The organism is Amycolatopsis sp. NPDC050768 (assembly GCF_040654155.1).
Lineage (GTDB): Bacteria > Actinomycetota > Actinomycetes > Mycobacteriales > Pseudonocardiaceae > Amycolatopsis.
In genome coordinates, this window is record NZ_JBFAHL010000020.1 from 107,154 (window position 1) to 212,493 (window position 105,340).

Annotated in this window: 92 protein-coding genes, 1 pseudogene and 1 riboswitch; of the genes and pseudogenes, 39 read left to right on the forward strand and 54 right to left on the reverse strand. The window is 71.0% G+C overall.

The features are described 5' to 3' along the window. The 6 genes from AB0H62_RS41115 to AB0H62_RS41140 all read left to right on the forward strand — a co-directional run. Positions 1-180 (forward strand): hypothetical protein (locus tag AB0H62_RS41115; RefSeq protein WP_360591952.1); only part of this gene is annotated, 180 nt, incomplete at its 5' end. 70 nt (positions 181-250) lie between these two features. Continuing rightward, entirely contained in the window at positions 251-1,324 is a 1,074-nt protein-coding gene (locus AB0H62_RS41120) for a ribonucleotide-diphosphate reductase subunit beta (RefSeq protein WP_220238757.1), read from the forward strand. A 94-nt stretch (positions 1,325-1,418) separates the two neighbouring features. Further along, positions 1,419-1,615, forward strand: a riboswitch (cobalamin riboswitch). 96 nt (positions 1,616-1,711) lie between these two features. Then, entirely contained in the window at positions 1,712-3,967 is a 2,256-nt protein-coding gene (metE, locus tag AB0H62_RS41125) for a 5-methyltetrahydropteroyltriglutamate--homocysteine S-methyltransferase (RefSeq protein WP_360591953.1), read from the forward strand. A 160-nt stretch (positions 3,968-4,127) separates the two neighbouring features. Beyond that, complete coding sequence (locus AB0H62_RS41130) at positions 4,128-5,588, forward strand: cytochrome P450 (RefSeq protein ID WP_220238755.1); 1,461 nt, start codon at positions 4,128-4,130, stop codon at positions 5,586-5,588. A 238-nt stretch (positions 5,589-5,826) separates the two neighbouring features. Further along, positions 5,827-7,698 carry a diguanylate cyclase gene (locus AB0H62_RS41135; protein WP_360591954.1) on the forward strand — a complete coding sequence of 624 codons (1,872 nt, stop codon included), beginning with the start codon at positions 5,827-5,829 and terminating at the stop codon, positions 7,696-7,698. Positions 7,699-7,770: 72 nt separating this feature from the next. Then, positions 7,771-8,232, forward strand: coding sequence for a peroxiredoxin (locus AB0H62_RS41140; protein WP_220238753.1), 462 nt, complete (start codon positions 7,771-7,773; stop codon positions 8,230-8,232). A 31-nt stretch (positions 8,233-8,263) separates the two neighbouring features. On the opposite strand, the gene AB0H62_RS41145 is transcribed toward AB0H62_RS41140, so the two are convergent. The 4 genes from AB0H62_RS41145 to AB0H62_RS41160 all read right to left on the reverse strand — a co-directional run bounded on the left by AB0H62_RS41145 (position 8,264) and on the right by AB0H62_RS41160 (position 12,243). Further along, entirely contained in the window at positions 8,264-8,788 is a 525-nt protein-coding gene (locus AB0H62_RS41145) for a GNAT family N-acetyltransferase (protein WP_220238752.1), read from the reverse strand. 93 nt (positions 8,789-8,881) lie between these two features. Next, positions 8,882-10,084 carry an LCP family protein gene (locus AB0H62_RS41150; RefSeq protein ID WP_220238751.1) on the reverse strand — a complete coding sequence of 401 codons (1,203 nt, stop codon included), beginning with the start codon at positions 10,082-10,084 and terminating at the stop codon, positions 8,882-8,884. 116 nt (positions 10,085-10,200) lie between these two features. Further along, positions 10,201-11,460: a cyclopropane-fatty-acyl-phospholipid synthase family protein gene (locus tag AB0H62_RS41155; RefSeq protein WP_220238750.1), complete on the reverse strand. Its 1,260-nt coding sequence runs from the start codon at positions 11,458-11,460 to the stop codon at positions 10,201-10,203. 90 nt (positions 11,461-11,550) lie between these two features. Then, entirely contained in the window at positions 11,551-12,243 is a 693-nt protein-coding gene (locus AB0H62_RS41160) for an alpha/beta fold hydrolase (RefSeq protein ID WP_360591955.1), read from the reverse strand. Between the two features lie 111 nt (positions 12,244-12,354). Between AB0H62_RS41160 and AB0H62_RS41165 the strand changes: the two genes are divergently transcribed. Together AB0H62_RS41165 and AB0H62_RS41170 are read left to right on the forward strand one after the other, a co-directional pair. Beyond that, on the forward strand, positions 12,355-13,083 hold the full coding sequence (locus AB0H62_RS41165; RefSeq protein ID WP_220238749.1) for an SIS domain-containing protein: 729 nt from the start codon (positions 12,355-12,357) through the stop codon (positions 13,081-13,083). A gap of 123 nt (positions 13,084-13,206) precedes the next feature. Beyond that, complete coding sequence (locus tag AB0H62_RS41170) at positions 13,207-14,370, forward strand: serine hydrolase domain-containing protein (protein ID WP_220238748.1); 1,164 nt, start codon at positions 13,207-13,209, stop codon at positions 14,368-14,370. Positions 14,371-14,422: 52 nt separating this feature from the next. Here AB0H62_RS41170 and AB0H62_RS41175 read toward each other — a convergent pair whose 3' ends face one another. Both AB0H62_RS41175 and AB0H62_RS41180 read right to left on the reverse strand, forming a co-directional pair. After that, positions 14,423-16,291: an ABC transporter ATP-binding protein gene (locus tag AB0H62_RS41175; protein WP_220238747.1), complete on the reverse strand. Its 1,869-nt coding sequence runs from the start codon at positions 16,289-16,291 to the stop codon at positions 14,423-14,425. Positions 16,292-16,407: 116 nt separating this feature from the next. Next, a complete protein-coding gene (locus AB0H62_RS41180; RefSeq protein WP_220238746.1) occupies positions 16,408-16,848 on the reverse strand; it encodes a MarR family transcriptional regulator in 441 nt (146 codons plus the stop codon). A gap of 73 nt (positions 16,849-16,921) precedes the next feature. Here AB0H62_RS41180 and AB0H62_RS41185 point away from each other — a divergent pair, with 73 nt between their 5' ends. Both AB0H62_RS41185 and AB0H62_RS41190 read left to right on the forward strand, forming a co-directional pair. Beyond that, the gene (locus AB0H62_RS41185) at positions 16,922-17,794 is read left to right on the forward strand and encodes an LLM class flavin-dependent oxidoreductase (protein ID WP_220238745.1); all 873 of its coding nucleotides are present in this window, start codon (positions 16,922-16,924) and stop codon (positions 17,792-17,794) included. 71 nt (positions 17,795-17,865) lie between these two features. Continuing rightward, entirely contained in the window at positions 17,866-19,182 is a 1,317-nt protein-coding gene (locus AB0H62_RS41190) for a glycosyltransferase 87 family protein (protein WP_220247538.1), read from the forward strand. On the opposite strand, the gene AB0H62_RS41195 is transcribed toward AB0H62_RS41190, so the two are convergent. From AB0H62_RS41195 to AB0H62_RS41205, 3 genes are all read right to left on the reverse strand, one after another. Beyond that, positions 19,169-19,378 (reverse strand): helix-turn-helix domain-containing protein, encoded by a 210-nt coding sequence (locus AB0H62_RS41195; protein WP_003071237.1) that lies wholly within the window; start codon positions 19,376-19,378, stop codon positions 19,169-19,171. The two genes, AB0H62_RS41190 and AB0H62_RS41195, sit on opposite strands and share 14 nt — an antisense overlap. 179 nt (positions 19,379-19,557) lie before the next feature. Then, entirely contained in the window at positions 19,558-21,186 is a 1,629-nt protein-coding gene (locus AB0H62_RS41200) for an ABC-F family ATP-binding cassette domain-containing protein (protein WP_220238744.1), read from the reverse strand. A 339-nt stretch (positions 21,187-21,525) separates the two neighbouring features. Then, a complete protein-coding gene (locus AB0H62_RS41205) occupies positions 21,526-22,065 on the reverse strand; it encodes a carboxymuconolactone decarboxylase family protein (RefSeq protein WP_360591956.1) in 540 nt (179 codons plus the stop codon). A 102-nt stretch (positions 22,066-22,167) separates the two neighbouring features. Here AB0H62_RS41205 and AB0H62_RS41210 point away from each other — a divergent pair, with 102 nt between their 5' ends. Then, positions 22,168-22,758 (forward strand): ABATE domain-containing protein, encoded by a 591-nt coding sequence (locus AB0H62_RS41210; protein WP_220238743.1) that lies wholly within the window; start codon positions 22,168-22,170, stop codon positions 22,756-22,758. A gap of 78 nt (positions 22,759-22,836) precedes the next feature. Here AB0H62_RS41210 and AB0H62_RS41215 read toward each other — a convergent pair whose 3' ends face one another. Next, positions 22,837-25,692, reverse strand: a complete 2,856-nt coding sequence (locus AB0H62_RS41215; protein WP_255638809.1) for a S8 family serine peptidase — start codon at positions 25,690-25,692, stop codon at positions 22,837-22,839. A gap of 315 nt (positions 25,693-26,007) precedes the next feature. Then, positions 26,008-27,570 (reverse strand): dGTP triphosphohydrolase, encoded by a 1,563-nt coding sequence (gene dgt, locus AB0H62_RS41220; RefSeq protein ID WP_220238741.1) that lies wholly within the window; start codon positions 27,568-27,570, stop codon positions 26,008-26,010. A 60-nt stretch (positions 27,571-27,630) separates the two neighbouring features. Here dgt and AB0H62_RS41225 point away from each other — a divergent pair, with 60 nt between their 5' ends. Both AB0H62_RS41225 and AB0H62_RS41230 read left to right on the forward strand, forming a co-directional pair. Beyond that, positions 27,631-28,782 carry a lycopene cyclase family protein gene (locus AB0H62_RS41225; protein ID WP_220238740.1) on the forward strand — a complete coding sequence of 384 codons (1,152 nt, stop codon included), beginning with the start codon at positions 27,631-27,633 and terminating at the stop codon, positions 28,780-28,782. Positions 28,783-29,155: 373 nt separating this feature from the next. Continuing rightward, positions 29,156-30,835: a GGDEF domain-containing protein gene (locus tag AB0H62_RS41230; protein ID WP_360591957.1), complete on the forward strand. Its 1,680-nt coding sequence runs from the start codon at positions 29,156-29,158 to the stop codon at positions 30,833-30,835. A gap of 69 nt (positions 30,836-30,904) precedes the next feature. On the opposite strand, the gene AB0H62_RS41235 is transcribed toward AB0H62_RS41230, so the two are convergent. The 3 genes from AB0H62_RS41235 to AB0H62_RS41245 form a co-directional block, all read right to left on the reverse strand. After that, a complete protein-coding gene (locus tag AB0H62_RS41235; protein WP_220247536.1) occupies positions 30,905-31,558 on the reverse strand; it encodes a response regulator transcription factor in 654 nt (217 codons plus the stop codon). Beyond that, positions 31,555-32,769, reverse strand: a complete 1,215-nt coding sequence (locus tag AB0H62_RS41240; protein ID WP_360591958.1) for a histidine kinase — start codon at positions 32,767-32,769, stop codon at positions 31,555-31,557. Before AB0H62_RS41240 ends, AB0H62_RS41235 begins: the two co-directional genes overlap by 4 nt. A 285-nt stretch (positions 32,770-33,054) precedes the next feature. Continuing rightward, positions 33,055-33,606: a snapalysin family zinc-dependent metalloprotease gene (locus AB0H62_RS41245; protein WP_360591959.1), complete on the reverse strand. Its 552-nt coding sequence runs from the start codon at positions 33,604-33,606 to the stop codon at positions 33,055-33,057. Between the two features lie 211 nt (positions 33,607-33,817). Between AB0H62_RS41245 and AB0H62_RS41250 the strand changes: the two genes are divergently transcribed. Further along, on the forward strand, positions 33,818-35,752 hold the full coding sequence (locus AB0H62_RS41250; protein ID WP_360591960.1) for an AarF/UbiB family protein: 1,935 nt from the start codon (positions 33,818-33,820) through the stop codon (positions 35,750-35,752). Here the strand turns inward: AB0H62_RS41250 and lepB (AB0H62_RS41255) are convergent. The 4 genes from lepB (AB0H62_RS41255) to AB0H62_RS41270 are packed head-to-tail and all read right to left on the reverse strand — an operon-like array spanning position 35,676 to position 38,079. Continuing rightward, on the reverse strand, positions 35,676-36,461 hold the full coding sequence (gene lepB, locus AB0H62_RS41255; RefSeq protein ID WP_360591961.1) for a signal peptidase I: 786 nt from the start codon (positions 36,459-36,461) through the stop codon (positions 35,676-35,678). The two genes, AB0H62_RS41250 and lepB (AB0H62_RS41255), sit on opposite strands and share 77 nt — an antisense overlap. A gap of 6 nt (positions 36,462-36,467) precedes the next feature. Further along, entirely contained in the window at positions 36,468-37,307 is an 840-nt protein-coding gene (gene lepB / locus AB0H62_RS41260) for a signal peptidase I (protein ID WP_360591962.1), read from the reverse strand. Between the two features lie 29 nt (positions 37,308-37,336). Beyond that, on the reverse strand, positions 37,337-37,672 hold the full coding sequence (locus tag AB0H62_RS41265) for a YnfA family protein (RefSeq protein ID WP_220238735.1): 336 nt from the start codon (positions 37,670-37,672) through the stop codon (positions 37,337-37,339). Next, a complete protein-coding gene (locus AB0H62_RS41270; protein ID WP_220238734.1) occupies positions 37,669-38,079 on the reverse strand; it encodes a hypothetical protein in 411 nt (136 codons plus the stop codon). Before AB0H62_RS41270 ends, AB0H62_RS41265 begins: the two co-directional genes overlap by 4 nt. A gap of 59 nt (positions 38,080-38,138) precedes the next feature. On the opposite strand from AB0H62_RS41270, the gene AB0H62_RS41275 reads away from it, so the two are divergent. Then, on the forward strand, positions 38,139-39,686 hold the full coding sequence (locus AB0H62_RS41275; protein ID WP_360591963.1) for an SMI1/KNR4 family protein: 1,548 nt from the start codon (positions 38,139-38,141) through the stop codon (positions 39,684-39,686). 72 nt (positions 39,687-39,758) lie between these two features. Here AB0H62_RS41275 and AB0H62_RS41280 read toward each other — a convergent pair whose 3' ends face one another. From AB0H62_RS41280 to AB0H62_RS41310, 7 genes are all read right to left on the reverse strand, one after another. After that, positions 39,759-40,169 carry a metal-sulfur cluster assembly factor gene (locus AB0H62_RS41280; protein ID WP_220238731.1) on the reverse strand — a complete coding sequence of 137 codons (411 nt, stop codon included), beginning with the start codon at positions 40,167-40,169 and terminating at the stop codon, positions 39,759-39,761. Then, a complete protein-coding gene (gene sufU, locus AB0H62_RS41285) occupies positions 40,166-40,615 on the reverse strand; it encodes a Fe-S cluster assembly sulfur transfer protein SufU (RefSeq protein ID WP_220238730.1) in 450 nt (149 codons plus the stop codon). Before sufU ends, AB0H62_RS41280 begins: the two co-directional genes overlap by 4 nt. Further along, entirely contained in the window at positions 40,612-41,928 is a 1,317-nt protein-coding gene (locus AB0H62_RS41290; protein WP_360591964.1) for a cysteine desulfurase, read from the reverse strand. The genes sufU and AB0H62_RS41290 overlap by 4 nt, the downstream gene beginning before the upstream one ends. 62 nt (positions 41,929-41,990) lie before the next feature. Next, positions 41,991-42,761 carry a Fe-S cluster assembly ATPase SufC gene (gene sufC, locus AB0H62_RS41295; protein WP_360591965.1) on the reverse strand — a complete coding sequence of 257 codons (771 nt, stop codon included), beginning with the start codon at positions 42,759-42,761 and terminating at the stop codon, positions 41,991-41,993. A gap of 32 nt (positions 42,762-42,793) precedes the next feature. Further along, on the reverse strand, positions 42,794-43,966 hold the full coding sequence (sufD, locus tag AB0H62_RS41300) for a Fe-S cluster assembly protein SufD (RefSeq protein ID WP_360591966.1): 1,173 nt from the start codon (positions 43,964-43,966) through the stop codon (positions 42,794-42,796). A 2-nt stretch (positions 43,967-43,968) separates the two neighbouring features. Continuing rightward, complete coding sequence (sufB, locus tag AB0H62_RS41305) at positions 43,969-45,417, reverse strand: Fe-S cluster assembly protein SufB (protein WP_220238726.1); 1,449 nt, start codon at positions 45,415-45,417, stop codon at positions 43,969-43,971. Continuing rightward, positions 45,414-46,193, reverse strand: coding sequence for a metalloregulator ArsR/SmtB family transcription factor (locus AB0H62_RS41310; protein WP_360591991.1), 780 nt, complete (start codon positions 46,191-46,193; stop codon positions 45,414-45,416). Before AB0H62_RS41310 ends, sufB begins: the two co-directional genes overlap by 4 nt. A 245-nt stretch (positions 46,194-46,438) precedes the next feature. Between AB0H62_RS41310 and mptB the strand changes: the two genes are divergently transcribed. From mptB to AB0H62_RS41335, 5 genes are all read left to right on the forward strand, one after another. After that, a complete protein-coding gene (mptB, locus tag AB0H62_RS41315) occupies positions 46,439-48,037 on the forward strand; it encodes a polyprenol phosphomannose-dependent alpha 1,6 mannosyltransferase MptB (RefSeq protein WP_255638808.1) in 1,599 nt (532 codons plus the stop codon). A gap of 6 nt (positions 48,038-48,043) precedes the next feature. Continuing rightward, positions 48,044-48,970 (forward strand): ABC transporter ATP-binding protein, encoded by a 927-nt coding sequence (locus AB0H62_RS41320; RefSeq protein ID WP_220238725.1) that lies wholly within the window; start codon positions 48,044-48,046, stop codon positions 48,968-48,970. Between the two features lie 59 nt (positions 48,971-49,029). Further along, a complete protein-coding gene (locus AB0H62_RS41325) occupies positions 49,030-49,755 on the forward strand; it encodes an ABC transporter permease (protein ID WP_354882484.1) in 726 nt (241 codons plus the stop codon). Between the two features lie 82 nt (positions 49,756-49,837). After that, positions 49,838-50,815, forward strand: coding sequence for a COX15/CtaA family protein (locus AB0H62_RS41330; protein WP_360591967.1), 978 nt, complete (start codon positions 49,838-49,840; stop codon positions 50,813-50,815). A 118-nt stretch (positions 50,816-50,933) separates the two neighbouring features. Further along, complete coding sequence (locus AB0H62_RS41335) at positions 50,934-51,860, forward strand: acyl-CoA desaturase (RefSeq protein WP_360591968.1); 927 nt, start codon at positions 50,934-50,936, stop codon at positions 51,858-51,860. Here AB0H62_RS41335 and AB0H62_RS41340 read toward each other — a convergent pair. From AB0H62_RS41340 to AB0H62_RS41355, 4 genes are all read right to left on the reverse strand, one after another. After that, a complete protein-coding gene (locus AB0H62_RS41340) occupies positions 51,857-52,693 on the reverse strand; it encodes a class II fructose-bisphosphate aldolase (RefSeq protein ID WP_220238721.1) in 837 nt (278 codons plus the stop codon). The two genes, AB0H62_RS41335 and AB0H62_RS41340, sit on opposite strands and share 4 nt — an antisense overlap. Continuing rightward, positions 52,690-53,586: a hexose kinase gene (locus AB0H62_RS41345; protein ID WP_360591969.1), complete on the reverse strand. Its 897-nt coding sequence runs from the start codon at positions 53,584-53,586 to the stop codon at positions 52,690-52,692. Before AB0H62_RS41345 ends, AB0H62_RS41340 begins: the two co-directional genes overlap by 4 nt. A gap of 187 nt (positions 53,587-53,773) precedes the next feature. Then, positions 53,774-54,619 (reverse strand): ROK family protein, encoded by an 846-nt coding sequence (locus tag AB0H62_RS41350; RefSeq protein WP_360591970.1) that lies wholly within the window; start codon positions 54,617-54,619, stop codon positions 53,774-53,776. After that, on the reverse strand, positions 54,619-55,497 hold the full coding sequence (locus tag AB0H62_RS41355) for a sugar isomerase (protein WP_220238718.1): 879 nt from the start codon (positions 55,495-55,497) through the stop codon (positions 54,619-54,621). Before AB0H62_RS41355 ends, AB0H62_RS41350 begins: the two co-directional genes overlap by 1 nt. A gap of 165 nt (positions 55,498-55,662) precedes the next feature. On the opposite strand from AB0H62_RS41355, the gene AB0H62_RS41360 reads away from it, so the two are divergent. The 5 genes from AB0H62_RS41360 to AB0H62_RS41380 all read left to right on the forward strand — a co-directional run bounded on the left by AB0H62_RS41360 (position 55,663) and on the right by AB0H62_RS41380 (position 60,876). Beyond that, positions 55,663-56,451: a DeoR/GlpR family DNA-binding transcription regulator gene (locus tag AB0H62_RS41360; protein ID WP_220238717.1), complete on the forward strand. Its 789-nt coding sequence runs from the start codon at positions 55,663-55,665 to the stop codon at positions 56,449-56,451. 128 nt (positions 56,452-56,579) lie between these two features. Next, positions 56,580-57,758, forward strand: a complete 1,179-nt coding sequence (locus AB0H62_RS41365) for a Gfo/Idh/MocA family oxidoreductase (RefSeq protein WP_360591971.1) — start codon at positions 56,580-56,582, stop codon at positions 57,756-57,758. A gap of 37 nt (positions 57,759-57,795) precedes the next feature. Then, entirely contained in the window at positions 57,796-59,103 is a 1,308-nt protein-coding gene (locus AB0H62_RS41370) for a sugar ABC transporter substrate-binding protein (RefSeq protein WP_360591972.1), read from the forward strand. A gap of 5 nt (positions 59,104-59,108) precedes the next feature. Further along, positions 59,109-60,053 carry a sugar ABC transporter permease gene (locus tag AB0H62_RS41375; RefSeq protein WP_220238714.1) on the forward strand — a complete coding sequence of 315 codons (945 nt, stop codon included), beginning with the start codon at positions 59,109-59,111 and terminating at the stop codon, positions 60,051-60,053. After that, positions 60,046-60,876 carry a carbohydrate ABC transporter permease gene (locus AB0H62_RS41380; RefSeq protein WP_220238713.1) on the forward strand — a complete coding sequence of 277 codons (831 nt, stop codon included), beginning with the start codon at positions 60,046-60,048 and terminating at the stop codon, positions 60,874-60,876. Before AB0H62_RS41375 ends, AB0H62_RS41380 begins: the two co-directional genes overlap by 8 nt. 15 nt (positions 60,877-60,891) lie before the next feature. Here AB0H62_RS41380 and AB0H62_RS41385 read toward each other — a convergent pair whose 3' ends face one another. Continuing rightward, complete coding sequence (locus AB0H62_RS41385) at positions 60,892-61,758, reverse strand: hypothetical protein (protein ID WP_220238712.1); 867 nt, start codon at positions 61,756-61,758, stop codon at positions 60,892-60,894. Next, positions 61,755-62,072, reverse strand: a complete 318-nt coding sequence (locus AB0H62_RS41390; RefSeq protein ID WP_220238711.1) for a hypothetical protein — start codon at positions 62,070-62,072, stop codon at positions 61,755-61,757. Before AB0H62_RS41390 ends, AB0H62_RS41385 begins: the two co-directional genes overlap by 4 nt. Positions 62,073-62,172: 100 nt before the next feature. Between AB0H62_RS41390 and AB0H62_RS41395 the strand changes: the two genes are divergently transcribed. After that, on the forward strand, positions 62,173-63,144 hold the full coding sequence (locus AB0H62_RS41395) for a quinone oxidoreductase (RefSeq protein ID WP_360591973.1): 972 nt from the start codon (positions 62,173-62,175) through the stop codon (positions 63,142-63,144). Positions 63,145-63,293: 149 nt separating this feature from the next. Here the strand turns inward: AB0H62_RS41395 and AB0H62_RS41400 are convergent, their stop codons facing one another. The 3 genes from AB0H62_RS41400 to AB0H62_RS41410 all read right to left on the reverse strand — a co-directional run bounded on the left by AB0H62_RS41400 (position 63,294) and on the right by AB0H62_RS41410 (position 67,563). Next, a complete protein-coding gene (locus AB0H62_RS41400; protein WP_220238709.1) occupies positions 63,294-63,881 on the reverse strand; it encodes an FKBP-type peptidyl-prolyl cis-trans isomerase in 588 nt (195 codons plus the stop codon). Positions 63,882-63,891: 10 nt separating this feature from the next. Continuing rightward, positions 63,892-66,168, reverse strand: a complete 2,277-nt coding sequence (locus AB0H62_RS41405; RefSeq protein ID WP_360591974.1) for an ATP-binding domain-containing protein — start codon at positions 66,166-66,168, stop codon at positions 63,892-63,894. A 414-nt stretch (positions 66,169-66,582) separates the two neighbouring features. Next, entirely contained in the window at positions 66,583-67,563 is a 981-nt protein-coding gene (locus tag AB0H62_RS41410; protein ID WP_220238707.1) for a heme o synthase, read from the reverse strand. Positions 67,564-68,086: 523 nt separating this feature from the next. On the opposite strand from AB0H62_RS41410, the gene tkt reads away from it, so the two are divergent. The 7 genes from tkt (at position 68,087) to AB0H62_RS41445 (ending at position 77,938) form a co-directional block, all read left to right on the forward strand. Further along, positions 68,087-70,189, forward strand: coding sequence for a transketolase (gene tkt, locus AB0H62_RS41415; protein ID WP_360591975.1), 2,103 nt, complete (start codon positions 68,087-68,089; stop codon positions 70,187-70,189). 29 nt (positions 70,190-70,218) lie between these two features. After that, entirely contained in the window at positions 70,219-71,334 is a 1,116-nt protein-coding gene (gene tal, locus AB0H62_RS41420) for a transaldolase (RefSeq protein ID WP_220238705.1), read from the forward strand. A gap of 9 nt (positions 71,335-71,343) precedes the next feature. Then, positions 71,344-72,978 (forward strand): glucose-6-phosphate isomerase, encoded by a 1,635-nt coding sequence (locus AB0H62_RS41425; RefSeq protein ID WP_220238704.1) that lies wholly within the window; start codon positions 71,344-71,346, stop codon positions 72,976-72,978. Next, positions 72,975-74,501 (forward strand): glucose-6-phosphate dehydrogenase, encoded by a 1,527-nt coding sequence (gene zwf, locus AB0H62_RS41430; protein WP_220238703.1) that lies wholly within the window; start codon positions 72,975-72,977, stop codon positions 74,499-74,501. The genes AB0H62_RS41425 and zwf overlap by 4 nt, the downstream gene beginning before the upstream one ends. Beyond that, positions 74,498-75,523 (forward strand): glucose-6-phosphate dehydrogenase assembly protein OpcA, encoded by a 1,026-nt coding sequence (opcA, locus tag AB0H62_RS41435; protein ID WP_220238702.1) that lies wholly within the window; start codon positions 74,498-74,500, stop codon positions 75,521-75,523. The genes zwf and opcA overlap by 4 nt, the downstream gene beginning before the upstream one ends. After that, a complete protein-coding gene (pgl, locus tag AB0H62_RS41440; RefSeq protein ID WP_220238701.1) occupies positions 75,520-76,296 on the forward strand; it encodes a 6-phosphogluconolactonase in 777 nt (258 codons plus the stop codon). The genes opcA and pgl overlap by 4 nt, the downstream gene beginning before the upstream one ends. Positions 76,297-76,735: 439 nt before the next feature. Then, positions 76,736-77,938 (forward strand): histidine kinase, encoded by a 1,203-nt coding sequence (locus tag AB0H62_RS41445; RefSeq protein ID WP_360591976.1) that lies wholly within the window; start codon positions 76,736-76,738, stop codon positions 77,936-77,938. A 336-nt stretch (positions 77,939-78,274) separates the two neighbouring features. On the opposite strand, the gene AB0H62_RS41450 is transcribed toward AB0H62_RS41445, so the two are convergent. The 6 genes from AB0H62_RS41450 to AB0H62_RS41475 all read right to left on the reverse strand — a co-directional run bounded on the left by AB0H62_RS41450 (position 78,275) and on the right by AB0H62_RS41475 (position 83,915). Then, positions 78,275-78,619, reverse strand: a complete 345-nt coding sequence (locus AB0H62_RS41450) for an RNA polymerase-binding protein RbpA (protein WP_220238699.1) — start codon at positions 78,617-78,619, stop codon at positions 78,275-78,277. A gap of 95 nt (positions 78,620-78,714) precedes the next feature. After that, positions 78,715-78,945, reverse strand: coding sequence for a preprotein translocase subunit SecG (gene secG, locus AB0H62_RS41455; protein ID WP_220238698.1), 231 nt, complete (start codon positions 78,943-78,945; stop codon positions 78,715-78,717). Between the two features lie 118 nt (positions 78,946-79,063). Beyond that, entirely contained in the window at positions 79,064-79,849 is a 786-nt protein-coding gene (tpiA, locus tag AB0H62_RS41460) for a triose-phosphate isomerase (RefSeq protein WP_220238697.1), read from the reverse strand. After that, complete coding sequence (locus tag AB0H62_RS41465) at positions 79,849-81,096, reverse strand: phosphoglycerate kinase (RefSeq protein ID WP_360591977.1); 1,248 nt, start codon at positions 81,094-81,096, stop codon at positions 79,849-79,851. Before AB0H62_RS41465 ends, tpiA begins: the two co-directional genes overlap by 1 nt. A 5-nt stretch (positions 81,097-81,101) precedes the next feature. After that, a complete protein-coding gene (gene gap / locus AB0H62_RS41470) occupies positions 81,102-82,106 on the reverse strand; it encodes a type I glyceraldehyde-3-phosphate dehydrogenase (RefSeq protein ID WP_220238695.1) in 1,005 nt (334 codons plus the stop codon). Between the two features lie 633 nt (positions 82,107-82,739). Then, entirely contained in the window at positions 82,740-83,915 is a 1,176-nt protein-coding gene (locus tag AB0H62_RS41475) for a winged helix DNA-binding domain-containing protein (protein ID WP_360591978.1), read from the reverse strand. Between the two features lie 72 nt (positions 83,916-83,987). On the opposite strand from AB0H62_RS41475, the gene AB0H62_RS41480 reads away from it, so the two are divergent. Continuing rightward, positions 83,988-84,632: a LysE family translocator gene (locus AB0H62_RS41480; protein WP_360591979.1), complete on the forward strand. Its 645-nt coding sequence runs from the start codon at positions 83,988-83,990 to the stop codon at positions 84,630-84,632. On the opposite strand, the gene AB0H62_RS41485 is transcribed toward AB0H62_RS41480, so the two are convergent. Genes AB0H62_RS41485 through AB0H62_RS41500 form a run of 4 tightly spaced genes read right to left on the reverse strand, consistent with a single transcriptional unit; the run spans position 84,629 to position 92,241 of the window. Next, the gene (locus AB0H62_RS41485) at positions 84,629-85,438 is read right to left on the reverse strand and encodes a TIGR03620 family F420-dependent LLM class oxidoreductase (protein WP_360591980.1); all 810 of its coding nucleotides are present in this window, start codon (positions 85,436-85,438) and stop codon (positions 84,629-84,631) included. The two genes, AB0H62_RS41480 and AB0H62_RS41485, sit on opposite strands and share 4 nt — an antisense overlap. Before the next feature lie 38 nt (positions 85,439-85,476). Further along, entirely contained in the window at positions 85,477-89,955 is a 4,479-nt protein-coding gene (locus AB0H62_RS41490) for a hypothetical protein (RefSeq protein WP_360591981.1), read from the reverse strand. A 10-nt stretch (positions 89,956-89,965) separates the two neighbouring features. After that, on the reverse strand, positions 89,966-90,769 hold the full coding sequence (locus tag AB0H62_RS41495) for a hypothetical protein (RefSeq protein ID WP_220238690.1): 804 nt from the start codon (positions 90,767-90,769) through the stop codon (positions 89,966-89,968). Further along, a complete protein-coding gene (locus AB0H62_RS41500; protein WP_360591992.1) occupies positions 90,769-92,241 on the reverse strand; it encodes a hypothetical protein in 1,473 nt (490 codons plus the stop codon). Before AB0H62_RS41500 ends, AB0H62_RS41495 begins: the two co-directional genes overlap by 1 nt. A gap of 77 nt (positions 92,242-92,318) precedes the next feature. Between AB0H62_RS41500 and AB0H62_RS41505 the strand changes: the two genes are divergently transcribed. After that, a complete protein-coding gene (locus AB0H62_RS41505) occupies positions 92,319-92,756 on the forward strand; it encodes a PPOX class F420-dependent oxidoreductase (RefSeq protein WP_354884751.1) in 438 nt (145 codons plus the stop codon). 596 nt (positions 92,757-93,352) lie between these two features. Here the strand turns inward: AB0H62_RS41505 and AB0H62_RS41510 are convergent. Further along, positions 93,353-93,961 carry a TetR/AcrR family transcriptional regulator gene (locus AB0H62_RS41510; RefSeq protein WP_360591982.1) on the reverse strand — a complete coding sequence of 203 codons (609 nt, stop codon included), beginning with the start codon at positions 93,959-93,961 and terminating at the stop codon, positions 93,353-93,355. A 71-nt stretch (positions 93,962-94,032) separates the two neighbouring features. Here AB0H62_RS41510 and AB0H62_RS41515 point away from each other — a divergent pair, with 71 nt between their 5' ends. Beyond that, complete coding sequence (locus tag AB0H62_RS41515; protein ID WP_360591983.1) at positions 94,033-94,995, forward strand: sterol desaturase family protein; 963 nt, start codon at positions 94,033-94,035, stop codon at positions 94,993-94,995. Between the two features lie 54 nt (positions 94,996-95,049). Here AB0H62_RS41515 and AB0H62_RS41520 read toward each other — a convergent pair. Then, a pseudogene (locus AB0H62_RS41520) lies at positions 95,050-95,451 on the reverse strand (hypothetical protein); the annotation flags it as partial. Continuing rightward, the gene (locus AB0H62_RS41525; protein WP_220238491.1) at positions 95,444-96,070 is read right to left on the reverse strand and encodes a hypothetical protein; all 627 of its coding nucleotides are present in this window, start codon (positions 96,068-96,070) and stop codon (positions 95,444-95,446) included. The gene AB0H62_RS41525 and the pseudogene AB0H62_RS41520, both read right to left, overlap by 8 nt. An 85-nt stretch (positions 96,071-96,155) precedes the next feature. On the opposite strand from AB0H62_RS41525, the gene AB0H62_RS41530 reads away from it, so the two are divergent. Continuing rightward, positions 96,156-97,043: a hypothetical protein gene (locus AB0H62_RS41530; RefSeq protein ID WP_360591984.1), complete on the forward strand. Its 888-nt coding sequence runs from the start codon at positions 96,156-96,158 to the stop codon at positions 97,041-97,043. Here the strand turns inward: AB0H62_RS41530 and whiA are convergent. From whiA to uvrC, 4 genes are read right to left on the reverse strand one after another with little or no spacing between them, the layout of a single operon-like run. Continuing rightward, positions 97,040-98,032 (reverse strand): DNA-binding protein WhiA, encoded by a 993-nt coding sequence (gene whiA, locus AB0H62_RS41535; protein ID WP_220238489.1) that lies wholly within the window; start codon positions 98,030-98,032, stop codon positions 97,040-97,042. The two genes, AB0H62_RS41530 and whiA, sit on opposite strands and share 4 nt — an antisense overlap. 36 nt (positions 98,033-98,068) lie before the next feature. Beyond that, positions 98,069-99,055 (reverse strand): uridine diphosphate-N-acetylglucosamine-binding protein YvcK, encoded by a 987-nt coding sequence (yvcK, locus tag AB0H62_RS41540; RefSeq protein WP_220238488.1) that lies wholly within the window; start codon positions 99,053-99,055, stop codon positions 98,069-98,071. Further along, positions 99,042-99,899: an RNase adapter RapZ gene (rapZ, locus tag AB0H62_RS41545; RefSeq protein ID WP_220247526.1), complete on the reverse strand. Its 858-nt coding sequence runs from the start codon at positions 99,897-99,899 to the stop codon at positions 99,042-99,044. Before rapZ ends, yvcK begins: the two co-directional genes overlap by 14 nt. Before the next feature lie 50 nt (positions 99,900-99,949). After that, positions 99,950-102,001, reverse strand: coding sequence for an excinuclease ABC subunit UvrC (gene uvrC, locus AB0H62_RS41550; protein WP_360591985.1), 2,052 nt, complete (start codon positions 101,999-102,001; stop codon positions 99,950-99,952). Between the two features lie 308 nt (positions 102,002-102,309). On the opposite strand from uvrC, the gene AB0H62_RS41555 reads away from it, so the two are divergent. Beyond that, positions 102,310-103,026, forward strand: a complete 717-nt coding sequence (locus AB0H62_RS41555; protein WP_360591986.1) for a trypsin-like serine protease — start codon at positions 102,310-102,312, stop codon at positions 103,024-103,026. A gap of 77 nt (positions 103,027-103,103) precedes the next feature. Further along, positions 103,104-103,880, forward strand: coding sequence for an exodeoxyribonuclease III (locus tag AB0H62_RS41560; protein WP_360591987.1), 777 nt, complete (start codon positions 103,104-103,106; stop codon positions 103,878-103,880). A gap of 8 nt (positions 103,881-103,888) precedes the next feature. Here the strand turns inward: AB0H62_RS41560 and AB0H62_RS41565 are convergent, their stop codons facing one another. From AB0H62_RS41565 to ribA, 3 genes are all read right to left on the reverse strand, one after another. Beyond that, positions 103,889-104,284 carry a PH domain-containing protein gene (locus AB0H62_RS41565; protein ID WP_360591993.1) on the reverse strand — a complete coding sequence of 132 codons (396 nt, stop codon included), beginning with the start codon at positions 104,282-104,284 and terminating at the stop codon, positions 103,889-103,891. A gap of 62 nt (positions 104,285-104,346) precedes the next feature. Continuing rightward, entirely contained in the window at positions 104,347-104,853 is a 507-nt protein-coding gene (ribH, locus tag AB0H62_RS41570) for a 6,7-dimethyl-8-ribityllumazine synthase (RefSeq protein WP_220238484.1), read from the reverse strand. Then, positions 104,843-105,340 (reverse strand): GTP cyclohydrolase II RibA (gene ribA, locus AB0H62_RS41575; RefSeq protein WP_360591988.1); only part of this gene is annotated, 498 nt, incomplete at its 5' end. The genes ribH and ribA, both read right to left, overlap by 11 nt.

Consider the following 105,340-nt stretch of genomic DNA (forward strand, 5'->3'; position numbering starts at 1 on the left):
CCGGCGCCGTTGCCCTCGGCCGCTGTCCCGGCGAGCCCCGCCGCGGCCGTGCCCGCCGCGGTCCCGGCCGCCAAGCCCGCCGAGCCTAAGGAAATGCCGAAGGTCGACGACATCGACTTCGTCGCCACCGAAGGCGCCGCCTGCCGCATCGACGACCCCGACTGCGAAGCCTGCCAGTGACCTCCTCGTGAGGGGTGCGGCGGGCGAGAACCCGCCGCGCCCCTCACGAGCCTTTTCTTGGAGCCTCTTGATGACCAACGTGGAGACCACGGACGCCACCGGCCTCGGCGAGATCGAGGTCGGCGCCGCCCGGATCAACGTCGACGACAAGCGCATGATCAACGCGCGCGCCGACGTGAACCAGCTGCTGCCCATGAAGTACCGCTGGGCGTGGGACAAGTACCTCGCCGCGTGCAACAACCACTGGATGCCGACCGAGGTCGCCATGCAGGCCGACATCGCGCTGTGGAAGTCGCCCGACGGCCTGACCGAGGACGAGCGCCAGATGCTCAAGCGCAACCTCGGCTTCTTCGCCACCGCGGAGTCGTTGGTGGCCAACAACATCGTGCTCGCGGTGTACCGCCAGATCACCAACCCCGAGTGCCGCCAGTACCTGCTGCGCCAGGCGTTCGAGGAAGCCGTGCACACGCACACCTTCCAGTACATCTGCGAAAGCCTCGGCCTGGTCGAGGGCGAGCTGTTCAACATGTACCGCGAGGTGCCGTCCATCTCCGAGAAGGACGCGTGGGCGCTGAAGTACACGCAGAACCTCGAGAACCCGGACTTCGAGACCGGCACGCAGGAGGCCGACCAGGCGTTCCTGCGCGACCTCGTGGCCTTCTACGTGATCTTCGAGGGCATGTGGTTCTACACCGGCTTCGCGCAGATCCTCTCGCTCGGCCGCCGCAACAAGATGGTCGGCATCGCCGAGCAGTACCAGTACATCCTGCGCGACGAGTCGATCCACCTGAACTTCGGCATCGACTGCATCAACCAGATCAAGATCGAGAACCCGCACCTGTGGACCGAGCAGTTCCAGGCGGAGATCCGGCAGATGCTGACCGACGCGTGCGAGCTGGAAGTCCGCTACGCGCGCGACACCATGCCGCGCGGCATGCTGGGCCTCTCGGCGCAGCTGTGCGAGCAGTACATGCACTTCATCACCGACCGGCGCGCCCAGCAGATCGGCCTCGCGCCGATCTTCGGGGAGACGGAGAACCCGTTCCCGTGGATGTCGGAGGCGATGGACCTGAAGAAGGAGAAGAACTTCTTCGAGACCCGTGTGATCGAGTACCAGTCGGGCGGCGCGCTGGACTGGGACTGATCCCGGACTCTGGGACCGGGGTGCGTCTTGTGCCGCCGGCAACCCCGACCCGCTAGGCTCGGCCACGCCACTGGTTCGCCAGGGCGTGGCCGAGCTTTTTCGGTCGTGCCCCGGTGAGGCAACAGGGAACCCGGTGTGAATCCGGGACTGCCCCGCAGCGGTGAGTGGGAACGAAAGCCGTCACCACGATTTCGTGGTCAAGCACTGGGCGAAGGCCCGGGAAGCGACGGTGAGTAGGCGCGAGCGGTTCGCCCACGAGTCCGAAGACCTGCCCGTGGTACGTGCGCCGACGGCGTGCGTGAGTCCGGGCCCCGTGGGAGCAGGCCTGAGGCGAAACGCGGTTCTCGCGTGCCCGGGCTCGTTGGCGAGCTCGCGAGGAGAGAGCCTGTGACCACCATCGGCACCACCATCCTGGGATACCCGCGCATCGGCCCGGCCCGGGAGCTCAAGCGCGCCCTGGAGCGCTACTGGGCCGGCACCACCGGCGAAGCGGAGTTGCTCGCCACCGGCCGCAAACTTCGCGCACAGACCTGGTCGCGACTGCGCGACGCCGGCCTGGAGTCGATCCCGTCCGGCACGTTCTCCCACTACGACCACGTGCTCGACACCGCCGAGCTGTTCGGCGCGCTGCCGGAGCGCTTCGCGCGCCTCGGCCTCTCACCGCTGGACACGTACTTCGCCGCCGCGCGCGGCGTGCAGGACGAGCCTGCGCTCGAGATGACCAAGTGGTTCGACACCAACTACCACTACCTCGTGCCCGAGCTGGGTCCCGGCTCGCGCTTCACGCTGTCGGGCACGAAGCCGCTCGACGAGGTGCGCGAAGCCCGGGAGCTGGGGATCGAGACGCGGCCGGTACTCGTCGGGCCGGTCACGTTCCTGCTGCTCAGCAAGGCGACACAGCCCGGCTTCAAACCGCTGGAGCTGCTCGACGAGCTGCTGTCCGCCTACGCGGAGCTGCTGGCCGCGCTGAAGGCCGAAGGCGTCGAGTGGGTGCAGCTTGATGAACCGGCGTTCGCCGGTGACCGCACCACGAAGGAGCTCAACGCGCTGACCCGCGCGTACCACGTGCTGGCCAAGGCCGAGGACCGCCCGAAGCTGCTCGTCGCCGGTTACTTCGGCGGACTCGGCCGCGGGCTGGGCGTGCTGGCCCGCTCCCCCATCGAGGCGCTGGCCGTGGACCTCGTCACCGACGCGTCCTTTGTGGACGCTGTGGCCGCGGAAGGCGCGTTGCGCGACAAGGAGGTGCTCGCCGGCGTCGTCGACGGGCGCAACGTGTGGCGCACCGACCCGGACCGAGCGTTGGAACGCGCCGCGCGGCTGGCCGGCACCGCGCAGCACGTGAGCGTCACGACGTCGTGCTCGCTGCTGCACGTGCCCTACGACGTCGAGGCCGAGAACCTCGATTCACGACTCGGGAGCTGGCTCGCGTTCGCCGACCAGAAGGTCGCCGAGGTCGTGCTGCTCGGGCGGGCGCTGCGCGGCGAAGACGTGGACCTGTCGGCGGCGCGGGCGGCCGTCGCGGACCGCGCGACGAACCCGGCAGACGCGGCCGTGCGGGAGCGGCTGGCGGCGCTGACACCGCAGGACGCCGTGCGTGCCCCGTACGAGCAACGGGCGGCCGCGCACCGGGAATCCCTCGGCCTGCCGCCGCTGCCGACCACCACGATCGGCTCGTTCCCGCAGACCACCGACCTCCGCAAGGCCCGCGCCGCGTACCGCGCGGGCACGCTCGACGAACCCGAGTACGTGGCCCAGATGCACGCCGAGATCGACCGAGTGGTGCGGCTGCAGGAGGAGCTGGGCCTCGACGTGCTGGTGCACGGCGAGCCCGAGCGCAACGACATGGTGCAGTACTTCGCCGAGCAGCTCGCCGGGTTCGCCTCGACCGAGCACGGCTGGGTGCAGTCCTACGGCTCGCGCTGCGTCCGCCCGCCGATCCTCTACGGCGACGTCTCGCGCCCGCGGCCGATGACCGTGCCGTGGGCGCGGTACGCGCAAAGCCGCACCACCAAGCCGATCAAGGGCATGCTCACCGGCCCGGTCACGATCCTCGCGTGGTCGTTCGTGCGCGACGACCAGCCGCTCGCCGACACCGCGCTGCAGGTCGCGTTCGCGATCCGCGACGAGGTGACCGACCTCGAAGCCGCGGGCGTGCGCGTGATCCAGGTCGACGAGCCGGCCCTGCGGGAGCTGCTGCCGCTGCGCGCGGCCGGGCACGAGGCCTACTTCGACTGGGCGGTGCGGGCGTTCCGCGTCGCGACGGCCGGAGCCGCCGCGGGCACCCAGATCCACACGCACATGTGCTATTCGGAGTTCGGCGAGGTGCTCTCGGCGATCGACGGCCTCGACGCCGACGTGACCAGCATCGAAGCCGCGCGCTCGAAAATGGAGGTACTCGCCGACCTGTCGGCCGGCGGGTTCGCGCGCGGCGTCGGCCCCGGCGTCTACGACATCCACTCGCCCCGTGTGCCGGGCGTCGAGGAGGTCGCGGACCTGCTGCGCACGGCGGCCGCCGCCGTGCCGGCGCACCGGCTGTGGGTGAACCCCGACTGCGGCCTCAAGACGCGCCGCTACGCCGAGGTGGAGCCCGCCTTGCGCCACCTCGTCGCGGCAGCCCGCCAGGTCCGCGCCGAGCAGGGCTGAGCAACCCCGGGCAACGGTGCCGGGCGGCGCGAACCACCGCCCGGCACCGGATCTTCGTCAAGGATCACCCGGATGGAGCCGGCCAAAGGTATTGTCATTCGGTCAACAGCGCGGCACGGTGGAGGTCGGATCGGGGTTCCGCCAGTGAAGGCAGGTCGCCATGACGAGCGCAGTCGGCAAGGTCGGCAAGGTCGCCGAGAGCCTGCGTGAGCGGGTGCCCACGCTCACGTCGATGCCACTGCCCCGCACCGTCGACCAGCGCTGGCAGGCGGCCACCTATCCCGTGCGCGAGCTCGCGGCGCCGCCCGCGGGCAGTGGCCTGAAGCCGGTGCTCGGCGACGACGGCCCGCCGGTCGTGGGCCACGCGCTGGAGATGATGCGCTTCGGCCTGGACTTCAGCTTCAGCCGCTACGAGAAGTACGGCCCCGTCTCGTGGATGGGTGGCTTCGGCCGCCGGATCGTCTCGCTGTCCGGCCCCGAGGCCACGCAGATCGCCCTGGTGAACAAGGACAAGGCGTTCTCGCAGGAGGGCTGGAAGTTCTTCATCGAGAAGTTCTTCGACCGCGGCCTCATGCTGCTCGACTTCGGCGAGCACCACCTGCACCGGCGGATCATGCAGAGCGCGTTCACGCGCGAGCGGCTCGTCGGCTACGTCGGGCAGATGGGCCCGGCCCTGCGCGCCGGCGTCGAGGCGTGGCCCGGCGGCACGCGTCCGCGGCTGTACTGGGCGCTCAAGCAGCTCACGCTCGACGTGGCGACGCGCGTGTTCATGGACATGCGCTCGCCCGACGACGCGATGCGGATCAGCCGCGCGTTCGTGAACACCGTGCGCGCGGGCACGGCACTGGTGCGCTACCCCGTGCCCGGCGGCCGCTGGTCCGCGGGCCTGCGCGGCCGGCGGCTGCTGGAGCGCTACTTCGGCGAGACCCTGCCGGAAAAGCGCCGCGCGGGCGGCGACGACCTGTTCGCCGCGCTCTGCACTGCCACCACCGAGGACGGCGACCGGTTCACCGACGCGGACATCGTGAACCACATGATCTTCCTGATGATGGCGGCGCACGACACCACGACCATCACCAGCAGCGCCATGGCCTACTACCTGGCCAAGCACCCGGAGTGGCAGGAACGCGCCCGCGCGGAGTCGCTCGCGCTCGGCGACGACGTGCCGGACATCGAGGCGCTGGAAAGCCTGGAAACGCTCGACCTCGTGATGAAGGAATCACTGCGGCTGCGGGCCCCGGTGCCGTCGATGGCCCGCAAGACCACAAAGGACACGGAGGTGCTCGGTCACTTCATCCCCGAAGGCACGCTCGTCGGCGTCTCGCCGACGCTGAACCACTTCACCCCCGACTGCTGGACCGACCCGATGCGCTTCGACCCCGAGCGCTTCGCCGAGCCGCGGCGCGAGGACAAGTCGCACCGGTTCGCGTGGATGCCCTTCGGCGGCGGTGCGCACAAGTGCATCGGGCTGCACTTCGGCAGCCTCGAGGTCAAGGCGCTGATGCACGAGATGCTGCGAACTTTCCGCTGGTCGGTGCCCCAGGACTACACCGCACGCTGGGACTACGTGTCGTTGCCGGTCCCCGCTGACGGACTGCCGGTGCGCCTCGAATATCGTTGACGGACGCTGCGGGAGGCGGGGAGCCGACAGTGCCGGAGAAACGGAAATCGGACGAACCGAAAAACACGTTCGAGCACTCAAGGTGACATCACGTCACCATTTGTGTACGGGTCATCACTCGTTCAGCCGGTAGACACCCCGTTTCGCGCATGATGCCGTGGCATCACTCACGGCCAACTCATACCTAGTGTGGGTCCATGAACCTTCACACCGGGTCTGAGCTGGCTTTAGTCCGCGCATGAAGAGGTGGAGTGTGCCTGAGCCTGGTGCCGCGCCAGGGTTGGTCGACGTCGCGCGCAAGTTCGCGACGACGCTGACCGACACGAAAGGAGTAACGCTTCCGCCCGCGGAATTGGAGCGTCTCCTGCTCTCCTTCGCCCAGGAGGTCACGGAGTTCGCGACCCCCGCGTACGAAGCCGCCGTCCTGCGCTTCACCACGCTCTTCTCCACCGCCCCGATCGGGATCGCGCTCGCCGATCCCTCCGGCGTGATCATGGAGGTCAACCTCGCGCTGGCCAAGCTGCTCGGCTCGACCCAGGACCGGCTCAGGGGCAAGCACCTCGCCGACCTGGCCGCCACCGAGCACGGCGCCACGCGGATCCGCGCCGGCCTCGAACGCCTCATCACCACCGACATCGGCAAGGTCATCGAGCGCGGCATCCGCCTCGACCACAGCGAGGACGGCGGCCTCACCACCAACGTCACGCTCGCGTGGCTGCCCGGCGACCGGCCCGACACCCACTTCCCGGTGCTGATGGCGGCCGACGCCGACGACCTGCACCTGCTCGGCGAACGCCTGATGCACCAGAACGTGCACGACCCGCTCACGGGTCTGCCGAACTCGCAGGCGTTCACCACCCGCGTCGAGGCCGCGCTCGCCGCGCCGCGCACCGAGCAGATCGCGCTGGTGTACCTCGACCTCGACGGCTTCAAGGTGATCAACGACGGCCTCGGCGCGGGTGTCGGCGACGAGGTGCTGAAAGAGGTCGCGAGCAAGCTGTCGGCGGTCTTCACCGGGCACCACGACGGGTACGTCGCCCGCCTGTCCGGCGACGGGTTCGCCGTGCTGCTGCGCGGCGAGGACCTCACACGGCAGCACGTGGTGAACCTCGTGGACCGCGCGCTGGAGGATCTCAACGAGCCGGTCTACCTGGGTGGCCACGGGATCGGGGTGAGCGCGAGCGTCGGCATCGTCGTGGGCGCGTGCCGCGACGGCGGGCACATCGAGCTGCGCCGGGCCGCGGAGCTCGCGCTGCACCGGGCGAAGGAACACGGCAAGGCGAAGTGGATGTTGTTCGACCCGGACGAGGACGCACGCGACCGCAGCCGCTACCAGCTCGGCGCCGTGATCGCGGGCGCGCTGGAGAACGGTGAGTTCTCCCTGATCTACCAGCCCACGGTGAAGCTCGCGAAGCCCGACGAGATCGCGGCCGTGAACGCCGGCCTGCGCTGGAACCACCCGGAGAAGGGCGAGCTCGACTCCGAGGACTTCTACCCGCTGGCTCAGACCACCGGCATGACGGTGCCGCTCGGCAAGTGGCTGCTCGCCGAGTCGCTGGCGGCCACGGCGCGCTGGCGCGAGCGGTTCGGCGACGCCGCGCCCGACGTCTGCATCCGGCTGCCGAAGCGCCTCGCCGCTGACGACGAGCTCGTGATGCTGGTCAAGGAGCAGCTCGACCGCCACGACCTGCCGGCCCGTGCGCTGCGCCTGTGCACCGACCGCGAGTCGATGTTCGACGACAACGGCGAGGTGCACGACTCCTTCACGGTGCTCGCCGACCTCGGCGCGCAGCTCGTGCTCACGATCTCCGGCTCGGCGGACCTCGAGCTGATCCCCCGCCACAGTCTGCCCATTCGGCACGTCATCCTCAGCGGCCCGGTCGTCGACGCGCTCGCCGACGGCGCCGCGGAGACCGACGTGCGCCACCTGCGTCAGCTGGTCGAGCGCGGCAAGGAGCTCAAGCTGCGCATCGGCGCCGAAGGGGTGCGAAGCGCCGAGCACGCGGCGCGGTTGCGCGAGCTCGGCGTGCTCGCCGCGCGCGGTTCGTTCGTCGCCGATTCGGCCACGGGCGACGAAGTGGACGAGATGATCGAGCGCCACGCCGGCTGACCCGTCCACCTGCGGTGCGGCTCCGAACACCGGGGAGGATCATCTCCCGCGGACCCGACCGAAAGGACCCCGATGGACACCGGCGACCTCGCGCCCGACTTCACCCTCTCCGACGACCAAGGCGACGACCGCACACTGTCGGACTTTCTGACATCCGGCCCCGTCGTGCTGTTCTTCTACCCCGCCGCCATGACGAGCGGCTGCACCGCGGAAAGCTGCCACTTCCGCGACCTGGCCGCCGAGTTCGCCGAGGTGGGTGCCCAGCGCGTGGGCATCAGCCCGGACGCCGTGGCCAAGCAGCGGGAGTTCTCCGCTGCCAACGGGTTCGACTACCCACTGTTGTCCGATGTGGACGGTGTGGTGGCGAAGCAGTTCGGCGCCTGGCGCAAGTTCATCCCGCTGCACACCAAGCGCACCACGTTCGTCATCGACACCGACCGGCGCGTGCTCGACGTGATCAAGAGCGAGCTGAACTTCACCGCGCACGCGGACCGCGCGCTGAAGGTGCTGCGCGAGCGCAAAAACGTCGCCTGATGCTTTCCTTGCCCGGCAAGGGATTCTCGGGTCAGTCCGGCCGCTGGATGCGCCACACGAAGTCGTTGCCCGAGCACGCCGGGGCCAGTGCGTCCGAGGCGGCTTCCTTGTGGTGCAAGGTGAATCCTAGCCGGGCGGGAATGGCACCACTGCGGGTGTTCAGCTCGTCGTGGAGGATGTCGACGTGGGGCGCGCCCAGGCGCCAGGCCTCGGCGACGAGCAGGGCGGTCGCGCGCGTGGCCAAGCCGCGGCCGGTGCACGGCTTCGCCAGCCAGTAGCCGATCTCGCGGCCGTCGCCGCGGCGCATCAGGCCGCAGCCGCCGGCCAGCGTGCCATCGGCGGTGTAGATGCCGTATTCCCGCGCCTCACCCGACTCCCAGCGTTCGGCCGTGCCGGTGAGGAACTCCGTGCCCTCGGCCGGGCCGTAGCTGTCGGTGGCCCAGACGAGCCACGCGCCGATGTGCTCGCGTGACGCCGAGACGGTGTCCACGAGCACGTCGAGGTCTTCGGAGCGCCAGCGGTTGAGGGTGACCACGCCGTCGGTGAGGGTGTCCATGTCCTCATGGTGGCACCGCAACAGCACTGCGACATCGAAATAACGCTGGGGCCCGCCGTTTTCCGGCGGGCCCCAGCGGTCGGTGCTCCTGAGCTAGTTGACGACGGCCGTGGGCGGCACCGGGGTGTCGTTCTTCAGCGCGTCGAACAGCTGCGCCGACTTCGTCTTGTCCCAGTGCTCGGCCGAGCCGTCGGTGACCGGCACCGTGCCGGTGAGCACGCCGTCGGACGAGATGCCGCGCATCGCGATCGCCAGGCCGGCCAGGTTGTGCACATGGTCACCCGAGTCCATCGTCAGCGCGTCGGGCGCCGAGGACAGGAGCGGGAAGAAGTCGAACGGGTTCAGCAAGGTCCCCGGGCTCGCGATCTGGCTCACGAGGGCACCGATGAACTTGCGCTGGTTGGCCACGCGGTCGAGGTCCGAACGCGGGGTCGCGCTGCTGTGGCGCATGCGGACGAACCCGAGCGACTCGCGCCCGTCCAGCGTCTGGCAGCCGGCCTTGATGTCGATGTTGGTGAACGTGTCGTGCATGTCCTTGTCCACGCACATGCCCACGCCGCCGATCGCGTCGACGATGTTGGCGAACCCGCCGAAGCCGATCTCGGCGTAGTGGTCCATCCGCAGGCCGGTGACGCCTTCCACGGTCTTGACCAGCAGGGCCGGGCCGCCGAGCGAGAACGCGGCGTTGATCTTGTTCGTGCCGTGGCCCGGGATCTTCACCTGGGAGTCGCGCGGCAGGCTCAGCAGCGTCGGCTTGGTGTCGTTGTCCGGGATGTGCGCGATCATGATCGTGTCGGTGCGCTGCCCGCCGCCGGCCGCCGCGACGTCACCGGTCGCCAGGCGTTCCTCGTCCGCGGCCGAGAGTCCGTCACGGCTGTCGGATCCCACGATCAGCCAGTTGGTGCCCGACGCGGCCGCGGGACGGCCGTCGTAGTCGGCCAGCGCGTCGACGCGCTTGATCGAGAACTCGAGGTAGGCCCAGATCCCGCCGAGGAACACGACGAAGATCAGCACCAGCGTCATCAGGACCTTGCCGAAGCTCCACCGGCGGCGCCGGCGCGGAGCCGGTCCGGGCGGCGGGGACTGGCGCGGCGGAGCGTGGCGAGGCGGTGCGGGCGGCGGGGGCACGGGAGCCTCGCCGCGCGAGCCCATGGGTCTGGTGCGCTCGTCGTACGGGCTGCTGCTCGTGCCCGGCAGCGGCATCATCTGTGCCCGCTGATGCTGCCGCGGGCGTGCGGCGGGCTGCGGTGGCCGGGGCGGCACCCGCCGCCTGCCGTCGTCGCCTCCGTACGTCATTGGCTTTCACCCAATCCCCGAATCCGGCAAAACTCGTGCGGCCCAGTGAACCGCACGTCCTCCACCAAAGGACGTGCGGCACCTGGTGCAGGTTCATCCGGCGGGGAATGGCCTGCTCAGCGGGGGTCTGCGAACCCGAACTGGTGCACCTTGATGTGCCCCGAACGGAACCCGGCCTCCGAATAGGCGAGGTAGAACTCCCACATCCGGTGGAACACGTCGTCGAAGCCGAAGCCGCGGATGTCGTCCCAGCGCTGGTGGAACCGCTCGCCCCACAGCTTGAGCGTGCGTGCGTAGTCCTGGCCGAACTCGCGCATCCCGGCCAGCTTGAGGCGGGTGTTGTCGCGCATGCCGTCCTCGATCGCCTGCACCGACGGGATGATGCCGCCCGGGAAGACGTACTTGTGGATCCAGCTGTACGACCTGGCCGCCGCCAGCATCCGGTCGTGGTCCATCGTGATGGCCTGCAGGCCGAAGCGCCCGCCCGGGTGCAGCCGCTTGCCGATCGTGGCGAAGAACGTGGGCCAGTAGGACTGCCCGACGGCCTCGATCATCTCCACGCTCACCACGGCGTCGTACTGGCCCGTGGCCTGGCGGTAGTCGCACAGCTGCACGTCGATGCGGTCGGACAGGCCCGCCTCGGCGATCCGCGCGTCGGCCAGCACCTTCTGCTCCTGCGAGATGGTCAGCGACGTCACCTTCGCGCCGCGCGAGGCCGCGCGGATCGACAGCTCGCCCCAGCCGGTGCCGATCTCCAGCACCTCGCTGCCCTCGCGCACGCCCGCGTAGTCCAGCACGCTGTCGAGCTTGCGGTGCTGGGCCTGAGTCAGGCCGTCAGCCGGGCCGAACAGCGCCGAGGAGTACATCATCGACTCGTCGAGGAACGCGCTGAACAGGTCGTTGGACAGGTCGTAGTGCCGGTGGATGTTCGACCGCGAGCCCTCGATCGTGTTCTCCTCGTGCGCCGGCTGCACGCGCTCGGCGAAGCGGCGGAACCGCTGCAGGAACGGCGGCACGACCGTGGCCAGCTTCTCGGCGAACGGCGTCAGCACTCCCGCGAGGTCCTCGGCGGTCCAGTCCCCCACCATGTACGACTCGCCGAAGCCGATCTTCGCGTCGGCGCCGAGGCGGTGGAAGAACGCCGAGGGCCGCAGGATGCGCATCTCCGGCGCTTCCGGGCCACCGGCACCCAGGACGGTGCCGTCGGGGAACGTGACCCGCAGGTCGAGGTTCTTCACGGCGCGGCGGAAGAGCGCCTCCGCGGCCCGCGCGCGCAGCGGCGAGTGCGGCGGCGTGGCCAGTCCCGGCCACCGGGTTTCGTCGGGCACCGGCTGCGAGGCGGGCCCCGCCGCTCGGTCAACACTTGAGGTGGACAAGACACTCCCTCCGGAATGGGCCCATCGGCCCACATCTGATGGTATTCCCGGCACACGCGACCTGCGCTGCGCGGTTGTCACCGGATCCGGTCACACGGGGATGCGCAGCCGCTCGTCCGCGGGCCGGGTCCACGCCTGCCGGAGAGTTTCGTCGGTCTCCCCCGCGTCGATCGCTTCCAGTGTGAAAGCACACATCAGCCTGGTCCAGACCGCCGGGCGCTTGATCATCGCGTGACCCTCGCCGGTGACCTCGAAGCGCGCGAGGCGCTTGGCGAGCTCCCGCGCGCGCTCGGCGAAGGCGTGGGAATCACGCGGTGAGGTGATCCGGTCGCGCGTGCCGTGCAGCATGACCACGGAGCGGCCCGTGACGGCGTCCACGGGCTCGCCGGGCGGCGTCCACGGTGCGAGGGCGCACACGCCCACCACGGCGGGGTCGTCGGCCACGCGCAGCACCACCCGTCCGCCCATCGAGTGCCCGACGAGCACGACGGGCAGGCCCGGGTGTTCGGCGCGGACGCGCTCCAGCGCCCAGCGGGCGTCGTTCACCGGGTCTTCCTCGGGCGCGTTCCAGCCGTAGCGGCGGTTGCGCACCAGGCGCACCTCCAGGCCCGCCGCGCGGCCCGCGCGGTGCAGGGCGCGGGCCAGCGGCACCATGCGCAGGTACGCCAGCCGCCACGGCCCCACGGCCGCGATGCCGTGCTCGGCGCCGCCGTGCAGCACCAGCGCCACCGCCCTCGTCCGCCCGTGCGCGCGCCGCACCGAAACGACGGGTACTCCGTCCACGTGCCGCCTCCCAGTCACCGGTACGCCCGGATGATCAGCTCTCACGCTAATCCACCACGAAGCGTGTCCAAGCGATACATTTGGCGCCCGAACCCGCGACGAAGGGCAGGTGTGGTGAGCGCCACGGAAATCTGGAAGAGCACCTCGGAAAAGCTCGCGGCCGCGCGGGAGGCCAACGCCGAAGCGCTGACGGCGGCGGCCGACCTCGTCCTCGGGGTCATCCGGTCCGACGCCCTCGTGTTCACCGCCGGTGCCGGGCACTCGCTCGCCGCGGTCGCCGAGACGTTCTACCGCGCGGGTGGCCTCGCCTGCGTCTACCCGCTGTACCACCCGGAGCTGCTGCCCCTGCACGGCGCGCAGCACAGCACGAAGACCGAGCGCCGCAGCGGGCTCGCCGAAGAGGTGCTGGCCGAGCGCGCGCCGGGCCCCGACGACGTGCTCGTGGTGTTCTCGACGTCCGGCGTGAACCCGTACCCGGTGGAACTGGCTGCCGGTGCCCGCCGCCGGGGCGCGTCGGTGATCGCCGTGACGTCGCGCGCGTGCGTGGCCGCGGCGCCGCGCCGCTCGGCGACGACGCTGGTCGAGGAGGGCACGGTCGTGCTCGACTCGCTCGTGATCCCCGGCGACGCGAGCCACCCGGCCGCCGCGCCGCGCACCGCACCACTGTCCACTGTGGTCAACGCGTTCCTGTGGAACCTGATCCTGGCGGAGGTCTACGACCGCGGGACGGCCGAGGGCATCGACGTCCCGCTGTGGCGAAGCTCCAATGTGGAGGGCGGCGACGAGGCCAACACGGCCCTGCTCGCCAAGTACGGCCCCCGCGTGCCCGCACTGCGGTAGCCCGTCGCGAACCGGGGTCGCACCCGGCGAAAAAGGACCGGGCCCGGCAGGTCTTGACGGGCCCGGTCCGCCCTTCTAACTTCGGCGTACCGACCAGTCGGTGTCGAGTGGAGGCGGGCCAGCATGGATGATGAGACGGCCGTGCCCCTGCACGGCACCTGCGCGCCCGGGTTCGAGGCGGTGCAGGACGCGTTCGTCGAGAACATCTCCGAGCGCGACGAGCTGGGCGCGGCCTTCGCCGTGACCCATCACGGCGAGGTCGTGGTCGATCTCTGGGCCGGCTGGGCGGATCCGGGCCGCACCACGCCGTGGCGGCCGGACACGCTGACCAATGTCTGGTCCACCACCAAGGGCATGGCGGCGATCTGCGCGCACCAGCTCGCCGACGCCGGCGAGCTGGACCTCGACGCCCCCGTGGCGCGGTACTGGCCCGAGTTCGCTACGGCGGCCAAGCAGGACATCCCGGTGCGGTGGCTGCTCTCGCACCGCTCCGGTGTCGTCGGCATCGGCCTGGCGCGCCCGGTGAAGGTCGAGGAGCTCTACGACTGGGACCACATCACGGGGCTGCTGGCCGCGCAGGAACCGCTGTTCCCGCCCGGCTCGGCCAGCGGGTACCACGCGCTGTCCTACGGATTCCTCGTCGGCGAGGTCGTGCGCCGCGTGGCCGGGCAGGGCATCGACGCGTTCTTCGCCGAGCACGTCGCAGGTCCCCTCGATGCGGATTTCTCCATCGGCGTCAGGGAAGCCGACCTCGGGCGCTGCTCGACGCTCGTGGAGCCGGTGCTCACGCCGGAGATGACCACGGCGCTCACCGAGGCGTTCGCGAACGCCGGCCCGGTCGCGCTCGCCGCCATGGCGAACCCGCGCGTGGAAGGCCACCACGCCAACGATCCCGCGTGGCGGCGCGCCGTGATGCCCGCGCTCAACGGCCACGGCACGGCGAAGGGGCTCGCGATCATCTACGGCGCGCTGGCCGACGGCTCCGAACGCCTGATCTCGGCCGGCGCGCTCGCCCGGGCCCGCGAAGGCCAAGGCGCCTCGGTCGACGTGGTCGCCGGCGTGCCCAACGAGTGGGCGCTGGGTTTCTACCTCGGCAGCGACGCACGCGGCTTCGGTCCCAACCCGGCCGCGTTCGGCCACGACGGCCTCGGCGGCTCGTCCGGTGGCGCCGACCCGGAGGCCGGCGTGGGCTTCGGTTACGTGATGAACCGCATGGGCCCGTTGCTGCGTGACGACCCGCGCAAGATGGCGCTCGTCAACGCGACCTTCGCCTGCCTCGAACACTGAGCGGATACGCCAAGGGCGCCTCGAGTCTTCTCGAGGCGCCCTTCACAGTGTGTCACGCGACGGCCGTCGGCTCCTCGTCGAACTGCGTGCGGTGCAGCTCGGCGTAGCGGCCGCCGAGGGCCAGCAGCTGTTCGTGCGTGCCGCGTTCGACGATCCGGCCGTCCTCGACGACCAGGATCAGGTCGGCGGCGCGGACGGTCGAGAGCCGGTGCGCGATCACGAGCGCCGTGCGGCCTTCGAGCGCACCCGTGAGGGCCTCGCCGACCGCGGCCTCCGATTCGGAATCCAGGTGCGCCGTGGCCTCGTCCAGCACCACGACCTTCGGCTGCGCCAGCAGGAGCCGCGCGATGGTGAGCCGCTGGCGTTCGCCGCCGGAGAGGCGGTAGCCGCGTTCGCCGACGGTCGTGTCGAGGCCGTCGGGCAGCGACTGCACCAGGTGGGCCAGGCGGGCCTGCTCCAGCGCGGCCCAGATCTCGTCGTCGGTCACGCCCGGGCGGGCGTAGGCCAGGTTGGCGCGGATGGTGTCGTGGAACAGGTGCCCGTCCTGCGTCACCACGCCCACGGTGGCGCGCAGCGCCGCGAAGTCCAGGTCGCGGACGTCCACATCGGACAACCGGACCGCACCACCGTCCACGTCGTAAAGGCGCGGCAGCAGCGAGGCGATGGTCGACTTGCCGGCACCCGAGGAGCCGACCAAAGCCACCATCTGTCCCGGTTCGGCGCGGAAGCTGATGCCGTGCAGCACCTCTTCGCCCCCGCGGCTGTCCAAAGTGGCCACGTCTTCCAGCGACGCCAGCGAGAACCGGTCGGCCGCCGGGTACCCGAAGCGCACGTCCTCGAACTCCACGGCCACGCCGCCCGCGGGCAGCGCCTTCGGCTTCGCCGGTTCCTTGATCATCGGGTCGAGGTCGAGCACCTCGAAGACCCGCTCGAACGACACCAGCGCGGTCATCACGTCCACGCGGACGTTGGCCAGCGCCGTGAGCGGCGCGTAGAGGCGGGTCAGCAGCAGCGCCAGTGCCACCACGGTGCCGGGCGCGATCTGGCCGGTGAAGGCGAGGTAGCCGCCGAGGCCGTAGACCAGTGCCTGCGCGAGCGCCGACACGAGCGTGAGGCTGGTCATGAACCAGCGGGTGAGCATCGCGGTGCGCACGCCGATGTCGCGCACGCGCCCGGCGCGGTCGCTGAACTCGCCGACTTCCTGGCGCGGCCGGCCGAACAGCTTCACGAGCGTGGCGCCCGGCGCCGAGAACCGCTCGGTCATCTGCGTGGTCATGCCGGCGTTGAGCTGCGCCGACTCGCGCTGCAGCCCGGCCATCCGGCGGCCCAGCCGGCGTGCCGGGAGCACGAAGATCGGCAGCAGCACCAGCGCGAAGACCGTGACCTGCCACGACAGCGTCACCATCACCGCGAGCGAGAGCACGAGCTGGATCACGTTGGTGACCAGGCCCGAGAGCGTCGCGGTGAACGTGCGCTGCGCGCCGATCACGTCGTTGTTGAGCCGGCTCACCAGCGCGCCGGTACGGGTGCGCGTGAAGAACGCGATGGGCAGCTTCTGCACGTGCGCGAACACGGCGACGCGCAGGTCGAGGATGATCCCCTCGCCGATGCGCGCCGACTGCCACCGCTCCGCCAGCCCCAGCCCGGCGTCGAGGATGGCGAGCACCGCGATCACCACGGCGAGCCAGATGATCAGCGGCAGGTCCTGGTGACCGACGATCGCGTCGACGACCTTGCCCGCCAGCACGGGCGTGGTCACCGCCAGCACGGCGGACACCACCGTCAGAACCAGGAAGACGAGCAGCCGCACCCAGTGCGGACGAGCGAAGCGCCCGACCCGTTTCACGGTGCCGCGCGTGAGCGCCCTCGGCGTGTCGGCCCCGCGCATCGCGGAGCCGAGCAACGCCCACGTGTTGTCCATGTGGAGCCTTTCCCCCGGTCGACAAAACTTCTATATTACTTGAGCTTTTTTCCAGAGATGCCCAGCACAACGCCGGTTCGTCCCGAGTTCTTCCCTGTGGCGTCCACCCGGGGCGTTCACCGGCGGTGAACAACCGCCCGCAGCGCCTCGCGCAGCGCGTCGGCCTCGCGCCCGTCGAGCGGGTCCAGCAGCCGCCGTTCGGCCTCCTCTGACGCCTCGGTGGCCGCCTTCAGCACGCGCAGCCCCTCCTCCGTCGGCGTCACGATCCGGCGGCGGCGATCGGCGGGATCGACGTGGCGCCGCACGAGCGCCTTGTCCTCCAGTTCGTCGACGAGCTGCACCATGGTCGTCCGGTCCACGCCGAGCCGCGCGGCCGCCTCCTGCTGCGCCTGCGGCTCGCCGTCGGCCAGCAGCGCGAGCACGGCGACCTGCCGCCCGGTCACCCCGTGGGGTGCGAGTAGCGGCTCCTGCAGCTCGGCCAGCCGCAGCTGCGCATGCTTGAGCAGATAACCGAGCCGGCGGGTCACGACGGCCGGGGTTTCGGGGGCACTCGACATGAACCGCATCCTAGCCCTACCCTGATCATCAGTAGTCCTGATGATTTCTCTACCTGACGATCAGGAGTCCCCCATGGTGACCTTCGGACTGAAACCCGCCCAGCAGTTCACGGACGTCGCGACGCTGCGCGAGATCTGGGCGATCGCCGACGACGCGCGGTTCGACGGCCTCTGGACCTTCGACCACTTCGCCCCCATGGGCCCCGTCCGCACCGGCGCCGTCTTCGAGGCCTGGACCCTGCTCGCCGCCATGTCCGAGGCCACGCACCACGTCCGGATCGGCTGTCTGGTGTCGGGCAACACCAACCGGCACCCGGCCGTGCTGGCCAAGATGGCCGCGACGATCGACCACCTCTGCGGCGGCCGGCTCGACGTGGGCCTCGGCGCGGGTGGCGACGAGCTCGCCGACACGATGCTCGGCATGCCGACCCCGCCGGCCCGCGAACGCGTCGAGCGGCTCGCCGAGGCGTGCACCGTCCTCGACCTGCTGTGGACGCGCCCGGTCGCCGACTTCAGCGGTGCCCACTACCGGCTGACGGCCGCGACGAGCGACCCGAAACCCGTGCAGACGCCGAAGCCGCCGCTGTGGCTCGGCAGCAACGGCGAGCGCCGCGGCCTGCGGATCGTCGCCGAGCACGCCGACGTGTGGCTCAACGCGAGCCTGCCGGGGACGCCCGTCGAGGAGCTCACGCGGCTTTCGGGCGTGCTCGACCGGCACTGCGCGGCGGTCGGCCGTGGCCCGGCGACGGTGCGCCGGGCCGTGCAGTTCCGGCTCTCGGCCGAGGACGACGACACCCTGCGCGAGGCGCGGACCTACCTCGACTCCGGGTTCACCGACCTCGTCCTCATGCTCCCGTCCACCGGCGACACCGTGGGCCGGGCGAAGCAGGCGGCCGCACTGCTCCCGCGGCTGCGCGAACTGGGCCGAACGGGCGAGCACGGGTGATCCGGACGCCCTCGGTAGCCTGACGCGACGGGGACGGCCAGGTTCGTGAGGGGGAAGCGGTGCATCTGCTGATGGCGCCGGCCCGGGCCGCCGCGGACCGGGCCCGGCGCGTCTTCACCTGGGATCTCGTGTTCTACCTGGGCTGCTTCGCCTTCGCGTTGATCAGCGCGCTCAAGTCCGAGTTCTACGGCTACCGCATCTGGGCCAACTTCGCGACGGCCGCGTACGGCTTCGCCGCGGCCCACAGCGGCTGGCTGCTCGTGTCGGCACGGCTCGGGCGCACGCCCCGCGGCCCGCTCGGCTCGCGGTGGTGCTCGATCGCGGTGATCGGGTTGTTGGCGATGATCATCCCGCTCGTGGTGCTCGTTATTCGCCGACTGACCGGGGTCGACTGGCTCGTCACGCCGTTCTCGTGGGCCGCGCAGCCCGAAGTGTGGGTGATCGAGCGCAGCGCGAGCCTGCTGCTTCAGCACGGCACGCCCTACGTCGACGTCACCGCTCTCGGGCGCGCTCCCGAGGTGAACGACTACACGCCCTACGGGCCCGTGATGACAGTGTTCGGCCTTCCGCGCGCGTTGTTCGGGGGAACGCCGTTCACCAATGCGCTCACCGATGCCCGGTGGATGTTCGCACTTTGTGCGTCTCTCTGTGTGATCGCCTCACTACGAATGCTGAAATGGCCGAGAATTCCGGTTCTTTCGGCACAATTGGCAATCGCGTGCCCACTCACCGCATTGACTTGGGCCGTCGCCGGTCCCGATCTCGCCATTGTGGGACTGCTCGTGCTCGCGTGCGCACTCGCTGCAACCGGGCGCGCGGGCTGGTCGGGTTTCGTGCTGGCACTCGTGATCAGCGCGAAGCTCATCGTCGCGCCGGCCGCGGCCGTGCTCGCGGTCTTCGTGTTCTGCCGTACGCACAACGGAAATTCACGCGACCGCAGAGCGCTCGCGTGGTTCGTGACCACTTTGGTCAGTGCGACCGTGGTGCTGCACCTGCCGGTGTACCTGGTCGCCCCGGACGCGTTCGTGGAGCACGTGATCCGGTTTCCGCTCGGGATGGGCGTGGTGCGCTCCCCCGCGGCGAGCCCGCTTCCGGGCCACCTGATCGCGGAAACCGGCTCAGCGGGCCGCGTGATCTCACTCGTCCTGGTGGCGGCCGCAGCAGTGGCGATGCTGGTGTGGCTGGTGCGCCGTCCCCCCGCGACGGGATCCGCCGCGCTCTTGCGGATCGCCGTCGGGCTCGGCGCGTTGGTCCTGCTCACCCCGGCAACCCGCTACGGCTACCTGGTTTATCCGTTGGTGCTGCTCGGAGGAGTGCTGACGTTCCGAGCGGCCGAACAGGGACTGCGCCCCCCGCGCAGTCGGCCTGGTACTGCTACTTCTTCTTGACCCGCGTGGCCCCGCCGCGCCCCCGCAGCTGGACCCCGGACTCAGAGAGAACACGGTGCACGAACCCGTAGGAACGCCCCGTGGACTCAGCAAGGGCCCGGATGCTCGAGCCCTTCTCGTATTTCTTCTTCAGGTCAGCGGCCAGCTTGTCGCGCGTGTTGCCGGTGATCCGCGCGCCTTTCTTGAGATCAGCCACGTCGATCGCCTTCCCGCCGAGTGGAGTTCTGGGCCATTTGACGGCCCCTGCCGGGGCAATGATCGAACACGAAGCCCAGGAATGCCAGACGACAGACGTAAAACGAGCGAAATTGCGATCACATTGGGCCATTCAAGTGCTTCACGAGGCGTGACAAGCACCCAAATGGCCGTATCTGATCACGCTAGCTGGACAAGTTCCAGATAATCCGGGGACCAATGATCCTCGGTCCCGTCGGGCAGCAGGATCACGCGCTCGGGCTCCAGCGCCTCGACCGCACCCGGGTCGTGCGTCACCAGCACCACGGCGCCCGCGAAGCTGCGCAGGGCGTCCAGGACCTGCGCACGGCTGGCCGGATCGAGGTTGTTGGTCGGTTCGTCCAGGAGCAGCACGTTCGCCGCACTGGAGACGAGTCCGGCCAGCGCCAGGCGGGTCTTCTCGCCGCCGGAAAGCGTGCCGGCGGGCTGGTCGAGTTGTTCACCCGTGAACAGGAACGAACCGAGCAGGTTCCGCAACTCCTGCGCGCCCGTGTCCGGCGCGAGGTGTCGGATGTTTTCCCACACGCTCGCATCGTGGTCGAGAGTTTCGTGTTCCTGTGCGTAATAGCCCAAACGCAATCCGTGACCCGGCTCGACGGAACCCGTATCCGGAGTTTCCATTCCGCCGAGCAGCCGGAGCAATGTCGTCTTTCCGGCACCGTTCAAACCGAGTACGACGACCTTCGAGCCGCGGTCGATCGCCAGATCGACTCCGGTGAAGATCTCGAGCGAGCCGTAGGACTTCGACAGCCCGTCGGCCGTGAGCGGCGTGCGTCCGCACGGGGCGGGTTCCGGGAACTTGATCCGCGCGACCTTGTCGGCCTGACGCGTGTCGTCGAGCTGCGAGAGCATCTGCTCCGCGCGGCGCGCCATGTTCTTGGCCGCCACGGCCTTCGTCGCCTTGGCCCCGAGTTTCGCGGCCTGCTGCTGCAACGCCGACGCCTTCTTCTCGGCGTTTGCGCGCTCGCGGCGGCGGCGCTTCTCGTCGGTGGCGCGCGCGTCGAGGTAGCGCTGCCAGCTCATGTTGTAGAGGTCGATCTCGCCGCGCGTGGCGTCGAGGAACCAGACCTTGTTCACGACGTCGGCGAGCAGCTCCACGTCGTGGCTGATCACCACGAGACCGCCGTCATGTTGCTTGAGGAAGCCGCGCAGCCACGTGATCGAGTCGGCGTCGAGGTGGTTGGTCGGCTCGTCGAGCAGCAGGATCGTCTCGGACTTGCCGCCCGCGCCGGCCTCGGCGGCCGCGAACAGGATGCGCGCCAGCTCCACCCGCCGGCGCTGGCCGCCGGAGAGCGTGTTGAGCGTCTGCGCGAGCACGCGGTCGGCGAGACCGAGGTTCGAGCAGATGCGCGCGGCCTCGCTCTCGGCGGCGTACCCGCCCAGGGAGGCGAACCGCTCTTCGAGGCGGCTGTAGCGGTTGATGGCCTTGTCGCGCTGGTTGTCGTCGACGAGCTCGGACATCGCGGTCTGCGCCTTTTCCATGTCGCGCAGCAGCGTGTCGAGGCCGCGCGCGGACAGCACGCGGTCCTTCGCCGTGACGGACAGGTCGCCCTCGCGCGGGTCCTGCGGCAGGTAGCCGAGCTCGCCGCTGCGGCGGACTTCGCCCGCGTGCGGTTCGCCCTCGCCCGCGAGAACCTTCAGCGACGTGGTCTTGCCGGCGCCGTTGCGGCCGACGAGGCCGATGCGGTCGCCGGGCTGGATGCGGAGGGCGGCGCCGTTCAGCAGGATGCGCGAGCCGGCACGCAGCTCGAGGCCAGTGGCCGTGATCAAGAGAACTCCCGGATTCGGGGGTGAACGTGGACAGCGGCAGGCACCGGCATCGCTCGCCGTCTCCGCTCCCTGCGAAGATCGGTCACGAGCGCCCGATGCGGCAGCTACTCCGTGAGGATTTCCCGTTCCACGTGACCCAGTGTACGGGGCGACGCCGAACGGTTTTCCGCCGCGTGGCGGGTCTCACGCTTCCCCTGGAACCGCGTCCGTGAAGATCGCCTGTTCGGCCGCGTCCGTCCAGCGCCACCGCGTCCACTTCGGACAGCCACGGCACGAGGGCCCGCTCATCGACTCTCGGCTTGATGAGCAGGCCACGCGACGATCAGTTCCCCGACCGGATCAGAGCGAGACCACCGGCCAGTCGTTCTCGACGCCCGCGAGCACGTTGAAGTAGTTCGTCAGGACGTTGAGGGAGATGTTCAGGACCAGTTCGCCGATTTCCTCGTCGGTCACGCCGGCCGCGCGCGCCTTCGAGAGGGCGTCTTCGCCGACGTTGCCGGTGTTGGAGGCGATCTCGTTGGACAGCTCGAGCAGGGCCTGGACGTGCGCCTCGTCGGACTCGGCCTTGCGCGCCGCCGCCAGCTCGCCGGCCGGGACGTAGGCGATGTTCTCGCCGATGAAGGTGTGGGCCGACAGGCAGTACTCGCAGCCGTTGAGCTGAGCGGTGGCGATCGCCAGCCGCTCGCGGATCCCGGCGTTCAGCGCGCCGCCGGCCGCCGCCCCGCTCAGCGCCAGGTAGGCCTTCAGCAGAGCCGGGCTGTTCGCCATCACCTTCGTCATGTTGGGCACCAGCCCGAGCGCCTTGTTCACCTCGGCGAGGAGCTCCTTCGCGACGCCCGTCGCGGCCTCGGGCTCCACAGGAGTGATGGTCGTGGTCATGCGAACTCTCTTTCTCACGGGTAGATCTGGAACTTTCCGTGAGAAGTAGTAGGAGGTCGTTCTAACGCATGCAACCCCATCCACCCGTGATAAGGTGTCCACATGGGAGCAGCCGAGCGGACCTGGGTACTGCCCGACGAGCCCGTACCCGTTCGCCTCATGACCACCATCTGGGCCGACACCCACGGCGTCCACGACGACCTGACCTCGGCCGGCGACGTGGACGAATGGCTGCACGCGGTCGGCTTCGGGAGCGCGGGCCCCGGTGCGACCTCCGCGGACCTCGCCTCGGCGCGACGGCTCCGCGCGGCCGTCCGCCACCTGGCGGCGATGGTGACGAAGGACGAACGTCCGCTGGCGCAGCACGGAAGCCCGGACGTGGATTCCGCGCTGCGGGATTTGAACGAGGTCGTCACCCACCGGCCCATTCCCCTCCTCGAACTGACCGGCGGCACGCTGAGGGAAGGCCTGTCCTACGCGAGCTCGCCGGTCGCGGCCGGACTGGCGGACATCGCGCAGCAGTCGATCGCCCTGCTGGGCGGCCCCGGGGCAGCGAAATTGCGAGCGTGTCAGGCGCCGGGCTGCGTGCTCTTCTTCGTGAAGACCCACCCGCGCCGCGAATGGTGCTCCATCGCGTGCGGCAACCGCGCCCGGGCCGCGCGGCACTACGAGAAGGTGCGGTCGCCGCGGTAGTCCGCCCCCGGCCTAGCCGTACGGACAACAGAACGGGGCCGCCGCGAGAATCGCGACGGCCCCGTACTCACCTGAGGATCAAGCGATCGCGGGGTGCACCGGGCCGGTGTTCACCGTCTTGTGCACGACCGCGGCCGCGCCGGGCGACGAAGCCTGGGCGTAGCCGTTGACGTGCAGCGAGACGCTGCGGATCGAGCCCGAGTCACCGCCGGCGACGTCGACCGCCTTGAACGTCCACGTCCCGTCGGCCGAGGTCCCGGCGAGCGGGGTCTGCGGGTCGATCGGCAGGTACGTGCCCGTGAACGGCGCGAACTGCGACCCGACCGTGCTCAGCAGCGCCGAGGCGCTGTCGTCGAACACGACCTGGCACAGGTTGTTGCCGCCGCTGCCGGCCCGCTGGAACAGCGTGGCCGACGCGCCCGAGGGCGAGGTCAGCGTGCCGACCAGGTCCGCGACGTAGGTGTGGTCCAGGCCGACCGTGGTCGAGCCCTCGTCGGCGGTGCAGCTGGAACCGTCGATCGAGACCGAGACCTTCGACGCGGCCCCGACGCCGCTCACCACCAGCGGCACCGAGGCGCCGAGCTGCGAGTTGTCCGGGATCGCGACCGGCGCACCGGTGTAGGAGAAGGTCTGCACCACCGGCGACGGCGTGCCCACCGGCAGGGCGAACGTGCTGGTCACCGGCGAGAACGAACCCGCGAACGTCACCTTGGCCGACAACACCACCGGCACGCCGAGACCCTGGGTGGCCGGGACCGTGACGGTGAAGTCGTTGACGCCGGTCTGGCCCGGGCTGATCGTGCCGTACGACTTGGCGCGCGGCGCGATCGTGACGCCGGGCGTCGTCGTGGTGAGCACCACGCTCGTGGACGACGCGACCCCGTCGCCGGTGTTGGTCACCGGCAGCGTCACCTTCGCGGTGTCACCGGGGTCGAGGGTGCTGCCGCCGTCAGGCCCGGTGACGGTGGGCTGCTTGGCCTGCGCGTAGGGCTGCGGGCTGGCGCCGGTGTAGGCGAGCACCTTGTCGGCGAGGACCACGCCCGCGCCGGTGAGGTTGTCGCTGCCGGGCGCCTCGATGTCCACGGCCGTCGCGAGGAACGCGTCGCGAACGTCCGAACCGGACAGACCGGGGTTGCCCGAGAGCACGAGGCTCGCGATGGCGGCGGCGTGCGGCGCGGCGGCCGAGGTGCCGAAGAACGGGTCGAACCCGCCGACCGAGGTGCGGACGCCGTCCGCCGCGGTGATCTCCGGCTTGTCGCGGACCTCGCCGCCGGTCGAGGAGACGTTGCCCGGCGTGATGGGCGTGCCGTCGGCCTCGTAGAACATCCGGCGCGGGCCGTCGGAGCTGAACCGCTCGGCCTTGCTGGCCGAGGAGAACGCGCCGGGGAACGGACCGGTCGGGTTGGCCGGGTCACCCGGCTCGAGCGCCCGGCCGAACGCGGCGGCCGCGGGTGCCGCGGCGACGGAGAACGCGTCGCGCGCCGAGGAGTGCCCGACCGTGACGCCCGGGGTGCTGAAGGCCTTGAGGCCATCGGCCGAGTCGCGGAAGCGGCTGCCGAACGCCGTCAGCGAGAGGTAGCGGCCCTCGCCGGAGAACTTGACCACCGCGAGCCGCAGACCGGTACCGCCGAAGAGCGGGGTGGCGAGCTGCTCGTACGGGTCCTGGGTGCCGTCCTGCACGTCCTGGCTGAACGCGACGACGTTGCCCGCCGCGTCGAGCAGGTAGAGGTCGTAGTCGTCGCCCGAAGCGCCGAGCGGGTCGGACCAGTGCAGCGTCACGGGGATGTTCCCCGACGACGCGTCGGAGATCGGCTCGAAGATCTGGTTGCCCGCCGCGCCCGCGAAGTTGTGCGCGGTGCCGGCGAACTTGCCGACCGACTTGCCGGAGTCGGCGAAGTCGCCCTCCCAGTGGGCGGCGGTGCCGTCGGCGACGTTGCCCTCGTTGCCCGCGGAGGAGAAGTAGAGCGCGCCGTCGGCGGTCACGTCGTTCACGGCCTGGGCGATGATCCAGTCCTGGAACGGGGATTCCTTGAAGTAGATGACGTCGTCGACGATCACGTCGCAGTGCGACTCGAAGCGCAGCTTGCGGATGTTGTCGGCGAAGCTCGCGTCGGAGGCGAACGCGGAGGCGAAACCGAGAGCCGCGTTGGGCGCGAGGTCGTGGATGATCTCGAGCATCGCGGTGCCCTCATCGCCGTCGCCGGCCTGGCCGGGAACGACGTCGACGGCCGGCAGCTCACCCTTGGCCTGCGAGACCTTGAGCGAGTCGACGCCGTCGGACAGCGCACACGCCTTCACGCCGGTGCCCGTGACGCCGTACTGCTGGCGGGCGAGGTCGGCGTTGTGCGCGCGGTCGCCCTCACTGGTGATGGTGGCCGCGGCGGCACGCCGGTTCTTGGCCGCGAGGGCCTGGTTCAACGCGGCGTCGAGCCGGGCGGCCTTCTGCTGCTTGGTTTCGACGGGCGCCGTTTTCCCTTGTCCCGCCTTGGTTTCCAGCTCACGGGCGGTGATCGCCTGGTCGGCGGTCTCGACCCGCTTCACGTCGGCGCGCGCGGCGATCGCCGGCAACGCGGCGAGCGGCACCTCGGCGCGGATGCTCGCGGCCTTGTCCGACACCGTGCGCACGGCGGCGCCGGCCTTGCGCAGGTCGTTCACCAGCGCGTCGGACACCTTGGTGACACGGATGTCCACGACCGCGGTGCTCGCCGTACCCGCCCCCAGCGCGGGTACGGCCGAGGCACTCAGCTTTTGGGAACGCAGCTTCTGCGTGACGAGCAGGCGGCTGTCCAGTTTGGACTCTGCCTTGGTCTGCCCGGTCTTGATCGACTGCAGTGCCGCGATCTGCCGGGCTGAGTTGTCGGAGAAGGAGTCCGGTGTGGACGCCGTGGCGGCGCCCGCGACCGGCGGGGTGACGATGCCCAGCGCGGCGATCAGCGCCGCGGCGCCGGCGGCCAGGACGGTCGTCCGGCTCGCGGCTCTGGTTCTGGTTCTGGTTCTGGTTCTGGTGGGTCTCTTCGAACGGCTTCGACGCACGTGCGCCTCCGTATCTCGCACCGCGTGCCCCGACTCACGCTGGCCAACGCCGGTGATCACCGGCTGGATCCAGCTAAGTACCGTGGCTAAATCGGAAAAAGAAGCCGTTAGAGTGACGTATGGCCGTGATTTTCCCATACCCACCGGAGGTCGTAGGCCATTCAGCGGCAGTGCCGCCCCGAAGCGCCGGGTCGGGCAGCCTTTCGGAGCGCGGCCTCAGAGCACGAACGAGTCCGACCACGGCTGCGCGGCGCGCCCGGACAGCGCGTCGAGCAGCGTCACGGCCTGCTTGTCGGTGAGCGAAGCCACAAAGTCGACCACGGCGCGCCCGCGCGCGAGGCCGCGCACTGCGTCGGTGCCCTCCACGCGTTCGCCGGTCGCGCCCACGAGCACTTCCGGCATGGTGTGGACCAGTCCGGCGTACTCGTCCTGCGCGAGCTCCACGAGGTCGTGCAGCCGGCGGGGCAGCCGGCCGATCTCGTCTCGGTCGAGCAGCCACGCGTCGAGCGCGTCGACGAGCGTGGTCACGAGGCTGGCCTGCCCGCGCTGGTGCAGCGCGAGGTCCGGGCGCAGGAGCACGAACCGGCGGTGCACGAACTTGAGCACCTGCACCTCGTGCCACTGCGCGGTGCGCAGCGAGACGTGCCCGGACCGAGTGGAGGGCGAGGACAGCACGAAGACGCCGTCGACGAGCCGCGAGATCCAGCCGGCCGAGAACGCGGCCGTGGCCTGCTCGGCCTCGATCGAACCGTCGAAGCCGTTCTCCAGCAGCCCGTCGACGAGCTCTCGCTGCACGCGCCGGACCGCGGCGGCGAACGCGTCGTCGTCGGCGATCCAGCCGTCCTTGAGGTGCATGCGCCGGCGCAGCTGTTCGAGCGAACGGCCGGGGCGGCGCAGCTCCGCGGCGACCCGCTCGTCGTCGAGCGAGGCCAGCTCCAGCGCCTGGTCGAGCCACTCCCCCAGCTCCGCGGCGACCGGCGCGTGCTGCAGCACGCCGATGCGGTGGAAGTCCTGCAGGTCGTGGATCGCGTAGGCGATGTCGTCGGCGGTGTCCATCACCGACGCCTCCACGGTCTGCTGCCAGGGCTCGATGCGCCCGATGAACGGGCCACGCGCCTGCGCGAAGTCGTCGAGTTCGGTGGCGTAGGCGGAAAACTTGCTCGCGCCGGTGCCCGGTGAGCCGTCGGGCTCGGCCGCGCCGCGGGGAGGCGTGCGCATTTCCGTGGGGTGCGGCTCGGGGTAGTGCAGCCGCGCCCACGGGTACTTCAGCACCGCGGCGCGCACGGCCGCGGTGAGGTCGAGACCGATCGCCGATGGACCGCGCACGTCGGTGGTGGTGAGGATGCGAAACGTCTGCGCGTTGCCCTCGAAGCCGTCGGCCAGGCTGAACCGGTGGCGGGCGATGCGGTCGAGCGTCTGCTCGCCGAGGTGGCCGAACGGCGGGTGCCCGAGGTCGTGGGCGAGCGCGGCGGCCTCGCAGACGTCGGGGTCACAGCCGCCGAGCTTCGCGGCCAGCTCGGCCGACTCGCTGGCCGCGGTGATCCGCTCGGCGATCGCGCGGGCGACCTGCGCGACCTTGAGGCTGTGGGTGAGCCGGTTGTGCAGCAGCCCGGCGCCGCCGGCGCTGACCACCTGCGTGACCCCGCCCAGGCGCGCAAAGAACGGCGACGCGGCGATGCGGTCGCGATCGATGCGGAACGGGCTGGTGGCGAGGTCCGTGAACCCGCCCACGGAGCTCGACGGGTCCCTGCGCGCGGCTCTCGGGTCGGTCTCGGCCATGCGCTCCACCGTATCTGTCCGGCCCCCGGCGGACTCGCCGGATACGGCAGGATCGGACGGGTGAGCGACGTGCTGATCGCGGGCGGCGGGCCCGCCGGGTGGGCGCTGGCGCGCGCCTGCGCCCGGCGCGGGCTCGCGACCACGCTCGTCGACGCCGCGCCGCAGGCACCGTGGCGTGCCACCTACAGCGCGTGGGCCGACGAGCTGCCCGGGCTGCCGGGCGAGGTGATCGCGTCGGCACCCAGCGCGACGGTCGCGTTCGGCACGTGCGAGCACCGGCTCGACCGCGGCTACCTCGTGCTCGACAACGCCGGTCTGCGGTCGTGGCTCACGGCCGCGCCGGTGACGGTGGTGGCCGGGCGGGTCGCGCGCGCCGAGCACGGGCACCACGGCTCGACGGTGGTGCTCGCCGACGACCGTCGGCTCGCCACGGCGGTAGTCGTGGACGCGTCGGGGCGGAACCGGGTGCTGTCCGGCGGCCCGCCTCGTGGGCACCGCGCCGAGCAGACCGCGTACGGGCTGGTCCTGCCGGCCGCCGACGCCGAGCGGCTGGTGCCCGGCGCTTCGGACACGGCCGTGTTCATGGACTGGCGCGACGGCGCGCCGAGCTTCCGCTACCTGCTCCCGCTGGGCGACGGCTCGGTGCTCGTCGAAGAGACGTCACTCGCGCACCGGCCGGGCGTGCCGGTGGAAGAGCTCGCCGCGCGGCTGCGGACCCGGCTCGCGGGCGCGGGGCTGCGGCCGCACGGCCGAGAGGAACGGGTGCGGATCGTGCTCGACGTACCGCTGCCGGGGCGCGGCGCGGTGGTCCCGTTCGGGGTCGCCGCCGGGCTCGTGCACCCCGCCACCGGGTACAGCGTCGCGACCGCGCTGCGGCTGGCTCCGCGCGTGGCCGCGGCGCTGGCGGGCGCCTTCGAGGCCGGGCCACGGGCAGCCGTGCGCGCGGCCCGCCGGACACTGTGGACGACCGAGGCGCGGGCCGTGCATTCCCTGCGGCAGTACGGATTGCGCGCTTTGCGCCGGATGTCGCCCGCCGAGCTCGCCGAGTTCTTCGACCTCTTCTTCGCGCTGCCGGCTCCGGTGCAGCAGGCCTACACGTCGGGCCGGGAAGACCTGCCGGGCACGGCGGCGGCGATGGCCCGGCTGTTCCGCGCGGCGCCGCCGACGCTGCGCGCGCGGCTCGCGGGCCGCCGGCCGAATACGATTCGGTAACGGCGTCGAAATCGGCGGCCGAATGCTCCGGCGCACAGCCGGGAGCGGTACCACGTGCGGAAGCGGCGGGCCGGACGGGGACGGTCCGCGAATTCCGTATCCGAAAATTCTTCGGGTCAAACGATCAAGCTCCAGGTGGACGGACCCGCTGGTCACTGCCGCGAGCCGGGCCACCACGGACGGTGTGCGAGTTCGTGTGAGTGCATGGTGAAGACGGGAATTTTCACACTTCCGAACGGCCCACGGAAATCCATCCCGAACGGGTGATCGCTACCGATTTCGTTACTCCGATTCAGGTAACTCAGGTTCCGGCGCGGTGAACATCTGCCGACAACGGTTTCGTTTCCGCGCGAGAGGATGCGACGATCTCCGGGTGACGACGCCCCGTGCGGTCCGGTTCGCCTTCCAGCCGATGTACAGCCTGCACACCGGCGGCGTTGTCGCGTACGAAGCGCTCGCCCGCCCCGGCAAGGGCACGGCCCACGAGCTGCTCGCCGAAGCCCGCCGCGCCGGCCGCCTGGCCGAGGTCGACCTGGGCCTCGCCGCGGCCGCGGTGCGCCAGGAGGCCGAGCGCCCGAGCGCGCTGCCCCTGCACCTGAACATCTCCGCCCGCACGCTCGCGTCGGGCCCCGCCGCGTTCGACGAGCTGATCGCCGAGCTCGGTGCCGCCGGCCGCCGCACACGTGACGTGGTCCTCGAGATCGGCCCGCCGTTCACGCACCTGCCCGGAGACCGGCTTCTGGGCGGTATGCGGGCTTTGTCGGAGCTGGGCTTCCGGCTGGCGCTCGACGGCCTCGGTCGCGGCGACCTCCCGCTCGCGTTGCTGGCCCAAGCGCCCGTGGACTTGGTGAAGCTCGACCGCAGCGTGCTGCGCGGCCTGCCGGACGAGCCGGCGGCGGTGGCCGTGGTCGAGTCGCTGCTGCACTTCACGACGCGCACCGGCATCCGGCTCGTCGCGACCGGCATCGAGACCGGTCCGCAGCTGGACGCGGCGCAGAACCTCGGCGTGCGCATCGCGCAGGGCAACCTCCTGGCGCCCCCGGCCGCGCACCGCAGCGCGCCGTCGGCCGGCGCCGTGGTGCCCGACGACCGCCGCTCGCCCGCGCCGCCCACCGCGCCCCGCGTCGGCGACTTCCTGCGTCCCGCCACCACGCTGCCGTCCGACGCGACCTGCGACGCCGTGCGTGAGGTCCTCGCGGCGGCCGACGCCCCGACCGGCGTGATCGGCGTCGACGAGCACAACCGTCCACAGTGGTCGGTCGACCGCACGCGGTTCCTGGTCGCTGTGACCGGCCCGTACGGCCACGCCCTGCACGCCAAGCGCCCGGCCGAGCGGCTGGCCGACAAACCGCACACCATCGACGCCACGGCGAGCGCGCTGGAGTTCCTCGAGCTGGTCACCGACGCCGACTGGGGCCGCACCGGCGACGACGTGGTCGTGGTCGACAACGCCGGCCGGACTCTTGGCGTGGTCCTGGTGACCGAGGTGGTCCGCGGCGTCGCCGAGGCGAAGGTCGAGGAGGCCGTGACCCTGAGCCCGCTCACGCGGCTGCCCGGCAGCGAGGCCGTGGCGCGCGACGTCGAACGCCGCATCTCCACGGGCGAGCAGTTCGTGGCGGCGTGGCTCGACGTGGACTCCTTCAAGTCCGTGAACGACAACGCCGGCTTCGCCGCGGGCGACGACCTCATCCGCGCCCTCGGCGAAACCCTCACGGGCCTCTCGCGGCGCCTCCCGCGCATGCGCGTCAGCCACGTCGGCGGCGACGACTTCCTCATCGTCTGCGACGTCGACGAGATCGGCACGGTCGCCGCCGCCCTCCTCGACACGCACTGGTCCGCCGAGGGCATGCCGGTCACCGTGTCGCTGGCCACCCTCGTCTGCGGCAGCGGCTCCATCCCCTCCTACCGCGACGCCTCCCGCCTGCTCGCCCCGCTCAAAAAGCGAGCCAAAGCGGTCCCCGGCTCGAGCTGGGTCCTGAGCCGCCCGGGCTCCGACCGCGTCGAGGTGCTCCGCGGCATCGGCCGCGACGTGGCGGTCAGTCGCTCGGCTTGACGAGCCGACCGACCTGGCCGTGGCTTCGTCGGCGCGCGGCTGGGCCGGGATTCGAGACGTGCGGGCCGCTCAGGGTTTCGGCGTCACGAAGCCCGACTCGTAAGCCCGGATCACCGCCTGGGTGCGGTCGCGCGCGCCGAGTTTGGAGAGGATGTTGCCGACGTGGGTTTTGACCGTTTGGAGGCCCAGGTAGAGGTCCGTGGCGATTTCCGTGTTGGACAGGCCGGCGGCCATGAGGCGCAGGACTTCGCGCTCGCGGTCGGTGAGGGCGGCGGAGGTGAGGCCGTCGCGGGCCGGGCCGCGGGGGTGGGCGGCGGCGAGGCGGCGGATGGCGGCCGGGAAGAGCAGTGATTCACCTGTGGCCACGGTGCGGATGCCCGCGACGATCTCCTCCGGGCGGGCGCGCTTGAGCAGGAAGCCGCTGGCGCCGGCGAGCAGGGCGTCGTAGACGTAGTCGTCGTTTTCGAAGGTGGTCACCACGATCACCTTCGGCGGAGCGTCCACAGTAGACATCAGGTGCTGCGTCGCGCGGATCCCGTCGACGGCGGGCATGCGCACGTCCATCAGCACCACGTCGGGACGCAGGCGTGCGACCAGGCCCGGCACCTCGGCTCCGTCGGCGGCCTCGCCGACCACCGTGAGGTCCGGCTCCGCGTCGACGATCGCGCGCAGGCCGGCGCGGATGAGCTGTTCGTCGTCGACCAGCAGCACGGTCACCTTCATCGGTTCCCCCACGGCACCGTCACCACGACCTCCCACCGGTCCCCCGCCGGTCCCGCCGCCAGCTTGCCACCCAGCAGCTCCGCACGCTCGGCCATGCCCCGAAGGCCCCGCCCACCTCGGGCCCGCGGTGGGCGGGGCACGCCCAGCGGGTTCGCCACCGTCGCGCACAGCTGCCCCGCCGACACCACCACGGCGACACTCACCGGCACCGTGCCCGCGTAGCGCACCGCGTTGGTCAGGCACTCCTGCAGGATCCGGTACACCTCACGCGACACGACCGCGGGCACCGCACCCAGCGAACCCTGCACGTCGGCGTGCACTTCCGTGCCCGCCAGCCGCGTTGCCTCGACGAGCGCCGGCAGCTCCGCCAGGCCCGGCTGCGGGTTGCGCGACGAAGCCCCGTCGCGCAACAACCCGAGTACGTGATCGAGGTCGTCCAGCGCAGTGCGCGCCGATTCCTCGATGGCCGTGAGCGCCTGCTCGGTGAACCCCGGGTCGGTCCGCAGCGTCCGGCGCGCGGCCCCCGCCTGCACCGTCACCACGGACAGCGCGTGCCCCACCGAATCGTGCAGCTCGCGCGCGAGCCGGGTGCGCTCGGCCAGCTGTTCGGTCCGCCGCTCTAGTTGCGCGATGCGCTCGGCCGCCGACATCCCCAGCAATGTCCCAGCCACCCGCCGCAGCAGCCCGCCGACGCCCCACACCGCGTAGACCAGCACCACGAACGCGGCCGCGAACGCCACCGGCAGCCACGCCGACCCCCACCCCCGGTCCACCGCGAGGACCTCGGTGCCGTTGTCCACCAGCTTCCCCGTGAACACCGCGCTTACCGAAAACCCGAACCCCACCGGCACCGCGAGCGTCACGGTGCTGACCACCGCCCCGACCCCCACGTGCAGTACGAACATCACGCTGTACCGCGCCCGCGCCCGCACGGTGGCCGGCCGCCCCGCCGCCGCCTCGCCCAGCAGCTCCCGCACCGCGGCCGCCTCCAGCACCCGCACCGCCGGCAGGAACGACGTCGCCCCCAACACCACCACCGTCACCAAAGCCCCGAGCGCCGACGCCCACCCCAGCGACGTCACGAACGGTGTCAGCGAAGGCACCGCCACCGCCGCGAACAACAGGTACGGCACGCTGATCGCCCCGCCCAGGATCAGGTAGACCCATCGGCGATAGGTCACCCCGCTCACCACCGGCCGGAGAACTCCCACCCCCGGATCCTCCCAGCCGCTTCGCCTTCCCGCCTCCCTCCACAGCGGGAACCACACCCACAAACCGCCGGCCAACGCCCCCGACAAACCGCAGCCGATCTACCAATCGCCCGGGAACGCGCAGTCCCTCCCCCGCCCCGATCCGAAGCCAAAACGCGGTTCAGGGCCCTTTGTCAAGGTACTCTTTCCCGCCTTGACAAAGGGCCCTGAACCGTAGTCACAATCAACCTTCGGGGGCGCCTTCCCGCACCCCTGTAATCCCGGTTCCGAAAATCCCGGAAAATATCAATAAACCCCAGCCGTAACCCGAGTCCCCACGCCCTTAACACCTCCGAACCCGTTGCGCCACAACTGCTGCACCTTCGCCGCCTCCTGCGCACTGGGCTTGGCATTGGTGCACGACGTCCCGGGACCGTGCCCCGACATCAGCTCCGAACAAGGCCCGTCGTAATCATCCGGCAGCCCGAGATTGTGCCCCAGCTCGTGCGCCGCAATCCTTGTCGGATCAAATCCCTCCGCCACCTGAGACGTATCCAAATACACGTCCCCATTCCCGTGACCATCGGTCTGCGTGTACGACCCGCCACTGTGGATCTCGTGGAACACCACCGTCGCCCCGGACGAGCGCTTCACGAGCTTCACATCGGCCACCACGGCGTTCCAGTTCGCCGCGCCCTGGTCGATCTGGGCCACGTAATCCGGTGCCCCACTCGACGTGTAGTACACCGTCGTCGCCGCGGCGGCCTCCGCGCCCGGCCCCGCGACCAGCCCGACACCCAGCGGCGCCGCCACCGCCACCGCGATCGCCGCGATGCGCCCGAACCCGCGTGCCCTCATTCGCGTCTCCTTCACCGAAATGTCCGCTCCGGTCACCGGAAACCCGGCAACCGCGGTTCGCCCCACGACGTTAGGAGTTCACCAATCCCCGTGGCCACGTCCGAAAGTAGGTGACCCGGCACCGTCCGTCATCACGGTCCCCCGCGAGAGGGAGCGCGGTCCCGCCGCGGCTGGAACCGCACGACCGGGAACCCTGGTGTGCTCGGCAACCATGGAAACCCTGCTGGTCGGCCTCTTCGCCTACGTCCTCGTGCTGTGGCCGCTGGTCGCCGCGTCGCGGCGGGTGCTCGGCGTGCGGGTCGGGTACGTCCGGGCGCTGTGCGCGGCGGTGTTCGGTTGGGTCGTCGGCGGCTTGGTGGTGCGGACCTTCCCGCTCGCGGTACTCGACAGCGCCGGCGCGGCAGTCGGGCTGCTCATCCCGCTGGCCGGGTGCGCGCTGGCCGCGACGCTGCTTGTCCTGTTCGTCGCGGAGCTCGCCGCGCCGTCGGGGACCGGGCTCGGGCTGTTCGGGCAGCTGCGTTCGGTGCGCGCCCGCGTCGCGCGGACCCGGCGCTACTCGCGGATCATGCGCATCGCGATCGGCCACGGCCTCGGCGGGTACCTCACCGGCCGACGCGAACCCGGCCTCGGGCCCGGCCGCCACGCCAAGCTCGCGCGGTCACTGCGTCGCGCGCTGGAGGAGGGCGGCGTGCCGTTCGTGAAGCTCGGCCAGCTGCTCTCCACCCGCTCCGACCTGCTGCCTCCCGCCTTCGTCGACGAGCTCGGCCGGCTCCAGGACCGCGTGGCGCCCGCACCCGCTGAAGCCGTGTTCGCCCTGCTACGCGAGGAACTCGGCGCCGATCCCGACGACGTGTTCGCCGAGTTCGACCCGGAACCGCTCGCGGCGGCGTCGATCGCACAGGTCTACGGCGCGCGGCTGCGCTCCGGCGCCGAGGTCGTGGTCAAGGTCCAGCGGCCGGGCATCCGCGCGCAGGCCGAACGCGACGTCGACATCGTCCGCCGCCTCGCCGCGCTCCTCGACGAACGGGCCGGCTGGGCAAGGGCGCTCGGCGTCACCGACCTGGCCGACGGCTTCGCCGACGCGCTGGCCGAGGAGCTGGATTTCCGCGTAGAGGCGGCCAACATCGAGGCCGTGGCAGCGCGGCCCGTGGCCGGGGTAACGCTGCCGACCGTCCACAAGGCACTGTCCACCGAGCGCGTGCTCGTGATGGGCCGCCTCGACGGCAAACCCCTCTCGACCGCGGCGCCGGGCGACCGTGAAGAGCTCGCGCGGGTTTTCCTGCGCTGCCTGCTCGACCAGGTGCTCATCGGCGGCGTCTTCCACGCCGACCCGCACCCTGGCAACGTCCTCCTGCTCGACGACGGCGCCCTCGGCCTGCTCGACTTCGGCTCCGTCGGCCGCCTCGACGCGGGCCTGCGCGCCGGTCTCCAGAGCCTGCTGCTCGCCCTCGACCGCGGCGACCCGGCGGGACTGCGCGACGGCCTGCTGGAGATCGTCGACCGCCCCGACGAGATCGACGAGCAACGCCTGGAACGCGCGCTCGGCGCGTTGCTCGTGCGCCACTTCGGCCCGGGCCGGGCGCCAGGGTTCGACCTGTTCACCGACCTGTTCCGTGTGGTCGCCGACTTCCGCCTCGCCGTGCCGCCGCCCATCGCCGCCGTCTTCCGCGCGCTCGCCACCGCCGAAGGCACCCTGGCCACGCTCGCGCCCGGCTTCGACGTGGTCGCCGAATCGCGCACGTTCGCCGCCGAGCAGATCGGCGCGCGCCTGCGGCCGGAGACCGTGCGCGACGAGGTGCTGGCCCTGCTGCCGGTGCTGCGCCGGCTCCCCCGCCGCGTCGACCGGATCGGCGCGGCGCTCGAAGAGGGCCGCCTTTCGGTCAACGTGCGGCTGTTCTCCGACGAACGCGACCGCCACCTCGTGACGGGCCTGGTGCACGAGGTGCTGCTGGCGTTCGTCGGCATCGCGACCGGCCTGATGGCCGTGCTGCTGCTCGGCAGCACGAGCGGCCCGCGGCTGCTGCCGGACCTCACGCTCAACCAGGTCTTCGGCTACAACCTGCTCGTGATCAGTGCATTGGTGGGCCTACGGCTGCTCTTCGTCGTCTTCCGCCGGAGCGCGCGACGGTCACGATCAAGCAGATGAACCCGAGCACGAACAGCGCGGCACCACCGAGGATCAGGTACCGGGCCACGTGGAGTCCGGTGTCCGCGGTGGACGCTCCAGGCAGGCCGGCGTCGGTGAACGCCGTGGTGGGCTTGAGGGTCACGGAGGAGAAGACAGTGCCCCTCGCGACAATCACTCCGTCTACTTTGGACAGCGGGATGGCCCCGTCGCCGGGCGCGTAGACATAGTTGCGGGAATCGCCGGGGATGTCGCGCTTGTCGCCCGCGACGAAAATCGAGCCTGGCGGCACCTGCGCGGTGAACTCGTAGGCGGCGGCCGAGAGCGGCACCGCCGGATCGAGGTAGGGCTCGGTGACGGACTTGCCGTTCACCTGCAGCCGGTTGTCGGGCCCGCAGCAGACCACCCGGTCACCGCCGACGGCGATCACGCGCGCGAGGAGGTGGTAGCCGGGCGGCGAGTCGGGAAACGCGTCGATCTGGAACAAGACCAGGTCGCCCCGGTGGATCTCGTGGCTCCCGGCCCAGTGGAGAACCATGGGCTCGTCATATCCGACCGTGGCTTCCATGGAGCGTTCGCCGATGCGCACGGTGGTGTAGCCGAACAGCTTGACCACCCCGGTCCCCGCGAGCACCGGGCCGGCCAGGACGAACACCACGAAAAGCGCCAGAAACGGCGAAAAGCGGCGCGTGCGAGGCGACGCTGCCGGGGGCGCCGGGAAGTCAGTCACGCCCCTCTATCGGGCCGGCCCCGGCGGCGTTACCGGTCGCTCTTCGGCTGCAACCTGCACGTGATCAGGACACTCGCGGGGCGCTTTCCGTCGTCTTGCGGCGGATCGCACGCCGGTGACGATCGCGCCGATGAACCCGAGCAGGAACACCGCCGCGCCACCCGCGGCCAGGTAACGGTCCGTGGTCAGGCCGGTGTCCTCGATGGACGCGCCCGGGAGGCCCGCGTCGGTGAACGCCGTGGTGGGCTTGAAGCTTTCCGAGGCGAAGAGCGTGCCCTTCGCGACGACCACACCGTCCACCTTGGACAGCGGGATGGCGCCCGCGCCGGGTGCGCTGACGTAGATGCGCGAGTCGTTGGAGTTGTCACGCGTATCGCCGGCGACGAAGATCGTGCCCGGCGGCACCTGCGCGCTGAAGGGCATCGCCGCCGCGGCGGGCGACACCTTCGGGTCGAGGTAGGGCTCCGTGACCGGCTTGCCGTTCACCTCAATGCGGTGGCCGGGGTCGCAGCAGACCACGCGGTCGCCGCCGACCGCGATCACGCGCTTGAGGAGCCGGCCGGGCGGCATATCGGGCAGCGCGTCGGCCTGGAACACGACCGGGTCGCCGCGGTGGATCTCCCGGCCGTCGCCCCAGTTGTAGACCACGGTGGTGCCGGGCGGGATGATGCCGGCCATCGAGCCGCCCGGAACGGTCACCATGCCGAAGCCGAGCACCTTCACCACGCCGATCGCGCCGGCCACGGCGCCGGCGACCGCGAACACCAGGAAGATCGCCAGCGGCGGCGAGAACCGCCGCTTGACCTGCACCGGAGCAGGCGGCGGCGGAAAGTCGGGTTCGGTCACGTTGATCTATCGTGGGCGTTGTGCGAGCGTTACCCGGTTCGCGGCGCGTACATGATCACCGCGACGCCCGCCAGGCACAGCAGCGCGCCGATCACGTCGAACCGGTCGGGCCGGTAGCCGTCGGCCACCACACCCCAGGCCAGCGAGCCCGCCACGAAAACCCCGCCGTAGGCAGCGAGGATGCGGCCGAAGTGCGCGTCGGGCTGCAGCGTGGCGACGAATCCGTAGAGCCCGAGCGCCACGATGCCACCGCCGATCCACGCCCAGCCGCGGTGCTCGCGCACGCCCTGCCAGATAAGCCACGCGCCGCCGATCTCCAGCACCGCCGCGGCGACGAACAGCGCGATCGACTTGAGGACCGTCACCGGCCGAAGGGGTTGCCGAGGGTCCCGATGTCGAAGTTGGCCACCGTCGAAGTCCACAGTGGATTGACCGCGAACGCGACCGCCCCGCCGAGCGCGACCACGCACGTGACCACGCCCAGCAGCACGCCGGCGCGAGCCACGTCGCCCCCGTATTCGCGCCCACCGCCGGTCAGGCCCAGCACGATCGCCAGCACCCCGGCCAGCAGCCCGACGAAGAACAGCGCCCCCAGCACGAGCAGGAACACCTGCCCCACGATCGGGTACACCGGCCCCGCCTCCATCCTGGGCCGCACCAGCAACCACGCGATCCAGGTCGCCACGACCAGCATGAAGGCCACAACCGCGATCGCCACCGCCGCGACGGCCTGGCCCCGCCGGGGTTCCCGCTCGTTGTCCGGTTCGGTCATAGGCCAGTCATAGCACCCGGATCCGGTTTTCGTCGGACCTTCGCGCTAGCTTCACCACCATGGATTTCGACGAGGCCGCCCGCGACCTGGCGACCGCACTGCGTTCCGCCGCCGGCGCCGAAGAAGCCGTGCTGCAGGTGCGCGCCACTGGCGGCTCGCTGGCCCTCGACGCCTGGACGCCCACCCGTAAGTGGCTGCGGATCAGCGGCAGCAGCCTGCGAAGCCTCTTCGACGCGCCTGCCGGCGCGTACGAGCTGCGGCTGCGCCCGGATGGCAGCTACACCTTCGCCGCGGGCGGCGCGCTGTCCCCTGTCGGCGACGGCTGGCTCGTGTTCGACGAGAACTTCCGCTACCCGGGCCACCCCCGGCCCGGCCTGCTCCGCCCGGCCGCCGCCGCGCCCACCGGAGCGCCGACGAACCCGGCCGTGCTCGCCGAGGTCACGCGGCTGTGCGAGGAGTTCGGTGCGCACTACACCCGGATCAAGGGCCAGGCGCCGCCGTGGCCCGCCGGGCGTACGGAGGAGGACATCGCGGCCGCCGAGGCGCGCATCGGCGCGCGGCTGCCGGAAGACCTGCGCGCGCTCTACCGCGTGGCCGACGGCGATCCCGAGCAGGTCGGCCTGCTCGGCCCGTACTCCTGCAACGACCTCGACCAGGTGGTCTCCGACTACACCGAAGGCCTGCCGGGTTCCTACAGCTGGGAAGACTCGGTGTCCGACACCGGCGTGGTGTTCGAGCCGCTGCCGTTCGGGCACGTGAAACGCTTGTCCCGCAACGACTGGTGGGTCACCTTCGGCAGCGACCGCGCGATGAACTTCCTGTTCACCGACCTCGACCCCGCGCCGAACGGCCGCGCCGGCCAGGTCGTGGAGTACGGCCGCGATGTCCACGGCCCGCTGCGCTACGTCGCGCCGTCGGTCACGGCGATGCTCACCGAGGTCGTCGAGGCGCTGCGCGAGAACCGGTACGAGGACTACGAAGACGAAGTGTTCCTCGAACCCGAGGTTTCCTTGCGCGACAGCCACTTCCGCAGCCACACCGAGGTCGTCACCGGCCCGGGCATCGAGCGCGCGCACGACATCGCCGACCGGACCCTCGTGCAGCAGCTCTACCTCAACGACGCCGGCACCGTGAACCTCGATGTGCTGCAAGGCTTCCCGACGCTGCGCGAGGTGAGCATCAACCGCGCCGCCCGCGTCACCGGCGGCCTCACCCAACTGCCGGCGCTGGAGGCCCTGTCCGTCGAAGCAGGCGAAGTCGACTTGGCCGCCTTCGCCGGGCACCGGCTGTGGCGCCTGGAGCTGAAGGTGCTCGACCATTCCGTCGACCTGGCCCGGCTCGCCGCCCTGCCGAGCCTGGTGCACCTGGACGTCAGCGGCGTCGACGTGACCGGCTTGGAGCGGCTCGGCGAGCTGCGGCACCTGCGGGTGCTCGGCCTCTCCCGCGCCCAGCTCGACCACCTGCTCGTCTCGGGCGCGCCACTCCCCCGGCTCGCGGCCCTGCACGTCGACCGCCGCACGTCGCTGGCCGAGGCCGTTGGGCTCTGGAGCCGCTTTGCCCCCGAGCGCGAGGCACCTTGGTACGTCGAATCGATCGGTGCTGTATAGATCGTTATACAACCCTCAACGCAGAACAGGCCACCCCGCTGCGAGCGGAGTGGCCTGTTCCTTCGAAAAAGCTCAGACGGTGAACCCGAGCGCACGCAGCTGCTCGCGGCCGTCGTCGGTGATCTTTTCCGGGCCCCACGGCGGCATCCAGACCCAGTTGATCCGGAAGTCGCTCACGAGGCCGCCGGAGGTCAGCGCCGCGGAGGTCTGGTCTTCGATCACGTCGGTGAGCGGGCAGGCCGCCGACGTGAGCGTCATGTCCAGCGTGGCCGAGTTGTCCTTCTCCACGCGGATGTCGTACACCAGACCGAGGTCGACGACGTTGATCCCGAGTTCGGGGTCCACGACGTCGCGCATCGCCTCTTCGATGTCCTCGATCTTGGCGACGTCGGCGGGCACCGACGACGCCGTCTGCTCCGGCAGGTCCGCGGCGGTGCGCCCTTCGCGAGGGTCGGCCTCCGGGGCCACGGTCTCTTCGCTCATGCCTTCTCAGCTCCTGTGGTGGTGCGGGCCACGGCGTCCTTGAACGCCATCCAACCGAGGAGGGCGCACTTCACGCGCGCCGGGTACTTGGCGACGCCGGCGAACGCGATGCCGTCCTCCAGCACGTCCTCGTCGGGCTCGACCTTGCCCCTGCCCTGCATCAGTTCCACGAAGGCGTCCATGGTGGTGAACGCCTCCTCCACGGTGTGGCCGGTGACGAGGTCGGTCAGCACCGACGTGGAGGCCTGGCTGATCGAGCAGCCCTGCCCCTCGTACGACACCTGCTCGACCTTGCCGTCCGTGAGCTTCACACGCAGCGTCACCTCGTCGCCGCAGGTCGGGTTGACCTGGAACGACTCGGCGTCGTACGGGTCGCTCAAGCCACGCCCGTGCGGGTGCTTGTAGTGGTCCAGGATGATCTCCTGGTACATGCTCTCGAGGTTCACTTCGCGACCCCGAAGAACTTCTGCGCCTCGCGGATCCCGTCGACGAGAGCGTCCACTTCGGACAGTGTGTTGTAGAGGTAGAACGTGGCGCGCACGGTGGCCTGCGCGGAGCACGCCCGGTGCAGCGGCCACGCGCAGTGGTGGCCCACGCGCACGGCGATGCCCAGGCTGTCGAGCACCTGGCCGGCGTCGTGCGGGTGCACGCCGTCGATCACGAACGACACCGCGCCGCCGCGGTCGGCCATGTCGGTCGGCCCGATGATGCGGACGCCGTCGATGGCGCTGATCCCGGCGAGCGCGTGCTCGGTGAGCAGGTGCTCGTGGGCCGCGATGCGCTCCATGCCGATCGCAGAGAGGTAGTCGACGGCCGCACCGAGGCCGATGGCCTGCGACGTCATCGGCACGCCGGCCTCGAACCGCTGCGGCGGCGGGGCGAACGTGGAGCCCTCCATGCGGACCAGCTCGATCATCGACCCGCCCGTGAGGAACGGCGGCATCGCTTCGAGCAGCTCGCTGCGCCCGTAGAGCACGCCGATGCCGGACGGCGCCAGCATCTTGTGCCCGGAGAACGCCGCGAAGTCCACGCCCAGCGCGCCGAAGTCGACGTTGCCCTGGCCGTACACCCCGTGGGGCACCGACTGGCACGCGTCGAGCACGGTCAGCGCGCCGACCGACTTGGCCTTGGCCACGAGCACGTCGACCGGGTTGATCGTGCCGAGCACGTTGGACTGGTGCGCGAAGGCGACCAGCTTGGTGCGCGACGTGATCAGCTCGTCGATCTCCGACAGGTCGAGCCGGCCTTCGGGCGTCACCTTGAACCACTTCAGCGTGGCCCCGGTGCGCTGGCACAGCTGCTGCCAGGGCACGAGGTTCGCGTGGTGCTCCATCTCGGTGATCACGATCTCGTCGCCGGGACCGACCTTGAACCGCTCGGACTCCGGGCCGGCCGTGCTCGCGTTGCTCATCGCGTACGCCACGAGGTTGATGCCCTCGGTGGCGTTCTTGGTGAACACGAGCTCCTCCGGGGAGGCACCGACGAACTCGGCGATCCGCGCGCGGGCGGACTCGTAGGCGTCGGTGGCCTCCTCGGCGAGCTGGTGCGCACCGCGGTGCACGGCGGCGTTGGAGTTCTCGAGGAACGCGCGCTCGGCGTCGAGGACCTGCGTCGGCCGCTGCGAGGTCGCGCCGGAGTCCAGGTACACCAAGGGTTTCCCGTCGCGCACGGTGCGGGACAGGATCGGGAAGTCGGCACGCAGTGCCGCCACGTCAAGGGGAACAGAGTTGGTCGGGCTGTTCGAAGCCGTGGTGGTCATCGAGCCAACTCCTCTCGGTGTAGTCGGGAACTTCTCGTGGTGCTCGCGAACTGTGCGGAAACTCAGAGGGCGGCCGGCTCGGCCTTGCCCACGTACTTCACGTAGCCGTTCTCCTCCAGCTCGTCGGCGAGCTCCTTGCCACCGGACTCGACGATGCGCCCGTCGGCGAAGACGTGCACGAAGTCCGGGGTGATGTGCCGGAGGATGCGGGTGTAGTGCGTGATCAGCATGACGCCGACCTCGCTCGAAGCCTTGTACTGGTTGACGCCCTCGGAAACCACGCGCAGCGCGTCGACGTCGAGCCCGGAGTCGGTCTCGTCGAGGATGGCGATCTTCGGCTTGAGCAGCGTCAGCTGCAGGATCTCGTGGCGCTTCTTCTCGCCGCCGGAGAAGCCCTCGTTCACGGAGCGCTCGGCGAACTCCTGCGAGATCTCGAGCTTGCCCATCTCCTCCTTGACCTCCTTGACCCAGTGGCGCAGCTTGGGGGCCTCGCCACGGACCGCGGTGGCCGCGGTGCGGAGGAAGTTGGACATCGAGACGCCGGGCACCTCGACGGGGTACTGCATGGCCAGGAACAGGCCGGCGCGGGCGCGCTCGTCCACGCTCATCTCGAGCACGTTCTCGCCGTCCAGCAGCACCTCGCCGGAGGTCACCTGGTACTTCGGGTGGCCGGCGATCGCGTAGGACAGGGTGGACTTGCCGGAGCCGTTGGGGCCCATGATCGCGTGGGTCTCGCCCGACTTGATCGTCAGGTTCACGCCCTTGAGGATCTCCTTGGCGCCTTCGTCGGTGTTGACCGAGGCGTGCAGGTCCTTGATTTCCAGGGTAGCCATTCTTCGTTTCCTAAAGTCTGCGGTGGACGGGGTCAGGCGCCAACGGCTTCGAGCTCGGCCTCGATCGCGGCTTCGAGGCGCTCGCGCACCTCGGGCACGTCGATCTTCACCAGGATCTCGTGGAAGAACCCGCGGACGACCAACCGCCGCGCCGCCTCCTCCGCGATTCCGCGCGACTGGAGGTAGAACAACTGCTCGTCGTCGAACCTTCCCGTCGCGCTCGCGTGGCCGGCGCCTTCGATCTCGCCGGTCTCGATCTCCAGGTTCGGCACGGAGTCCGCGCGCGCCCCGGGTGTGAGCACCAGGTTGCGGTTGAACTCGTAGGTGTCGGTGGCCTCGGCCGCGGCGCGGATCAGCACGTCGCCGATCCATACCGTGTGCGCGCCCTCGCCCTGCAGCGCGCCCTTGTAGCCCACTCGCGACTTGCAGTTCGGCACCGCGTGGTCGACGAAGAGGCGGTGCTCCTGGTGCTGGCCGCCGTCCGCGAAATAGACGCCGAGCATGTCGACGTCGCCACCCTTGTCGGCGAAGGTCGCCGTCGGCGAGACGCGGACCAGGTCACCGCCCAGGGTGATCACGGTGTGCCGCAGCGCGGCGTCGCGGCCCAGCTTGAGGTGCTGCTCGGAGACGTGCACCGCGTCGTCGGCCCAGTCCTGGACGCTGACCACGGTGACCTTGGCGCCGTCGCCGATGACGAACTCGACGTTGTCGGCGTAGGTGCCGGAGCCGACGTGGTCGAGCACGACGACGGCTTCGGCGAACGCCTCGGCGCGGACCTGCAGGTGCCCGTAGGCGACCAAACCCGCACCCGGGCCGTGGATGCGCAGCACCGACGGCTTCGACGCCTTCGTCTCCTTGGGCACCGTCACGACGGTTGCCTTCTGGAACGAGGAGTACGCCTGGGCGGCGATCCGGTCGCTCGGCACACCGGCCTGGCCCAGCCGCGAGTCGTCTCGGCCGACGGTCTCGATCGTCAACTCGGGCGCGGCGTCGGCTTCGAGCGTGATCTCGCCGGAGGCGACGGCCGTGCCGTCGTGGAGGCCGCGCAGGCGCTTCATCGGGGTGAAGCGCCAGTTCTCCTCACGTCCGCCGGGGACCTCGAAGGCCTCGACGTCGTAGGAAGTGAAGCGCTCCGCGCGGGAAGCGGCCGGAATGACCGCTCCCTCGCGCAGTGCCTCGGAAACGTTGTTCTCGGTAACCGACATGACTAGCCGACGGACCCTTCCATCTGGAGCTCGATCAGGCGGTTCAGCTCGAGCGCGTACTCCATCGGCAGCTCACGCGCGATGGGCTCCACGAACCCGCGCACGATCATCGCCATCGCCTCGGCCTCGTCGAGACCGCGCGACATCAGGTAGAACAGCTGCTCTTCGCTGACCTTGGACACCGTGGCCTCGTGGCCCATGGACACCTCGTCGTTGCGGATGTCCACGTACGGGTAGGTGTCCGAGCGCGAGATCGTGTCGACCAGCAGTGCGTCGCAGACCACGCTGGAGCGCGAGTGGTGCGCCCGCTTCGCGACGCGGACCAGGCCGCGGTAGGAGGTCCGGCCGCCGCCGCGCGCCACCGACTTCGACACGATGGTCGAGGAGGTGTGCGGCGCAAGGTGCTCCATCTTGGCGCCCGCGTCCTGGTGCTGGCCCTCGCCCGCGAACGCGACCGAGAGGACCTCGCCCTTGGCGTGCTCACCCATGAGGAAGACCGACGGGTACTTCATGGTGACCTTGGAACCGATGTTGCCGTCGATCCATTCCATGGTCGCGCCCTCTTCGCACTTGGCGCGCTTGGTGACCAGGTTGTACACGTTGTTCGACCAGTTCTGGATCGTCGTGTAGCGGCAGCGGCCGCCCTTCTTCACGATGATCTCCACGACCGCCGAGTGCAGCGAGTCGGACTGGTAGATCGGCGCGGTGCAACCCTCGACGTAGTGCACGTAGGCGTCTTCGTCGACGATGATCAGCGTGCGCTCGAACTGGCCCATGTTCTCGGTGTTGATCCGGAAGTAGGCCTGCAGCGGGATGTCCACCTTCACGCCCTTGGGCACGTAGATGAACGAGCCGCCGGACCACACCGCCGTGTTCAGCGCGGAGAACTTGTTGTCCCCGGCCGGGATCACGGAACCGAAGTACTCCTGGAAGAGCTCCGGGTGCTCCTTGAGCGCGGTGTCGGTGTCCAGGAACAGCACGCCCTGGGCCTCCAGGTCCTCGCGGATGGAGTGGTAGACGACCTCGGACTCGTACTGCGCGGCGACACCGGCGACGAGGCGCTGCTTCTCCGCCTCGGGGATGCCGAGCTTGTCGTAGGTGTTCTTGATGTCCTCGGGCAGCTCTTCCCAGCTGGTGGCCTGCTTCTCGCTGGACCGCACGAAGTACTTGATGTTGTCGAAGTCGATCCCGGAGAGGTCGGCGCCCCAGTTGGGCATCGGCTTCAGCTCGAAGAGCTTGAGCGCCTTCAAGCGGGCGTCGCGCATCCACTCCGGCTCGGACTTCTTCCCGGAGATGTCGGTGACGACATCCTCGTTCAGTCCGCGACGGGCGCTGGCGCCCGCTTCGTCGGAGTCGGCCCAGCCGAACGCGTACTTGCCAAGGGACTCGATGGTCTCTTCCTGGCTCAGTGGCGCGGTGGTGGGAGTGCGCTGCTCGGCAGCGGCAGTCATGCGGGTTTCCCTCCATTCGGGATCCGTGCTGTACGCCCCTGGGCCGCCCGCGCCGGCTGCGTCGCCGCAACCGCCTCGGTCGTCCCGGAGGGCCTGGTGCTGTCCGGCTCGGGAAGGGCCGGGATACCCGTCGTCACGGCGGGTACGTGTGTGGTGCACGCGTTGTCGCCGCGTGCGATCGTCGCCAGCCGCTGCACGTGGGTGCCGAGCAGCCGAGCGAACGCCTCGGTCTCGGCCTCGCACAGCTGCGGGAACTCAGCCGCGACGTGCGCGACCGGGCAGTGGTGCTGGCACAGCTGTTCACCGACACCGACCTGGCGGGTCGACGCAGCGTAGCCCTCCCTGGTCAGGGCCGTGGCCAGGGCCTCGGCGCGCTCCGCGGGATCACTCGAACCGGTGATGGCGGAGCGGTGCGGGCCCACCAGCGCGTCGACGCGGCTCTCGGCGAAGGCGCGCACGGCGTCGGGGCCGGCGTGCTCGGCGAGGAACCGGATGGCCGAAACCGCGAGGTCGTCGTAGGCGTGCCCGAACCGGGCGCGGCCCGACTCGGTGAGCAGGAAGAACTTGGCCGGGCGCCCGCGCCCGCGCGGACCGCGCCGGGGCGCGTCGCGGGTCTCGGCCTCGCCGTCGGCCACCAGTGCGTCGAGGTGCCTGCGGACGGCCGTGGGGCTGATGCCGAGCTGCTCCGCGACCACCACGGCGGTCATCGGGCCCTGTTCGAGAAGCAGGCGTGCCACCTCGTGGCGCGTGCGCCCTTCTGCGGCGCTGACCTGCACGGGAACGCCGAGGTCCGCGGCGCGCGGCTGATCGCCGAGCTCCTCGCAGACCTCTCTCTCACGCGTCCCGTTCTTTTTCACAACACAAGTGTGTCTTATTTCCGGCGCAGGGGCAAAGGTGGGGTGTCCGGCAGTGACCTGAGTCACGGCCGGAGGGACTCGATACCCTTCCTGACGTGGCAGTCGGCGAGCAACCCGTGCAGCGGGACCCGGAAGTGGGCACACCCGGCGACACGGCGACGGCCGTGGCGCCACCTTCGCCCGTCCTCCCGCGCGAGCCGCAGCCTCTCGACCAGGCCGAACACCGCGGCCTCGACATCGTCCGGCGCTTCGGCACGGTCGGCTCGCTGTTCCTCGCGCTCGGCTCGCTCGGCGCCGGCGCGGCGCCCGTGATCAACCCGGTGCAGGACCTGCCGGTGCTGCGCCTGTTCACCCGCATCCCCACCGTCTCGCTCGCCATCGCGTTCTCCGGCATGGGCATCCTCGTGCTGAGCTGGCTGATGCTCGGCCGCTTCGCCCGGCCCGCGAGCGCCCGCCTGGCGAGCCAGGGCCAGCTGGCCCGCACGATCGCGATGTGGGTGGCGCCGCTGCTGCTCATCCCGCCCCTGTTCTCCCGGGACGTCTACAGCTACCTCGCGCAGAGCGAGATCGTGCACCGCGGGATGGACCCGTACACCCTGGGCCCGGCCCAGGCGCTCGGCGTGGCCGACCCGCTCACCGCGGGCGTGGCCAACATGTGGCGCGAGACGCCGGCGCCGTACGGGCCGCTGCTGCTGCGCCTGGGCGGCTGGCTCGCGCCGATCGGCGGCAACAACATCGTGACGGGCGTGCTGCTGCAGCGCGGCCTGGCGCTCGTCGGCGTGGTCCTCATCGTGTGGGCCGTGCCGCGGCTGGCGCGCCGCTTCGGCGTGCAACCGGTGACGGCGCTGTGGCTGGGCGCGGCCAACCCGCTGCTGATCTTCCACTTCATCGCCGGCGCCCACAACGACGCGCTGGCCATCGGGCTGATGGTCGCCGGGCTGGAGGTCGGCATCCGGCGGCTGCCGGTGCGCGTCAAGGGCGACTCCCCACCGCCGATGGCCAAGGGCGAGCTGCTGTGCATCGGGCTCGGTGTCGCGATCATCACGCTCGGGGCCGCGGTCAAGGTGCCCGCACTGCTCGCGTTGCCGTTCTTCGCGGTGATGGTGGCGCGGCGCTGGCACGGGAGCATCAAGGACCTCGTGCGGGCCGGAGTGCCGATGGCGCTGCTGTTCGGCGCGGTGCTCGTCGCGGTCTCCTACGGCACGGGTCTGGGCTTCGGCTGGATCGGCGCGCTCGGCACCCCCGGCCTCGTGCGCTCGTGGATCTCCCCCACCGCCGAGCTCGCGAACCTCACCGGGGTGCTCGGCATCGCACTCGGGCTCGGCAACCACACCGACGCGCTGGTGCCCATCATCGGCGCGCTCGGCTACCTGGTGACGGCGTTCGTCACCGTCAAGTTCCTGTGGGCCAGCTTCAAGTGGCGCTACCGGCCCATCATCGGGCTCGGGGTGGCGCTCGGCGCCGCGATGATCCTGCAGATCAACCTGCAGCCGTGGTACGTGCTGTGGGCTGTGATCCCCCTGGCCGCGGCGGCGGGCACGTCGCGGTTCCGCGTGGCCGCGACCGTGGTCAGCGCCGGGCTGCCGTTCCTGCTGCCGCCCACCGGGAGCACGTTCGACGGCCACGCCTACATCCTGCCGTGGGCCTACGGCGCGGCCGTGCTCGTGACGCTCGGCGGGCTCGCGTGGGTGTACCGGCTTTCGCCGCTCCTGCTCTCCAGGACGTCCCCGGAACGGCCCGCCGTGGTGGACGTCGTATCGTAATTCGTTGTGGACAACCCAGCGGTCGAGATCACCGGCCTGGTGAAAAGCTACGGCTCCACCACCGCGGTCGACGGGCTCGACCTGCGGATGGAGCGTGGCTGCCTGCTGGCCTTGCTCGGGCCCAACGGCGCGGGCAAGACGACCACGGTGGAGATCTGCGAAGGGTTTCGCAAGCCTGACGCCGGAAAAGTCCGGGTCCTCGGCCTCGATCCTGTGAAAAACAGCGCCCGGCTGCGCCCGCGCGTCGGCATCATGCCGCAGGGCGGCGGCGCCTACCCGGGCGTGCACGCCGCGGAGATGCTCGGCCTTGTCGCGTCGTGCGCGGCGAACCCGCTCGACCCCGCGTGGCTGCTCGACGTGCTCGGGCTGGCCGGCGCGAAGCGCACCCCGTTCAAACGCCTCTCCGGCGGGCAGCAGCAACGGCTTTCGCTCGCGTGCGCGCTCGTCGGGCGACCCGAGCTGGTGTTCCTCGACGAGCCGACGGCGGGCATGGACCCGCAGGCGCGGCGCCTGGTGTGGGAGCTGCTGGCCGCGCTTCGCAGCGACGGCGTGAGCGTGCTGCTCACCACACACCTGATGGAAGAAGCGGAAGCGCTCGCCGACCAGGTCGTGATCGTGGACCACGGCAAGGTCGTGGTCCAGGGCTCGCCCCACTCGTTGACTCTGGAAGAGGGCGACGCCGCGCAGCTGCGGTTCCGCGCGCGCACGCGGCTGGACCTGTCGCTGCTCACGGCGGCGTTGCCCGAGGGCTATCGCGTGACCGAGTCCTCGCCCGGTTCGTACCTCGTGGAAGGCGCGGTGGATCCGCAGGTGGTGTCGACCGTCACGTCGTGGTGTGCGCAACAGGGCGTGCTGCCCGAACAGCTGCAAGTCGGGCGGCGCACGCTGGAAGAGGTTTTCCTCGAGCTGACCGGACGGGAGCTGCGAGCGTGAGCACGACGTTCCCGGAAGGCACCTTCACCCCCGCGCCGGGCCGCGGGCCGCTGGGCCGGATGCTGCGCACGCACGCGCGCGTCGAGGCCGCGTTGACGCTGCGCCACGGCGAACAGCTGCTGCTCACGCTGATCATCCCGCTCGCGCTGCTCATCGGCCTGAGCCTGCTCGACATCCTGCCCGCGAGCCAGCTCGGCTCGGCGTCCAAAGTGGACTGGATCACACCACGGATCCTCGCGCTGGCCGTGATGTCGTCCGCGTTCACCGGACAGGCCATCGCGCTGGGCTTCGACCGGCGCTACGGCGTGCTCAAACGGCTTTCGGCCACCGCGCTGCCGCGTTGGCTCCTCGTGGCCGGGCGCGTGGTCGCGGCGCTCGTGGTGGTCGTGCTGCAGTCGCTCGTGATCGGTGTGGTGGCGGCGTTCCTGGGCTGGTCGCCCTCGGGTGCCGGGATCGCGTCGGCGATCGTGCTGCTGGTGCTGGGCACGGCCGCGTTCGGCGCCCTGGGCGTGTTGCTCGGCGGTGCCCTGCGAGCCGAAGCCGTGCTGGCGCTGGCCAACATCGTGTGGTTCGTGCTGCTGCTCGCCGGCGGAATCCTGCTGGCGCCTTCGGCTTTGCCGGCGGGCCTCGGTGTGGTCGTCTCGCTGCTGCCCTCGGGCGCGCTCGCGGAAGGCATGCGCGCGGCACTGGTGGACGGTCACTTCGCCGTCGGGCCGATGGCGGTGCTCGCCGTGTGGGCGATCGTGGCCGGACTTATCGCGACACGGACCACAAAACTCACCTGAGTGCTCGTGAAATGGGTGTGAGAAAAGCGTCGCAGCGCATGCGGCGGGAAAGCGCGGAATTGCGCGCGAGTACGATTCCCCCGTGCCTCTTCGCAGTTTGATCGCCCGCCTGCCCTATCCCTCCGCCGCGGTCCAGCGGGCCGTCGGGATCGCCGCCGTGGTGGCGCAGGGCGGCATCGGCGTCACGGGGTCCGTGGTGCGGGTGACGGGTTCGGGCCTCGGTTGCCCGACGTGGCCGCAGTGCGTGCCCGGCAGTCTCGTGCCGGTGCAGCACCCCGGGATCCACGCGGTCAACCAGTGGATCGAGTTCTCGAACCGCATGCTGACGGGCGCGGTCATCGTCGTGGCCGCCCTGGCTGTGCTCACGGCGTGGCGCATCCTCATCGACCACCCGAGCCGCAAGCGCCTGCTGGTGCTGGCCTGGACGATGCCGGGCGGCGTCGTGCTGCAGGCCGTGCTCGGGGGCATGACCGTGCTGGCCAAGCTGGAGTGGTGGACGGTCGCGATCCACTTCCTCGCGTCCACGCCGTTGATCTGGCTCGCCGTGCTGTTGCTGCGCGCGTTCCGCGAGGGCGACGAACCCGCGCGCCCGATCGTGCCGCCGCTGGGTCGCAAGGTGCTGGTGCTGCTGACGGTACTGATGTGGGCTGTCCTCATCGCCGGCACGACCGTCACCGGCGCCGGCCCGCACGGCGGCGACATCCACACCCACCGCCTCGACGTCCCCATCGAGAAGCTCGCTCAGGTCCACAGCGGACTCCTGATCGTCTACCTCGTGGTCCTCGCGGTCTTCGGCCTGCAGCTGCTGCGCGTGGGCGCCCCGAAGAGCGTGTGGCAGCGCTACGCGTGGGTCTGGGCGGTGGCGCTCGCGCAGGGTGTGGTGGGGACCGTGCAGTACGCGCTCGGCGTCCCCGAGGCGATGGTGTCGTTCCACGTGCTCGGCTCGGCCCTGGTCATCGTCGTCACGGCGGCGCTGTGGACCGGCACCCGTGACCGCGGCCCGGTGATGTCGCTGGAGCCGGCGCCTCCGACGGACCGCGAACTCACCCCGGCCGGCTGACGCCCCGGACGGCCACGCCTTCGTAACTCTCCGTCGGCTCGCCGTCGGCGCAGCGGACAGAACGGGCACTTACTCTTCGGCTCGGAATCGCCATCCGAAGCGCCGCGAGGTGACGCTCATGACGTCCGTCCAGTCCAGCACCGTGAAGCCGTTGATCTCCGGACGCCGGGGTCCGGCGGAGATGGTCGTGCTCAAGACTTTCCTGCTGGTGCCGTTCGTGGCGCTGGTCGCCGCCGTTCCCCTGCTCTGGGGCTGGGGGCTCAGCTGGGTCGACGCGGCGCTGTTCGTCGTCTTCTACACGTTCGGCACGCTCGGCGTGACCGTCGGGTACCACCGCTACTTCACGCACGGCGCGTTCAAGGCGCCGCGCGCGCTGCGGATCGCGCTGGCCGTGTCGGGGAGCATGGCGGTGCAGGGTTCGGTGATCTTCTGGGTCGCGAGCCACCGCCGCCACCACGCGTTCGCCGACCGCGAGGGCGATCCGCACTCGCCGTGGCTGTTCGGCACGTCGCCGGCGGCGCTGTTGCGCGGGTTCTGGCACGCGCACATGGGGTGGATGTTCAAGCGCGAGGTGACCAACGCCGACCGCTTCGCCCCGGACCTCGTCGGCGACCGCGACCTGCGGCTGGTGAACCGCTTCTTCGCGCTGTGGATCGCGCTCAGCGTCGCCCTGCCGGCCGCGCTGGGCGGGCTGATCACGTGGTCGTGGTGGGGCGCTGTCACGGCGTTCTTCTGGGCGGGCCTGGTGCGCATCGCGCTGCTGCACCACGTGACCTGGTCGGTCAACTCCGTGTGCCACCTGATCGGCGAACGCCCCTTCGCCAGCCGCGACAAGGCCGCCAACTTCTGGCCGCTCGCGATCCTGTCCATGGGCGAGTCGTGGCACAACTCCCACCACGCCGACCCGACCTGCGCGCGCCACGGCGTGCTGCGCGGCCAGGTCGACGTGTCGGCGCGCGTGATCTGGCTGTTCGAGCGCTGCGGCTGGGCCACCGACGTGCGGTGGCCCCGAGCCGGTCGCCTGGCCGCCAAGCGAAAAGCCTAGGCAGCCAGCAGGCGCAGCAGGCGCGCGGTCTCCTCCTCGACGGCCGCGCGCCCGAGCCGGACGTACTTGCGCGGGTCGACGACGTCCGGCCGCTCGTCGAGGAACTGCTTGAGCGAGCGGGTGAACAGGCCGTTCAGGTGCGTCGAGATGTTGATCTTCGTCATCCCGCTCTCGACGGCGCCGCGCAGCTCGTCGTCGGACAGGCCGGACGAGCCGTGCAGCACCAGCGGCACCGCCACCGCGTCGCGCAACCGCGAGACGAGCGCGCGGTCGACGCTGGCCGTGCGCGACACCATGGCGTGCGACGTGCCGACGGCGACCGCCAGCGCGTCGACGCCCGTGGCCTTCACGAACGCGGCGGCCTCGGCCGGGTCGGTGCGGGCGCCGGGAGCGTGGACGCCGTCCTTGCCGCCGACCTCGCCGAGCTCCGCCTCCACGGCGATGCCCGCCGCGTGGCACAGGTCGGCGATCTCGCGGGTGGTGCGCACGTTCTCGTCGTAGGGCAGGCGGGACCCGTCGTACATCACGCTGTCCACGCCGAGCTCGACGCCTTCGCGCACCAGGTCCTGGTCCTCGATGTGGTCCAGGTGCACGAGCACCTCGACCTTCGCGCGCTTGGCGATCTCCAGCGACGCGAGCGCGATCGGCGCCAGCCCGCCGTGATAGCGCACGCAGTTCTCGCTGATCTGCAGCACCACGGGCACGCCGGCCTGCTCGGCGCCGCTCGCGATGGCCTCGGCGTGTTCGAGCAGGATGACGTTGAACGCGCCGACCGCGGCGTTGCGCTCACGCGCCGACGCGAGGATCCGGGCGAGAGCCGGGCGGGTGATCATGCGGGTTCTCCGTTCGGTTCGAGAAAACGTCGGTAGGCCTCGACATCGACCTCGCCCGCCACCGGGCGCAGCACGGCCGCCGCCCCGAGCGCGGCGGCGCGGCGAAGCGCTTGGGCCAGGGGGACGCCGTCGACAAGCGCCGCCGCGAGGCCGGCGGTCGCGGCGTCGCCGGCTCCGGTCGGGTTTCCGGTGACGCCGGGGACGGCGGGGATTTCGATGACTTGTTCGGCTGTGTGCGCGGCAATTCCCTCGGCACCGCGGGAGACAACCACGAGCCCGGCGCCTCGCCGCTTCAGTTCGGCGACGCCGTCGTTTTCGTCCACAGTGGACGTCGCATCGAGCAGCTCGGCAATGTTCGGCTTCACCACATCCGCCCCGGCATTCGCCGCTGCCACCAGTGCGGGCCCGGAAACGTCGGCGAGCACCCGGACACCTGCCTCGTGCGCCGCCCGCACCCAGTCCCCGAGCAACTCCGCCCGCGCCCCACGCGGCAACGATCCCGAGACGACCAGCAGTTCCGCGCCCGCGAGCCGCCGTCCGAGCAGCTCACCGAACGCGGTCCACTCGGCTTCGCTCGTCTGCGGCCCGGGCTCGGTGTAGACGGTCGGATGCCCCTCACCCACGACGGTCACCGTCGTCCGCGTCTCCCCGGCGAGCGGCGAGACTTCGTGCGGCACAGTCAGTTCGCCCGCGACCCACCGCCCGGCCTCACCCCCGAGCGGCAGCAGGGCCAGCACCTCGACCCCCAGCCCGGCCAGCACCCGCGCGACGTTCAGCCCTTTGCCACCGGGCCGGCGCTGGACCTCGAGAACGCGGTTCGTCTCCCCGGGCTCGTGCCGCGCCACGCGGTAGGTGACGTCCACCGCCGGATTCGGCGTGACCACGACGATCATCGGGCCACTCCCGCGGCCGGCAAGTCCTGCGCCGGCAACGTCGCACCGATCACGGGAGGACGCCCACGACGAGCGAGTCCTGTGCCGACAAGCGCCGCGCAACCTCGGTGAGTTCGCACGGTCACCGACTCGTGCCGAGCCACGCGATCGGTGGCTCCCGCTGCCGAATCGAGCAACATCACGCCGGTCATCGGGCCACTCCCGCGGCCAGCAAGTCCTGCGCCAGCAACGTCGCACCGATGACCGCGGCCGCGTCGCCGTGGTGGGCGCGGACGACCGACGGCGCGCGGAGGATGCCGAGGCGGGCAGCGACCTCGTGAGTGAGCGGGTCGAGCAGCAGGGCGCCCGCCTCGGCCAGTCCGCCGCCGACCACGACGGTGCCGCAACCCACGGCGGCGGTGGTCCAGGCGATGGACTCGGCGAGCACGCGGACGCACTCGCGCCAAGCGGTAAGGGCGGCACCGTCGCCGCCGCGGACGCGTTCGGCGACGGTGAAGGCGTCGGGCGCGCCGGCGTGGCGCGCGAGGGCGGAGGCCGAGGCGACCTCCTCCACCCGTCCGCCGCCGGCCAAGAGCACCTGGCCGATTTCGCCGGCCCACGGGCTGTCGAGCACCCGGCCGTCGACCACGAGGGCGCCGGCCAGGCCGGTGCCGACGGCCGCGAACAGAACCGGTTCCGAAGAACCGGCCGCCGCGCCCGTGCGGACCTCGGCCAGCGCGCCGGCGCGGACGTCCTGCCCGAACGCCAACGGCACGTCCACCGAAGCGGAAACGAGCTCCCGCACCGGAACGTCGCGCCAACCGAGGTTCACGGCCTGCAGGCACAGCCCCGCACGCTCGTCGACGATGCCGGGCACGACGAGGCCCACGGCGTCGACCGGGTACCACTCGGTGGCACGGCGCACGAGCCCCGCCAGCGCCTGCGGGTCGCCCGTCGGCGTGGGCTCGCGCCACTGCGCGAGCACCGCGCCGTCGTCGCCGGTGACACGCGCCTTGACCGTGGTGCCGCCGACGTCGACACCGAGCACCGCCATCAGGTGAGGATGACCGAGCGCGTGAGCGAGCGCGGGTGGTCGGGGTCGAGCCCGCGGCGCACGGCCAGCGCGACGGCGAACCGTTGCACCACAACCAAAGCCGCCATCGGGTCGAGGTCGTGGTGGACGAACGTCGCGCCCGTGCGGGCGATGTCGTCGGCCAGGCCCTCGGGCGTCGCGCCGAGCGACCACACGAGCCGGCCGGGCTGCGCGATCGCGATCGGGCCGTGGCGGTAGTCCATGGCCGGGTACGACTCCGCCCAGAACTGCGCGGCCTCGCGAGTCTTCAACGCGGCTTCGAACGTGAGGCCCACGGCGGCGTCGCGGCCGACGAAGCTCACCTGCTCGGCGTCGAGCAGCTCGGTGATCGGCACCTGCAGCGCCTGCTCGGCCTGCGCCGCCAGCGCTTCGACGTCGTCGCCGAGCCCCGCGCGCAGCAGCGCGAGCGTGGTCGTCGCGAACCGCGTCTGCACCACGGATTCCTCGTCGGCGAAGGGAAGTTCGACGACCTCGTCGGCCACCGCGGCGGCCGGCGCGTCGCCCACGGCCGTGATCAGCACCGTGCGCTGCGAGTCGAGCGCGCCGAGCAGGTCGACGATCTCGGTCGTGGTGCCGGAGCGCGAGATCGCGACCACGCGGTCGTACTGGCGCTCACGCGGGTACTCGGACCCGGCGAACGCGTCGGTCAGGCCGTGCCCGCGCTGCTCGCGCGCGACGGCGTAGCTCATGGCGATGAACCAGCTGGTGCCGCACCCGACGACGGCGACGCGTTCCCCCGGCTGCGGCAGCGCGCTCGCGACGGAGGGGAACAGCTCTGCCGCCGTGCGCCACATCTGCGGTTGGGACGCCAGCTCACGGGACACGAAGGAGTCGGACATGGAGACCTTTCGATCCGAGGGCGATCGACGTGATCGCATGGTGAGCATAGACGATCATTCTTGATTGGAGTGAGCGATATACGTCATCTTCAATCATCCGGCTCAGTGGAGATGACCTCTAGGATGAGTCGGTCCTACCCCTCGACCTCGAACGCGAGCCGCCCGATGACACCCCAGCAACGCCTCAACGCCCTGCTCGAGCTGGTGAGCGAACGAGGGAACGTGACGATCACGGAGATCGGCGAAACGCTCGGCATCTCCCCCGCCACCGCGCGCCGCGACCTCTCGATCCTCGCCGACCAGCGCCTGATCACCCGCACGCACGGCGGCGCAGCAGCCCTCGGCGCCGGCTACGAGCTGCCGCTGCAGTACAAGATCGCGCGCCAGGCCGAGGCCAAGACCGCGATCGCCCGCACCGCCGCCGAGCTGGTCCGGCCCGGCGAGACGGTAGGGATCAACGGCGGCACCACGACCACCGAGGTCGCCCGCGCACTCGGCAAGAGCGAGCGGTTCATCCGCGCCGACGGCGAAACCGGCCTGACCATCGTGACCAACGCCCTGAACATCGGATATGAGCTGTCAGTGCGCGCGCACGTGAAGATCGTGGTCACCGGCGGCGTGGCCCGACGCCAGTCCTACGAGCTGGTCGGCTCACTGGTGTCGAACGCACTCGCGGCGTTCGCCCTCGACACCGTGATCCTCGGCGTCGACGGGCTGAGCGCGCAGTACGGCGCCACCACCCTGCACGAGGGAGAAGCCGAGGTAAGCAGGCATTTCAGCCAGGTCGCGCGGCGCGTGATCGTGGTCGCCGACGCCACGAAGCTGATGAAGTCCACCTTCGCTCGCATCTGCCGCCTCGCGGAGATCGACGTGCTGGTCACGGACGCCGAAGTGCCCGCTTCGTTCGCCGCCGAGCTTGCCGCCGCGTCGGTCGAGCTCGTGGTCGCGAGCTGACCCCGGACCGGCCGAGGCCCACGTAACGGTTCGCGCACGCGTCTGAGCAGACTCATCATCGCGTGTTGTGCATTAGTGATTGGTTTGCCATCATACAGATCAATATCACGCAGAGGTGAGGTGACCAGGTGGGAAACGGCGAAGCTGTCCGCGTTGGTGTGGTGGGAGTCGGCCAGCGCGCCGTCATCGCCCGGCACATCGCGGAGTCCGGGCTGGCCGCGACCGTGGTGGCCGCGGCCGACCCGACCGAGGCCGGCCGCGCCCGGGCCCGTGAGCTGTTCGGCGAGATCGACGTCGTCGAGCAGCACACGGATCTGATCGACCGCAAACTCGTCGACGCCGCGATCGTGACCGCGCCGGACTGGACTCACGCCGAGATCGCCGTCGACCTGCTGCGCGCGGGCATCGCCGTCTACCTCGAGAAGCCGCTCGCGATCACGCTCGAAGACGCCGACGCCGTGCTGGCCGCCGCACAGGAGTCGAACACGCCGCTCTACATCGGACACAACTTCCGGCACTCGGGCGTGGCCCGCGCGCTGCGCGAAGTCGTCGCCCGCGGCGAGATCGGCGAGGTCAAAACCGTGTGGTGCCGCCACTTCGTGGGCAACGGCGGCGACTACTACTTCAAGGACTGGCACGCCGACCGCAGCAAGGTCAACTCCCTGCTGCTGCAGAAGGCCAGCCACGACCTCGACGTGATCCACATGCTGGCCGGCGGCTACACCCGCCGCGTCGTCGGCATGGGGCAGCTCGCGGTCTACGGCGGCATCACCGACCGCGGCGGCCACGAGAACGAGCTGATGCAGGACTGGTTCTCCTTCGACAACTGGCCCCCGGCCGCGCAGACCGGCCTCAACGAGGTGGTCGACGTCGAGGACGTCTCCCTGGTGCTCATGACCCTCGACAACGGCGTACTCGCCAGCTACGAGCAGTGCCACTTCACCCCGGACTACTGGCGCAACTACACCGTGATCGGCACCGAAGGCCGCGCCGAGAACTTCGGCGACACCGGCGGCGGCGTGGTGAAGGTGTGGAACCACCGCCGCGGCTGGTCCGCCGACGGCGACCGCGAGTACCCGATCTCAGGCGTCGAAGAAGGCCACGCCGACGCCGACCTGCTCACGATGACCGAGTTCCTGCGGTACGTGATCGACGGCGAGACGCCGACGCTCTCGCCGGTCGCCGCCCGCGAGGCCGTGGCCGCCGGCGCGCTGGCCACCCGGTCGCTGCGCAATGGCTCGGTCCCCCTCGACGTGCCCGAGCTGCCCGCCGCCGTGCGCGCCCACTTCCCCACCGACACCCGCTGACCCTGATCCTCTCCCCCGCCCGCTGAAAGGAATCCCGATGGCTTCATTCCCCCGCCGAGCCCTGGCCGCGGTGGCCGGCACGGTGGCCGCCGCCGCCACGCTCGCCGCGTGCTCGTCCACGGGTGCGTCCACCGCGTCCGATTCGGACACCCCGTACAGCCCGCCCGACGCAAGCGTCTCGGCGAACCTGACCTACGCGGTCTGGGACCAGACCCAGGTCAAGGCGATCAACGCCAACCTGGCCGAGTTCAACAAGAAATATCCGAACATCAAGGTGAACGTGGACGTCACCCCGTACGCGAACTACTTCACCAAGCTGCAGACCGAGGCCTCCAGCGACAGCCTGCCCGACCTGTTCTGGATGAACGGCCCCAACTTCCAGCTCTACGCGAGCAACGGCAAGATCGAGCCCGTCACCGGCGAGGTGAAGGCCGGCGCGATCGACCCGAAGAACTACCCGCAGTCGCTCGACCAGCTGTACACATTGGACGGTGTGCAGTACGGCGTACCGAAGGACTTCGACACCATCGGCGTCTGGGTCAACAAGGCACTGTTCGCCGAAGCCGGCGTGCCGATCCCGAGCAAGGACTGGACGTGGGCCGACCTGCAGTCCACCGCCACGCAGATCTCGCAGAAGCTCTCCAGCAAGGGCGTCTACGGCATCTCCGCCGGCATGGACGGCCAGACCACCTATTACAACACCATCTTCCAGTCCGGCGGCTCGGTGATCTCGCCCGACGGCAAGACGTCCGCCTACGACGACCCGAAGACGCAGAAGGGCATCCAGTTTTGGACCGACCTGGTGAAGTCCAAGGCGATGCCGACGATGAAGCAGCTCACCGACACCACCGGTGACCAGTGGTTCGTGTCCGGCAAGTCGGCGATGTACCAGGGTGGCAGCTGGGCCCGCAGCGAGGTCGCAGCGGCGCCCATCGCCAAGGACGTCATGGTGCTCCCCGTGCCGAAGGGCGACCAGCAGGCGACCGTGATCCACGGTCTGTCCAATGTGGTCGCCACGAACAGCCCCAACAAGCAGGCCGCGCAGGCGCTGCAGGTGTTCCTCGCGAGCAAGGAAGCCCAGCAGCAGCAAGGTGACCTCGGTGCGGTGATCCCGGCCTATAACGGCACGCAGGACGCGTTCGCGAAGTCCATGCCGGGGGTGGACCTACAGCTGTTCCTCGACGAGGTCTCCTACGCCAAGCCGCTGCCGGTGTCGAAGAACACGGCCGCGTGGAACACGCTCGAGACCAACCTGCTGCCCGACGCCTTCGACGGCACCAAGCCCGTCGACGCCGTGCTGAAGGATCTGACCTCACAGATGAACGCGGACCTGGCCAAGGAATGAGCGCCGTGTCCGCCGACGTCTCCGAGTCCGCTCCGGCGCCCGCCGCTCCCGCCACCCGGCGGAAGCGGCGCGGCGTCCGGCGCGGGGACGGCCTGTGGCCCTGGGCGTTCGTGCTGCCGCTGCTGGCCGGGGTGCTCGTCTTCTACATCTGGCCGATCCTGCAGACGGCGTTCTACTCGTTCACCACCTGGGGCGTGTTCGGTGGCTTCAAGTGGTCCGGGCTGGACAACTACAGCCGGCTGTTCACCGACCCGCAGCTGTACCGGTCGCTGCTGAACACCCTGATCTACACGGCCGTGGTGCTGCTCGGCGTGCCGATCGCGGCGTGGCTCGCGAGCCTGCTCAACACCCCGGGCCTGCGGTTCGCGCAGTTCTACCGCGTGCTGTTCTTCCTGCCGTACGTGGCGATGCCCGCGGCCGTCGCGCTGGTGTGGCGCATGATCTTCAACGGCGACTACGGCATCCTCAACTGGGCGCTCTCGCGGATCGGGATCACCGGCCCGTCGTGGGTCAATACACCGGGCTTCGCGCTCGCCGCGGTGGCCGTGGTGGGCCTGTGGTCCTCGCTGGGCTTCTCGATGATCGTGCTCGGCGCGGGCCTGAAGAACATCCCGACGGAGCTGTACGAGGCCGCCGAGCTCGACGGCGCGAGCCGCTTCCGCCAGTTCCGCTCGATCACGCTGCCGCAGCTGGCGCCCAGCGTGTTCTTCGTGATCGTGGTGACCACGATCGCGAGCTTCCAGCTCTTCGACCTGCTGTATGCGTTGCTGGGCAACCACAACGCGGTGCTGCCGAAGACGATGTCGCTCGTCTACTACTTCTACGACGCGGGTTTCGTCCAGAACGACAAGGGTTTCGCCGCGGCCATCGCGATGGTCATCTTCGTGCTCATCGGTCTCGTCACGCTCGTGCAGTTCCGCTTGCAACGGAGGTGGACCGGCAATGCCTAGAACACGGCGCCGGCGGCAGTCCCACGCGCTGATCCACCTCGTGCTCGGGGTGGGCGGGCTGATCATGGCCTTCCCGTTCCTGTGGCAGATCGTGATGTCGTTGTCCACCAACGCCGAGGTGCAGAGCGTGACGCCCACGTTCTGGCCGGCGCACCTGCAGTGGCAGAACTACGCGGCGGTGTTCCAGCGGCTGCCGTTCCTGTCGCAGCTGTGGACCTCGGTGCTCATCACGGTGATCCGCACGCTCGCCCAGATCGTGCTGTGCACGCTCGCCGGGTACGCGTTCGCCCGCATGCGCTTCCGCGGGCGGGCGGTGCTGCTCGGTCTCGTGCTGTCGATCCTGCTGGTGCCCTCGCAGGCGTACCTGATCTCGCAGTACCAGATCGTGCAGGGCCTCGGCTGGCTCAACACCCTGGCCGGCATCGTCGCGCCCGGGCTGTTCAGCGCGTACGGCACCTTCCTGATGCGCACGGCCTTCCTCAACCTCCCGGCGGAGCTGGAGGAGGCGGCGCGCATCGACGGCAGCGGGCCGTTGCGGACGTTCTGGAGCGTGCTCCTGCCGGTGGTGCGCCCGAGCATCAGCGTGCTCGCGATCTCGGCCGTGCTGTGGTCGTGGAACGAGCTGCTGTGGCCGCTCGTGGTGTCGACGCGCGCCACGCAGATGCCGCTGTCGGCCGCGCTGGCCACCCTGGCCGGCGACGTGACGGTGAACTACCCCGTGCTGATGGCCGCCAGCCTGCTGGCGATGGCGCCGATCCTGATCCTGTTCATCCTGCTGCAACGCCGGGTGATCGACGGGCTGGCGTCGTCGGGCTTGAAGTAACCGGGCTTGAAGTAACTAGGCCAGCTGCTGCCGCACCGCCGACGCGAACCTCAACGGGGCCCCCGCGTCGGCGTTGCGGAAGCCCAGCGACGGCTCGGCCAGCTCCAGCTCCAGCACCAGCGGGTGTCCCTCTTCGCCGCGCACGATGTCCACGCGGGCGTAGAGCAGTTCGGCGCGCAGGATGCCCATCAGGGAGCACGCCGCGTCCAGGGCGTCTTCCGCGACGGCACGCACACCGGACGCCGGGACGGCCGGGGCGAGCGTCTCCGTGAGGAACAGGCCGGACGGGTCGGTGCCGGCGCCGAGCATCGCCGCTTTCGTGAAGGCGTGCGAGTAAACGCCGCCGAAGTACACGAGCGCGATCTCGCCCTGGGTGTCCACACTGGACTGGTACGGCTGGATGACGGCGGTGCGGCCGTCGGCATGCAGCTCGCGCAGGTGATCGGCCGCACCGGCGGCGTCCGCGCCGAAGCGGGCGGCGCCGCGAGAGCCCGCGCCGACCGAGGGCTTCACCACGAACGGCACCTTCGGCCACTTCGCCTGCTCACCCGGCTCGACCAGCGTGGTCGGCACCGTGGGCACGCCTGCCTCGATCAGCTCGGCGAGGTAGGACTTGTCGGTGTTCCAGCGCACGACCGCGGCGGGGTTGGCCAGTGTCGGCACGGTCTCGCACCAGTCGAGGAACTCGGCGCGGCGCTCGGGGTAGTCCCAGGTCGCGCGCAGCACCACGAGGTCGGCGCTCGTGTAGTCGGCGGCCGGGTCGTCCCACACGGCCCAGCGCACGGTGAAGCCCAAGTCGTCGAGGGCGGCCGCGGCGGCGGTGTCGTCGCCGTCGCCTTCCGGCATCTGCGCGCAGGCGACGAAGATCGCTTCGCGGTTCACCGGCCGGCTCGCGGACCGGCCATCTTGCGGCGGTGGGCCGCGCCGATCTTGGTCGCCTTCACGGTCTCGCTGTCCCATTCGGCGGGTTCGAGGTCCTCGACCGCCTCGACGAGCGCCGTGCCCGTCTCCGGGGCCGGCACGATCACGTCGCCGAGGGCTCCGTCGGCTCCCACGAGCACCACGCGAGCGCCCACGCGGCCGATGTTCTCGACCACCGCGCGCGACGGTTTCCCGTGCCGCGCCACGAAGTCACGGGCGGCGGCCAGCTGCCGGCCGGTCGGTGCGGGGGGCGTCTGCTCGGTCTCCTCAGCCACGTCGGCGAGCTTAACCGGTCTCACCCGGTGGCGCGGAACAAGCGTGGCGTCGGCCATAGTTGGCACCTGGTGAGAGCCGAACCCGACGCGAGGAGGAAACATGCCGTCCGCTGTGCAGGTCAAGACGACCGGTGGTCCCGAGGTACTGGAGGTCACCGAGGTCGAGGTCGGCTCGCCCGGTGCCGGTGAGTTGCTGGTGGACGTGGCCGCGGCCGGCGTCAACTACATCGACACCTACCAGCGCCAGGGCATCTACCCGATCGACCTGCCGTTCGTGCTCGGGCTGGAGGGCGCGGGCACCGTGGCCGAGGTCGGCGAGGGCGTGACGGCGTTCGCCCCGGGTGACCGCGTGGCCTGGCAGGGCTCGCTGGGCAGCTACGCGGCGCGCAAGCTCCTGCCCGCGGCCGGCGCCGTGAAGGTGCCCGCCGGCGTGTCCGACGAGATCGCCGCCGCCACGATGCTGCAGGGCATCACGGCCCACTACCTCATCCGCTCGACCTACGAGGTCAAGCCGGGCGACGACGTGCTGGTCCACGCCGCGGCCGGCGGCGTCGGCCTGCTGCTGGTGCAGCTGGCGAAGGCGCGGGGCGCGCGCGTGATCGGCACGGTGTCCACCGAGGAGAAGGCCGAGCTGGCCCGCGGGGCCGGCGCCGACCACGTGATCCGCTACGACCGGGAGGACTTCGCCAAGGTGACGCGCGAGCTGACCGACGGCGAGGGCGTGCACGTGGTCTACGACGGCGTCGGCAAGGACACCGTCGACGGCAGCCTGTCCAGCCTGAGGATCCGCGGCATGCTCGCGCTGTTCGGCGCGGCCAGCGGCCCGGTGCCGCCGATCGACCCGCAGCGCCTCAACTCGGGCGGCTCGCTGTTCCTGACCCGCCCGACGTCCGTTCACTACGTCCGCACGCGCGAGGAGCTCGACTGGCGCGCCGACGAGCTGTTCGCCGCCGTGACCGACGGTTCGCTGAACATCCGCATCGGCGGGCGCTACCCGCTGGCCGACGCCCGCAAGGCCCACGAAGACCTGCAGGGCCGCCGGACGACCGGGAAGCTGATCCTCATCCCGTGACGCGTCATCCCTGACGCTTTCGCCCTACCGACCCCAATGTGGCGTTCGGTGCACCCAACGCACCCAATGCGGCGTTCGTTGCGCTCAACGCACCGAACGCCACATTGGGGCGCTTCAAGCGGGGCGAGGACCGACGGAGGCGGGCACGGTCAGCTCTTGTCGTTCGGCACCGTCACGGCGTCGGTGACGAAGACGAGGGTCTCGTTCGGCGCGATGCCGTTGCCGCCCTGGCCGTAGCCGAGGTCGGGCGGGATGATCAGCAGCCGGCGCCCGCCCTGCTTGATGCCCACGAGGCCCTGGTCCCAGCCGGGGATGACTTTGCCCGCGCCCAGTGGCAGGGAGAACGGCTCACCGCTGTCGAAGGAGCTGTCGAGCTTCTTCTTGTCCGACCACGTGACCAGCGTGTAGTTCATCGACAGTTCCTGGCCGGCCTTCGCGCCGTTGCCGGTGCCCGGGACCAGGTCCTTCGTGATCAGCTTCTTCGGCGGATCGCAGTCGTCCGGGATGGTGATGGTCGGCGCCTGGCCGAAGGTCCCGGTGGTCTTGATGTCGTCCGCGGTGCACTCGCGGCCCTTGGTCTGGGCGCCGGCCGCAGCGGCCGAACTCGACGGGGCGGCCGGGGCCGACGGGGTGCCGGACGGCTGGGCCGCGGTGTCGCCGCCGCCGCACGCGGTCAGGCTGAACGCCGCGGCCACGGCCACGGCGCCCACGGAGGCGATCTTGCCGATTCTCTGCATGCCCGGCACCCTAGCCAAGCTCTGCCAATGCCGGTACGACGTCACCGGTCTGGACCACGCCGAGCCGCTGGGTCGCGCGCGTGAGGGCCACGTACAGGTCGTTGAGCCCGCGCGGTGACGCCGCGACGATCTCGTCCGGCGCGACCAGCAGAACGGCGTCGAACTCGAGGCCCTTGGCGCGCTCGACCGTGAGCACGCTCACGCGTTCGTCGGCGGGCACCGCGGCTTCCACGGCGGCGAGCCGAGCCGCCGGTGTGAGCACGGCCACGGTGCCACCGTCCACAGCGGACAGCTCCTGCGCGACGAGACCGCCCAGATCTGCGTCGAGGTCGCTTGTCGCCTTCGACCACGGCGCCACGCCCGTCTCACGGACCGACGCCGGGGCCACGAGGTCCACGTCGAGCTGCGCCAGCACGCGCGCGGCCACGGCCATGATCTCGGCCGGCGTGCGGTAGTTCACGGTGAGCTGCTCGAGGCGCCAGCGGTCGGCGACGTAGGGCGAGAGGACCTCGTCCCACGTGCGCGCTCCCCCGGGCGCGCCGGTCTGCGCGACGTCGCCCACGAGCGTCATCGAGCGGTTGGGCGAGCGGCGCATGAGCAGGCGCCAGTCCATGGCGGCCAGTTCCTGGGCCTCGTCCACGATCACGTGCCCGAACGTCCACGTGCGGTCCTGCGCGGCGCGCTGGGCCGCGGTCAGCTCGCTGCGCTCCTGCTGGCGCTCGGCGAACAGCTCGGCGTCGAGCACGTCGGACACGCGCAGGATCTCCTCGTCCTGGATCTCCTCGTCCTGCTCCAGGACGTGCAGCACGCCCTCGGCGTAGGCACGCTCGACGCGCTCGCGGCGCCGGCGCTCGGCGCGCTCCTCGCTGTCGTCCTCGCCGAGCAGCTCGGACAGCTCGTCGAGCAGCGGCACGTCGGCGGGGGTCCACTTCGCGTCGCGGCCACTCTCCAGGTGCGCGCGATCGGCCTCGGACAGCAGCTTGCCGGCGGCGCGATCGAGGTGTTCGCGCTCGGCGAACAGGTCGTCTAGCAGGCCTTCCGGCGTCAGTTTCGGCCACAGCTCGTTCACGGTGGCGGCCACGGCGGGGCTGGCGGCGAGCTCGGCGCGGATGTCCTGCACGTCCTGTGCGTCGAGCAGGTCCTCCCCCAGCTTGCGGGCGGCCTGGCGGGTGAGCGCGTCGAGCACGTCGGACACGAACAGACGCCGCGCGAGGTTGTGGGGCCGGCGCGAGCGGCGCGCGCGGGTGCGGGCCTCGACGCAGGTCTTGCGGTCGAGCTTGAGGATCTCCCGCTCGTGCTCGATCTCCACCACGGGCTCGGGCACGCGCTGGCGGTCGCGCACGGCGCTGGCGAGCACGTCGGTCATCACCAGGCGCCCCTTGACCTCCGCGGCCTCGGGCGGCTCGATGCCCTCCGCGTCGAGGCCCGGGTAGAGCTGCCCGATCGTGGCCAGCAGCACGCCGGTCTCACCCAGCGACGGGAGGACCTGGCCGATGTAGCGCAGGAACGTGCTGTTGGGCCCGACCACGAGCACGCCGCGCGTGGTGAGCTGCTGGCGGTGCGTGTACAGCAGGTACGCGGCGCGGTGCAGCGCGACGGCGGTCTTGCCCGTGCCCGGCGCGCCCTGCACCACCATCACCCCGCCGAGCGGCGCGCGGATGATCCGGTCCTGCTCGGCCTGGATGGTGGCGACGATGTCGCTCATCTCGCCCGTGCGCCGGCGTTCCAGGGCGGCTAGCAGCGCGGCCTCGCCCGCCAGCCCGAGGTCCTGGCCCTGGTCGGCGGCCCAGAGGTCGAGGATCTCGTCGTCGAACCCCGTGACCTTCCGGCTCAGCGACCGCAGGTGCCGCCGCCGGCGCACACCGTCGGGCGAGGCGGCCGTGGCGAGGTAGAACGGCCGCGCGACGGGCGCCCGCCAGTCCACCAGCAGCGGCCGGTAGTCGTCGTCCTCCTCGAACAACCCGAGGCGGCCGATGTAGGTGGTTTCTTCGGCGCTCTCGGGCACGAAGTCGAGGCGGCCGAAGCACAGCCCCTGCTCCACCGACCCCAGCTGCGCGAGCCGGTCGGAGTACAGCGTGGTGGCGACGTCCCGCTCGGTGCGTGCCTGCGGGGTGCCGCCGGTCTGCCGCAGCGTGGTGTCGAGGCGACGCTGGGCCTCGACCCGCTCGGCGTCGAGCTTCGTGTACAGCGTCGTGACATACGCCTGCTCACGCGCCAGCTCGGCGGCGTGCTCGGGCGTACCGTCCTCGAGGGCGCGGTCTGCTTCCCGGTCCGGGGACACGGACAAGGTGAATCCTGCTTTCGCATCGGGGAAAGGCGGCGGAGAGCCGGAAGAACACAACGGCCAACCAGACTACGCCATTCCCGAGGGCGGCTCAGGAGGATCGGAGGCCGTGGAGCGTGCGGAACCGCTCACTTTCCCGCGACTCCGGGGTGGCAACACGGGTGAACTCAGGTTGTGGACGTCGCCCGGGTTGCCGTAGCAGCACCGGTTCAGGGCGACGTCGCGGGCGAACCGAGCGGCCCTGCGCAGAACGCGGAGTGACCGGACCTGGGAGGCCAGACCGGGCGCAATCCTGTGAAAACCGACGAGGCCGAACTCGTACCCACAACCGACCCCGCAGCCGGCACTGGGCCGGGCCTGGTCCACACGCCAAAACGCCGCCGGGCCGAAGCCACGGCGGCGCTGCTGGTCAAAAAATCAGAACGGCAAGCCGAGCGTCGGCAACCCGATCGCCGAGTCCACGGCCAGCGCGACGAACACGATCATCAGGTACGTGTTCGAGCGGTGGAACAGCGACATGGGCTTCGTCTCCTCGCCGCGGCGGACGGCGGCCTGGAGGCGGTGGGCGTAGAAGAGGAACCAGGCGCCGGCGAGGACCGCGAAGGTGGCGTACAGCCAGCTGGTGACGGGCAGCAGCAGGAGCGTCCAGGCGACCATCACCCACGAGTAGATGACGATCTGCTTGGCCACGTGCTGCGGCGTCGCCACGACCGGGAGCATCGGGACGCCCGCGCGCTCGTAGTCGTCGCGGTACTTCATGCCCAGGGCCCACGTGTGCGGGGGCGTCCAGAAGAAGATGACGCCGAACATGACGAACGCGGGCCACTGCACGGTGCCGGACACGGCGGCCCAGCCGATGACCACCGGCATGCAGCCGGCGGCGCCGCCCCACACGACGTTCTGCGACGTGCGCCGCTTGAGGCCCAGGGTGTAGACGAAGATGTAGAACAGAATGGTCGCGATCGCGAGGATCGCCGACAACAGGTTCACGGTGAAATACAGGACGACGAACGAAGCGACGCCGAGCACGAGGCCGAAGATCAGCGCGTTGCGCCGCGGCACCGAGTCCTTCACCAGCGGGCGCTTCTTGGTGCGGTTCATCACCTTGTCGATGTCCGCGTCGATCACGCAGTTGAGCGCGTTGGCGCTGCCGGCGGCCATCGTGCCGCCCACGAGCGTGGCGAGCACGAGCCACGGCGAAGGGATCTCGCGGCCCGCGAGGAACATCGCCGGGATCGTGGTGACGAGGAGAAGCTCGATCACCCTCGGCTTCGCGAGCGCGGCGTAGGCACCCACAACCTGGCGGACACTTCGCCGGGCACCACGCGGTCGTTCACCGTTCGGGTGTTCGGCGCTGGTGTTCTCACTGCGTCCGTGCGCAGCGTTCACCAACGACATTTCACTCCCTGGGTCAGTTCGGGGCCGGGCGACGATCCGGAAGACCGCGATGGAACTGGTGAAGCTCCCGGACCAGGCCCGCGTTCGATGTTAGACGTGGCGAATCCGCCTGCGTGATCGAGGGTCCTCGACACGCCGCGGCCTGTCTTCTGCGTCACGCCACGGGGTTCACGCTCGACGACAACGGTGGCGCACGGTGTGTCCGGAAGGACCGGTCGCGGTGTCCGGCGGGTCCGTTCGGTCCCCTCGATCGTCCCTTTTGCACGGCCCGTGACCAGCGGCGGACGGCGGGCGACCCGCATGGGCGGGATCACCCGGCCGGACGGGCCGGGCGCGGCTGTCGCGGCTGCCCGGAGTACACCCCAAGCACTAGGCTGTCGCGGACGGGCCGCGTGGTACCCCGGCGCAGTGCTCCCAGCAGGAATATCGTCCCTTCGGGATCGATTGAGATTACTGGCAGTGCACACCGGCTACACCACGACGGAAAGCAAGCGACAACCTCAGGACGGGGAGTTCGAGTTCAGTGTCCGAAACCGCCTCTACCAGCGAGAACAACCCTTTGCTCCGGCGTGACGTGCCCGCCGACTGGACCGGGACCGACTCCCGCGCCGTCGACACCGTCCGGGTCCTCGCCGCGGACGCCGTCGAGAAGGTCGGCAGCGGTCACCCGGGCACCGCGATGAGCCTCGCCCCGCTCGCCTACACGCTGTTCCAGCGGACCATGCGCCACGACCCGACCGACCCGCACTGGCGCGGCCGCGACCGCTTCGTGCTCTCGGCGGGGCACTCCAGCCTCACCCTCTACATCCAGCTGTACCTCGCCGGCTACGGCCTCGAGCTCGAGGACCTCAAGCAGCTGCGCACGTGGGGCTCGCTGACCCCGGGCCACCCGGAGTTCGGCCACACCAAGGGCGTCGAGACCACGACCGGCCCGCTGGGCCAGGGCCTGGCCAACGCGGTGGGCATGGCGATGGCCGCCCGTCGCGAGCGCGGCCTGCTCGACCCCGACGCCGCGCCCGGCGAGAGCATCTACGACCACCACATCTACGCGATCGCCTCCGACGGCGACATCGAAGAGGGTGTGACCTCCGAGGCCTCGTCGATCGCGGGCCGCCAGGAACTGGGCAACCTCATCCTCTTCTGGGACGACAACAAGATCTCCATCGAGGACGACACGAACATCGCGCTGTCCGAGGACACCGCGAAGCGCTACGAGGCCTACGGCTGGCACGTGCAGGTCGTCGAGGGCGGCGAGAACGTCACCGCGATCGAGGAGGCCATCGAGGCCGCCAAGGCGGAGACCGAGCGCCCGTCGTTCATCGCGCTGCGGACGATCATCGGCTACCCGGCGCCCACGAAGATGAACACCGGCAAGGCGCACGGCGCCGCGCTCGGCGCCGACGAGATCAAGTCGGTCAAGGAGATCCTCGACTTCGACGTCGAGCAGACCTTCCAGGTCGACGACGAGGTCATCACCCACACCCGCAAGGCCCTCGACCGCGGCAAGCAGGAGCACGCCGCGTGGCAGGAGCGCTACGACGCGTGGGCCGCGGCGAACCCGGAGCGCAAGGCGCTGGCCGACCGGCTCGCGACCCGCACGCTGCCCGAGGGCTTCGCCGACAACCTGCCGCACTGGGACCCGGACCCCAAGGGCATCGCGACCCGCAAGGCCTCCGGTGAGGTCCTCAACGCGCTGCGCGACCCGCTGCCCGAGCTGTGGGGCGGCTCCGCCGACCTGGCGGAGAGCAACAACACCACGATGAAGGGCGCCGACTCGTTCGGCCCGGCGAAGGCCACCACCTCGGCGTGGAATGCGAACCCGTACGGCCGCACGCTGCACTTCGGCATCCGCGAGCACGCGATGGGCTCGATCCTCAACGGCATCGCCCTGCACGGCGGCACCCGGCCGTACGGCGCGACGTTCCTCATCTTCTCCGACTACATGCGCCCGCCGGTCCGGCTCGCGGCGCTGATGGGCCTGCCCACGCTGTACGTGTGGACGCACGACTCCATCGGCCTCGGCGAGGACGGCCCGACGCACCAGCCGATCGAGCAGCTCTCCGCGCTGCGCGCGATCCCGGGCCTCAACGTCGTCCGCCCGGCGGACGCCAACGAGACCGCCTACGCGTGGAAGGCCGTGCTGGAAGACGTGCACCACCCGTCGGGTGTCGCGCTCACCCGCCAGAACGTGCCGGTGCTCGAGGGCACCAGCGCCGAAGGCGTGAAGCGCGGCGGCTACGTGCTCGAAGAGGCCTCCAACGGCACTCCCGAGGTCGTGCTGATGGCCACCGGTTCCGAGGTCCAGCTGGCCGTCGCGGCCCGCAAGACCCTCGAGGCCGACGGCGTGCCGACCCGCGTCGTGTCGATGCCGTGCGTCGAGTGGTTCGACGCGCAGGAGCAGTCCTACCGCGACGCGGTGCTGCCGCCGGCCGTCAAGGCGCGCGTGTCCGTCGAAGCCGGAATCGCGCAGTCGTGGCACCGCTTCACCGGTGACGCGGGGGTGAACGTTTCGATCGAGCACTTCGGTGCTTCGGCCGACGCCGCCACACTGTTCCGTGAGTTCGGGTTCACCCCGGAGAAGGTCGTCGAGGCCGCCCGTCGCTCGATCGCCAACACCAAGAACTGAATTTCTTCCTTGAAGGGGATGAAGAAGGTATGAGCACCACCGATCGGCTCGCACAGCTTTCGGAGGCGGGCGTCTCCATCTGGCTGGACGACCTCTCCCGCGAGCGGCTCAACTCGGGCAACCTCGCCGCGCTGATCCGCGACAAGCACGTCGTGGGCGTCACGACCAACCCGACGATCTTCGCCAACGCGCTGTCGAAGGGCGAAGCCTACGACGCGCAGGTCAAGGAGCTGGCCGAGCGCGGCGCGGACCTCAACGGCACCGTCCGCGAGCTGACGACCAGCGACGTGCGCAACGCCGCGGACCTGTTCCGCGATGTCTACAACGCCACCAACGGCACCGACGGCCGCGTCTCCATCGAGGTCGACCCGCGCCTGGCGCGCGACACCGACAAGACGATCGCCGAGGCCAAGGACCTGTGGAAGGCCGTGGACCGGCCGAACCTGATGGTCAAGATCCCGGCCACCGACGAGGGCCTGCCCGCCATCACCGCGGCGCTGGCCGAGGGCATCAGCATCAACGTGACGCTGATCTTCTCCGTCGAGCGCTACGCGCAGGTCATCGACGCCTACTTCGCGGGCCTGGAGCAGGCGAAGGCCAACGGCCACGACCTCAAGGGCATCCACTCGGTCGCGTCGTTCTTCGTGTCCCGTGTGGACACCGAGGTCGACAAGCGCCTGAACAAGATCGGCACCGACGAGGCCAAGGCACTGCTCGGCGAGGCGGCCATCGCCAACACCCGGCTCGCCTACGCCAAGTTCGAGGAGCTCTTCGCGAGCGACCGCTGGCAGGCGCTGGCGGCCGCCGGCGCCAACGCGCAGCGTCCGCTGTGGGCCTCGACCGGCGTCAAGGACCCGGCGTACTCCGACACCCGCTACGTCGACCAGCTCTTGGTCCGCGACATCGTGAACACGATGCCGGAGAAGACCATGGACGCGGTGGCCGACCACGCCGAGCTCACCGGCGACACGGTGTCCGGCCGCGGCGCCGAGGCGCAGGGCGTGTTCGACAAGCTGAGCGCCGCCGGCATCGACGTGCCGGACGTGTTCGTGGTCCTCGAGACCGAGGGCGTCGAGAAGTTCGAGAAGTCCTGGCAGGAGCTGCTCGAGACGGTGACCGGCCAGCTGAACAAGGCGAAGGGCTGAAGCCAGACCATGACAGGGGACGAAACCGGCGTCGAGCTCGTCGACGCCGAACTGGCAGGCAAGGCGGCGCCGCTGGTCGAGCGCCTCGTCGCCGACCAGGCCGCGTCGAAGCTCGCCGCGCAGGACGCGACGCTGTGGGGACCGGACGCCGAGTCCGAGGCGTCGATCCGGCTCTCGTGGACGTCGCTGCACAAGTCGTCGCGGCCGCTGATCGGTGAGATCGAGGCGCTGCGTGCGGAGCTGCAGTCCGAGGGCGTGGACCGCGTGGTGCTCGCCGGCATGGGCGGCTCGTCGCTCGCGCCGGAGGTCATCACCGCCACCGCGGGTGTCGCGCTGACGGTGCTCGACACGACCGACGCGGGCCAGGTCGCCGACGCGCTCGCGGGCGACCTCGAGCGCACGGTGATCGTGGTGTCGTCGAAGTCGGGCGGCACTGTGGAGACCGACAGCCACCGGCGCATCTTCGCGAAGGCCTTCACCGACGCGGGGATCGACGCGGCACGGCGGATCGTGGTCGTGACCGACCCGGGCTCGCCGTTCGCGGAGCTGTCCGAAAAGGAGGGTTACCGCAAGACCTTCCTGGCCGACCCGCACGTCGGCGGCCGCTACTCGGCGCTGACCGCGTTCGGCCTCGTGCCGGCCGGTCTCGCGGGCGCGGACATCGCGCGTCTGCTGGACCAGGCCGCCGCGGTGGCCGAGGTGCTGGGCTCCGACTCGGCCGACAACCCGGCGATCAAGCTGGCGGCCGCCTGGGCCGCCGCCCACGAGGGCGGCGCGGAGAAGGTCGTGCTGGCCACAGTGCCTTCTCAAAGCAGCGATTCCGGCGTCAAGGGCTTCCCGGAGTGGGCCGAGCAGCTGATCGCGGAGTCGACCGGCAAGCTGGGCACGGGCCTGCTGCCCGTGGCCGTCGAAGGTCCGCAGGCCCCCGGCTTCGCCGACGCGAAGTCCGACGCGACCCCGGTCGCCGTCGGTGCCGCGGAAGGCGCCGCGAAGATCTCGGTGACGGGCCCGCTCGGCGCGCAGTTCCTGCTGTGGGAGTTCGCGACCGCGCTCGCCGGCCGGCTGATCGGGATCAACCCGTTCGACCAGCCCGACGTCGAGGCCGCGAAGAAGGCCGCGCGCGCGTTGCTGGACGAGCCGGAGAAGCTGTCCGGCAAGGAGGCTCCGGCCACTGTGGACGGTTCCGTCGAGGTCTTCGGCAGTGAAGGCGTTGCCACGGAAGGAAAGCTGGTGGACGTGCTGCGCGCGTTCTTCGGCTCGGTCGCCGACGGCGGCTACTTCGCCGTGCAGGCCTACCTCGACCGGCTCGACGACGCGTCGACCTCGCTGCTGCGCGGCGAGATCGCCAAGCGCACCGGCGTGCAGACGACGTTCGGCTGGGGTCCGCGGTTCCTGCACTCCACCGGGCAGTACCACAAGGGCGGCCACCAGAACGGCAGCTTCCTCCAGATCACCGGCGCGGTCGCCGAGGACCTGGGTGTGCCGGACCGCCCCTACACCCTGGGACAGCTTCAGCACGCGCAGGCTCTCGGCGACGGTCAGGTCCTCGCCGACCACGGCCGTCCCGTGCTGCGGCTGCACCTGACCGACCGGGCCGCCGGGCTTGCCGAGCTCGTGCGGGCCGTACAGGAGGCCGGCGAGTGACGACCTGGCAGAACCCGCTGCGGGACCCGCGCGACAAGCGCCTCCCGCGGATCGCGGGCCCGTCGAGCCTGGTGATCTTCGGGGTCACCGGCGACCTGGCCCGCAAGAAGCTCATGCCCGCCATCTACGACCTGGCCCACCGCGGCCTGCTGCCCGCCGGCTTCTCGCTGGTCGGGTTCGCGCGCCGCGACTGGGAGCACCAGGACTTCGGCGAGCTGGTGCACGACTCGGTGCGCGAGCACGCGCGGACGCCGTTCAAGGAGTCGGTCTGGAACCGCCTCGCCGAGGGCATCCGCTTCGTGCAGGGCACGTTCGACGACGACGACGCCTTCGACCGCCTCGCCCAGACCGTGAAGGACCTGGACGCCGAACGCGGCACCGGCGGCAACACGGCGTTCTACCTCTCGATCCCGCCGGGCGCGTTCCCGGTGGTGACCAAGCAGCTGGCCCGCTCGGGCCTGGCCGCCACCGACGCCACGACCTGGCGCCGCGTGGTCATCGAGAAGCCGTTCGGCCACGACCTCAAGAGCGCCAAGGAGCTCAACGGGATCGTGAACGACGTCTTCCCCGAGGAGTCGGTGTTCCGCATCGACCACTACCTCGGCAAGGAGACGGTGCAGAACCTGCTGGCGCTGCGCTTCGCCAACCAGATGTTCGAGCCGATCTGGAACGCGAACTACATCGACCACGTGCAGATCACCATGGCCGAGGACATCGGCCTCGGCGGCCGCGCGGGGTACTACGACGGCATCGGCGCCGCGCGCGACGTCATCCAGAACCACCTGTTGCAGCTGCTCGCGCTGACCGCGATGGACGAGCCGCTGTCGTTCGAGCCGAAGGCGCTGCGCTCGGAGAAGGCGAAGGTGCTGGCGGCGACCATGCCGATCCGGCCCTTCGACGAGACCACCGCGCGGGGGCAGTACGCCGGCGGCTGGCAGGGCGGCATGAAGGTCCCGGGCCTGCTGCAGGAAGCGGGCTTCGCGAAGGACTCCAAGACCGAGACCTACGCCGCGGTGACGCTGGAGGTGCAGAACCGCCGCTGGGCGGGTGTGCCGTTCTACCTGCGCACCGGCAAGCGGCTGGGCCGGCGCGTCACGGAGATCGCCGTGGTGTTCAAGCGCGCGCCGCACCTGCCGTTCGACTCCACCTCCACCGAGGAGCTGGGCCAGAACGCGCTGGTCATCCGCGTGCAGCCGGACGAGGGCATCACGCTGCGGTTCGGCTCGAAGGTGCCGGGGACCACGATGGAGGTCCGCGACGTCACCATGGACTTCGGTTACGGCCACGCCTTCACCGAGTCCTCCCCCGAGGCGTACGAGCGGCTGATCCTCGACGTGCTGCTGGGCGAGCCGTCGCTGTTCCCGGTGAACGAGGAGGTCGAGCTCTCCTGGGAGATCCTCGACCCGATCCTGGAGCACTGGGCCAAGGAAGGCGCGCCGGAGCAGTACGCGCCGGGCACGTGGGGTCCGCAGAGCGCTGACGAGATGTTGGAGCGTACGGGCCGGAACTGGAGGCGTCCGTGATCATCGACCTGCCATCCACCACGACTTCGCAGCTGAACAAGAAGCTGGTGGAGATCCGCGACCAGGGCGGTCAGGTCGCGCTGGGCCGGGTGCTGACCCTGGTCATCGTGGCGGACGACGACGCCAAGCTCGAGGAGGCCATCGAGGCCGCGAACCACGCCAGCCGGGAGCACCCGTCGCGCGTGATCGTGGTCGCGAAGGGCGCCCGCACGGCGGCTCCGCGCATCGACGGCCAGATCCGCGTGGGCGGCGACGCCGGCGCGAGCGAGGTCATCGTGCTTCGCCTCTACGGGCCGCTCGCCGCGCAGGGCCAGAGCGCGGTCGTGCCGCTGCTGCTGCCCGACGCGCCGATCGTCACGTGGTGGCCGGGCGCCGGTCCGAAGGCCCCGGCCGAGGACCCGCTGGGCGCGATCGCGCAGCGGCGCATCACCGACTCGGCCGCGGAGAAGGCCCCCATAAGGGCTCTGACCACGCGGGCGAAGGCCTATGTGGAGGGCGACACGGACCTGGCGTGGACGCGGCTGACGCACTGGCGTGCGCAGCTCGTGTCGGCGCTGGACCTGCCGCCGTACGAGGAGATCACGGCCGCGACCGTGACCGGTGAGGCCGACTCGCCGTCCACGGAGCTGCTGGCGGGCTGGCTCGCCGAGTACCTCAAGGTGCCGGTGAAGCGGATCAAGAGCTCCAGCGCGCAGGGCATCATCTCCGTCGAGCTCGAACGGCGTTCGGGTGCGGTGGAGCTGACCCGGCCCGACGGCCGCGTCGGCACGCTGACGCAGCCGGGCCAGCCGGCGCGGCGCATCGCGCTGCAGCGGCGGAGCAACCCGGAGTGCCTGGTGGAGGAGCTGCGCCGGCTCGACCCGGACGAGGTCTTCGAGGCGGCGCTGCACGGGCTGCCCAAGATCTCCGCGCCGACGACCACGGCGAAGGCTGCTTCTGCGGCTGCGAAGCCGAAGGCCGCGGCGGCCAAGGCTCCGGCGAAGAAGGCCGGTAAGGCCAAGGCGGAAAAGAGCGGTTCGTGAGCCGCACGGAGGTCGTCGTCTACGAGAACGCCGGCCTCCTGGCGGCCGCCGCGGCGGCGCGGCTGGTCACCCGGATCGTCGACGTGCAGGCGGCCAAGGGCTCGGCTTCGGTCGTGCTCACCGGCGGCGGCACGGGCATCGCGGTGCTCGAGGAGCTCAACTCCTCCAGCGCGCGCGACGCGATCGACTGGTCGCGCCTGGACGTCTACTGGGGCGACGAGCGGTTCGTCCCGGCCGACTCCGACGAACGCAACGAGAAGGGCGCGCGTGCGGCCCTGCTGGACCACGTGCCGCTCGACCCGAAGCGCGTGCACGTGATGGCGCCGTCGGACGGCGAGTTCGGTGACGACGCGGACGCCGCGGCCGCGGCGTACGCGGAGGTGCTGGCCTCGCAGGCGGGCCCGGACGAGGGCGGCGTGCCCGCGTTCGACATCTGCCTGCTCGGCCTCGGCGGGGAGGGGCACACCGCTTCGGTGTTCCCGGACTCGCCCGCTGTGCACGAGACGCGGCTTTCGGTGGTGGCGGTGCGCGACTGCCCCAAGCCGCCGTCGACCCGCGTCTCGCTCACGCTCACGGCCATCCGCCGCGCGCGTGAGGTGTGGCTGATGACCGCGGGTGAAGCGAAGGCCGAGGCCGTGTCGCTGGCTCTCGCGGGTGCGCCGGAGGTGCAGGTGCCCGTGTCGGGTGCCCGCGGCTACCGGCGGACGCTGTGGCTCCTGGACCGCACCGCGGCCGGGAAGCTGACGAAGGTGTACGAGCCGCCGACTGCGTGACGCTCGCCGGTTCTCGAAGGCCGCCCCGGGTTCGCCCGGGGCGGCCTTTTTCTGTCTCCGCGCAGCCGCTTCGCGGCCCTGACCGTGGGTTTCCGGGCCCGCTCGACCGGCTGACGCGTGCCACCCGTAAGCGTGAAGATCATTCATGTGCCGAACGGAGCAGTGACCACTACTCCATCAAGCGGCTCACCAGTATGTGGGATCACCCGTAAGGTGAACGTAGGGTGTTGTGATCGACACGAGGTGACGTCAGACGTCTTCGCCCCACCCGATTGCCGTAGTGATGGAGATCAGACGACCAAAGTTGTGGGTCCGGGTGAAACTTACCGTCGTCACACGTCTTCTCGTTAGCATCCGCACATTTGTTGCCCGCCGCGCGTCCCGATCGGGTGTCCGGCGCATCTCATCATCAAGTCCACAAGACGAATGGGGTCGCCGCATGAGCACTGAGGGACTCTCGATTCCAGGAATCTCGATGGGCAGCCCCGGCGCGGGGGCCGCCGATCGGGTCCGGCGGTTCAGCCTGCGCGGTGCGTTCGCTTCGCTGCGCCGGCCGATCGCGACGACGGTCGGAGTTGAGGCCGTCGCCGTGCTGCTGGCCGTGCTCGACGTGTGGCTGGTGATCCCGCCGAAGGCCCCGCCGTACTCGATCTACCTGTCGGCGGCCGCGTGTCTCGCGGTGGTGCTGCGGCGGAAGCTCCCGTTCCTCGCGGTGGTGCTCGCGGTGCCGGGCTTCCTCGCCGGGTGGGCGCAGCTGGCGTCGATGATCACGCTGGGCACGCTCGCGACCAAGCGCCAGATCCACTGGCAGACGTGGGTCGGCGCCGGGCTGGTGTTCACCTGCCGGTTCGTGCAGTGGCCGCTGGACGACTTCGCGCAGCTCAGCTGGCGCGAGCACGTGCTCGACGGCATCTACGGCGTGCTCGTGGCGGGCATGCCCATCGCGATCGGCCTGCTGATCGGCGCCCGAGCGGAGATCTCCGCGAAGCTCGCCGAGCTGGCCAAGAGCCGCGACCGCGAACGCCGCTTCCACGCCGACGCCGTGCGCGCCGAGGAGCGCGCCCGGCTGGCCCGCGAGATGCACGACGTCGTCTCCCACCAGATCACCCTCATCGCCATGCAGGCCGGCGCGCTGCAGGCCCAGACCACCGATGGCCCCTCGCTGCAGACCGCGCAGGTCATCCGCCAGCTCTCGACCCGCACGCTGGAGGAGCTGCGTTCACTGGTGAGCGTGCTGCGCTCCGGCGCCGAGGACGAGGGCCCGCGCCCCGGCATCGGCGAGCTGGACCACCTGATCCGCACCGCCGACGTCCCGGTCCACCTGACCGTCGAGCGCCTGCCGGACACCGTGCCGAGCCAGGTGTCGGCCGCCGCGTACCGCACCGTGCAGGAGTGCCTCACCAACGTCCACAAGCACGCCCCCGGCGCCACCGCCACCATCCGCATCCAGGGCGGCAGCGGCGCCCTGAACATCGAGGTCCGCAACGAACGCGCCGAACGCGCCGGCGAGCACCTCCCCTCGGGCGGCCACGGCCTCACCGGCCTCGCCGAACGCGCCCGCCTCCTGGGCGGCAGCTTCGAAACCTCGGACACCGAAGACGGCGGTTTCCGCGTGCGGGCCAGGTATCCCCTGGACCGCTGACCCTCTGACCTTCCCCGGTCCCCCGTAGGTCGAAGGGGTGGCCCCGGTGCGCACCGCGATCCGGCTGCGTCCCGGGGGCCACCCCTTCGCCGCGTTCGGGGGTTTCTCGGGTGTGCACAACTCCGCTCGCGGCCTCGAAGGGCTTGCCGGAGAAGAGGTTTCAACCCTGGCCCGCGCTCAGGCGACCGCACCGTACGGAGCCGAGCCACGAGCGCCCGCACCGGGAGCAGCCCTCGCCACCAGCACTCAAGCCGGCGCCAAACCCCCGGAAACGCGAAAACCACCGGCCAGAGCCGAATCGAATCGGCCTGGTCGGTGGTTTCCGACAGGGAAAACCTAGATCAGTTCCCGGCGCTGACGCAGACGCTCGAGGGCCTCGGCGAGGATCGCTTCGCCGTCGGCGTCACTGCGGCGCTCCTTGACGTACGCGAGGTGCGTCTTGTAGGGCTCAGTGCGGGGCGCGGCGGGCGGGTTCTGCTCGTCCTGTCCGCCGGGCAGACCGCAGCGCGGGCAGTCCCATTCGTCGGGGATTTCGGCCTCCATCGCGAACGACGGGCGGGCCTCGTGGCCGTTTGCACACCAGTAGGAGATGCGGCGCCGCGGCGCCGACTCACCCCGCTCCGATTCGCCCGAAGGACCGGCACCCACCCGGGTGCCTCGAATCGCGTTACCGCCAACCATGAATCCTCACACCTAGGAATCGGCGGCGCGCCCCCCAATAGGCACGCCGATGCACACGGAGCCCCTGACTCGCCGGCCCCGAGCGGGGAGTCCGGTCAGACCTTGAGCAGCAGGCCGAGGCCCACGATGCTGATCAGCCAGATGGCACCCAGCAGCAGGGTGATCCGGTCGAGGTTCTTCTCGGCCACGCTCGAGCCCGAGAGGCTGGACTGCATACCGCCGCCGAACAGCGACGACAGACCGCCACCCCGGCCGCGGTGGAGCAGCACGGCCACGACCAGCAGCACGCTGGAGACGATCAACAAGATTTGCAGGAACAGCTTCATGTCATCCTCTGTGCTCTTCGGAGAATGCAGGGGTACGGCTCGAATATCACCGTACCCCTGGACTCGTCCACTGCTGTGTGACGGACCGGATACACAGGTTACCCGGTAGTGGCCTCGATCAGGGCAGGGGGCCACCCGCCGCGAGTGCGCAGAGTTTGGTGAACTCGTCACCGTCGAGGCTCGCGCCACCCACGAGAGCACCGTCGATGTTCTCGCAGCCCACCAGCTCGCCCACGTTGCCCGACTTCACCGAACCGCCGTAAAGCACCCGAACGGCCGAAGCGACCTCGTCGCCGTACTTCTCCGCCAGCACCGTGCGGATGGTCTTGCAGACCTCCTCGGCGTCGGCCGGCGTCGCGACCTTGCCGGTGCCGATGGCCCACACCGGCTCGTAGGCCACGACGACGTCCTTGACCTGCTCGGCCTTGAGCCCCTTGAGGCCCTCGATCAGCTGGGTCGTCGCGTGCGAGTGGTGCTCGCCGGCCTCGCGGACCTCGAGCTTCTCGCCGACGCACAAGATCGGCGTGATCCCGTGCTTGACGGCCGCACGCACCTTCTTGTTGACCAGCTCGTCGGTCTCGGCGTGGTACTCGCGCCGCTCCGAGTGGCCGATGGTGACGTAGGTGCAGCCCAGCTTCGCGAGCATCAGGCCCGACACGTCACCGGTGTAGGCACCGGAGTCGTGCGGGGACACGTCCTGCGCGCCGTAGGTGAGCGACAGCTTGTCGCCGTCGGTGAGGGTCTGCACGCTGCGGATGTCCGTGAACGGCGGCAGCACCGCCACGTCCACCTTCGCGTAGTACTTCTGCGGCAGCGCGAAGGCGATCTTCTGAACCAAGGCGATGGCCTCGAGGTGGTTCAGGTTCATCTTCCAGTTGCCGACGATCAACGGCTTGCGTGCCACTAGTGCTTCTCCTCCAACGCCGAAACACCGGGCAGTTCCTTGCCCTCCAGGTACTCCAGGGAGGCGCCGCCGCCTGTGGAGATGTGGGAGAAGCCGTCCTCCGGCAGGCCCAGCTGCCGCACCGCGGCTGCCGAGTCACCGCCGCCGACCACGGTGAACGCGTCGCTCTTCACCAGCGCCTCGGCCACGGCACGGGTGCCGCCCGAGAACGCCTCGAACTCGAACACGCCCATCGGGCCGTTCCAGAACACGGTGGCCGCGTCGGCCAGCTTGCTCGCGAACAGCTCGCGGCTCTCCGGGCCGATGTCGAGGCCCTGGCGGTCGGCCGGGATGGCCGTGGCGGCCACGACCTCCTGCTCGGCGTCGGCCGCGAACTCGGTGGCGGCCAGCACGTCGACCGGCAGCACGAGCTCCACACCGCGCTTCTCCGCCTCGGCGAGGAAACCCGACACCTGGTCCAGCTGGTCGGCCTGCAGCAGCGACTGGCCCACCTCGTGGCCCTGGGCCTTGAGGAAGGTGTAGGCCATGCCGCCGCCGATGAGCAGGCGGTCGACCTTCGTCAGCAGGTTGGCGATCACGCCGAGCTTGTCCGACACCTTCGCGCCGCCGAGCACCACCACGTACGGGCGCTTGACGTCGTCGGTGAGCTTCTTCAGCACGTCGAGCTCGGCCAGCACGAGGCCGCCCGCGTACGCCGGCAGCACCGCGGCGATCTCGTAGACCGAGGCCTGCTTGCGGTGCACCACGCCGAACCCGTCGGACACGAACGCCCCGCCGGGGACGAGCGCGGCCAGCTCGGCGGCCAGCTCGGAACGGTCCACGGCGTCCTTGCTGGTCTCGCGCGCGTCGAAGCGCACGTTCTCCAGCAGCGCGACGCCGCCGTCGGCGAGACCGCCGACGAGCGCCTTGGCCGAGTCGCCCACGAGGTCACCGGCGAGCGGGACCTCGGCGCCGAGCAGCTCGCCCAGCCGCTTCGCGACGGGCGCGAGCGTGTACTTCGAGTCGGGCTCGCCCTTGGGGCGACCCAGGTGCGCCGTGACGACGACCTTGGCGCCCGCGCCGGCGAGCTTCTCGATCGTCGGCAGGGCGGCGCGGACGCGGCCGTCGTCGGTGATCCGGTCCGCGCCGGTCGCTTGCGGGCCGGCGCCATCAGCACTGGCGAGCGGGACGTTCAGGTCGCTGCGTACGAGTACGTAGCGGCCCTGAAGACCCTCGCTCAGCAGGTTTTCGAGGTTCTTGACCGTCATCGGGTTCAGGAGAGCTTCGAACCGACGAGCTTGACCAGGTCGGCGAGGCGGTTGGAGTAGCCCCACTCGTTGTCGTACCAGCCGACGACCTTGACCTGGTTGCCGATGACCTTGGTCAGCGGCGCGTCGTAGATGCACGACGCCGGGTCGGTGACGATGTCGGCCGACACGATCGGGTCTTCGTTGTAGCGCAGGTAGCCCGACAGCGAGCCCTCGGCGGCGGCCTTGTACGCGGCGTTGACCTCTTCGAGCGTCGCCGGCTTGGTCAGCGTGACGGTGAGGTCGGTGGCCGAGCCGGTCGGCACCGGGACGCGCAGCGCGTAACCGTCGAGCTTGCCCTGCAGCTCCGGCAGCACCAGGCCGATGGCCTTCGCGGCACCGGTGGAGGTCGGCACGATGTTCATCGCGGCGGCGCGGGCGCGGCGCAGGTCCTTGTGCGGCGCGTCCTGCAGGTTCTGGTCCTGCGTGTACGCGTGGATGGTGGTCATCAGGCCCTGCTCGATGCCGAACGCGTCCTGCAGGACCTTGGCCAGCGGGCCGAGGCAGTTGGTGGTGCAGGAGGCGTTGGAGATGATGACCTGCGAGCCGTCGTACTTGTCGTCGTTGACGCCCAGCACGATGGTCAGGTCCTCGCCCTTGGCGGGCGCGGAGATGATGACCTTCTTGGCGCCGCCGGCGATGTGGGCCTTCGCGGCGTCGGCGTTGGTGAAGAAGCCCGTCGACTCGACGACGACGTCCACGCCCAGGTCGCCCCACGGCAGGTTCGCCGGGTCGCGCTCCGCCAGGGCCTTGATGGTCTTGCCGTCGACGACGATGCCGTCGTCGCTCAGGCTGACCTCGCCCGGGAAGCGGCCAAGGATGGTGTCGTACTTGAGCAGGTGGGCCATCGTCGCGACGTCGCCGAGGTCGTTGAACGCGACGACCTCGATGTCGTGACCGCTCGCCTTCACGGCGCGGAAGAAGTTGCGGCCGATCCGGCCGAAGCCGTTGACACCTACGCGAACGGTCACTGCTGCCACTCCTCTTGTCGTGATCACTGCTGTGTGCATTCGAACCGGGGCCCACGCCCCGGAAGACTTCCGGGCTCGGCGCAACCCTAGCGTGCGGGCACGGCCGACCCTGACTGCCCCGACGAGACTTCCACCACTGCGCCGAACCGTCAAGAATCGATTAAGAAGCCAGCTCACGAGCTTGCGACAGGAAAACCGGCGGTGTCACAGGAGGGGGTGCGGACCACGCGCTTGATCGGTCTTGGTGCCGCGGTTCACGCGGTGGCCTGACGGGTGGTGGAGTCCGGAAGGTCGGGATCGGGGTGGGCTGGTCCGGGCGCGTCGTGAGCGGGATGCGCGGGTGCCGCCTCGGGCCGCGGCCGCGCATCGCGGGTGCGCGGTCGCGTCTCGCGGGTGCCAGGTCGCGTCTCGCGGGTGCCCGGCCGCGTCTCGCGGGTGCGGCCGGCTCGCCGAGGCGTCGGGACCGGCCGGGCGTCGGTCACGAGCGCGGCGGGTGGCCGCGGAAACCGGGTCTTGCGGCCGGCCGGCTCAGCCGTTGTCGACGGCCGGGCCCCGTAGCTCTCGGGCGCTTCGCGAGGTGACCCGTCGAGCCGGCGGTGATGCCCGGACGGCCGGGGCTGCTCGTCGGCGTGCTCACGTCGACAGCTCGCGTTCGGCCGGGGTGCGGAACTTCGGCACGACGCGCGTGTCCCCCAGCCACGTCGTCAGGCGGGCGGCTTCGGCTTCCAGGGCGGCCGCGCGGTCGGCGCCGACGTCCTCCAGGAGGCGCAGCACGACCTCGCCGGTCGGGCGCTGGGCCCAAGCGCCGACGACGCGGCCGTCGCACCAGGCCGTGGGGCCGATGTTGCCGCTGCGGTCGAAGAGGGCGGGGCGGTGGGGGCCGAGGTACCAGTCGCGGGCGGACCAGCCCATGGGCGTCGGGTCGAGGGCGGGGAGGAGGGCGACCCAGGGCGCCGGTTCGGGGACGGGCTCGAGGTCGTCGGACAGGACGAGGCCGGGTTCGCCGTCGAGGTCGACCTCGGTGGGGGCGACGGCGGCGAGGGCCTGTTTGGTCTGGCCGGCCGTCCAGCCGGTCCACCAGCGCAGGTCGGCGACGGGTGCCGGGCCGAACGCGCGCAGCCAGCGCCGTGCGAGTTCGGCGCGGGCGTCGGCGGGTGGGACCGGGGGCAGGCCGCCGGGGAGCCAGCCGTCGAGCGGGGCCCAGTGGTACTGCGTGCTGAGCCAGCTGCCGCGCGGGCGCCCGCGCACGATGCGGCCGTCGACGGCGAGCTGGAAGAGCACGCGGCTGGTGACGTTGCCGATCGCCGCGTACGGCTTGCCCTTGGCCATGTGGAGCTGCTGGCGCAGGCGCGGTTCGTCGTCGACCAGATCCTGCGCGGTGGCAGATCCCCTGGCGCGCAAGGCTTTCTCGACACTTGCGGCGACGTCGGCGAGCCAACTCGGCGGATCCTCCACATTGGTGGGATGGCCGACCGTGCCGAGGTGCTGTTCGAGCAGTTTCCGTTGCTTCACGGCGATATCGCTCGCGCAGCCGGCCTGGACGAGCGCGGCCGTGGCCACCTCGGTGACGAACATCGTGCGGCGCATGCCGAGGAGCCGCAACAACGTGCGGTCTTCGTACAGCGCGCGCTCGACATCGGCCACGCCCACTTCCGGCACCCGCGCCCACGCGGCGAGGAACACCGACGCCGGGTCAGTCGCGTGCAGGGCGACGACCCCGGCGGCGGCCTCCTCGACGGTGGCCGCGGGAGCCGCGAGGTGGTGGCGCACGCCGAGCCGGGCGCGGCGCTGCGCGAGGGAGATCTTCACGCGCTCGTTGTACCAGCGGGGTCCGACAAAAACGTCTCGTCGCGACCCGGCCGCGCGTTCTACGCTCGGGAGATGGTCACGCCTGCGCACTTCGCGGCCTTCGCCGCCCTGACGTTCCTCATGGTCGTCGTCCCCGGGCCCAGCGTGCTGTTCACCATCAGCCGCGCGCTCACCGTGGGCCGCCGCGACGCGCTGCTCACGGTGCTGGGCAACGCCACCGGCGTCTACACGCAGGTGGTGGCCATCGCGTTCGGGCTGGGCGCGGTCGTCACGACGTCCGCCACCGTCTTCACCGCGATCAAACTCGCGGGCGCGCTCTACCTCGTGTACCTGGGCGGGCAGGCGATCCGCAAGCGCCGCAAGCTCGCCGACGCCATGGCCGCGGCCGTGCGCACCACCCCGGGCCGCACGCTTGCCGTGCTGCGCGACGGCTTCATCGTCGGCTTCGCGAACCCCAAGTCCATCGTCTTCCTGGCCGCGCTGCTGCCCCAGTTCGTCGCCCCGGCCGCCGGCTCGGTGCCCGCGCAGATGCTGCTGCTCGGCCTCTGCCTCCCGGTGATCGCGCTCGCGTCGGACACCGCGTGGGCCCTGGTCGCCGGCACGGCCCGCACATGGTTCGCCCGCTCGCCCCGCCGCCTCGAACTCGTCGGCGGCACCGGCGGCCTGGTGATGATCGGCCTCGGCACGACGCTCGCGTTCACCGGCCGCAAGGACTAACCCAGCGCGGCCACCAGGCCGCCGTGCCACGATTCGGGCACTCCGTCCAGTGACACCACCACCTGGTCGGCACCCGCGGCCCGATACTCGCGCAGCCGGGCCACCACCGTGTCGAACGAGCCGTGGACGGTGACCCCGTCGACGAGGCGGTCGGACAGGTCGGCGACGTCGGCGGGGGTGAAGCCCATGCGGCGGAAGTTTGCGACGTAACCCGGGACGCCGGCGAGGAAACGCAGCGAGCCGCCGCGCACGAGGTCGCGGGCGCGGGCCGGTTCGGGCTCCGCGACGACGGTGACCAGCACCGCCAGGCGCGTGCCGGCGCCGAGCAGCTCGCGCGCCGAGGCGACGTAGTCGGGCGTCACGAGGAACGGGTACGCGGCCGAAGCGCGGTCGCGGGCCAGTTCGAGCATGCGGGGCCCCAGCGCGGACAGCACGCGCCCTGAAGCGGGGACCGCGGTGTCCAGCTCGTCGAGGTACGCCGTGAGCGTCGCGAGGGGACGAGGGCCGTGGGCGCCGCCGAGGCCGGGCAGCCAGCGGCCGGGGTGTGTGGCCGCCAGTGCCCGGTACACCGTCGCCACCTCCGCGGCCGGGACCTGGTCCACCGAGAGAATCCCGTTGGCCACGGTGATCCGCCGGGTCGCGCGGACGAGGTCCGGGACGAGCGCCAGGTTGTCGCCTTGGCCGCCCGGCATCCACAAGGTGGAGTAGCCGAGTTCCTCCAGCCGCACGGCCGCGGCGATCGCGGCTGCCGAGTCCGTGGTGTCGAACGCCGGTATCGCCGCGCCCAGTGGGCCCAGTTCGCTCATGCCGGGGGCAACTCCCCCGGCCTCGGCACTGTTCCGCGTCACGCGGGTTGTTCGTCCACAGCGGAATCCTCGGCCGGCTCGGAGACCGGCTCACTCACCTTCGCGAACATCCGCGTCGCCGAGAGCCGGGCCACCCCGTCCGGCTCGCCGAGGTCCTCCAGGGAGTTGCGGACGGTCGAGTCCACCGACAGGTACTTGCGCCCGGCGCGCAGGTCGGCGTCGTTGCGCAGGCGGACGATCAGCGGGAACTCCGCGAGCGCGCCGGCGTCGAACAGGCCCGTCGTGTAGATCAGCTGCACGCCCAGTGCCTCCGCGACGGCGCGCTGCAGCTCCAGCAGGTAGCCCGCCGACGCGCGGCCGATCGGGTTGTCCAGGAACAGCACGCCGGAGTGGCGGTTGCGGGCCTTGCCGCGGTTGTTCGCGCGCAGCGACGCGAGCGTGCAGTACAGGATGATCGCCGCGGTGAGCTGCTGGCCGCCGGAGAACACGTCACGGATCTCGGACACACGCTGGCGTTCGGTGCGCAGCACGGAGTCCGGCTTGAGCATGTCGACGCGGAACCCCTTGGGCGCGGCCACCTGCACGCCGCGCAACACGAGCGAAAGGCCGTCGCGCTTCACGTCGCGGCCGTCGGCCGTCTTGCCCACCGCGGCCTCGTCCACGACCTCGCCGAGCTTCTCGGCCAGCACGTTGTCCTCGAGCTCCGTGAAGCGGATGCGCAGGAACTCCTGACCCGACCAGTCGCCGAGGCCGTCGGGCAGCCGCGACACGCGCTGGGCCGAGCGCAGGGTGCGCAGCGCGCCGTCGACCATGCCCTGCAGGCGCGTGATGATGCCGCCGCGGTGCCGGTCGATCTGGGCGAGGTCGTCGGTGAGCGTGCGCAGCCGCGGCCGCAGCGCCTCGGCCCACTCGGCCGCGTGGCCGGGCAGCTGGTCGCGCTTCACGGCGATCACCTGCTGGCGCACGGGCGTGCTCAGCTTTTCGAAGCGCTTCTCCGTCGCGTACTGCGCCAGCTGGTCGGTGGCCGCGCGCACCCGGCGGTCGCCCGCGTCGGCGGCTTCCTGCGCGGTCGTCAGCACCGTGTTCAGCTGCGAATGCTTGGTGCGGGCCGATTCCACGTCACCGTCGTACGCCTCGGCCGGATCCTCCGGCAGCAGATGCGCGAGCGATTCGCCGAGCAGCCCGAAGCCGGACGCCGACGCCTTCGCCGCGTCCAGCGTCGCCTCCGCCGCCGCGCGCCGCTCCTGCAGCTCTTCCCACGTGCGCGCCGCCGCTGAAACCTCCAGCGAAGCGGCGTCGACCAGCTCCAGGCCGTGCTCGATGTCGCGGGGCCGCTCGGCGGGCGAGGCCGCGCCCGTCTGCAGCGGCAGCACGTCCAGCTCCGCCCGCCGGGTGGACACCTGCCCGATCGCCTCGGTGCGGTCCTCCTCGACGGAGTCGACGACACGGCGCGCGCGGGCCAACGCCGCGGCGCGAGCCGAAGCGTCCGAGCCGTCCGGTGTCTCCAGCAGCTCCGCCGCCCGCGTGCGCACGGCTTCGTCCAGCGCTTCGAGCGCCGAGCCCGCCGCGGCTTCCGCCGACTCGGCCTGGTCCAGCTCCGCGCGCAGGTCGCTGCCGACCTCCACCTTCGCGTAGGCCTCCGAGGCCGACGCGAACGTCCGCCGCAGCGCGTCCACGGGCTCGGCCGGCGCCTCGGCGTCCTCGGTCACCTCGGCTGCCCCCGGGACCGCGGCCAGCTCCGACCGCGCGGTGGTCGCCGTGCGGCGGTGCCCGTCCGCGGTCCGCTGCTCCTCCCCCGCCTGCTCGCGCAGCCGCGCCGCGCGAGCCGCCGCGTCGGCCGCCGTGGCCTCGGCCCGCTCCGCGATCTCCGTGGCCCGCTCGACTTCCTCGGTCCACTCGGCGACGCGCGTGGCCCGGGTCGTGAGCTCACCCAGCCGGCGCGCCTTCTCCTCGCCGTCGGCCACAGCCAGCCGCAAAGCCGGCACGCGCTCGCGCAGCGCCGCCGCCTTTTCGCTCAGCCGCGCGAACTCCGCCTCCGCCTGCCCGAGCGCGGTCTGCCCGGTTTCCCTTGCCACGCGGGCACTTTCGGCCTGCTCCGCGAGCGTGGCGATCGCCCCGGCCGGGTAGTCCTCGCGCCAGGTCGTGAGCTTCCACGTGAGCGCGCCGTCGGTGGCGAGCGCGCCGGCGAGCTGCTCCAGCCGCCGCTGGCGTTCGGCGTGCCGCAGCGCCACGGCCTCGCGTTCGGTGTCGGCCGCTTCCTCGTCGTACATCGCCGGGTTCGGCGGCACGAGGAACTCCACGCCCGCCGCGGCCTCGCCGTCGTCGCTCTGGAACGCCTCCGTGGTGCCCACCGCGATCACCGCACTGGGCAGCAGCCGCCCGGCCGCCAGCACCTCACGCGCCCGCGGCACCTGCGCGGCGTCGTTCAGCAGCACGCCCGCGACGAGCTGCGGCAGGCGCTCCAGCACGTCGGCGCGGCGGCCGGCGTCCAGTTTGGACAGGTAGCGCCAGCCGGACCACGCCGTGATCCCGGCTTCTTCCAGGGCGTCCAGCGCGGCCTGCACGTCGTGCGGCGGCGGGAGCAGCCCGCCGGAGCCGAGCGCGGCCAGCGCACGCTCGTCGGCCGACTCCTCCATCCGCAGCGCCGTCTGCTCCTTCTCGACGGCCGCGCTCGCTTCCCGAAGCCGTTGCAGCAGAACGGGAAGGTCGCTTTCCAGGCGCACGTCGTCGGCGCCGAGCAGCTCGACGAGCCGGGGTTCGACGGCGAGCGCGTCCGTCCGGCGGTGCGCCCGGTCCAGGTCTTCCGCCGCGCGCACCAGACGGTCCTGAGTGGACCCGGCGAGCTGGTTCGCCTCGTTCACGGCCCGTTGCGCCGCCTGCAGATCCTCCGCCGCGCGGTCGAGCTCCTGCTCACGCCGGCCCAGCTCGGCCGCCGACTCGTCGGCTTGCCCGCGCGCCGCGCGCGAAGCTTCCGCGACGTCCGCGCCGGCCGTCAACAGTCCACTTCGGACCGACGTCGAGATTTCCTCGCGCAACTCGGCGATCCGCGACGACAGCCCGCGCGCCTCGGCTCGCCGAGACGCGGCCAGGTTCGCGGCCTCGTCCCGATCGGTCTGCGCCTTCTCGGCCTCCGCACGCAAAGCGCCGGCGCGGGCTTCGGCTTTGTCCGCCTGGCGCTGCGCGTCGCGGGCCAGCGACGTGAGGCCACGCGCCAGCGCCGAGGCCGCGGAGTTGCGCGCCGCCAGCGCGGGCTTCGCCTTCTCCTCGCGGTTGCCGACGAGCTCACGCAGGTCCTTCGCCTTGCGGGAGGCGTTCAGGTGGTTCAGCACGGTCGCGGTCTCGCGCCACGCCTCGGCCGCCGTCTTCGCGTCGGCGAGCTCGGCGTCCACGCGCTGGCGCGCTTCCTGCGCTTCCTCCAGCCGCAGCACGGCGACGAGCCGGCGCAGCTCGGTCACGCCCGCGGCGAGCCGGCGATGGTCGCCCTCGGCCAGCTTCTCCGCCGACTTCACCTCGTCGACGTGTTCTTCGAGCCCGGACAGCCGCGCGTTCTCCAGCTCGTTGCGCGCGTGGATCCGGCCGGCGAGCTCACGCAGGTCGGCGCGGGCCGACTCGGCGATCCGGCGCGACGCGGCGGCCACACCTTCCTCGTCGGCGAGCGGGCCGAGCAGCTCGAGCGCGCCCTCCACGAAGTCCTTCTCCGCCAGCAGATCGCCGCGCTGCGCGAGGTTGTGCGCATACGTCGACACGACCTCGGCGAGGTCCTTCGGCTCGTCCTCCGACAGCACGGCACGCAGCAGGAACTCCACGAACGCCTCGTCGGTGGAGAACTGGAACGCGTCGGCCGCCTCGCCCTCGCCCGCGTTCATCGCGCGCTGGTAGCGGAACAGCTCGGTGTCGAGGCCGAGCGAGTCGAGCCGGCCGGTCCATTCGTGGTGGCGCCGCGTCCAGGACAGCTCCAGCTCCGGCTCGGCCATGGCCGCCGCGGCGATCCGGTCGTGGAAGCCGGACATCGTGAGCAGCCGGCCGTCCGCGGTCAGCGGCAGCGAGTCGAGGCCGAGTTCCTGCGTGGGGCGGAAGCAGTACCAGGAGTCCACGAGGTTCTCCGAGTCCGCCGACGTCACGTGCCCGCGCCACTCCGAGACCTTGCCGGTGATCACGCGGTGCCCGGTCTCCACGTGCAGCCACTCCAGCGCCACGTGCGAGACGTCCTTGGCCGCCACGAACTTCTCCAGCACCTTCGTGCTCGTGGTCCCGACCACCTGCCGGCGGCCGGGCAGCATCACGGAGAAGATCAGCTTGATCAGCACCGACTTGCCGCCGCCGTTCTCGAGGAACAGCACGCTCGCGGGCGAGGGCCGGCGCACCGGTCCCCCGGCGTGGATGCCGGCGCTGAACAGCGCGTCCTGCTTCGGCGCGGTGACGGTGGCGCCGACGCCGCTGAAGTCCAGCACCACGTCCTGGTAGCGGGCGCCCGCGGGGCCCACCGAGTGCAGGCGGACCCGCGAAAGCTCGTACATCGAATCCCCTCTACTGCAACGTGTCCGAAGAGGCTGCGCGCAGCGTTCCCCCCGCGCTCGCGACCGCGACGACGTCGAGCGCGAGCAGGTCGTCGAACGCCGCGTCGGCGGCCAGCTCGCGCACCTGGATCTGATACCGCGGCGTGGTGCGGTAGGTGCCGCCCTGCTCGTCGCTCACCGGCACCAGGAAGCCCTGGTCGGCGAGGAACCGCAGGGCGCGCGCGACCATGCCCCGGGTGGTGTCGGCGGCCATGCGGCCGTCCTTCGTGGCCGCCGCGGCCGGGCGCCGGGCGTAGGCGCGCCACGCCTGCTCCAGCTCCGGCGCGTCGGCCAGCGGGTCGTTGTTGGCCTCGGCCTGCTGCGCGCGCTCGTCGAGCATGCGCGCGGCCTCGCGGACCATCGCGTCGACCTGCTCCACGCTCACGCGGCCGATGTAGGTGTCGTTGGCGAGGTCGTCGGGCCGCGGGTAGGCCAGCGCCGCGGCGGCGAGGTGGATGAGGCCGTGGATGACCTTCTCCGTCTCGCGGCGTTCGCGGATCTTGGCCTGGCGCGCGTAGCTGTCCATCTTGATCTCGAAGATCGACTCGTCGACGGCGGCCAGCACGGCGCCCGCCTGCTGATTGACCTCCAGCACCATCAGCCCCAGGCCCGACGCGACGGCGTGCGTGAGTGCCTTGAACGCGTTGTCCTCGGCGTAGCGGCGCACCAGCTCGCCGTAGACGACGTCGCGGGCGGGCAGCTGCTTCGGGCGCATGCCGAACGCGACCAGGCGCGCGGCGGCCTCGGCGTCGACGCTCGTGTGGGTCACGGGCATCAGGCGACCTCCTCGCTGTCTTCGGTGTTCTCTTCGGCGCGCTCGACCTCGGCGGTGGACAGCAGCAGGTCGGCGCCGCCGAACTCGGGGTCGACGAGCAGCGTGCCGTCGTCGACGGCCAGCAGCACGTGGCGTTCCCCCTGGCGGCGCGCGGCGCCGACCTCGGGACTGTAGGCGTGCAGGGCGCGCAGCGCGACCAGGGTCGCCAGACCGGGTTGCTTCGTGCGGCGCGCGTCCTCCAGCAGGCCCGACAGGCGGCGCGGCACGTCGGGCAGGTCGAGCAGGTCGTCGGCGAGGCGCCACACGTCGTCGCCGAAGCGGTCGGTGTCCTCGGCCGGCATCAGCTCGGGTTCGGGGATCTCGCCGACGAGCTGGTCGCGCTCCGGCGCTGGGCGCAGCAGCAGCGAGACCAGCGAGGACAACGCGGGCACCGCGGGCGGCGTGATGCCCGCGACCGCGTGGAAGAAGTGCTCGGCGGGCGCGAGGGCGTCGGCCAGCGGCAGGCCGAGCGTCGGGACGAGCAGCTGGCCGAACAGGTCGATCGTCGCGCGCTGCGGCGGGCCGGAGAACTGCTGGCGGTCCTGCTCGGCGCGGAACACGGCGCCGGCGGCGGCCAGGCGCGACTGCAGGCGCGTGTGGCGGCGGATGCAGTCGGCGACGATGTCGACGAGCTCGGCCGCGCGCCGCTTGTGGTCGAGCTCCTCCGACTCGTCGCGCGCGGTGGTGATGTTCTTGAGGATCGCGTTCTCCGCGCGGAAGCGGGACTCGATGTGCCCGAGCGCGGAGTCGATCAGGTCCGGCACCTCGAGCTCCCAGTCGACGGCGCGCACGTCGCGACGCGTGGCGTCGAGCTTGGCGCGCAGGGTCTCGCCGTACTGCACGGTGCGGTAGCGCGCCTGCTCGGCCGCGAGCTTCGCGTCGGCGAGCCGGCCGCGGTTGATCAGGTTCTCGAGCTTCACCTCGGCCGCGATCTGGGCCGACTCGACGTCGGTGTCCAGCGCGCCGACGAGCACGTTGATGGCCTCGTCGGTGGCGCGCAGGTAGACCTCGCCGTCGGGCGCGGCCAGCTCGACGAGCAGCTTGAAGTCGAACTGGCGGCGCTGGTAGCCGCCGGGGCCCATCGAGCCGTAGACGCGCCGGAAGCCGCGGTCGGTGGTGCCGACGTTGATCAGGTTGTCCAGCACCCACTTCGCCACGCGCACGTGCTCGAACGGCGTGCGCGAAGGCGCCTGCTGCGAGATGAACGGGAGCAACCGGTCGATGACCTGGTCGTGGCCCGCGCCCGTGTCGAAGTCCATGGCGATGGTGACCTGGTCGATGGTGTGCAGCGCGATCTCGGCCATCTGGTAGATCGTCGCGTCGGCCCAGTCGAGCTTGGCCTTGCGCGCGTCGAGGTCGTGCAACGGCGCGGTGCACGCGAGCGCCTTCAGCCGGCGGGTCAGCCCCTCGTCGGCCAGGCCCGCGAACCCCATCTCGTCGTCTCGCACAGCAGGCCAGGCTAGTCGGACTGCTCAGGCGCCCGCACACGCGGACGGCTAGCGTGACCCACATGCGTGAGATGAGCAGGGCCGAGTGGTGGGCGTTCGCGACCGAAGGCACGCGGACGGGGATGCTGGGGATCGTTCGCGCCAACGGGGCCCCGATCGTCACGCCGATCTGGTTTCTGCTGAACGAGGGCCCCGACGGTGACGAAATCGTGTTCACCACAGGCACGGACACACTGAAGGGCAAGGCGCTGCGCCGCGAGCCGCGGCTGTCGCTGGCCGTCGACGACCAGAAGCCGCCGTATTCCTACGTGCAGTTCACGGCCGAGGCGACGCTGCACCACGACCTCGACGAGATGCTCGAATGGGCGACCCGGCTCGGCGGCCGCTACATGGGCGCGGACCAGGCCGAGGCGTACGGCAAGCGCAACGCCGTGCCGGAGGAATCGCTCGTTCGGGCGAAGATCACGAAGGTGATCGCGCGGGCGGACATCGCGGGCTGAGTTCTCGTCTCGCTTCCTCGCGGGTCACGCCGGGCGAAGAACCGGCCCGTCGAGTTCTTCGAGAAGAACTTCGTCGTGTTCCCCGCGTTGACGAAGGACGCCGCCGAGCAGGCGGTGGCGGAGCTGGGCCGCCGCCGAGAGTTCGCGTGGCTGCTCGACTGATCCTCGATGAGGGCCGGTCGGTGGTGGCGAGCGGTCGGGTTGACGGACAGTGATCGAGCGGTCCGGTATTGACACCACCCTGTCCGGGATGGTGTCATTTCTTCCAATAGATAGGAAAGTTTCCTAACTATCAACCTCGGCCAGTCCTCGACCCCACCCCCGGCACCTCCCGCTCCGCCCTCCCGGCCGCACCGCCGCCGAGGGACCCCCTGTCCCGCAGGGGTTCCCTCGGCGCGACGACCCTCGGCGGCGCGCACTCGTGCCGGAACCCCAGGACTGCGCCAGGGGTGACCGGAGCGGCGCCGGTCACCCCTGGCGCACACCAGCGTCGTCGCCTTCGCGGCGGCACGCACCCCGGACCGCGGCCGGGACGACCGGAGCGGCGCTGGTCGTCCCGGTCGCGCCGGTGTCCGCTGGTGTCCACAGCGGACTGGTCACCAGCCGAAGAGCGCGGCCATCACGCGGGCGCAGCGGTCGGTCATCGCCGCGGCGGTTTCGCCGGGCCGGTCGATCCACCAGCTGATCAGCGAGTCCACGACACCGGTCCAGACGTGGGCGAGAGCCTCGACGTCCAGCGCGTCCCACGGCCCGCGCGAACCCAGCAGCTGACCGGCGCCGACGAGGGCGAACGCGTCGAGGCGTTCGCGGTAGTCGCCGGCCGCGGCGGCGATGTCACCCGTCGCCGGCACCGTCGGGTCGCGCAGGAGCTTCCACGCGTAGCGGTCGTGGTCGAACGTCGCGAAGATCGCCGCCAGCACCGCGAGCGGCATGCGCTCCGGGTCGCCGCCGGCCGCCATGGTCTCGGCCACGCCGTCCGTCAGCCGGTCCCCCGCACGGTGCAGGCACGCGAGGTACAGCCCGTCCTTCGAGCCGAAGTACTGGTACAGCAAGGGTTTCGTGACACCCACGCGGCGCGCGATCTCCACCATCGACGCGCCCGCGTACCCCGCCCGGCCGAACTCCTCGGTGCCCGCCACGAGGATCTGCGACTCGCGCTCGCCGCGCGGCACACCCTTCGTCCCGACGGCCCTTGACCCTGTCACAGGGTTGAGCCTACCGTAAGTGACCCTCGGGTAAGTTACCTCGGAGTTAGTTCAGTTCGGGAGGAGACGACGTGGCCGACTTCCTGGCGCACCTGCGTGACCCGGTGCTGTACGCGATCCCGGTGTTCCTGCTGTTCGTGGCCGTCGAGATCGTCGCGGTGCACGTGCTCGGCCACGACGACGACGTGGTCGGCTACCGCCCCGCCGACACTCGCACGAGCATGCTGATGGGCACGGTCGCGCTCGGCGTGAACGCGCTGTTCCGGCTCGTGATGCTGGTGGTCTTCGCCGTGCTCTTCGAGCTGGCGCCGGTGAAGTTCGACCCGCGCGACTGGTGGACGTGGGCGCTCATGCTGCTGGGCCAGGAGCTTGTGTTCTACGCCTACCACCGCGCGAGCCACCGCGTGCGGCTGCTGTGGGCCGGGCACCAGGTCCACCACTCCAGCGAGCACTACAACTTCTCGACGGCGCTGCGGCAGAAGTGGACCCCGTACTTCCAGCTGCCGTTCTGGTCCGTGCTGGCGCTGTGCGGGATTCCGCCGTGGATGATCCTCACCGGCCTGTCGATCGACCTCGTGTACCAGTTCTTCGTGCACACGGAGAAGGTGCGGAAGCTGCCGCGCTGGTTCGAGTACGTCTTCAACACCCCGTCGCACCACCGCGTCCACCACGGCAGCGACGCCGAGTACCTCGACGCGAACTACGGCGGGATCCTGATCGTCTGGGACCGGCTGTTCCGCAGCTTCGTCCCCGAGGGCAAGCGGCCGACCTACGGACTGACCACGAACATCGACACGCACAACCTGCTGAAGGTCGGGTTCCACGAGTACGGCTCGATCCTGCGCGACCTTCGTGGTGCGCAGGGTTGGCGGGACCGGGTGGGGTACGTGGTCGGCCCGCCGGGCTGGTCACCTCGCCACGAGCTTGCCGACGAGCCGGGCGAGCCCAGCCGCCGCGGCCGCGTCGTCCGCGCGGCGGCTGATCACGAACAGCGGACCGGCCCGGTCGAGGGTCACGCCGTCGCTCGTCAGTAGGTGGTACGCGGCGAGCATCGCCGCTCGGCCATTGCCGTCGGGAAACGGGTGGAAGAAGCAGACGTCGAGGTACGCCCGCGCCACGCGCGCCGGCAACAGAGCCGTGCCGTGGGCGTCGGCGAGGTGCGCGTCGAACTCCGCGGGGGTGGTGGGGCCGTAGCGTTCCCGGCCGCCCTTGGCGAACGCGGCGGTGGTGCGGAACGCGGCCGGCTCACCGAGCACGAGCTCCTGCCAGCCGGCGAGGAGTTCGAACGTGAGGGGGCGGCCGGTGTCGGCCCGCACCTGGGTGAGCGCGGCCAGCAGCCGCTCGGCCCGCTGCTTGTCGCGACGGCGAACGATCGTGTCGACGAACGCGACCACGCCGTCAACCGTCCCGGTCCGCGGCGTGACTTCGGGGACCTCGTCCCAGGCGACGCCGGAGCGGACCGTGAGCCAGGCCCGCAGATCGTCACGCACCCGGGTCGGCGGCCGCGATCCGCCGCGCGAGGTCGGCGACCTCGGAATCCTCGGGCGCAGTCCAGGACTGGAACCGGCCGCCGACGGCTTCTTCGACGAGCCGCGCGTCGGCGATCCCGTGGTAGGCCAGGAACCACTCCAGCACCTGCGCACAGTGCCGGTACCACGCGTCACCCGCGCCGGTCCGGTCCACGACTTCTTCCACGAGCACCGGCACGGCCCGCTCCCACGCGGCCAGCCGCGCTTCGGGGGAACCGGCCGGGAGTGCGTGCGTGGCGAACAGCTCGGCGAGCCGCTCCAGCCAGCCGCGCCATTCGCGCAGCGCGGCGAGAGCTCGCGCGGACGTTTCGGCCGGCGTGGTCACGGAATGCGCGCCACAGCACCACGAAGCGACCGGCCCGCCGCCGAAATCCCCTTCGTCGCGGGCCCACGCCCAGCCGCGGGTCCACGAGCCGAGCTGCCGGTCGAGGGCGGCCAGCACGCCTTCGGTCCAGTCGTCGCCCTCCGCCCACGGAACCGACGCGATGATCCCGGCCGCCGCTTCGGCGTCGAACGCGTGCTTGGCGGGGTCGACCTCGGCCCAGGTCAAGCCGGCCGGATAGTAGTCGTACAGCGACACAGGTGTAAGGATCTCGCAGTCCACTGTCGACTCGCAACCGGTTTTCGCGGGCGAATTCGGTTGCGCCGCATGGTGTTCTGGAGGGGTGACCGAACCGAATCGCCCGCATCGCTGGGATCTCGTGCGCCCGGACCAGCTCGGGAGCCTGCCCGCCGGGGCGCCCGTGTTGTGGTTCCTGGACGAGCTCACGGCGTGTGCGGCGAAGGTGCTGGCGCGCAGCGAGGACGTGGATCTGTACTTCGTCGGGCGGTCCGGGGACAGCGTGTACGACCTGTTGAGCGGCGCCCTCACCGACCGGAGCCGGCTGCACCTGCTGCCGTTGTCGTTGGGGATAATCGACAATCCCTTGCTCGGACCGATGCGGCGCGGTGAAACGGCCCAGCTGCGCGCCAACCTCACCGAAGCCGGGCTCTCCCCCGCGGCGCTCGCGGGTGGTGGGCCGCCGGTGGTGCTCACGGACCTCGTCTCGTCCGGTGGCACGTTCGGGTGTTTGACCGGCATCCTTCGGCAGTGGGCGGAAGACGACGGAGCCGCGTGGCCGGAAGTCCGGCGGCGCCTGCGGTTCCTCGGCATCACGTTGCGCCGCGCGACGAGTCCCAAAACCTGGCGCTGGCACCAGCACGCGGGCTGGACCGCCGGCCTGCCCGCCGGCGCCGTCAGCAACGTCTCCCTCGACGCCAACGTCTGGAGCTACTTCGGCAACTGGCAACCGAAACTCACGCGCTCGTTCACGCGCGAGCGCTGGGGCGCCGAGGACGCCCGCGCGCCGCAGCACGACGACAAAGCGCGCGAAGCCCTTGCCGAAGCGCTGGCGGTCGTCGCGGCGGGACGGACGGCCGAGGTGCGGGACCAGATGGTGCACGAGATCGTGAAGGAACCGGCGATCGCGCAGCCGTGGCTGCGCGCGCTGGTGACCGAACTCAAGCTGCCCCGGCCCCGACTCCGAACCCCACCGCCGCCGGGAACGACCTAGGCTTCCTCGTCCTCCAGCATCTCCGGCGTCACCGCGGACTCCGTGTCCGGGATGTTCAGGTCCTTCGCCCGCTTGTCCGCCATCGCGAGCAAGCGCCGGATCCGGCCGGCGACCGCGTCCTTCGTCATCTGCGGGTCGGACAGCTGGCCGAGCTCCTCCAGCGACGCCTGCCGGTTGGACAGCCGCAGCTTGCCGGCCGCCAGGAGGTGGTCGGGGGCGGTGTCGCCGAGGATGTCCAGGGCGCGTTCGACGCGGGCGGCCGCCGCGACGGCCGCGCGGGCCGAGCGGCGGAGGTTGGCGTCGTCGAAGTTGGCGAGGCGGTTGGCGGTGGCGCGCACCTCACGGCGCATCCGCCGTTCCTCCCACTGCAGCACGCTCGAGTGGGCGCCGAGGCGCGTCAGCAGCGCGCCGATGGCGTCCCCGTCGCGCACCACGACCCGGTCGGCGCCGCGGACCTCACGCGACTTCGCCTGGATGCCCATGCGCCGGGCCGCGCCGACCAGAGCCAGCGCCGCTTCCGGGCCCGGGCACGTGACCTCCAGCGACGACGAGCGGCCCGGTTCCGTGAGCGAACCGTGGGCGAGGAACGCGCCGCGCCACGCAGCTTCCGCGTCGGCAACCCCGCCGGACACCACGGCCGCGGGCAGGCCGCGCACCGGCCGCCCGCGCTGGTCGATCAGCCCGGTCTGGCGGGCGAGGCCTTCGCCGTCCTTCACGACGCGCACGACGTACCGCGTGCCCTTGCGCAGGCCACCGCTGGCGGTGATCACGTGCACGTCGGACTGGTGGCCGTAGAGCTCGTGGATCTCCTTGCGCAGCCGCCGGGCCACGGAACCCGTGTCGAGCTCGGCCTCCACCACCACGCGGCCGGCCACGATGTGCAGCCCGCCGGCGAAGCGAAGCAGCGACGCGACCTCCGCCCGGCGTGGCCCGATCTTCGTGATCTCGAGCCTGCTCAGTTCGTCCTTCACCGCGGCGGTCATCGCCATGTACTGCCCCTCCTGCCTTCCGCTGCGCGCCCGCCGTCAGCCACGGTGCCCGCTGTGTCCCCCATCGAGGCCGAGAGCCTCTCGCATGCACCGGGCGAGCGCATCAGGATCATGCCGTCCCTCCACGACCGGGTCGGCCACCGCCCCCAAATGGGCGCGACCACCCAGCCGCTGCGCCGCCCGGCGCAGACTTGCCGGGTCCGGCACCGAATCGCGGTCCGCGATCACGGCGTCGACCCGCAGCGCGGGGGCGTGTTCGAAGAGTACGTCGAGATGCCGCTCCGGTGAGAACCCGGCAGTTTCCCCCGGCTGGGGGACAAGGTTGAGGACCACGACCTTGGTGGCCCTCGTGCGCACGAGCGCGTCGTACAGATCCGGCACGAGCACGTGCGGCAAGACGCTGGTGAACCACGAGCCCGGCCCGAGGAACACCACGTCGGCGCCGAGCACGGCCTCGATCGCTTGCGGGCAGCCCTGCGGCGGCCGCGCCTGGCGCCCGACCGGGTGCAGGCTGATGCGGTGCACCTGCCCGGGTGTGCTCGCCACCGCGACCTGCCCGCGGATCCGGCGGACGGCCCCCGGGTCCTCGCTGTCGAGGCCGCTCACCTCGGCCTCGATCTCCAGCGGCTCCGGCGACATCGGCAGCACCCGTCCGGAAATCCCCGTCAGGCGGCTCGCTTCGTCGAGCGCCGCCACGGGATCGCCGAGCACCTCGAACAGGCCGGCCAGCAGCAGGTTGCCCACCGCGTGGCCGGCCAGCGCGCCGTCGCCGCCGAAGCGGTGCTGGAACACCTCGGCCCACAGCGTGCCGCCGTCTTCGGCCGCGAACGCCGCGAAGGCCTGCCGCAGGTCGCCCGGCGGCAGGAGGCCCAGCTCACGCCGCAGGCGCCCGGACGAGCCCCCGTCGTCGGCGACGGTGACCACCGCCGTGACTTCCCGGGTGACCCGCCGCAACGCGGTGAGCGTCGCGTGCAGGCCGTGTCCGCCGCCGAGCGCGACCGCGCGTACGTCACTCACGGCCAAGGTCGCGGTGCACCACCTTCACGGCCATTCCGTCCTCCTTGGACAGTCGGTGCGCGAGCTCTTCCGAGATCGCGACGCTGCGGTGCTTCCCGCCCGTGCAGCCGACGGCGAGCGTGAGGTACCGCTTGCCCTCGCGCTTGTAGCCGGCGCCGATCAGGCGCAGCAGCTGGTGGTAGCGGTCGAGGAATTCCTCCGCGCCTTCCTGCGACAGCACGTAGTTGCGGACCTCGCCGTCGAGCCCGGTGTGCTCGCGCAGCTCCGGAATCCAGAACGGGTTCGGCAGGAACCGCACGTCCATCACCAGGTCGGAGTCCATCGGCAGGCCGTACTTGTAACCGAACGACAGCACGGTCACGCGCGTCTGCGTGCTCGCCTCGGAGCCGAAGGCGTCCTCTATTTTCGCCCGCAGGTCGTGCACCGACAGCGCGGAGGTGTCGAGCACCAGGTCCGCTTCCTCGCGCAGCGGCGCGAGCAGCCTGCGCTCGGCGGTGATGCCGTCGGCGAGCCGGCCGTCGCCCTGCATCGGGTGGCCGCGGCGGACGGCCTCGAAGCGGCGCACCAGCACCGCGTCGGTGGCCTCCAGGAACAGCACACGCGGCTTGTACCCGCGTGCGTCGAGGTCCTTGATCACCGAGGCCAGGTCGTCGGTGAACGCGCGCGAACGCACGTCCATCACCACGGCCACCTTGGTGATCGCGCCGCGCGCCTGCGCGCCGAGCTCGACCATGGTGGCGATCAGCTCCGGCGGCAGGTTGTCCACGACGAACCAGCCCAGGTCCTCCAGGCACTTCGCCGCGGTGGAGCGGCCCGCTCCCGAGAGGCCGCTGACGACGGCGACCTCCATCCCGGTTCCCCGGTTGTCCTCTTGCGCACTCACGATGGTTCCTTCCCCGATCACGACCCCTTGTCCCCTCCCGAGCCGGCACCGGTCTCCCCGGCCAATGCCGCCACCACGGCCTCCGCGGTGCGCCTGCCGAAGCCGGGCACCGCCTCGATCTCCTCGACCCTGGCTTGCTTGAGCTTCTTCACCGAGCCGAAGTGCTTGATCAGCGCGGTGCGCCGAGCCTGCCCCAGCCCGGGCACACTGTCCAATTCGGACGCCGACAGCCGCTTGGACCGCTTCTCGCGGTGGTAGCGGATGGCGAACCGGTGGGCCTCGTCACGCAGGCGCTGCAACAGGTACAGCCCTTCGGACGTGCGCGGCAGGATCACCGGGTCGGGGTCCGCGGGCAGCCAGACTTCCTCCAGCCGCTTCGCGAGCCCCACCACCGCGATGTCGGTGATCCCCAGCTCCGCCAGCACGTCGGCCGCCGCCGTGGCCTGCGGGCCCGCGCCGTCGACCACGAGCAGGTTCGGCGGGTAGGCGAACTTGCGCGGGCGGCCCGTGTCCGGGTCGATGCCCGGGCGAGCGGGTTCGATCGCCTCGCCGTCCACGGCACTGTCGCCGGTCGTTTCGCCACTGATTTCGGGAATGATTTCGGTACTGATTTCGCCGGTCTCGGCCGGGCTGTCCTCGGCGGTTTCCTTGAGGTAGCGGTGGAACCGGCGGCGCACGACCTCCGCGATCGACGCGACGTCGCCCTCTTCCGCGGCCTCGCGCAACGCGAAACGGCGGTACTCGGACTTGCGTGCGAGACCGTCCTCGAAGACCACGAGCGACGCGACTACGTCACTGCCCTGGATGTGGCTGATGTCGATGCACTCGATGCGCAGCGGCGCGCTGTCGAGCGCGAGGAAGTCCTGCAGCTCCTGCAGCGCCGCCGAGCGCGCGGTGAGGTCGCCGGCGCGGCGCAGCTTGTGCTGGGTGAACGCTTCGGCCGCGTTGCGCTCCACCGTCTCGGCGAGCGCCTTCTTGTCGCCGCGCTGGGCGACGCGTACGCGCACCCGCGAGCCGCGCATCCCCGAGAGCCACTCCCCCAGCGCTTCGGCGTCGGCGGGCAGCTCCGGCACGATCACTTCGCGCGGCACGACGGGACCGGTGTCGACGCCATCGCGCGCGGCCCGCTCGGACTCCTCGCCATAGAACTGCGTGATGAAGTGGTCGACCAGGTCCGGGACGCCCATTTCCTCGGCCTTGTCGATGACCCACCCGCGCTGCCCGCGCACGCGTCCGCCGCGCACGTGGAACACCTGCACGGCCGCTTCCAGCTCGTCGTGGGCGAAGGCGACCACGTCGGCGTCGGTGCCGTCGCCGAACACGACCGCCTGCTTCTCCATCGCACGGCGCAGCGCGCCGAGGTCGTCGCGCAGCCGCGCGGCGCGTTCGAACTCGAGCTCGTCGGACGCCGCGGACATCTCCTGCTCCAGGCGGCGGATCATCGCGTCGGTGCGGCCGGCGAGGAAGTCGCAGAAGTCCTCGACGATCCCGCGGTGTTCGTCGGCGCTGACCCGCCCGACGCACGGCGCCGAGCACTTGTCGATGTAGCCGAGCAGGCACGGCCGCCCGATCTGGCCGTGGCGGCGGAACACGCCGGCCGAGCACGTGCGCGCCGGGAACACGCGCAGCAGCAGGTCGAGCGTCTCGCGGATGGCCCACGCGTGGGAGTACGGCCCGAAGTAGCGCACGCCCTTTTTGCGCGCCCCGCGGTAGACGTGCAGGCGCGGGTACTCCTCGTTCAACGTCACCGCGAGCACCGGATAGCTCTTGTCGTCGCGGTAGCGGACGTTGAACCGCGGGTCGAACTCCTTGATCCAGTTGTACTCGAGCTGCAGTGCCTCGACCTCGGTGGTGACCACGGTCCACTCGACGCTCGCGGCCGTGGTGACCATCTGGCGCGTGCGCGGGTGCAGGCCCATCAGGTCGGCGAAGTAGGAGTTCAGCCTGCTGCGCAGGCTCTTGGCCTTGCCGACGTAGATGACCCGCTTGGCGGCGTCGCGGAACTTGTACACGCCAGGGGCGTCCGGGATGCTCCCCGGCGAGGGACGGTAGGTGGTCGGGTCAGCCACGTCCCAAATCTACGCAGTGGCGCGTAGCGCCTCCGTTGAGGGTGGAGGCGGGGGCATGGATGGACTATGGCGCGGCCCCGACAGATTTGCGAGGCCCCGGTACACGGGAGTCATCCAGTGCACGGCTAGGGCGCAACCCTTGCCCGCCCGATGCCCGATCCCGGGCCCACCGCGCTCCCCCGACCCGACGGAAGTCGGGTGATTCGGACACGCGCGACCTTCGTCGGTTCCCCGCCGGGTGACGCGCTGATTACGGTCCGTCCCAGCCGAGACCCGGCGCTTCCGGTCCCCACCGAAAGGATCCTCCCTTGAGCAGCATCCGTTTCGCCGGCGCGGCTACAGCCGCAGTGGCCGCGTTGACCCTGGCCGGCGGCACCGCCGCCACCGCGCAGACGAACATCGTGGGCGGCGGCACCGCGCCCGCCGTCAGCTGGGGCGCCCAGGTCTACGTCAACACCCCGGGCCGCGACTTCCAGGGCTTCAACTGCTCTGGCACCGTCGTCGCGTCGCGCTGGGTGATGACGGCCGTGCACTGCCTCGACGAAGACGGCAGCGGCATGTACGTGCGCGTGGGCACCAACACGCTCTTCGGCGGCACCAAGATCGCCGTCGACCGCGAGGAAGAGTCACCCAACGGCGACATCGCCCTCCTGCACCTCGCGCAGGCCACCACGGCCAAGCCGATCACCCTCGGCAGCGCCGACCCGGCCACCGGCAGCACCAACCAGCTCTACGGCTGGGGCCGCACGACCCCGACCGGCCCGCCTGCGTCGGCGCTGAAGGTCACCAACGTGCAGGTCACCGGCCGCTCCACCGACGCGTACGGCGGCCGCGCGATCCAGAGCGTCGGGATCAACGGCGCCGCGTGGAAGGGCGACTCGGGCGGCCCCGAGGTCTCGAACGGCGTACAGGTCGGCGTCGCGTCGACCGTGCAGAACCAGAGCGGCACGAACACCCGCGGCACCAACAACTACGCGAGCGTCGCCACCAGCCGCTCGTGGATCCGCACCACCGCGGGAGTTTGAGCCGGGCTTGTTCGAGACACCCCGAGCGGGGGTGCGTGGCCGGGTGCCCCGGGCCACGCACCCCTATCCTGGCGGTCGTGAGGATCGCGACCTGGAACGTCAACTCGATCGTGCCGCGGCTGCCCCGCGTGCTCGACTGGCTCGAGCACTCGGCACCCGACGTGCTCTGCTTGCAGGAGCTCAAGAACACCACCGAAGCGTTCCCGGCCGACGAGGTGAAGGCGCTCGGCTACGACGTCGCCGCCTACGGACTCGGCCGGTGGAACGGCGTCGCGATCATCTCGCGCGTGGGCCTCGACGACGTGGTCCGCGGCCTCACGGGCGAACCGCGGTTCGAAGGCGCTTCGGAAGCCCGCGCCGTCGGCGCCACGTGCGGCGGCGTGCGGGTGTGGTCGGTGTACGTGCCCAACGGCCGGGAGCCCGACAACCCGCACTACGCGTACAAACTCGAATGGCTCGAAGCCTTGCGTACGACCGTCGCGGCAGAGCTGTCGGAGACACCGCTCGCCGTGCTCGGCGACTTCAACGTCGCCCCCACCGACGCCGACGTGTGGGACCGGTCGCTGTTCGACGGCTCCACCCACGTGACCGAACCCGAACGCGCGGCGCTGGCCCGCCTGCGCGACCTCGGGCTGGCGGACGTGTTCCCGCGCCCGCTGAAGTACGACCACCCGTTCACGTACTGGGACTACCGCGCCGGGAACTTCCCCAACAACCGCGGCATGCGCATCGACCTCGTGTACGGCAACGAGCCGTTCACCAAGGCCGTACGCGATTCCTATGTGGACCGTGAAGCCCGCAAGGGCAAGGGCCCGTCGGACCACGCTCCGATCGTCGTCGACCTGGAGCCGTAGTCCGCCGGTCAGGAACCCGTGGCCGCCTTGTGCAGCTTGCGCAGCGCACGCACGGCGGCGACCGCGCGATCACGGTCGACGGCCTGCACGGCCATCACGGAGAAGTACTCGTCGTCGGGCAGCTCCAGCCGGGCCCACGAAGCACCGTCGGGGAAGCTGACCGACAGGACGTCGCTCCACAGGAACCGGCGGGTCGTGATCACGTTACGGACCTCGATGCCGGTCGCGTCCGCGCGCACGCGGGCGTTGGCGAACAGCATCGTGCCCAGCGCCAGCAGCACGCCGATGCCGATCATCGCGACCTGGTCCGACTTCTCGAACACGACGCCGGTGTGGGAGTTGCGCAGCAGGATCGCCACGACGATGAACACGGCGAGCAGCAGCACGGCCAGCACGCTGCACATCACCAGCGCCCGCCGGGGGCGGATCACCAGCGTCGTCTCCTGCTGCTCGCTCACGGCGGGGCTCACACGAATCCCCGCTCGGTCCACGGCTGGCGCAGGCCGCGCAGCACGTGGGCGGAGTCGAGCGCCGCGACCGTGGCCTCGTAGCCCTTGTCTTCCTTCGAGCCCGGCAGGCCGGAGCGGTCGAGCGCCTGCTGCTCGTCGTTGACCGTCAGCACGCCGTTGCCGACGGGAGTGCTCTCGTCGAGCGCCACGCGCGTGAGGCCGGCCGTGACCGAGTCGCACACGTAGTCGAAGTGCGGGGTCTCGCCGCGGATCACCACGCCGAGCGCCACGACCGCGTCGTGGTGGCGGGCCAGCGCCTGCGCGACCACCGGCAGCTCGACGGCGCCGGCGACGTGCACGACGGTCGGCTCCTCTTCGAGCTCCGCCGCCTTCGCGGCCGCCAGCGCCCGCTCCAGGAGCTTTTCGGTGATGTTCGCGTTCCACCGCGTGGCCACGATGCCGAGCTTCAGCGCCTTGCAGTCGCTCAGGTCGAGCTCGAACTCGGGCCGTCCCTCACCGCTCATCGGGTGCTGTCCCCTTCTCCGCCTGGTCGGCGGCACCCACCTGTTCGTAGTGCTCCAGCTGCGCGAGGTCGTGCCCCATGCGGTCGCGCTTGGTGCGCAGGTACCGCAGGTTCTCGGGGTTGGGCGAGATGGGCAGCGGCACACGGCCGGTGACCCGCAGGCCGTACCCCTCGAGACCGACGCGCTTGGCCGGGTTGTTCGTGAGCAGCCGCATCGACCGCACGCCCAGGTCGCACAGGATCTGCGCGCCGGTGCCGTAGTCGCGGGCGTCGGCCGGGACGCCGAGCGCGAGGTTCGCGTCGACGGTGTCGGCGCCGGCGTCCTGCAGCTGGTAGGCCTGCAGCTTGTGCAGCAGCCCGATGCCGCGGCCCTCGTGGCCGCGGATGTAGAGGACGACGCCGCGGCCTTCGTCGGCCACGGCCTGCAGCGCGGCTTCGAGCTGGGGACCGCAGTCGCAGCGCAGCGAGCCGAAGACGTCACCGGTCAG

What these genes read in the sequence shown, in the direction of transcription:
- AB0H62_RS41135 (WP_360591954.1), top strand. Translation starts at nt 5,827, where the DNA reads ATGAAGAGGTGGAGTGTGCCTGAGCCTGGTGCCGCGCCAGGGTTGGTC.
- AB0H62_RS41205 (WP_360591956.1), bottom strand. Translation starts at nt 22,065, where the DNA reads ATGACCACGACCATCACTCCTGTGGAGCCCGAGGCCGCGACGGGCGTC.
- AB0H62_RS41490 (WP_360591981.1), bottom strand. Translation starts at nt 89,955, where the DNA reads ATGTACGAGCTTTCGCGGGTCCGCCTGCACTCGGTGGGCCCCGCGGGC.
- AB0H62_RS41480 (WP_360591979.1), top strand. Translation starts at nt 83,988, where the DNA reads ATGGTCACGCCTGCGCACTTCGCGGCCTTCGCCGCCCTGACGTTCCTC.
- tal (WP_220238705.1), top strand. Translation starts at nt 70,219, where the DNA reads ATGAGCACCACCGATCGGCTCGCACAGCTTTCGGAGGCGGGCGTCTCC.
- AB0H62_RS41370 (WP_360591972.1), top strand. Translation starts at nt 57,796, where the DNA reads ATGGCTTCATTCCCCCGCCGAGCCCTGGCCGCGGTGGCCGGCACGGTG.
- dgt (WP_220238741.1), bottom strand. Translation starts at nt 27,570, where the DNA reads ATGGCCGAGACCGACCCGAGAGCCGCGCGCAGGGACCCGTCGAGCTCC.
- AB0H62_RS41150 (WP_220238751.1), bottom strand. Translation starts at nt 10,084, where the DNA reads ATGACGTACGGAGGCGACGACGGCAGGCGGCGGGTGCCGCCCCGGCCA.
- whiA (WP_220238489.1), bottom strand. Translation starts at nt 98,032, where the DNA reads ATGGCGATGACCGCCGCGGTGAAGGACGAACTGAGCAGGCTCGAGATC.
- rapZ (WP_220247526.1), bottom strand. Translation starts at nt 99,899, where the DNA reads ATGGAGGTCGCCGTCGTCAGCGGCCTCTCGGGAGCGGGCCGCTCCACC.
- AB0H62_RS41465 (WP_360591977.1), bottom strand. Translation starts at nt 81,096, where the DNA reads ATGACGGTCAAGAACCTCGAAAACCTGCTGAGCGAGGGTCTTCAGGGC.
- AB0H62_RS41190 (WP_220247538.1), top strand. Translation starts at nt 17,866, where the DNA reads ATGGCGCCGGCCCGGGCCGCCGCGGACCGGGCCCGGCGCGTCTTCACC.
- AB0H62_RS41145 (WP_220238752.1), bottom strand. Translation starts at nt 8,788, where the DNA reads ATGGACACCCTCACCGACGGCGTGGTCACCCTCAACCGCTGGCGCTCC.
- AB0H62_RS41175 (WP_220238747.1), bottom strand. Translation starts at nt 16,291, where the DNA reads ATGGACAACACGTGGGCGTTGCTCGGCTCCGCGATGCGCGGGGCCGAC.
- AB0H62_RS41130 (WP_220238755.1), top strand. Translation starts at nt 4,128, where the DNA reads ATGACGAGCGCAGTCGGCAAGGTCGGCAAGGTCGCCGAGAGCCTGCGT.
- AB0H62_RS41355 (WP_220238718.1), bottom strand. Translation starts at nt 55,497, where the DNA reads ATGTCCGACTCCTTCGTGTCCCGTGAGCTGGCGTCCCAACCGCAGATG.
- AB0H62_RS41275 (WP_360591963.1), top strand. Translation starts at nt 38,139, where the DNA reads ATGGATTTCGACGAGGCCGCCCGCGACCTGGCGACCGCACTGCGTTCC.
- AB0H62_RS41210 (WP_220238743.1), top strand. Translation starts at nt 22,168, where the DNA reads ATGGGAGCAGCCGAGCGGACCTGGGTACTGCCCGACGAGCCCGTACCC.
- secG (WP_220238698.1), bottom strand. Translation starts at nt 78,945, where the DNA reads ATGAAGCTGTTCCTGCAAATCTTGTTGATCGTCTCCAGCGTGCTGCTG.
- AB0H62_RS41345 (WP_360591969.1), bottom strand. Translation starts at nt 53,586, where the DNA reads ATGATCGTCGTGGTCACGCCGAATCCGGCGGTGGACGTCACCTACCGC.
- AB0H62_RS41485 (WP_360591980.1), bottom strand. Translation starts at nt 85,438, where the DNA reads ATGAGCGAACTGGGCCCACTGGGCGCGGCGATACCGGCGTTCGACACC.
- ribH (WP_220238484.1), bottom strand. Translation starts at nt 104,853, where the DNA reads ATGAGCGGTGAGGGACGGCCCGAGTTCGAGCTCGACCTGAGCGACTGC.
- AB0H62_RS41250 (WP_360591960.1), top strand. Translation starts at nt 33,818, where the DNA reads ATGGAAACCCTGCTGGTCGGCCTCTTCGCCTACGTCCTCGTGCTGTGG.
- AB0H62_RS41335 (WP_360591968.1), top strand. Translation starts at nt 50,934, where the DNA reads ATGACGTCCGTCCAGTCCAGCACCGTGAAGCCGTTGATCTCCGGACGC.
- sufB (WP_220238726.1), bottom strand. Translation starts at nt 45,417, where the DNA reads ATGACTGCCGCTGCCGAGCAGCGCACTCCCACCACCGCGCCACTGAGC.
- AB0H62_RS41565 (WP_360591993.1), bottom strand. Translation starts at nt 104,284, where the DNA reads ATGTGCAGCGTGCTGGCCGTGCTGCTGCTCGCCGTGTTCATCGTCGTG.
- AB0H62_RS41140 (WP_220238753.1), top strand. Translation starts at nt 7,771, where the DNA reads ATGGACACCGGCGACCTCGCGCCCGACTTCACCCTCTCCGACGACCAA.
- AB0H62_RS41235 (WP_220247536.1), bottom strand. Translation starts at nt 31,558, where the DNA reads ATGAAGGTGACCGTGCTGCTGGTCGACGACGAACAGCTCATCCGCGCC.
- AB0H62_RS41380 (WP_220238713.1), top strand. Translation starts at nt 60,046, where the DNA reads ATGCCTAGAACACGGCGCCGGCGGCAGTCCCACGCGCTGATCCACCTC.
- AB0H62_RS41325 (WP_354882484.1), top strand. Translation starts at nt 49,030, where the DNA reads ATGCTGCGCACGCACGCGCGCGTCGAGGCCGCGTTGACGCTGCGCCAC.
- AB0H62_RS41395 (WP_360591973.1), top strand. Translation starts at nt 62,173, where the DNA reads ATGCCGTCCGCTGTGCAGGTCAAGACGACCGGTGGTCCCGAGGTACTG.
- AB0H62_RS41180 (WP_220238746.1), bottom strand. Translation starts at nt 16,848, where the DNA reads ATGTCGAGTGCCCCCGAAACCCCGGCCGTCGTGACCCGCCGGCTCGGT.
- AB0H62_RS41270 (WP_220238734.1), bottom strand. Translation starts at nt 38,079, where the DNA reads ATGACCGAACCGGACAACGAGCGGGAACCCCGGCGGGGCCAGGCCGTC.
- AB0H62_RS41170 (WP_220238748.1), top strand. Translation starts at nt 13,207, where the DNA reads ATGGATGATGAGACGGCCGTGCCCCTGCACGGCACCTGCGCGCCCGGG.
- AB0H62_RS41425 (WP_220238704.1), top strand. Translation starts at nt 71,344, where the DNA reads ATGACAGGGGACGAAACCGGCGTCGAGCTCGTCGACGCCGAACTGGCA.
- AB0H62_RS41185 (WP_220238745.1), top strand. Translation starts at nt 16,922, where the DNA reads ATGGTGACCTTCGGACTGAAACCCGCCCAGCAGTTCACGGACGTCGCG.
- AB0H62_RS41450 (WP_220238699.1), bottom strand. Translation starts at nt 78,619, where the DNA reads ATGGTTGGCGGTAACGCGATTCGAGGCACCCGGGTGGGTGCCGGTCCT.
- AB0H62_RS41410 (WP_220238707.1), bottom strand. Translation starts at nt 67,563, where the DNA reads ATGTCGTTGGTGAACGCTGCGCACGGACGCAGTGAGAACACCAGCGCC.
- AB0H62_RS41340 (WP_220238721.1), bottom strand. Translation starts at nt 52,693, where the DNA reads ATGATCACCCGCCCGGCTCTCGCCCGGATCCTCGCGTCGGCGCGTGAG.
- AB0H62_RS41245 (WP_360591959.1), bottom strand. Translation starts at nt 33,606, where the DNA reads ATGAGGGCACGCGGGTTCGGGCGCATCGCGGCGATCGCGGTGGCGGTG.
- AB0H62_RS41290 (WP_360591964.1), bottom strand. Translation starts at nt 41,928, where the DNA reads ATGACCACCACGGCTTCGAACAGCCCGACCAACTCTGTTCCCCTTGAC.
- AB0H62_RS41505 (WP_354884751.1), top strand. Translation starts at nt 92,319, where the DNA reads ATGCGTGAGATGAGCAGGGCCGAGTGGTGGGCGTTCGCGACCGAAGGC.
- AB0H62_RS41495 (WP_220238690.1), bottom strand. Translation starts at nt 90,769, where the DNA reads ATGCCCGTGACCCACACGAGCGTCGACGCCGAGGCCGCCGCGCGCCTG.
- AB0H62_RS41350 (WP_360591970.1), bottom strand. Translation starts at nt 54,619, where the DNA reads ATGGCGGTGCTCGGTGTCGACGTCGGCGGCACCACGGTCAAGGCGCGT.
- AB0H62_RS41360 (WP_220238717.1), top strand. Translation starts at nt 55,663, where the DNA reads ATGACACCCCAGCAACGCCTCAACGCCCTGCTCGAGCTGGTGAGCGAA.
- AB0H62_RS41500 (WP_360591992.1), bottom strand. Translation starts at nt 92,241, where the DNA reads ATGGGGTTCGCGGGCCTGGCCGACGAGGGGCTGACCCGCCGGCTGAAG.
- sufC (WP_360591965.1), bottom strand. Translation starts at nt 42,761, where the DNA reads ATGGCTACCCTGGAAATCAAGGACCTGCACGCCTCGGTCAACACCGAC.
- AB0H62_RS41280 (WP_220238731.1), bottom strand. Translation starts at nt 40,169, where the DNA reads ATGAGCGAAGAGACCGTGGCCCCGGAGGCCGACCCTCGCGAAGGGCGC.
- AB0H62_RS41445 (WP_360591976.1), top strand. Translation starts at nt 76,736, where the DNA reads ATGAGCACTGAGGGACTCTCGATTCCAGGAATCTCGATGGGCAGCCCC.
- sufD (WP_360591966.1), bottom strand. Translation starts at nt 43,966, where the DNA reads ATGTCGGTTACCGAGAACAACGTTTCCGAGGCACTGCGCGAGGGAGCG.
- AB0H62_RS41120 (WP_220238757.1), top strand. Translation starts at nt 251, where the DNA reads ATGACCAACGTGGAGACCACGGACGCCACCGGCCTCGGCGAGATCGAG.
- AB0H62_RS41400 (WP_220238709.1), bottom strand. Translation starts at nt 63,881, where the DNA reads ATGCAGAGAATCGGCAAGATCGCCTCCGTGGGCGCCGTGGCCGTGGCC.